This window comes from Microvirga soli, assembly GCF_016734765.1.
GTDB lineage: Bacteria > Pseudomonadota > Alphaproteobacteria > Rhizobiales > Beijerinckiaceae > Microvirga > Microvirga soli.
Genome location: NZ_JAERQE010000005.1, coordinates 1 through 113,168 on the forward strand (window position 1 = coordinate 1; position 113,168 = coordinate 113,168).

General features: G+C 62.9%; 109 protein-coding genes and 2 tRNA genes (1 of these 111 running past the window's edge). 56 read left to right on the forward strand and 55 right to left on the reverse strand.

Annotated elements, in window-relative coordinates; genetic code table 11:
• Positions 1-186 precede the first annotated feature (186 nt).
• The 4 genes from JKL45_RS06685 to JKL45_RS06700 all read right to left on the reverse strand — a co-directional run bounded on the left by JKL45_RS06685 (position 187) and on the right by JKL45_RS06700 (position 4,294).
• The gene (locus tag JKL45_RS06685) at positions 187-567 is read right to left on the reverse strand and encodes a hypothetical protein (protein ID WP_201860343.1); all 381 of its coding nucleotides are present in this window, start codon (positions 565-567) and stop codon (positions 187-189) included.
• 13 nt (positions 568-580) lie between these two features.
• On the reverse strand, positions 581-2,128 hold the full coding sequence (locus JKL45_RS06690; RefSeq protein WP_201860344.1) for a S10 family peptidase: 1,548 nt from the start codon (positions 2,126-2,128) through the stop codon (positions 581-583).
• 96 nt (positions 2,129-2,224) lie between these two features.
• The gene (locus JKL45_RS06695; RefSeq protein WP_201860345.1) at positions 2,225-2,677 is read right to left on the reverse strand and encodes a DNA polymerase III subunit chi; all 453 of its coding nucleotides are present in this window, start codon (positions 2,675-2,677) and stop codon (positions 2,225-2,227) included.
• A 114-nt stretch (positions 2,678-2,791) separates the two neighbouring features.
• Positions 2,792-4,294, reverse strand: a complete 1,503-nt coding sequence (locus tag JKL45_RS06700; protein WP_201860346.1) for a leucyl aminopeptidase — start codon at positions 4,292-4,294, stop codon at positions 2,792-2,794.
• Between the two features lie 214 nt (positions 4,295-4,508).
• Between JKL45_RS06700 and lptF the strand changes: the two genes are divergently transcribed.
• The 6 genes from lptF (at position 4,509) to JKL45_RS06730 (ending at position 12,472) form a co-directional block, all read left to right on the forward strand.
• The gene (gene lptF, locus JKL45_RS06705) at positions 4,509-5,669 is read left to right on the forward strand and encodes an LPS export ABC transporter permease LptF (protein ID WP_201860347.1); all 1,161 of its coding nucleotides are present in this window, start codon (positions 4,509-4,511) and stop codon (positions 5,667-5,669) included.
• A gap of 2 nt (positions 5,670-5,671) precedes the next feature.
• Entirely contained in the window at positions 5,672-6,757 is a 1,086-nt protein-coding gene (gene lptG, locus JKL45_RS06710) for an LPS export ABC transporter permease LptG (protein WP_201860348.1), read from the forward strand.
• 37 nt (positions 6,758-6,794) lie between these two features.
• The gene (locus tag JKL45_RS06715; protein WP_201860349.1) at positions 6,795-9,326 is read left to right on the forward strand and encodes an LPS-assembly protein LptD; all 2,532 of its coding nucleotides are present in this window, start codon (positions 6,795-6,797) and stop codon (positions 9,324-9,326) included.
• Between the two features lie 15 nt (positions 9,327-9,341).
• On the forward strand, positions 9,342-10,352 hold the full coding sequence (gene pdxA, locus JKL45_RS06720) for a 4-hydroxythreonine-4-phosphate dehydrogenase PdxA (RefSeq protein WP_376771010.1): 1,011 nt from the start codon (positions 9,342-9,344) through the stop codon (positions 10,350-10,352).
• Positions 10,349-11,209 carry a 16S rRNA (adenine(1518)-N(6)/adenine(1519)-N(6))-dimethyltransferase RsmA gene (gene rsmA, locus JKL45_RS06725; protein ID WP_201860351.1) on the forward strand — a complete coding sequence of 287 codons (861 nt, stop codon included), beginning with the start codon at positions 10,349-10,351 and terminating at the stop codon, positions 11,207-11,209. Before pdxA ends, rsmA begins: the two co-directional genes overlap by 4 nt.
• Before the next feature lie 150 nt (positions 11,210-11,359).
• Positions 11,360-12,472, forward strand: coding sequence for a D-alanine--D-alanine ligase family protein (locus JKL45_RS06730; protein WP_201860509.1), 1,113 nt, complete (start codon positions 11,360-11,362; stop codon positions 12,470-12,472).
• A gap of 7 nt (positions 12,473-12,479) precedes the next feature.
• Here the strand turns inward: JKL45_RS06730 and gmk are convergent, their stop codons facing one another.
• The 7 genes from gmk to fabD all read right to left on the reverse strand — a co-directional run bounded on the left by gmk (position 12,480) and on the right by fabD (position 19,070).
• On the reverse strand, positions 12,480-13,130 hold the full coding sequence (gene gmk / locus JKL45_RS06735) for a guanylate kinase (protein WP_201860352.1): 651 nt from the start codon (positions 13,128-13,130) through the stop codon (positions 12,480-12,482).
• 4 nt (positions 13,131-13,134) lie between these two features.
• Positions 13,135-14,022 carry a YicC/YloC family endoribonuclease gene (locus tag JKL45_RS06740; protein WP_201860353.1) on the reverse strand — a complete coding sequence of 296 codons (888 nt, stop codon included), beginning with the start codon at positions 14,020-14,022 and terminating at the stop codon, positions 13,135-13,137.
• 93 nt (positions 14,023-14,115) lie between these two features.
• Positions 14,116-15,474 carry an endolytic transglycosylase MltG gene (mltG, locus tag JKL45_RS06745; protein WP_201860510.1) on the reverse strand — a complete coding sequence of 453 codons (1,359 nt, stop codon included), beginning with the start codon at positions 15,472-15,474 and terminating at the stop codon, positions 14,116-14,118.
• 95 nt (positions 15,475-15,569) lie between these two features.
• Positions 15,570-16,832 (reverse strand): beta-ketoacyl-ACP synthase II, encoded by a 1,263-nt coding sequence (gene fabF / locus JKL45_RS06750; protein WP_201860354.1) that lies wholly within the window; start codon positions 16,830-16,832, stop codon positions 15,570-15,572.
• Positions 16,833-16,898: 66 nt separating this feature from the next.
• Entirely contained in the window at positions 16,899-17,135 is a 237-nt protein-coding gene (locus JKL45_RS06755) for an acyl carrier protein (protein WP_036347903.1), read from the reverse strand.
• Between the two features lie 235 nt (positions 17,136-17,370).
• Complete coding sequence (fabG, locus tag JKL45_RS06760) at positions 17,371-18,108, reverse strand: 3-oxoacyl-[acyl-carrier-protein] reductase (RefSeq protein ID WP_201860355.1); 738 nt, start codon at positions 18,106-18,108, stop codon at positions 17,371-17,373.
• A gap of 14 nt (positions 18,109-18,122) precedes the next feature.
• A complete protein-coding gene (gene fabD, locus JKL45_RS06765) occupies positions 18,123-19,070 on the reverse strand; it encodes an ACP S-malonyltransferase (RefSeq protein ID WP_201860356.1) in 948 nt (315 codons plus the stop codon).
• A gap of 413 nt (positions 19,071-19,483) precedes the next feature.
• On the opposite strand from fabD, the gene rpoZ reads away from it, so the two are divergent.
• The 4 genes from rpoZ to JKL45_RS06785 all read left to right on the forward strand — a co-directional run bounded on the left by rpoZ (position 19,484) and on the right by JKL45_RS06785 (position 23,673).
• A complete protein-coding gene (rpoZ, locus tag JKL45_RS06770; RefSeq protein WP_190847473.1) occupies positions 19,484-19,891 on the forward strand; it encodes a DNA-directed RNA polymerase subunit omega in 408 nt (135 codons plus the stop codon).
• 178 nt (positions 19,892-20,069) lie between these two features.
• Positions 20,070-22,241, forward strand: a complete 2,172-nt coding sequence (locus JKL45_RS06775) for a RelA/SpoT family protein (RefSeq protein WP_201860357.1) — start codon at positions 20,070-20,072, stop codon at positions 22,239-22,241.
• 13 nt (positions 22,242-22,254) lie between these two features.
• Positions 22,255-22,956 carry a gamma-glutamyl-gamma-aminobutyrate hydrolase family protein gene (locus JKL45_RS06780; protein WP_201860358.1) on the forward strand — a complete coding sequence of 234 codons (702 nt, stop codon included), beginning with the start codon at positions 22,255-22,257 and terminating at the stop codon, positions 22,954-22,956.
• A gap of 21 nt (positions 22,957-22,977) precedes the next feature.
• The gene (locus JKL45_RS06785) at positions 22,978-23,673 is read left to right on the forward strand and encodes an HAD family hydrolase (RefSeq protein ID WP_201860359.1); all 696 of its coding nucleotides are present in this window, start codon (positions 22,978-22,980) and stop codon (positions 23,671-23,673) included.
• Positions 23,674-23,732: 59 nt separating this feature from the next.
• On the opposite strand, the gene JKL45_RS06790 is transcribed toward JKL45_RS06785, so the two are convergent.
• Entirely contained in the window at positions 23,733-24,575 is an 843-nt protein-coding gene (locus tag JKL45_RS06790; RefSeq protein ID WP_201860360.1) for a LuxR C-terminal-related transcriptional regulator, read from the reverse strand.
• Between the two features lie 376 nt (positions 24,576-24,951).
• On the opposite strand from JKL45_RS06790, the gene pyrE reads away from it, so the two are divergent.
• Together pyrE and JKL45_RS06800 are read left to right on the forward strand one after the other, a co-directional pair.
• A complete protein-coding gene (pyrE, locus tag JKL45_RS06795; protein ID WP_201860361.1) occupies positions 24,952-25,539 on the forward strand; it encodes an orotate phosphoribosyltransferase in 588 nt (195 codons plus the stop codon).
• 238 nt (positions 25,540-25,777) lie between these two features.
• The gene (locus tag JKL45_RS06800) at positions 25,778-26,422 is read left to right on the forward strand and encodes a LabA-like NYN domain-containing protein (protein WP_201860362.1); all 645 of its coding nucleotides are present in this window, start codon (positions 25,778-25,780) and stop codon (positions 26,420-26,422) included.
• Positions 26,423-26,479: 57 nt separating this feature from the next.
• Here JKL45_RS06800 and JKL45_RS06805 read toward each other — a convergent pair whose 3' ends face one another.
• Genes JKL45_RS06805 through dapA form a run of 3 tightly spaced genes read right to left on the reverse strand, consistent with a single transcriptional unit; the run spans position 26,480 to position 28,431 of the window.
• On the reverse strand, positions 26,480-27,010 hold the full coding sequence (locus JKL45_RS06805; RefSeq protein WP_201860363.1) for a glycine cleavage system transcriptional repressor: 531 nt from the start codon (positions 27,008-27,010) through the stop codon (positions 26,480-26,482).
• Between the two features lie 51 nt (positions 27,011-27,061).
• Entirely contained in the window at positions 27,062-27,535 is a 474-nt protein-coding gene (gene smpB / locus JKL45_RS06810; protein WP_201860364.1) for an SsrA-binding protein SmpB, read from the reverse strand.
• Positions 27,536-27,546: 11 nt separating this feature from the next.
• Entirely contained in the window at positions 27,547-28,431 is an 885-nt protein-coding gene (dapA, locus tag JKL45_RS06815) for a 4-hydroxy-tetrahydrodipicolinate synthase (protein WP_201860365.1), read from the reverse strand.
• 189 nt (positions 28,432-28,620) lie between these two features.
• Here dapA and JKL45_RS06820 point away from each other — a divergent pair, with 189 nt between their 5' ends.
• Both JKL45_RS06820 and JKL45_RS06825 read left to right on the forward strand, forming a co-directional pair.
• Positions 28,621-30,666 (forward strand): lytic transglycosylase domain-containing protein, encoded by a 2,046-nt coding sequence (locus tag JKL45_RS06820; protein ID WP_201860366.1) that lies wholly within the window; start codon positions 28,621-28,623, stop codon positions 30,664-30,666.
• A 42-nt stretch (positions 30,667-30,708) separates the two neighbouring features.
• On the forward strand, positions 30,709-31,590 hold the full coding sequence (locus JKL45_RS06825) for an alpha/beta fold hydrolase (RefSeq protein WP_201860367.1): 882 nt from the start codon (positions 30,709-30,711) through the stop codon (positions 31,588-31,590).
• Between the two features lie 58 nt (positions 31,591-31,648).
• On the opposite strand, the gene hppD is transcribed toward JKL45_RS06825, so the two are convergent.
• From hppD to JKL45_RS06850, 5 genes are all read right to left on the reverse strand, one after another.
• The gene (gene hppD, locus JKL45_RS06830) at positions 31,649-32,764 is read right to left on the reverse strand and encodes a 4-hydroxyphenylpyruvate dioxygenase (protein WP_201860368.1); all 1,116 of its coding nucleotides are present in this window, start codon (positions 32,762-32,764) and stop codon (positions 31,649-31,651) included.
• A gap of 86 nt (positions 32,765-32,850) precedes the next feature.
• The gene (gene maiA, locus JKL45_RS06835; protein WP_201860369.1) at positions 32,851-33,477 is read right to left on the reverse strand and encodes a maleylacetoacetate isomerase; all 627 of its coding nucleotides are present in this window, start codon (positions 33,475-33,477) and stop codon (positions 32,851-32,853) included.
• Entirely contained in the window at positions 33,474-33,977 is a 504-nt protein-coding gene (locus JKL45_RS06840) for a MarR family winged helix-turn-helix transcriptional regulator (RefSeq protein ID WP_201860370.1), read from the reverse strand. Before JKL45_RS06840 ends, maiA begins: the two co-directional genes overlap by 4 nt.
• Positions 33,978-34,082: 105 nt before the next feature.
• Positions 34,083-34,682 (reverse strand): hypothetical protein, encoded by a 600-nt coding sequence (locus tag JKL45_RS06845; protein WP_201860371.1) that lies wholly within the window; start codon positions 34,680-34,682, stop codon positions 34,083-34,085.
• Positions 34,683-34,828: 146 nt separating this feature from the next.
• Positions 34,829-35,917 (reverse strand): TRAP transporter substrate-binding protein, encoded by a 1,089-nt coding sequence (locus tag JKL45_RS06850; protein WP_201860511.1) that lies wholly within the window; start codon positions 35,915-35,917, stop codon positions 34,829-34,831.
• Between the two features lie 73 nt (positions 35,918-35,990).
• Between JKL45_RS06850 and JKL45_RS06855 the strand changes: the two genes are divergently transcribed.
• A complete protein-coding gene (locus JKL45_RS06855) occupies positions 35,991-37,010 on the forward strand; it encodes a fumarylacetoacetate hydrolase family protein (RefSeq protein WP_201860372.1) in 1,020 nt (339 codons plus the stop codon).
• A 148-nt stretch (positions 37,011-37,158) separates the two neighbouring features.
• Complete coding sequence (locus tag JKL45_RS30765; RefSeq protein WP_376771011.1) at positions 37,159-37,362, forward strand: VOC family protein; 204 nt, start codon at positions 37,159-37,161, stop codon at positions 37,360-37,362.
• 57 nt (positions 37,363-37,419) lie between these two features.
• Here JKL45_RS30765 and JKL45_RS06865 read toward each other — a convergent pair whose 3' ends face one another.
• Complete coding sequence (locus JKL45_RS06865; RefSeq protein ID WP_201860373.1) at positions 37,420-37,953, reverse strand: DUF4142 domain-containing protein; 534 nt, start codon at positions 37,951-37,953, stop codon at positions 37,420-37,422.
• A 184-nt stretch (positions 37,954-38,137) separates the two neighbouring features.
• Here JKL45_RS06865 and JKL45_RS06870 point away from each other — a divergent pair, with 184 nt between their 5' ends.
• Both JKL45_RS06870 and JKL45_RS06875 read left to right on the forward strand, forming a co-directional pair.
• The gene (locus tag JKL45_RS06870; protein WP_201860374.1) at positions 38,138-38,890 is read left to right on the forward strand and encodes a tellurite resistance TerB family protein; all 753 of its coding nucleotides are present in this window, start codon (positions 38,138-38,140) and stop codon (positions 38,888-38,890) included.
• A 68-nt stretch (positions 38,891-38,958) separates the two neighbouring features.
• Positions 38,959-39,174 (forward strand): dodecin, encoded by a 216-nt coding sequence (locus JKL45_RS06875; protein ID WP_201860375.1) that lies wholly within the window; start codon positions 38,959-38,961, stop codon positions 39,172-39,174.
• 50 nt (positions 39,175-39,224) lie between these two features.
• Here the strand turns inward: JKL45_RS06875 and JKL45_RS06880 are convergent, their stop codons facing one another.
• The gene (locus tag JKL45_RS06880; RefSeq protein ID WP_201860376.1) at positions 39,225-41,228 is read right to left on the reverse strand and encodes a M10 family metallopeptidase C-terminal domain-containing protein; all 2,004 of its coding nucleotides are present in this window, start codon (positions 41,226-41,228) and stop codon (positions 39,225-39,227) included.
• 457 nt (positions 41,229-41,685) lie between these two features.
• Between JKL45_RS06880 and JKL45_RS06885 the strand changes: the two genes are divergently transcribed.
• Positions 41,686-41,841 carry a dodecin family protein gene (locus JKL45_RS06885; RefSeq protein ID WP_210345707.1) on the forward strand — a complete coding sequence of 52 codons (156 nt, stop codon included), beginning with the start codon at positions 41,686-41,688 and terminating at the stop codon, positions 41,839-41,841.
• 22 nt (positions 41,842-41,863) lie between these two features.
• On the opposite strand, the gene JKL45_RS06890 is transcribed toward JKL45_RS06885, so the two are convergent.
• Positions 41,864-42,829, reverse strand: coding sequence for a DUF6454 family protein (locus tag JKL45_RS06890; RefSeq protein ID WP_201860378.1), 966 nt, complete (start codon positions 42,827-42,829; stop codon positions 41,864-41,866).
• A 231-nt stretch (positions 42,830-43,060) separates the two neighbouring features.
• On the opposite strand from JKL45_RS06890, the gene JKL45_RS06895 reads away from it, so the two are divergent.
• Positions 43,061-43,516, forward strand: a complete 456-nt coding sequence (locus tag JKL45_RS06895) for a hypothetical protein (protein WP_201860379.1) — start codon at positions 43,061-43,063, stop codon at positions 43,514-43,516.
• 18 nt (positions 43,517-43,534) lie between these two features.
• On the opposite strand, the gene JKL45_RS06900 is transcribed toward JKL45_RS06895, so the two are convergent.
• Entirely contained in the window at positions 43,535-45,343 is a 1,809-nt protein-coding gene (locus JKL45_RS06900; protein WP_201860380.1) for an ABC-F family ATP-binding cassette domain-containing protein, read from the reverse strand.
• 193 nt (positions 45,344-45,536) lie between these two features.
• On the opposite strand from JKL45_RS06900, the gene JKL45_RS06905 reads away from it, so the two are divergent.
• Positions 45,537-47,600, forward strand: a complete 2,064-nt coding sequence (locus JKL45_RS06905) for a sensor histidine kinase (RefSeq protein WP_201860381.1) — start codon at positions 45,537-45,539, stop codon at positions 47,598-47,600.
• Here the strand turns inward: JKL45_RS06905 and JKL45_RS06910 are convergent.
• Positions 47,584-49,011 (reverse strand): coniferyl aldehyde dehydrogenase, encoded by a 1,428-nt coding sequence (locus tag JKL45_RS06910; RefSeq protein WP_201860382.1) that lies wholly within the window; start codon positions 49,009-49,011, stop codon positions 47,584-47,586. The genes JKL45_RS06905 and JKL45_RS06910 overlap by 17 nt on opposite strands.
• A gap of 140 nt (positions 49,012-49,151) precedes the next feature.
• Between JKL45_RS06910 and JKL45_RS06915 the strand changes: the two genes are divergently transcribed.
• Genes JKL45_RS06915 through JKL45_RS06925 form a run of 3 tightly spaced genes read left to right on the forward strand, consistent with a single transcriptional unit; the run spans position 49,152 to position 53,028 of the window.
• Positions 49,152-50,762, forward strand: a complete 1,611-nt coding sequence (locus JKL45_RS06915) for an ABC transporter ATP-binding protein (protein WP_201860512.1) — start codon at positions 49,152-49,154, stop codon at positions 50,760-50,762.
• A 4-nt stretch (positions 50,763-50,766) separates the two neighbouring features.
• Entirely contained in the window at positions 50,767-52,248 is a 1,482-nt protein-coding gene (locus JKL45_RS06920; protein ID WP_246498352.1) for an aldehyde dehydrogenase family protein, read from the forward strand.
• Positions 52,249-52,278: 30 nt separating this feature from the next.
• On the forward strand, positions 52,279-53,028 hold the full coding sequence (locus JKL45_RS06925; RefSeq protein ID WP_201860384.1) for an SDR family oxidoreductase: 750 nt from the start codon (positions 52,279-52,281) through the stop codon (positions 53,026-53,028).
• Positions 53,029-53,247: 219 nt separating this feature from the next.
• Here JKL45_RS06925 and JKL45_RS06930 read toward each other — a convergent pair whose 3' ends face one another.
• A complete protein-coding gene (locus JKL45_RS06930) occupies positions 53,248-53,535 on the reverse strand; it encodes a DUF2218 domain-containing protein (protein WP_201860385.1) in 288 nt (95 codons plus the stop codon).
• A gap of 194 nt (positions 53,536-53,729) precedes the next feature.
• Between JKL45_RS06930 and JKL45_RS06935 the strand changes: the two genes are divergently transcribed.
• From JKL45_RS06935 to JKL45_RS06945, 3 genes are all read left to right on the forward strand, one after another.
• Positions 53,730-55,211 carry an ABC transporter substrate-binding protein gene (locus tag JKL45_RS06935; protein ID WP_201860386.1) on the forward strand — a complete coding sequence of 494 codons (1,482 nt, stop codon included), beginning with the start codon at positions 53,730-53,732 and terminating at the stop codon, positions 55,209-55,211.
• 197 nt (positions 55,212-55,408) lie between these two features.
• On the forward strand, positions 55,409-56,356 hold the full coding sequence (locus tag JKL45_RS06940; RefSeq protein ID WP_201860387.1) for an ABC transporter permease: 948 nt from the start codon (positions 55,409-55,411) through the stop codon (positions 56,354-56,356).
• The gene (locus tag JKL45_RS06945; protein WP_201860388.1) at positions 56,353-57,195 is read left to right on the forward strand and encodes an ABC transporter permease; all 843 of its coding nucleotides are present in this window, start codon (positions 56,353-56,355) and stop codon (positions 57,193-57,195) included. The genes JKL45_RS06940 and JKL45_RS06945 overlap by 4 nt, the downstream gene beginning before the upstream one ends.
• A gap of 133 nt (positions 57,196-57,328) precedes the next feature.
• Here the strand turns inward: JKL45_RS06945 and JKL45_RS06950 are convergent, their stop codons facing one another.
• The 5 genes from JKL45_RS06950 to groES all read right to left on the reverse strand — a co-directional run bounded on the left by JKL45_RS06950 (position 57,329) and on the right by groES (position 63,068).
• A complete protein-coding gene (locus JKL45_RS06950; RefSeq protein WP_201860389.1) occupies positions 57,329-58,327 on the reverse strand; it encodes an LLM class flavin-dependent oxidoreductase in 999 nt (332 codons plus the stop codon).
• Positions 58,328-58,494: 167 nt separating this feature from the next.
• Positions 58,495-59,583, reverse strand: a complete 1,089-nt coding sequence (locus JKL45_RS06955) for a TRAP transporter substrate-binding protein (RefSeq protein ID WP_201860390.1) — start codon at positions 59,581-59,583, stop codon at positions 58,495-58,497.
• Positions 59,584-59,892: 309 nt separating this feature from the next.
• A complete protein-coding gene (locus JKL45_RS06960) occupies positions 59,893-60,990 on the reverse strand; it encodes a S66 family peptidase (protein WP_246498353.1) in 1,098 nt (365 codons plus the stop codon).
• A gap of 81 nt (positions 60,991-61,071) precedes the next feature.
• Positions 61,072-62,697 (reverse strand): chaperonin GroEL, encoded by a 1,626-nt coding sequence (gene groL / locus JKL45_RS06965; protein ID WP_201860391.1) that lies wholly within the window; start codon positions 62,695-62,697, stop codon positions 61,072-61,074.
• A gap of 56 nt (positions 62,698-62,753) precedes the next feature.
• Positions 62,754-63,068 (reverse strand): co-chaperone GroES, encoded by a 315-nt coding sequence (gene groES, locus JKL45_RS06970; protein ID WP_201860392.1) that lies wholly within the window; start codon positions 63,066-63,068, stop codon positions 62,754-62,756.
• Between the two features lie 233 nt (positions 63,069-63,301).
• Between groES and JKL45_RS06975 the strand changes: the two genes are divergently transcribed.
• On the forward strand, positions 63,302-63,514 hold the full coding sequence (locus JKL45_RS06975) for an alkylphosphonate utilization protein (protein WP_201860393.1): 213 nt from the start codon (positions 63,302-63,304) through the stop codon (positions 63,512-63,514).
• Positions 63,515-63,538: 24 nt separating this feature from the next.
• Here JKL45_RS06975 and JKL45_RS06980 read toward each other — a convergent pair whose 3' ends face one another.
• From JKL45_RS06980 to JKL45_RS06990, 3 genes are all read right to left on the reverse strand, one after another.
• A complete protein-coding gene (locus tag JKL45_RS06980; protein ID WP_201860394.1) occupies positions 63,539-63,760 on the reverse strand; it encodes a SlyX family protein in 222 nt (73 codons plus the stop codon).
• A complete protein-coding gene (gene trhO, locus JKL45_RS06985; RefSeq protein ID WP_201860395.1) occupies positions 63,747-64,499 on the reverse strand; it encodes an oxygen-dependent tRNA uridine(34) hydroxylase TrhO in 753 nt (250 codons plus the stop codon). The genes JKL45_RS06980 and trhO overlap by 14 nt, the downstream gene beginning before the upstream one ends.
• A 170-nt stretch (positions 64,500-64,669) precedes the next feature.
• On the reverse strand, positions 64,670-66,133 hold the full coding sequence (locus JKL45_RS06990) for an amidase (RefSeq protein WP_201860396.1): 1,464 nt from the start codon (positions 66,131-66,133) through the stop codon (positions 64,670-64,672).
• A 351-nt stretch (positions 66,134-66,484) separates the two neighbouring features.
• On the opposite strand from JKL45_RS06990, the gene JKL45_RS06995 reads away from it, so the two are divergent.
• The 3 genes from JKL45_RS06995 to JKL45_RS07005 all read left to right on the forward strand — a co-directional run bounded on the left by JKL45_RS06995 (position 66,485) and on the right by JKL45_RS07005 (position 68,240).
• Positions 66,485-67,219, forward strand: a complete 735-nt coding sequence (locus JKL45_RS06995; RefSeq protein WP_201860397.1) for a Crp/Fnr family transcriptional regulator — start codon at positions 66,485-66,487, stop codon at positions 67,217-67,219.
• Between the two features lie 149 nt (positions 67,220-67,368).
• On the forward strand, positions 67,369-67,653 hold the full coding sequence (locus tag JKL45_RS07000) for a hypothetical protein (RefSeq protein ID WP_201860398.1): 285 nt from the start codon (positions 67,369-67,371) through the stop codon (positions 67,651-67,653).
• 155 nt (positions 67,654-67,808) lie between these two features.
• Positions 67,809-68,240 carry a hypothetical protein gene (locus JKL45_RS07005; protein ID WP_201860399.1) on the forward strand — a complete coding sequence of 144 codons (432 nt, stop codon included), beginning with the start codon at positions 67,809-67,811 and terminating at the stop codon, positions 68,238-68,240.
• Between the two features lie 92 nt (positions 68,241-68,332).
• Here JKL45_RS07005 and solA read toward each other — a convergent pair whose 3' ends face one another.
• Positions 68,333-69,472, reverse strand: coding sequence for an N-methyl-L-tryptophan oxidase (gene solA, locus JKL45_RS07010; RefSeq protein WP_201860400.1), 1,140 nt, complete (start codon positions 69,470-69,472; stop codon positions 68,333-68,335).
• 202 nt (positions 69,473-69,674) lie between these two features.
• Between solA and JKL45_RS07015 the strand changes: the two genes are divergently transcribed.
• The 4 genes from JKL45_RS07015 (at position 69,675) to JKL45_RS07030 (ending at position 71,324) form a co-directional block, all read left to right on the forward strand.
• Positions 69,675-70,193 (forward strand): YidB family protein, encoded by a 519-nt coding sequence (locus JKL45_RS07015; protein ID WP_201860401.1) that lies wholly within the window; start codon positions 69,675-69,677, stop codon positions 70,191-70,193.
• A 272-nt stretch (positions 70,194-70,465) separates the two neighbouring features.
• Complete coding sequence (locus JKL45_RS07020) at positions 70,466-70,699, forward strand: hypothetical protein (RefSeq protein ID WP_201860402.1); 234 nt, start codon at positions 70,466-70,468, stop codon at positions 70,697-70,699.
• Positions 70,700-70,862: 163 nt separating this feature from the next.
• Entirely contained in the window at positions 70,863-71,126 is a 264-nt protein-coding gene (locus JKL45_RS07025; protein WP_312896921.1) for a hypothetical protein, read from the forward strand.
• Positions 71,127-71,233: 107 nt separating this feature from the next.
• A tRNA-Ser gene (locus JKL45_RS07030) sits at positions 71,234-71,324 on the forward strand.
• A 92-nt stretch (positions 71,325-71,416) separates the two neighbouring features.
• Here JKL45_RS07030 and JKL45_RS07035 read toward each other — a convergent pair.
• Positions 71,417-71,836, reverse strand: a complete 420-nt coding sequence (locus JKL45_RS07035; protein ID WP_201860404.1) for a hypothetical protein — start codon at positions 71,834-71,836, stop codon at positions 71,417-71,419.
• Between the two features lie 140 nt (positions 71,837-71,976).
• Between JKL45_RS07035 and JKL45_RS07040 the strand changes: the two genes are divergently transcribed.
• Positions 71,977-72,330, forward strand: coding sequence for a RidA family protein (locus JKL45_RS07040; RefSeq protein WP_376771012.1), 354 nt, complete (start codon positions 71,977-71,979; stop codon positions 72,328-72,330).
• A 12-nt stretch (positions 72,331-72,342) separates the two neighbouring features.
• Here the strand turns inward: JKL45_RS07040 and JKL45_RS07045 are convergent, their stop codons facing one another.
• The 3 genes from JKL45_RS07045 to JKL45_RS07055 all read right to left on the reverse strand — a co-directional run bounded on the left by JKL45_RS07045 (position 72,343) and on the right by JKL45_RS07055 (position 74,783).
• On the reverse strand, positions 72,343-73,140 hold the full coding sequence (locus tag JKL45_RS07045) for a glycosyltransferase family 2 protein (protein WP_201860405.1): 798 nt from the start codon (positions 73,138-73,140) through the stop codon (positions 72,343-72,345).
• A 78-nt stretch (positions 73,141-73,218) separates the two neighbouring features.
• Positions 73,219-73,833 carry a glutathione transferase GstA gene (gene gstA / locus JKL45_RS07050; RefSeq protein ID WP_201860406.1) on the reverse strand — a complete coding sequence of 205 codons (615 nt, stop codon included), beginning with the start codon at positions 73,831-73,833 and terminating at the stop codon, positions 73,219-73,221.
• A gap of 140 nt (positions 73,834-73,973) precedes the next feature.
• Positions 73,974-74,783: an endonuclease/exonuclease/phosphatase family protein gene (locus JKL45_RS07055; protein ID WP_201860407.1), complete on the reverse strand. Its 810-nt coding sequence runs from the start codon at positions 74,781-74,783 to the stop codon at positions 73,974-73,976.
• A gap of 247 nt (positions 74,784-75,030) precedes the next feature.
• Here JKL45_RS07055 and JKL45_RS07060 point away from each other — a divergent pair, with 247 nt between their 5' ends.
• Both JKL45_RS07060 and cueR read left to right on the forward strand, forming a co-directional pair.
• Positions 75,031-77,559 (forward strand): heavy metal translocating P-type ATPase, encoded by a 2,529-nt coding sequence (locus JKL45_RS07060; protein ID WP_201860408.1) that lies wholly within the window; start codon positions 75,031-75,033, stop codon positions 77,557-77,559.
• The gene (cueR, locus tag JKL45_RS07065) at positions 77,556-78,011 is read left to right on the forward strand and encodes a Cu(I)-responsive transcriptional regulator (RefSeq protein ID WP_201860409.1); all 456 of its coding nucleotides are present in this window, start codon (positions 77,556-77,558) and stop codon (positions 78,009-78,011) included. Before JKL45_RS07060 ends, cueR begins: the two co-directional genes overlap by 4 nt.
• 92 nt (positions 78,012-78,103) lie before the next feature.
• Here cueR and JKL45_RS07070 read toward each other — a convergent pair whose 3' ends face one another.
• Positions 78,104-78,682 (reverse strand): tyrosine phosphatase family protein, encoded by a 579-nt coding sequence (locus JKL45_RS07070; RefSeq protein ID WP_201860410.1) that lies wholly within the window; start codon positions 78,680-78,682, stop codon positions 78,104-78,106.
• A 258-nt stretch (positions 78,683-78,940) separates the two neighbouring features.
• On the opposite strand from JKL45_RS07070, the gene JKL45_RS07075 reads away from it, so the two are divergent.
• The 5 genes from JKL45_RS07075 (at position 78,941) to JKL45_RS07095 (ending at position 82,467) form a co-directional block, all read left to right on the forward strand.
• Entirely contained in the window at positions 78,941-79,669 is a 729-nt protein-coding gene (locus tag JKL45_RS07075; RefSeq protein WP_201860411.1) for a L,D-transpeptidase, read from the forward strand.
• A gap of 109 nt (positions 79,670-79,778) precedes the next feature.
• Positions 79,779-79,982, forward strand: coding sequence for a YgaP family membrane protein (locus JKL45_RS07080; protein WP_201860412.1), 204 nt, complete (start codon positions 79,779-79,781; stop codon positions 79,980-79,982).
• Positions 79,983-80,057: 75 nt separating this feature from the next.
• Positions 80,058-80,441: a DUF1622 domain-containing protein gene (locus JKL45_RS07085; RefSeq protein ID WP_246498354.1), complete on the forward strand. Its 384-nt coding sequence runs from the start codon at positions 80,058-80,060 to the stop codon at positions 80,439-80,441.
• 211 nt (positions 80,442-80,652) lie between these two features.
• A complete protein-coding gene (locus JKL45_RS07090) occupies positions 80,653-81,345 on the forward strand; it encodes an EAL domain-containing protein (RefSeq protein WP_201860413.1) in 693 nt (230 codons plus the stop codon).
• 129 nt (positions 81,346-81,474) lie between these two features.
• On the forward strand, positions 81,475-82,467 hold the full coding sequence (locus tag JKL45_RS07095; protein WP_201860414.1) for an alpha/beta fold hydrolase: 993 nt from the start codon (positions 81,475-81,477) through the stop codon (positions 82,465-82,467).
• Between the two features lie 3 nt (positions 82,468-82,470).
• Here JKL45_RS07095 and tyrS read toward each other — a convergent pair whose 3' ends face one another.
• From tyrS to galE, 5 genes are all read right to left on the reverse strand, one after another.
• Positions 82,471-83,724, reverse strand: coding sequence for a tyrosine--tRNA ligase (tyrS, locus tag JKL45_RS07100; protein ID WP_201860415.1), 1,254 nt, complete (start codon positions 83,722-83,724; stop codon positions 82,471-82,473).
• A gap of 206 nt (positions 83,725-83,930) precedes the next feature.
• The gene (locus tag JKL45_RS07105) at positions 83,931-84,905 is read right to left on the reverse strand and encodes a phosphoribosylaminoimidazolesuccinocarboxamide synthase (protein WP_201860416.1); all 975 of its coding nucleotides are present in this window, start codon (positions 84,903-84,905) and stop codon (positions 83,931-83,933) included.
• 201 nt (positions 84,906-85,106) lie between these two features.
• Complete coding sequence (locus JKL45_RS07110; RefSeq protein ID WP_201860417.1) at positions 85,107-86,171, reverse strand: LolA family protein; 1,065 nt, start codon at positions 86,169-86,171, stop codon at positions 85,107-85,109.
• Between the two features lie 134 nt (positions 86,172-86,305).
• Positions 86,306-86,842, reverse strand: coding sequence for a DoxX family protein (locus tag JKL45_RS07115; RefSeq protein WP_201860418.1), 537 nt, complete (start codon positions 86,840-86,842; stop codon positions 86,306-86,308).
• A 109-nt stretch (positions 86,843-86,951) separates the two neighbouring features.
• Positions 86,952-87,944: a UDP-glucose 4-epimerase GalE gene (gene galE / locus JKL45_RS07120; protein WP_201860419.1), complete on the reverse strand. Its 993-nt coding sequence runs from the start codon at positions 87,942-87,944 to the stop codon at positions 86,952-86,954.
• Between the two features lie 121 nt (positions 87,945-88,065).
• On the opposite strand from galE, the gene JKL45_RS07125 reads away from it, so the two are divergent.
• The 4 genes from JKL45_RS07125 (at position 88,066) to JKL45_RS07140 (ending at position 94,707) form a co-directional block, all read left to right on the forward strand.
• A complete protein-coding gene (locus JKL45_RS07125; protein ID WP_201860420.1) occupies positions 88,066-88,377 on the forward strand; it encodes a hypothetical protein in 312 nt (103 codons plus the stop codon).
• A gap of 544 nt (positions 88,378-88,921) precedes the next feature.
• On the forward strand, positions 88,922-91,963 hold the full coding sequence (locus JKL45_RS07130; protein WP_201860421.1) for a right-handed parallel beta-helix repeat-containing protein: 3,042 nt from the start codon (positions 88,922-88,924) through the stop codon (positions 91,961-91,963).
• Between the two features lie 210 nt (positions 91,964-92,173).
• The gene (locus JKL45_RS07135; RefSeq protein ID WP_201860422.1) at positions 92,174-93,550 is read left to right on the forward strand and encodes a pyridoxal-phosphate dependent enzyme; all 1,377 of its coding nucleotides are present in this window, start codon (positions 92,174-92,176) and stop codon (positions 93,548-93,550) included.
• Positions 93,547-94,707, forward strand: a complete 1,161-nt coding sequence (locus JKL45_RS07140; protein ID WP_201860423.1) for a cystathionine gamma-synthase — start codon at positions 93,547-93,549, stop codon at positions 94,705-94,707. Before JKL45_RS07135 ends, JKL45_RS07140 begins: the two co-directional genes overlap by 4 nt.
• A 471-nt stretch (positions 94,708-95,178) precedes the next feature.
• Here JKL45_RS07140 and hutC read toward each other — a convergent pair whose 3' ends face one another.
• On the reverse strand, positions 95,179-95,883 hold the full coding sequence (hutC, locus tag JKL45_RS07145) for a histidine utilization transcriptional repressor HutC (protein ID WP_201860424.1): 705 nt from the start codon (positions 95,881-95,883) through the stop codon (positions 95,179-95,181).
• Between the two features lie 11 nt (positions 95,884-95,894).
• Positions 95,895-97,253, reverse strand: coding sequence for a formimidoylglutamate deiminase (locus JKL45_RS07150; protein ID WP_201860425.1), 1,359 nt, complete (start codon positions 97,251-97,253; stop codon positions 95,895-95,897).
• 153 nt (positions 97,254-97,406) lie between these two features.
• Between JKL45_RS07150 and hutI the strand changes: the two genes are divergently transcribed.
• The 9 genes from hutI (at position 97,407) to JKL45_RS07195 (ending at position 107,253) form a co-directional block, all read left to right on the forward strand.
• On the forward strand, positions 97,407-98,609 hold the full coding sequence (hutI, locus tag JKL45_RS07155; protein ID WP_201860426.1) for an imidazolonepropionase: 1,203 nt from the start codon (positions 97,407-97,409) through the stop codon (positions 98,607-98,609).
• Between the two features lie 11 nt (positions 98,610-98,620).
• On the forward strand, positions 98,621-100,153 hold the full coding sequence (gene hutH / locus JKL45_RS07160) for a histidine ammonia-lyase (RefSeq protein WP_201860516.1): 1,533 nt from the start codon (positions 98,621-98,623) through the stop codon (positions 100,151-100,153).
• Positions 100,153-100,986 carry an N-formylglutamate deformylase gene (hutG, locus tag JKL45_RS07165; RefSeq protein ID WP_201860427.1) on the forward strand — a complete coding sequence of 278 codons (834 nt, stop codon included), beginning with the start codon at positions 100,153-100,155 and terminating at the stop codon, positions 100,984-100,986. Before hutH ends, hutG begins: the two co-directional genes overlap by 1 nt.
• 15 nt (positions 100,987-101,001) lie before the next feature.
• Positions 101,002-102,666, forward strand: a complete 1,665-nt coding sequence (gene hutU, locus JKL45_RS07170) for a urocanate hydratase (protein ID WP_201860428.1) — start codon at positions 101,002-101,004, stop codon at positions 102,664-102,666.
• Positions 102,666-103,247: a HutD/Ves family protein gene (locus tag JKL45_RS07175; protein WP_210345702.1), complete on the forward strand. Its 582-nt coding sequence runs from the start codon at positions 102,666-102,668 to the stop codon at positions 103,245-103,247. Before hutU ends, JKL45_RS07175 begins: the two co-directional genes overlap by 1 nt.
• Positions 103,248-103,429: 182 nt before the next feature.
• Entirely contained in the window at positions 103,430-104,371 is a 942-nt protein-coding gene (locus tag JKL45_RS07180; RefSeq protein ID WP_201860429.1) for an ABC transporter substrate-binding protein, read from the forward strand.
• 97 nt (positions 104,372-104,468) lie between these two features.
• Positions 104,469-105,245 carry an ABC transporter permease gene (locus JKL45_RS07185; protein WP_201860430.1) on the forward strand — a complete coding sequence of 259 codons (777 nt, stop codon included), beginning with the start codon at positions 104,469-104,471 and terminating at the stop codon, positions 105,243-105,245.
• Positions 105,242-106,033 (forward strand): ABC transporter ATP-binding protein, encoded by a 792-nt coding sequence (locus JKL45_RS07190; protein WP_201860431.1) that lies wholly within the window; start codon positions 105,242-105,244, stop codon positions 106,031-106,033. The genes JKL45_RS07185 and JKL45_RS07190 overlap by 4 nt, the downstream gene beginning before the upstream one ends.
• A 104-nt stretch (positions 106,034-106,137) precedes the next feature.
• Complete coding sequence (locus tag JKL45_RS07195) at positions 106,138-107,253, forward strand: collagen-like domain-containing protein (RefSeq protein WP_201860432.1); 1,116 nt, start codon at positions 106,138-106,140, stop codon at positions 107,251-107,253.
• A 59-nt stretch (positions 107,254-107,312) separates the two neighbouring features.
• Here the strand turns inward: JKL45_RS07195 and JKL45_RS07200 are convergent, their stop codons facing one another.
• The 8 genes from JKL45_RS07200 to JKL45_RS07235 all read right to left on the reverse strand — a co-directional run.
• On the reverse strand, positions 107,313-107,732 hold the full coding sequence (locus JKL45_RS07200; RefSeq protein WP_201860433.1) for a hypothetical protein: 420 nt from the start codon (positions 107,730-107,732) through the stop codon (positions 107,313-107,315).
• A 223-nt stretch (positions 107,733-107,955) separates the two neighbouring features.
• A tRNA-Phe gene (locus tag JKL45_RS07205) sits at positions 107,956-108,031 on the reverse strand.
• Between the two features lie 101 nt (positions 108,032-108,132).
• Positions 108,133-108,336 carry a DNA gyrase inhibitor YacG gene (yacG, locus tag JKL45_RS07210; RefSeq protein ID WP_201860434.1) on the reverse strand — a complete coding sequence of 68 codons (204 nt, stop codon included), beginning with the start codon at positions 108,334-108,336 and terminating at the stop codon, positions 108,133-108,135.
• A gap of 84 nt (positions 108,337-108,420) precedes the next feature.
• Positions 108,421-109,071, reverse strand: a complete 651-nt coding sequence (locus tag JKL45_RS07215) for a Maf-like protein (RefSeq protein ID WP_201860435.1) — start codon at positions 109,069-109,071, stop codon at positions 108,421-108,423.
• 76 nt (positions 109,072-109,147) lie between these two features.
• Complete coding sequence (locus JKL45_RS07220; protein WP_201860436.1) at positions 109,148-109,987, reverse strand: CDP-alcohol phosphatidyltransferase family protein; 840 nt, start codon at positions 109,985-109,987, stop codon at positions 109,148-109,150.
• A 111-nt stretch (positions 109,988-110,098) separates the two neighbouring features.
• Positions 110,099-110,800 carry a phosphatidylserine decarboxylase gene (locus JKL45_RS07225; protein ID WP_201860437.1) on the reverse strand — a complete coding sequence of 234 codons (702 nt, stop codon included), beginning with the start codon at positions 110,798-110,800 and terminating at the stop codon, positions 110,099-110,101.
• Positions 110,801-110,854: 54 nt separating this feature from the next.
• The gene (locus JKL45_RS07230) at positions 110,855-112,768 is read right to left on the reverse strand and encodes an ABCB family ABC transporter ATP-binding protein/permease (RefSeq protein ID WP_201860438.1); all 1,914 of its coding nucleotides are present in this window, start codon (positions 112,766-112,768) and stop codon (positions 110,855-110,857) included.
• Between the two features lie 242 nt (positions 112,769-113,010).
• Positions 113,011-113,168: the end of a LysM peptidoglycan-binding domain-containing protein gene (locus tag JKL45_RS07235; RefSeq protein ID WP_201860439.1), read on the reverse strand. It continues 1,159 nt past the right edge of the window; 158 of the gene's 1,317 nt are visible here — the last part of the coding sequence; its start codon lies beyond the right edge, outside the window — the gene reads right to left on this strand; it ends in the stop codon at positions 113,011-113,013.

A 113,168-nucleotide genomic window follows, 5' to 3' on the forward strand; every position in this document is an offset into this window, starting at 1 on the left:
TGTCGAAACCCTCACAGGCCCTTCAACGAGGCTTGGTTTACGCGCTCTGCCAAGCCGCCTGATTGGCCAAAGTCGAGCTGAGAGCACGTTCCGGATCGACGACAATGGCCGCACCTGTTGCGGCCATTGTCATTTGCAGGCTTGAAGACGTTAAGTCCGAGAAGGCTCAGAACAAAGCGCTGAGCCTTAAGGCTTCACCACCCGGTCGAGGCTGTTGTTCACGAAGAAGTACAGCTCGCGTCCGCCGGGTTCGGAGTAGAGCACCTGCACCTCGCGCTGTCCCTTGCCGCTCTCACCCACGAGCACGTCGGTGGCAGGCTTGCCCTTCAGGCGCACCAGATCGCATTCGGTAATGCCGGGTTCGATGGCGGTTGCCGTGCCCGCAGGCGTCCCGGTGCAGCGGCCATCCGGGCCGAGGACGGGACCGTCGATCTGCGGCCCGAGGGCGGCCATCGGCGCAGGGGCCGCAGGCGCTGCAACCGGCGGCGTGGACCGAGTGCTGGTGCACGCGGACAGTGCCATTGCCGCGAGGGCGACACTCGACAGAACTCTTGTACGCATCCCCATCAATCCTTGCCCATCAATCCTTGTTGTCGGCCGCCCTCGCCTGCAGGGCCTCGTCGAAGAGCCGCTGCACATCGGCCTTGAAGGCCTGCCGTGACGCCTGCCGCGAATAGAACATGTGACCGCCTTCGTAAACCGTCAGCCCCACGCGCTTCTGAGGCCCAAGGTCGGGCACTTGATTCAAGAGCAGCTGAGACGCGAAGTAGGGAGTTACCAGATCGGTGAAGCCGTGAGTGACGAGGACACGCAGATTGCCGTCGAGCGACAAGGCCTGCCGCAGTTCTTCCAGGTTTTCGGGGCCGTTGCGTCCGCCGCCCCAGCGCCAAGCGCCATTGACTGATCCACTGAGCAGGTTGTAGCGCCCCTCCGCCTTGTAGTTCAGGGTTTGGGTCAGATGATGAATGATCGCGCTCGTCAAAGGCGCCGTCATGCCGTCGAGGACCGGGTCCGCGAATCGGGAGACCTGGGCGTTGGGGTTCGGATCAGCGTTGGCCACGTTGGTGTCGTAGGCGCTGACGATCTCGGATGAGTCGCGCCGCAATTCCCTCTGGGCCGCCCGCATGTCGATGCGTCCGGCGAGGCGCCGCGAGACTTCGGGACTGAGCCCGCTCAGCTCGGCAACGCGCCGGCTGACGCGCTCCACAGCCTCCTTGTCCTGGAGCCCGCGCATGAGATCGACGAGGTACTCGCCGGACGCATAGGCCTCCGCGTCCTTCAGCGCTTCGCGCGACACGGGGCCGTTCCGTGACAGGTTTGTCGCTGCAAGCGATGGCAGAACAGCCGCATTGATCCATGGTGCGCCGGCGCCCTGATCGAGCCAGTCGAAATCGAACACTGGCGAAATGAGAACCAGGCCGCTGAACCCGATGCCTTGATCGCTCTGGAGCTTCTGAGCCAGCAGCGGCCCCCTGAAGCCGCCATAACTCTCGCCGGTGAAGAATTTTGGCGACTGGAGCCGGTTCTTTTCCTTGAGCCAGCGCATGACGAAGGCAGCCAGCCCATCGATATCGCCCTGGACCGAATAGAACCGCTCCCGCACTTGGTCGCCCCCGAGGACCCGGCTGTAGCCGGTTCCCGGTGGGTCGATGAAGACGAGATCCGTGAAGTCAAGCCAGGTCTCGGCATTGGGGACGAGCGCTGGAGGCGCCGAAGGGCTGATCGACGAACCATCGAGAGGCAGGAGCCACGGCCCGAGGGCGAGAAGATGCAGGTACGCCGAGGAGGCACCGGGACCACCATTCACCGCGAAGGTCACCGGCCGCGTGGCCAGGTCCGAATCGTCCCGCGTATAGGCGACGAACCCGATCTCCGCCTGAGGCGCGCCCTGCGGGTCAGCGAGCGTCAGATGCCCGGCCGTTGCGGTGAACGACAGGGTGCGGCCGGGGAGTTGAAGCGTATGCCGCGTGACCGATTCCGGCGGCAGCGCCTGCTGGTCCCTGGCCTCGGGCCGCGGCCGGCGCTGCTCCTGCCCTTGCGGCTGCTGCTCCTGGGCTCCAACTCCGAGGGGTGGAGCCAGCGACAGAAACAAGGCGGCGTAGAGAGGAAGGCGGAGCTTTCGGGTCATCGGAGCATCCTTATGGCCGTCCTGAAACTGGAGACCCTACCCCCAGTGGCAAGCACTGTTGCGATGAAGAGTTCGTGTTCCAGTGCTGGAACCGCCTCACGCCTTCCGTTGCCAGCGGCCGCTCTCGTCCTGCTGCCAATAGGTTGCGTCGTGGCCGCCCTCCTTCACAGCCCGCCACTGATCGCGGGCGAAGGCGAGCGCCTGGATGTCATTGCCGTCGAACAGGATCGCCAGACGCTGATAGGCGGCCATGTCCTCCGGCAGGCTGGCGCCTTCCACCAGGAAGCGGATCGAGGCGCCATTGGGATTGCCGCCCGACAGGGTGATAAGAATCGGCTGGTCCGCCGCATGGGCCTCCCTGTCCGTTCCATGCGGCAGGAAGCTCTCGTCGGTGAAGGTCCACAGGTGATCGTCGAGAGCGGACATGCGCTCCTCGGTCGTCACCTGCACGACCCCGCGCCACCCGCGCTCCAGCGTCTTCTGCAGGAGCGTGGGCAGCACGGCCTCGAGCGGCTGATGCTGGAGATGATAGAAAAGGACCTCGGTCATAATACCCCTGTCATCCCGGACGGAGCAGAGCGAAGGTCCGGGATCGCTGTCAGGATCAAGCGCCATTCTCGTCCAGCGATCCCGGGTTCTGCTGCGCAGCCCCCCGGATGGTGCTTACGAGTTTCGAGCCTCGTAATGATCGTGCACGAGCCGGTCGAGGAGGCGCACGCCCCAGCCCGACGCCCAGCCCTTGTTGATCTCGTTCTGCGGTGAGCCCATGGCGGTGCCGGCAATGTCGAGATGCGCCCATGGCACATCGTTGACGAAACGCTGGAGCAGCGCCGCCGCCGTGCTTGAGCCGCCGAAGCGCCCGGCCGAGTTCTTCATGTCGGCGAACTTGGATTCGATCATCTTGTCGAACTCGGGCCCCAGGGGCATGCGCCAGACCCGCTCACCGGTGGCCTTGCCGGCAACGGTCAGGCGCTCGGCAAGCTCGTCGTTGTTAGAGAACAGGCCGGCATATTCCTGGGCGAGCGCCACCATGATGGCTCCCGTGAGGGTCGCGAGGTCGATCATGAACTTGGGCTTGAAGCGGTCCTGCACGTACCAGAGCACATCGGCCAGCACGAGACGCCCTTCCGCATCCGTATTGATGATCTCGATGGTCTGACCCGACATGGTGGTGACGATGTCGCCGGGCCTCTGAGCGTTGCCGTCGGGCATGTTCTCCACGAGGCCGATGGCACCGACCACGTTGGCCTTGGCCTTGCGGCTCGCCACAGCATGCATGAGCCCGACCACGCAGGCGGCACCGGCCATATCGCCCTTCATGTCCTCCATGCCGGCGCCCGGCTTGATCGAGATGCCGCCGGTATCAAAAACGACGCCCTTGCCCACGAAGGCGATGGGCTTGTCGTTCGCCTTGCCGCCGTTCCAGCGCATGATGGCAACCCGGCCGCCGCGTACGGAACCCTGGGCTACGCCAAGCAGCGCTCCCATTCCGAGCTTCTTCATGGCCTTATCGTCGAGAATCTCAACCTCAACGCCGAGCTTGGTCAGCGCCTGGGCGCGGGCGGCGAATTCCTGCGGGCCCAGAACGTTCGGCGGCTCGTTGACGAGATCGCGGGCGATGATGACGCCCTGCTGGATGCCCTCACGGGTCTTGTAGGCTTTCTTGATCGAAGCCGGATCCGCCACGCTGAAGACCAGCCGTCCGCCGCCCTTCCCGTTGTCCTCGTCCTTTTTCCTGGTCTTGTACCGGTCGAAGCTGTAGCGGCGCAGTTGAACGCCGAGCGCAATGTCCGCCACCATCTCAGGGGTGACCCTGGCTTCGGGCAAGTCCAGAACCACAGTCGCCAGCTTGCCGTTCACCTTGCCGGCGATCAGGCCGCCCAGCTGGACGAAATCCGTGTCGTTCCGGTCCTTTTCGCCCCCTAGGCCGATCACGATCAGCCGGTCGACCGACAGCCCCGTGGGGACCACGATCGACATGACGGACTTGGTCTTGCCCTTAAAGCCTTCCGCAGCGGCAGCCTTGGCAATCAGATCGACGGCCTTCGGCCCGAGCTGCTTGGCCACAACAGCGGAGGGCTTGAGGTTCTCTCCAACGAAGACGATGAGATCGCCGGATTCGACCTTGCCGTGGGCCTGGAAGTCGATCTTGAAGCTGTCGGCCATGAATTCCTCTTTGTTTTGGTGCATGTCCGGTCTTAGGGCCGGCTGCGACGCTGATGCGCGGTGGTGACGGTTGGGACATATATCATATTGCGTGCACGGCTATGGGGAAGCCGCCGTGAAATCGGCGCAATCTCAGGCTGTTGAAAACGGCCAACTTGCCTGAGACCGTACGACACGATACCCAGGGCGCAACCGCCCGGGGGCGAAGGGCCTTATGACACTTCTCGAACGCTACATCCTCAAAAACACCTTCAATGCCTTCGCTGCATGCTTGGTCGCTCTCACGGGCGTGATCTGGATCACGCAGGCCCTGCGGGAGCTCGACCTGCTCACCGGCAAGGGGCAGACGCTCATGATCTTCCTGACGGTAACGGGATTGTCCCTGCCAGCCCTGATCAGCGTCATTGCACCGGTCGCCCTGTTTCTGGCCACCATCTACACCCTGAACAAGCTGAACGGCGATTCCGAACTGATCGTCATGAGCGCCGGGGGCATGCCTCCGGGTCGGCTGCTGCGGCCCTTCCTGGCGCTGGCGGCTTTCGTCTGCCTGGCCGTGGGAATCATCTCGATCCACATCATGCCCGCCAGCTTCCAGGAGATGCGCCAGCTGTTCACGAAGATCCGGGCCGATTTCGTGGGCACCATGGCCAAGGAAGGCCAGTTTATTAGCTTGGAGAACGGGATCACCTTCCATTACCGGGAGCGCCAGGGCGATTCCCTGCTCGGGATCTTCATGGAGGATCTCCGGGAGAAGAACAAAGCCATCGTGTATCTGGCCGAGCAGGGCCAGACAGCAGAGCAGAATGGAACGTCTTATCTCGTGCTCCAGAAGGGCAGCGTTCAGCGCAAGGAGCCGAACAGCCGCGATTCCTCTATCGTGGCCTTCGAGCGCTATGCAGTCGACCTATCGGCCTTCAACAAGGAAGGTGGAGACGTCGTCTATAAGCCCCGTGAGAGGAGCACCCTCCAGCTCCTGTTCCCCGACAAGAGCGAGCCCCTGTACCAGGAGCAGTCGGGGCGGTTCCGGGCCGAACTGCACGAGCGTCTGTCCTCCTGGCTCTACCCCCTCGCCATGATGATGATCGCCTTCGCGGCTCTGGGCGAACCGCGCACGACCCGACAGGGCCGCGGCTTGGCGATCGCCGGCGCCGTGGTGGCAATCGTGCTGATGCGCATCCTCGGCTTTGCTGCTTCGAGCGGCGTTGCCCGGACCCCGGCCGCCGTCATCGCCATCTATGCCGTGCCGCTGGCCAGCATCTTCATCAGCCTGCTGCTGATCCTGCAGGGGCCGGCCATGCGGTCAGCCCAGGCCAAGCTACTGAGGGCGTTCAGCAGAATATTGCCGGGGCGCGCTCCCACGATCCAGAAAGCCTGACCATGCTGATCGGCCGGACCCTAGGCGCCTATTTCTCGCGACAGTTTCTGAAGACTATTTTCCTGGTCTTCGCGACGGTCTTCACCCTCGTCTATACCCTGGATTTCGTGGAGCTCATGCGCCGGGCCGGCGATGCGCCGAGCGCAACGGCAGGCGTGATTGCCCAGCTGGCCCTGTACCGCACCCCGGCGATTGCCGAGCAGGTAATGCCCTTTGCGGTTTTGTTCGGCAGCATGGCGGCCCTCCTGCAGCTCAGCCGCAAGCTCGAACTGGTGGTGGCGCGGGCAGCCGGGATTTCCGCCTGGCAGTTCCTGCAGCCAGGGCTCCTGATCGCGGTGCTGATCGGCGTGCTTTCCGTGACCGTCTACAACCCGCTTTCGGCCGTTCTCAAGCAGCGCGCCTCCGCGTTGGAAACGAGCATCTTCTCCAGGAATGTCCAGACTCGGGAGAAGCCGATCTGGCTTCGCCAGAGAAGCCAGGACGGGCAGGCCATTTTCCGCGCGAACGGCTCGGCGACGAATGCCGCAGCCCTCTATGACGTCACGGTTTACGCGTTTGACCACGACGGCAGCTTCACCCATCGAGTCGAGGCCCGTGAAGCAAGCCTGCACGAGGGTTTCTGGGAACTCAAAGACGCCCGCATCCTATCTGCGACCGAAGAGCCTCAATCGCACGATCGTTACCTGATCGCCTCGACCCTGCAGCCCTCGGAGGTTCGACAGAGCTTCATCGACCCCGATGCGGTGCCGTTCTGGGACCTGAAGGCGACCATTGCCCGGATGGAGCAGGCGGATCTCAACGCCACCACCTATCGCCTGCATTACGACCTGCTTTTGGCCCGTCCTTTGCTCTTCATCGCCATGGTCTTCGTTGCCGCATCCGTCTCGTTAAGATTCTTTCGATTTGGCGGTGTAGCCATGATGGTTCTGGGTGGCGTCGCCGCCGGGTTCATGCTTTATGTCGCCACTGAGCTTATGGCGGAGCTTGGAGCCTCCGGAATCATCAGTTCCCTGGTTGCGGCTTGGTTCCCTGCTGTAGTAGGCAGTCTTTTAGGGACCTTGGCCTTATTGTACCAAGAGGACGGCTAAACGTTCTCGCGTAAAGAAGTATTGCGAAGGAGTGGGGATGCGGCGGCTCAAGACAACGATCGCAAGGTCTGCGGTCGCAGCGGCATTGATATATGCCGCTGGGTCAATGCCTGCGCTTGCCCAAGCCACGCTTAATGAGACCATCGGCGCCCGTGCCCAATCGGGATCCGGGGAGGACCGCCTCCTCGTCGACGCCAAGGAAATCGTCTACGACAACGACCGGAACACGATTGCCGCCACCGGCGACGTGCAGATGAACTATCAGGGGCGGACGCTCCAGGCCGACCGGGTCACCTATGACCGGAACACCGGCCGCGTCTTCGCCGAGGGCAATGCCCGCCTGACGGAGACCAACGGCACCGTCGCAACAGGCGACCGCTTCGAGCTGACCGACGACTTCAAGAGCGGCTTCATCGATTCCTTGAGGGTGGTCCAGACCACCGTCGAGCAGGGCCGCCCCCTCACCACCCGCTTCTCCGCTCCGCGGGCCGAGCGGGCCGAGGGCGAGACCACGACCTTCGAGCGCGGCACCTACACCGCCTGCGAACCTTGTAAGGAAAATCCGGAACGCCCCCCGCTCTGGCAAGTGAAGGCGGCGAAGATCATCCACAACAACAGCGAACGGACGATCTATTACGAGGATGCAACCCTCGAGCTCCTTGGCATCCCGGTCGCCTACATGCCCTATTTCTGGACGCCTGATCCGACCGTCAAACGCAAGACGGGCTTCCTGGCGCCGCGCTATGTCTTCTCGAACACTCTAGGATACGGCGGCTCGATTCCGTTCTTCTGGGCCATTGCTCCCAATTACGACCTGACGATCAGCCCTACCATCTTGAGCCGTCAGGGCCTTCTCGGACAGGTTGAATGGCGCCATCGCCTGGAGACCGGCGCCTACAACATCCGCGCGGCCGGCATCAACCAGCTGGATCCTGAGGCCTTCCTCCCCTCTCCGTTCGGCGCAGGCGACCGCGATTTCCGTGGCTCCCTGGAGTCATCGGGCGAGTTCTTCATCAACCAGAACTGGCGCTGGGGCTGGGACATCGCCCTTGTGTCCGACAAGTGGTTCCTGACGAACTACCGCATCAACAGCGAGAGTCTGAGCAGCTATTACGTCAAGGAATCGATCTCGACCGTTTACCTCCAGGGTCAGGGGGATCGCTCGTTTTTCGATGCGCGGGGCTACTATTTCAAGACGCTGTCCACCTACGACTGGCAGAAGCAGCAACCGGTCGTGGCTCCGGTTATCGACTACAACAAGCGCTTTACGCCCCCGACCATTGGCGGTGAATTCGCGATCGACGTGAACGTCACCAGCCTCTCCCGCGAGGCGGCTCAGTTCGATCCGCTGTCTCCTAGCAATGCGACCTACTTCGGCATTGCTCGGACCTGTATCGAATTCGACCCAAGTTCATGCCTGGTTCGCGGCATCAGCGGTTCGACATCCAGGGCTTCGGTTACGGCATCATGGCGGCGCGAATTCATCGATCCCATCGGCCAAGTCTGGACTCCGTTCGCCTATCTGCGAGCCGATAACTTCTGGATCGCCCCCGACTTCAACGGCTACCAGAACCCGGAGCTCGCCAACTTCACCGACGCGGATGACGATTATCTCTTCCGCGCCATGCCGGCGGTCGGTCTCGAATATCGTTATCCATTCATCGCCACCCTCGGCACCTCGGGCCAGCAGATCCTGGAGCCGATCGCCCAGATTGTCGCTCGCCCGAACGAGACCCGGATCGGCCGCCTTCCCAACGAGGATGCCCAGAGCCTCGTGTTCGACGACACGTCGCTCTTCGATTGGGACAAGTTCTCCGGTTACGACCGCGTCGAAGGCGGCGTGCGCGCCAATGTCGGCCTGCAATACACAGTCACCGGCGCCGACAACTTCTATGCCAACGTGCTGTTCGGCCAGTCCTATCAGATCGCGGGACGCAATTCGTTCCGGCAGGGCGACCTGGCTAATGTGGGCCTGGATTCGGGCCTCGACTCCCGGGCATCCGACTATGTCGGCCGCTTCCAGATCTCGCCGAATGCCAACTTTGCCTTCTTGTCGCGCGGACGCTTCGATCAGGAAGATTTCAGCCTGAACCGGTTCGAAGCCGGTATCCAGGCAAACCTCAATCCCTATCTGCCGGTCTCGACCTCCCTGACCTATGCCCGTTACGAAGCTCAGCCAGCTATCGGCTATCCGACCCGCCGCGAAGGCCTGCTGGCCTCTGCACGCTGGGACATGACGCCGAATTGGTTCATCAGCGGCTCGATCCTCATCGACCTAGATCGTTACCTCGTGGCGCGCGAATTGGGTGCTGTTCAGATAGCCGCCCCGGGAGCAGCGATCTCACAAAGTGAGAACGCGACATATTTGGCCGGCATGTCCCTGGGCCTGGGCTACATCGACGAATGCACGACCTTCTCGGTGAGCTACAGCATCACCCCGCGCGACATCACCCTCACCTCGGGCGAGAAGGAGCAGAACCACACAGTCGCTTTCAGTCTTGAGCTCCGCTCCCTAGGCGAAGTGGGCTATACTCAAAGACTGGGCGGTTCTGCTTCCGCTGATGAGTGAGGGTGAAAGACACGAGTGCCGGCCTTGAACCAGTCCTCACTCGTGCTGACGCAGGGTGACCCAGCCGGGATTGGGCCGGAACTGACCCTGAAAGCCTGGATGCGGCGCGAAGAAAAGGACCTACCTCCCTTCGCAGCGTTGAGCGACCCCGTGTTCCTCAAGAGCGTTGCGCAGAGCCAAGGCTGGGACGTGCCGATCACGGCCGTTGAGCCGGCGCAGATCTCGGACATTTTCCCGAAGGCTCTTCCTGTTCTTCCCCTGCACACTTCGGTTTCGGCGCAACCGGGCCAGCCCGATGCAGGTGCGGCGGCCTCGGTGGTCGAGTCTATCGAGACGGCCGTCGAACTCGTTCGGAATGGGGCTGCTTCGGCACTCGTCACCAACCCGATCGCCAAGCAGGTGCTCTACGAAGCGGGGTTCCGGCATCCGGGCCATACGGAGTTCCTTGCCGCTCTTGCCTCATCCGGTAGCGAGCAGACCTACCATCCTGTGATGATGCTCTGGAGCGAGCAGCTGGCGGTCGTACCTGTGACCGTCCATATTCCCCTTGCGGACGTGCCCTCTGCCCTCACCACGGATTTGATTGTACGGACGGGGCGGATCGTGGCCCGGGAACTGCGGGAGCGGTTCGGCATCGCGAATCCCAGGCTGGCGCTTGCGGGCCTCAACCCACACGCGGGCGAGAATAGAGCGATGGGATCTGAGGATGCCAGCATCATTGTCCCGGCCATCGACATTCTGCGCGCCGAGGGTATCGAGGCGACAGGCCCCCTGCCCGCTGACACCATGTTCCATGCCCGCGCCCGCAGCCGCTATGATGCGGCGCTCGCCATGTATCACGACCAAGCCCTCATCCCGATCAAGACCATCGCCTTCGATGAGGCGGTGAATGTGACCCTTGGGCTGCCTTTCGTGCGCACCTCGCCCGATCACGGCACAGCCTTCGACATCGCAGGCCAGGGCATTGCAAGGCCGGACAGTCTCATCGCTGCCATCAAGCTAGCGGCCCGTCTGGGGGCATCATGAGCCAGATCGACGACCTCCCCCCTTTGCGTGAGGTGGTCCGCAGCCACGGGCTCATGGCCAAGAAGTCGCTCGGCCAGAACTTCCTGTTCGACCTCAACCTCACGAGCCGCATCGCCCGCTCCGCCGGACCGTTGGAGGACGCAACCGTCATCGAGGTCGGCCCCGGTCCTGGTGGCCTGACCCGAGCGATCCTCGCGGCCGGCGCCAGGAGGGTGATTGCCATCGAGCGCGATACCCGCTGCCTGCCGGCGCTCGCCGAGATCGCCGAGCGCTATCCGGGCCGGCTGGAGGTGGTCGAGGCTGATGCCCTGGAGTTCGACCCGCGTCCTCTCGTAGGCAATGGGCTCGTCCGCATCATCGCCAACCTGCCCTACAATGTCGGCACGGCCCTCCTGACTGGATGGCTCACCGGCGCGGCTTGGCCGCCTTGGTGGGCCTCGCTCACCCTCATGTTCCAGCGCGAGGTTGCCGAGCGCATCGTGGCCGACGAGAGCGATTCGAAGAACTATGGCCGTCTGGGCGTCCTCTGTGGCTGGCGCGCGGAATCGCGCATCCTCTTCGACGTTCCCCCTTCTGCTTTCGTGCCGCCGCCGAAAATCACCTCAAGCATCGTGCACTTGACGCCGCGGGCGAATCCTCTGCCCTGCCGCCTCGAAACCCTGGAAGCCGTCACGCGTGCCGCCTTCGGGCAGCGTCGCAAGATGCTGCGCCAGAGTCTCAAATCCCTCACGCCGGATCCGAGCGAGATCATCCGGGTGGCCGGGCTCGAGGAAACGACCCGAGCCGAGAACATCCCGGTCGAGGGCTACGTGGCGCTGGCCAATGCCCTGGACGCCACCCGCGGCTTGCGGGCTTAAGACAGCTCAGACGCTCGCCTCGTCCTCGATGCGGCCTATATGCAGCCCCTCCACGGGGGCGACATGGGTCTTTCATGGGACCTTAACCGCGCCGCTCCCATGATCGAGTTCAGGCAAGCGGCCCATACAGCCGCCAAGGAAGGAGCGGGCATGTCGCAGCCGCGCAAGAGGATCGGGCTTCTGTTCGGAGGGCGCTCTGCGGAGCACGAGGTCTCCAAGCTCTCGGCCGCCAATGTGCTGCGTGCCCTCGATCCGGACCGCTACGACATCGTCCCCATCGGGATCGGTCGGGACGGGCGATGGCTCCTCTGCGATAGCGGCAACGGCGGTGGACGGGGCGCGAAATCCCTGGAGATCCCCGAGGGATCGCCCCAGGTCGCCCTGTTGCCGGGCGGTGCAGGCGAGATGATCGTTCTGAACGGCGATGCAGGCTCCACCACGCTTCGCCTCGATGCCGTCGTGCCCGTGCTCCACGGGCCAAACGGCGAGGACGGAACGGTCCAGGGCCTCCTCGAACTTGCCAATATTCCCTATGTGGGCTCCGGCGTGATGGGCTCCGCGGCTGGAATGGACAAGGACGTGGCCAAGCGTCTCCTGCGTGACAGCGGCCTGCCTGTCGTTCCCTTCCTGACCCTGACGCCTCGCACCCGCGTCGACTATCAAAAAGCCGCGGATACCCTCGGGACATCCGACCTCTTCGTGAAGCCCGCCAATATGGGCTCCTCGGTGGGCGTATCCCGCGCCTCATCGCCGGACGAGTTCGCTAAAGCCTGCGATCGCGCCTTCAGCTATGACTCCAAAGTGCTGGTGGAACGCAGCGTTACGGGCGCGCGGGAGATCGAGTGTTCCGTGCTGGAGGATGCTGCAGGCGAGATCAAGGCCTCTCCGCTCGGTGAGATCGTGCCGGCGGGCAGCCACGGCTTCTACAGCTATGACGCGAAATACATCGACGCGGACGGCGCCCTTCTGCGCATCCCGGCCGAACTCAACCCGGACCAGGCGCGGCGCATTCAGGAGCTTGCGGCCGAGACCTTCAAGACTCTCGGCTGCGAAGGCCTGGCGCGCGTGGACTTCTTCGTCGATCCGCAGAACGAGAGCAGCCTGTTCGTCAACGAGGTGAACACGCTCCCGGGCTTCACCGCGATCAGCATGTATCCGAAGCTCTGGGAGGCGGGGGGCCTGCCGCAGAGCGAGCTGATGGAGGTGCTGATCGGGCATGCCATCGCCCGCCACGAGCGCCGGAACCGGCTGGCGCTCGTATAGGGGCGATCTAGTCGAGCTTCTCGGCCAAGAGCCCTTCGACGAAATCCGAGAGGCCGACGAGGCGGTCGCGCTTGAGGCGCTCGGCGGCCTGGATGGCCTTGAGGCTCTCGAAGGATTTGCCGAGGTCCTCGTTGACGATCACGTAATCATACTCGACCCAGCGCTCCATCTCGACGCGGGCGTTGGCGAGGCGCTTGGCGATGACGTCGGAGGCATCTTCCGCCCGACGCTCCAAGCGCGCCTTCAGTTCCTTGAAGCTCGGAGGCAGGACGAACACGGTCACCACGTCGTCGGGCAGCTTCTGGCGCACCTGGCGGGTGCCCTGGTAGTCAATGTCGAAAACCATGTCCTGGCCGGATGCCAGTATCTTTTCCACGGGCTTGCGCGGCGTGCCGTAGAAGTTGCCGTGCACCTCGGCCCATTCCAGGAGTTCATCGCGATCGCGCATCGCCTTGAACTCTTCCACGTCGATGAAGTGATAGTGCTTGCCCTCGATTTCCGAAGGGCGCTTGGGCCGCGTCGTCACCGAGATCGACAGGGCGCCTGCCCGTTCTTCCACGAGGCTGCGGGTGAGCGTGGTTTTGCCGGCGCCGGACGGCGACGACAGGATCAGGATCAGGCCGCGACGGCCAACCGGCGATTTCGGATCTTGGCTCACCGCATCACTCCACGTTCTGAACCTGCTCGCGGAATTGCTCGATCACGGCCTTCAATTCAAGGCCGATCCGCGACAGGGAGACATCATTGGCTTTCGCGCACAAGGTATTCGCCTCGCGGCCGAATTCCTGCGCAAGGAAGTCGAGACGGCGGCCGACCGGGCCACCCTCCTGCAGAAGGCTGCGGGCGGCATCCACATGGGCGCGCAGGCGATCGAGCTCCTCGCGGATGTCGGCGCGGGCTGCGATCAGCACCGCCTCCTGATGAAGGCGCGCCGGGTCGAGGGCATGCTTGCCTTCGAACAGTTCTGCGATCTGAGCCTCCAGCCGAGTGCGGATCGCCTCCGGCTGCCGGGCGGGCGCAGCCTCGGCCTCGTCGACGAGCCGTGAGACCAGATCCAGCTGCTGCCCGAGAACGGCGGAGAGCGCCTGCCCTTCTTTCAGGCGGGCTGCCTTGAGCGCCTCGATCAGCGCTCCGACACCGGCCCTCAACGCAGCCGCAAGCTCCTCATTCTGCCCTGGGTCATCGGCATCGTCGTCGAGTTCCACCACGCCGCGCACAGCGAGAAGACCGTCGAGGGAGGCAGGCTTCACGTTCTCCGGAAGCGACAGGCCATTGAGGGCGGAGAGAAGCGACTGCAATACATCCTGGTTGACGCGCAGCTTCGGGGCGGTCGATGCCTTGCTCAAGGATAGATTGAGCTGACCCTGTCCGCGGGTGAGCGCCTTGAGGATCTGGCCGCGCGCCTCCTCACCCATAGCGTCGAGACCTGAAGGCGTGCGAACCCGCACTTCGAGCCCGCGGCCGTTCACGGTCTTGAGTTCCCAGGCCCACTGAAAGGCACCGGTGACGCCGGCCTCGCGGGCAAAGCCGGTCATGCTCGCAATGGACATGGGTGAAACCTCAGGCGGAATGAAAATCGGCGCGACCATAATGCGCGCCGATCCAGGAGTCGATTGCAAGGATTGGGGATTTCTCCCCGTTTCTCAGGGCTGACGAAGAGCGGGAACGTTCTTCGGATTGCTCAGGTCGAAGCTCTTGTTCTTGAGCGGGTCCTTCTCCGTTCCCTCGCTGGCATCGAAGCCGCGTCCGGGCCGGCCGCCTGCGACCGGCAGGGCATTCGCAGTGCCGCGCAGCGCAGGCGCAGCATCGGGCGGCAGGCCTGTCTGCTCGCCATCGGGCGTCACGCGATCCACCTCATTGGCCTCAGGCGGACGGCTCTTCTCGATCTGCCGCCAACGGGCCACATTGCGCTGATGCTGCTCGTAGGTTTCGGCGAAGGCATGGCCGCCGGAACCATCGGCCACGAAGTAGAGGTCTTTCGTACGGGACGGGTTGGCGACCGCCTCGAGCGCCGCGCGCCCAGGATTGGCGATGGGTCCGGGAGGCAGGCCTTCGATCACGTAGGTGTTATAGGGCGTCGCAGCCTGGATCTCGCTGCGCAGGATACCACGGCCCAGAGTGCCCTTTCCGCCTACCATTCCGTAGACGATCGTGGGATCGGACTGGAGCTTCATGCGCTTCATCAAGCGGTTGATGAACACGCCGGCCACCCGCGTGCGCTCATCGGCCCGGCCCGTCTCCTTCTCTACGATGGAGGCCAGGATCACGAGTTCCTGCGGCGACTTGATCGGCAATTCGGGCGAGCGGCGCTGCCAGATCTGTTCCATCGCCTGACGCTGGGCCGCCTGCATGGTGTTGATGATCTGCTGGCGCGTGGTGCCGCGCTCGAACTTGTAGGTATCGGGCAGGAGCGAGCCCTCGCGCGGGGTCTCGGAGACATCGCCGGTGAGGATCTCGTGCTCATAGAGGCGGGCCAAAATCTGCTCGCTGGTGAGTCCCTCCGGGACCGACACGGTGTGCAGGATGGCCCGGCCCTGGATCAGGGTGTCGATGGCCTCCTCGACGCTGGTTCCGGCCTTGAACTGGAACTCGCCGGCTTTGAGCTGCCCGCGCTGGCGATTCAGATAGGCATAGGCCTGGAACAGCAGCGGCTGCTCGACTACGCCCTCCTGCTTGAGGATCTGGGCAATCTCGCCCGTGCCCGTATTACGGGGGATCACCACGACCTTGTCGCTCTGCAGCGGCCCGTCGGCCGTCACCGCCTGCTGCAGCATGGAGAAGCCGAAGATGCCCGCGATGGCCACAGCCACGAGCAGGGTCAGCAGCCCGCTCAGCAGGGACAGCATGCCCTTGCGGCGGCGGCGGAGCTTGGGCGGCGGCGGCGGAGCCATCGAGGGCTTGATGGCCTCGCTTGGCGACCGGGGCGACAGACGGGGCTGCGACGAGCCGTTCTCGGCATCGTCCACGGGAGCAAGAAGGATCTTTTTCTTTCGTCCGAACATCACGCCGCTTTTCTGGTGTCGGCCGGCGGTCCTGCCGGTCCGCCGACACCCTAGCCGGGATTATGGCGAAAAGCCGTAAGAGGCCCTTGCCGGTCTCAGGATACGCGACGAAGAATGAGCGAAGCGTTAGTTCCGCCGAACCCGAAGGAGTTCGACAAGGCTACATTGATCTCTTTGCGCTTGGCCTGCTTCGGCACGAGATCGATGGCCGTCTCAACCGAGGGGTTGTCGAGGTTGATGGTCGGCGGGACGATGCCGTCGCGGATGGCCAGGATCGAGAAGATCGCCTCGACGGCACCGGCAGCGCCGAGCAGGTGGCCGATGGCCGACTTGGTGGACGACATGGAGAGCTTGCCGGCGGCATTGCCCACAATCCGCTCGACAGCCTTCAGCTCAAGCTCGTCGCCGAGCGGCGTCGAGGTTCCATGGGCGTTGACGTAGTCGATCTCGGACACGTCGATGGCGGCGCGCTTCAGGGCGGCGGCCATGCAGCGATAGGCGCCGTCGCCGTCCTCGGACGGCGACGTGATGTGGTAGGCATCGCCCGACAGGCCGTAGCCGATGACTTCGGCATAGATCTTGGCACCGCGGGCCTTGGCGTGCTCGTATTCTTCCAGCACCACGATGCCGGCCCCCTCGCCCATGACGAAGCCGTCACGGTCCTTGTCGTAGGGGCGCGAGGCCTTCTCGGGCGTGTCGTTGTAGCCCGTGGAAAGAGCCCGGCAGGCGGCAAAGCCCGCGATGGAGAGGCGGTTGACAGGGGATTCCGTACCGCCGGCCACCATCACATCCGCATCGCCGAGCGCGATCAGGCGGGCTGCGTCGCCGATGGCGTGCGAGCCGGTGGAGCAGGCGGTGACGACTGCATGGTTCGGGCCCTTCAGGCCATGCTCGATGGAAACGTAACCGCCAGCCAGGTTGATCAGGCGGCCGGGAATGAAGAAGGGCGAGATGCGGCGCGGGCCGCGCTCGATGAGGGTGGCGGAGGCCTCGTAGATGCCGCCGATGCCACCGATGCCGGAGCCGATCAGCACACCTGTGGCGCACTGCTCCTCATAGGTCTTCGGCTCCCAGCCGGAGTCACGAAGAGCCTGAGACGAAGCTGCCATCGCATAGACGATGAAGGGATCGACCTTGCGCTGCTCCTTGGGCTCCATCCACTCGTCGGCGTTGAAGGTGCCGTCAGTGCCGTCGCCGCGCGGGATCTGGCAGGCGATCTGGCAGGCCAGGTCGTCGACCTGGAAATCCGTGATCTTGCCGGCGCCGCTCTGCCCCTCGACGAGGCGCGACCATGTGGCATCGACCCCGCTGCCCAGCGGAGTGACCATGCCAAGACCTGTGACAACTACCCGGCGCATGAATTTCTGCCCTATCGGTTGATATAATTCGGGCGTCGGATGAGTCACCCGACGCCCCTTCAGCTCTTAGGCTGCGTTCTTCTCGAGGAAGCGGACAGCGTCGCCGACCGTCACGATGGTCTCAGCCGCGTCGTCCGGGATCTCGACGTTGAACTCTTCTTCGAACGCCATCACCAGCTCGACCGTATCAAGGCTGTCGGCGCCCAGGTCGTCGATGAAGTTCGCGTTCTCGACCACCTTGTCGGCTTCGACGCCGAGGTGCTCGACAACAATCTTCTTCACGCGATCAGCGACGTCACTCATCGTTTTTTCCTCAGTGGCTGCCGCCTCAGGATTGGGCGGATTGAAAGAAATCAAAATAGATCAGCTGCTCAGCTGACAACGCTGAAACGGCTACCCTGCGCCGTGCAAAGCCGTATTTTTAAGCGCCGGTCAACCCCTTTGACCTGATCGGGATCATGCTTAACACAAGCTTATCCGATCTGGCGAGAGGCGAACGGCGCCTGCAAACAGATTCCGGAAACGGCTATAAGTTCCTTTAGAACATAGCCATTCCGCCATTCACGTGCAGGGTCTGGCCCGTCACGTAGGCGGCCTCGGTCGATGCGAGATAAACCACCGAAGAAGCGATCTCCTCGCCCTGGCCCAGCCGCCCCATAGGGATCGTTCCCAGGATTCCCTCGCGCTGCTTCTCGTTAAGCACGTCCGTCATGGGCGACTCGATAAAGCCCGGAGCGACGCAGTTCACGGTGATGTTGCGGCTTGCCACCTCGGCGGCAAGCGCCTTGGTCATGCCGATCAGGCCGGCCTTGGAGGCGGCATAGTTGCCCTGCCCCGGATTGCCGGTGGAGCCCACCACGGAGCCGATATTGACGATGCGGCCGTAGCGGCGGCGCATCATGTTCTTCACGGCCGCCCGCGACAAGCGGAAGGAAGCGGTGAGGTTCACGGCGATCACCGTGTCCCACTCCTCGTCCTTCATGCGCATGAAGAGGTTGTCCTTGGTGACGCCGGCGTTGTTGACCAGGATGTCGAGCCCTTCCATGGCCGCCTCGGCGGCCGGAACGAGGGCCTCGACCGAGTCCTTGTCAGCAAGGTTGGCCTCAACCACATGGACCCGCTCGCCCAGCGACGAGGCAAGCTCATCGAGGGCTGCCCGGCGGGTGCCGGAGAGGGTGACGGTTGCACCCCGGGCATGGAGGGCGCGGGCGATGGAGCCGCCGATGCCGCCCGTGGCGCCGGTGACGAGAGCCTTGCGGCCGGTGAGATCGAACATGGCGGGGTTTCCTCTTATCCGTTCAGGGACGCCTTGAAGGCGGCGATGTCCTCAGGGGTTCCGATGGCGGCGGACGAAGCACCGGCCGCAATGCGCTTCACGAGGCCGGTCAGCACCTTGCCGGAACCAACCTCATAGAAGGAATCGACGCCCTGGGCTGCCATGAAGGCCACGCTCTCGCGCCAGCGCACCGTGCCGGTGACCTGGCGAACAAGGGCGTTCCGGATCGCCGAGGGATCGGTGATGGGAGCGGCCTCCACATTGGCCACCACCGGAATCACGGGAGCATTCACGGTCACCCGGTCCAGGGCCTCGCGCATGGCGTCGGCCGCCGGCTGCATGAGGGCGCAATGGAAGGGAGCGGACACGGCTAGCATCACGGCGCGTTTGGCGCCCTTGGTCTGGGCAATGGCCACGGCCCGCTCGACGGCGCTCTTATGGCCGGACACCACCACCTGGGCCCCGCCATTGTCGTTGGCCGCGTCGCAAACCTCTGTTTCAGCCGCCTCGCGGGCAACCTCGAGGGCGGCATCGTATTCGAGACCCAGAAGCGCCGCCATGGCGCCCTGCCCCACGGGAACGGCATTCTGCATGGCGTTGCCGCGGATCCTCAGAAGCCGGGCCGTATCGGAAATCGACAGGCTGCCGGCGGCGGCAAGCGCCGAATACTCGCCCAGCGAATGGCCGGCCACAAAGGCGGCATGCTGCTTCAGATCGAGACCGGCCTCGGCCTCCAGGACGCGGATTGCCGCAAGGCTCACCGCCATTAGGGCCGGCTGGGTGTTGGCCGTGAGGGTCAGTTCCTCGGCCGGCCCCTCCCACATGAGGGTGGAGAGCTTCTGAGACAGAGCCTCATCCACCTCGTCGAAGACCGCCTTGGCTTGCGGGAAGGCCTCGGCCAGGGCCTTGCCCATTCCGACCGTCTGGCTTCCTTGTCCGGGGAAAATGAATGCGCGCTTCATCAGGAACGGTTCCCTCGATTATCGAATTTGCGCGGGACTCGCACCCGGAGGGCGAGGAGTCAAGGCGAAGGGCGCGCTGCTCCGCACTTGACCTGTGATCAGATCAGGCGCCGCCACCCTCGCAGCATCTGCCGGTTCACCGGGGGCCTTTGCAGGCTCAGATGCCTCAGGACATTGCCCAAGGCATGAGCGAGACTTCGCAGAACGTATCTTAAGGCTCCCAAGAGCAGCCCTCCCCAGGCTTGACCTTGGGAAACTCTACCCAGCCCGGAGTACCCACGCCGTGCGCCCTCGCACCTGCCCCGGCTTGGGCATAAGCCCCTGCGGCAGAACGCATCCTCTTGTTTTCTTAAGGCAACCGGTGTATCCGGTCCCTCTTCCGATATTCCTTGAACCTGAAGAAGGAGCCCCGCATGGCTCGCGTGACCGTCGAAGACTGCATCGACAAGGTCGACAACCGGTTTGAGCTCGTGCTGCTGGCCAGCCACCGGGCCCGCCTCATTTCGTCGGGCTCGCCGCTGACGATCGATCGCGACCGCGACAAGAACCCGGTCGTGGCCCTTCGTGAGATCGCGGACGAGACCATCGCTCCGGACGACCTGAAGGAGCAGCTCATCCACTCCATGCAGAAGTATGTCGAGGTGGACGAGCCGGAGGCCGAGGCCGTTCCGATGCTCAGCAACACCGCCGCGGCCCCGTCCACGGGCAGCGACAACGACGCGGACGTGCAGTTCGACCGCATGAGCGAGGACGACCTTCTGCGCGGCCTGGAAGGCCTCGTGCCCCCGAGCAGCAGCGCGGACGACGACGACCGCGAATAAGCGCTCCTAAAGCCTTTATCGAAAGCCCGGCCCTGAGCCGGGCTTTTTTGTTGCATGGCTTAACCACGACCCGTTATCCCTGCCCTGCGGCAAGGTATTCGGCTTGCGGTGCAGAGACATTGTACAATATCTTCAATACTTTCTGCCAGAGACCGGGCCCTAGGGAGATGTCGGCCGCATGATGCGCCAGTATGAACTCGTCGAGCGGGTGAAGCGCTACAACCCCTCGGCCGACGAGGCGCTTCTCAACCGCGCTTACGTGTATGCCATGATGGCTCACGGCACCCAGAAACGCGCGTCCGGCGACCTGTTCTTCGGCCATCCCCTCGAAGTGGCGGCCATTCTCACCGACATGAAGCTCGACGAGGCGACCATCGCTGCTGCGGTGCTCCATGACACTGTGGAGGATACCGAAGCGACGCTCGAAGAGATCAACAAGACCTTCGGCCCCCAGATCGGCGCCCTTGTGGACGGCCTCACGAAGATCAAGCGGCTCGACCTCGTGTCGAAGCGCGCGGCTCAAGGGGAGAACTTCCGCAAGCTGTTGCTCGCCGTCGCCGACGATGTGCGCGTGCTTCTGGTCAAGCTCGCCGATCGCCTGCACAACATGCGCACGCTCCAGTTCATGCCGCCGGAAAAGCGCAAGCGCATCGCCGAGGAAACTCTCGACATCTATGCGCCGCTCGCCGGCCGCATGGGTATCCAGGAGATGCGCGAGGAACTGGAAGAGCTATCCTTCCAGAATCTCGATCCGGAGGCCTATGAGGCCATCCGACGCCATTTGGGCGAGCTCTCGGCCAAGAGCGAGAAGCTGGTCGAGGAGATCGAACGGACCCTGACCACGAAGCTGCGCGCTCAGGGAATCGAGGCGGTCGTGTCGGGACGTCAGAAACGGCCCTATTCCATTTGGCGCAAGATGGAGCGCAAGTCCGTCTCCTTCGAGCAGCTCTCCGACATCTTCGCCTTCCGCATCATCGTCGGAACCATCGACGAGTGCTATCGGGCGCTTGGCATCGTGCATACCAGCTGGCCCATGGTGCCGGGCCGGTACAAGGACTACATCTCGACCCCGAAGCAGAACGACTACCGCTCGATCCACACCACGGTGATCGGGCCGGGCAGCCAGCGCGTCGAGCTGCAGATCCGCACCGAGGGCATGGAAGAGGTGGCGGAATACGGCATCGCGGCCCATGCCCTCTACAAGGAGGGCGTCAACGACGATTCGCGCCTGGCTACTGAAAGCCGGGCCTATCAGTGGCTCAGGCGCACCATCGACCTGCTGGCGGAAGGCGACAACCCGGAGGAGTTCCTGGAGCATACAAAGCTCGAACTCTTCCACGACCAGGTCTTCTGCTTCACGCCCAAGGGCCGCCTGATCGCCCTGCCCCGCGGCGCCACGCCCATCGACTTCGCCTATGCGGTGCACACCGATGTCGGCAACACTGCGGTGGGCTGTAAGATCAACGGCCGCATGTCGCCGCTGCTCACCGAGTTGCAGAACGGCGACGAGGTGGAGATCGTCCGCGCCGAAGGCCAGACGCCTCCGGCTGCCTGGGAATCCCTGGTGGTCACCGGCAAGGCGCGCGCCTCGATCCGGCGCGCCACCCGCGCGGCGGTGCGCCGGCAATATACCGGCCTCGGCCATCAGATTCTGGAGCGCGCCTTCGAGCGCGCCGGCCGGCCCTTCTCCGACGAGAAGCTGAAAGGCGCCCTGCCCCGGCTGGCGCGGATCTCGGTCGAGGATGTGCTGGCGGCGGTTGGGCGCGGCGAGATGTTCTCAGGCGACGTGGTTCGGGCCGTCTATCCCGATTATTTCGAGGAGCGGCGCGCCGGCAGCGATGGCAGGGGCAGTGGACAGCCCGACGGCGCAGGCAGGAAGAGCGCCGGCGAGCATGGGAGCGGCATTCCGATCCGCGGACTGAGCACCGACATGCCGATCCGCTTTGCGCCGGAAGGCGGCGCCGTCCCGGGAGACCGCATCGTCGGCATCATGACCCCCGGCGAAGGCGTGACGATCTACCCGATCCAGTCACCGTCGCTTGCGGCATACGACAACGAGCCGGACCGCTGGATCGACGTGCGCTGGGACCTGGAGGCGGACTCGACCCAGCGCTTCCCGGCGCGCATCAAGCTGCAATCGATCAACGAGCCTGGATCGCTCGCCCAGATCACCCAGGTGATCGCCGATCATGACGGCAACATCGACAACGTCTCCATGAAACGGCGCACCCAGGACTTCACCGACATGACCATCGACTTGACGGTCTGGGACCTGAAGCATCTCAATGCCATCATCGCAGAGCTGCGCGCCAAGCGCGTGGTGAGCCGCGTCGACCGCATGAACGGATAGAATCGAGAACAGCATGTCAGCCAAACCCCGCATCGCCGTCATCATGGATGAGAACACCAGCGGCGGCGGAACCCTTTACGAAACCACGAAAGCCTATTTCGTCGCCGTTCAGCGCGCCGGCGGCCTACCCTTCGGAATCCCCTATATTCCGGAGATGATCGAACCAGTCTTGGAGGAGTTCGACGGTTTCGTGAGCGTCGGCGGGCGCATCCGGTTTCCCCGCGACTGGTATGTTGCCGGCGACGAGTCGCGTTATCCGTCATCGGAGCGGCTTGAGATCGAGCAGGCCCTCATGCGGGGATTTCTTGAGCGCGACAAGCCGGTGCTTGGCATCTGCAACGGCATGCAGATGCTCGCCTGTCTCCATGGCGCACGGATGGTGCATGAGGTGCGCAAAAGCGGCCCGCACATTCTCACCCACGATGACCGGGCGGCTATGCACACCGTCGAGATGATGCCGGGCACGATCCTGTCGCGCATCGTGGGCACGACGAGCCTCGACGTGAACAGCCGCCACCAGGAGGCAGTCGTTGCCGTGTCCGATCAAGCCGTGATTTCAGCCAGAGCCCCCGATGGCGTGATCGAGGCGGTCGAGATCCCATCCCGGCGTTTCGCCATCGGCGTTCAGTGGCACCCAGAGGCCTTTGCGACTCAGGACAACCCTGGCAACAGACTGTTCAGCGCCTTCGTAGAGGCGGCGCAACAGCGCCACTGATCGTCACTACAGGAATTTTCCATGCCAATTTCCGTTCTCGGTCTCGATGCCGACGATACGCTCTGGCACAACGAGACGTTCTATCAATCGACGCGCCAGCGCTTCAACGAACTGCTCGCCGACTTCGTCGATGCCACGCAACTCGAAGAGGAGATCGAGGCAACGGAGCGGCGCAACCTCGGCCTCTACGGCTATGGGGCGAAGGGCTTCACGCTCTCCATGATGGAAACTGCTATCCAGGTGAGCAACGGAAACATATCGGGCAAGGCCCTCGGCGAAATCCTAACGATCGGGCGTGAGCTCATGAACCATCCCGTGGAGCCCCTCCCCGGCGTTCACGAGGCTCTCCAAGCGCTCTCGGAGCAATACAGGCTCGTGCTGATCACCAAGGGCGATCTCTTCCATCAGGAAACGAAGCTCGCCGCCTCCGGTCTCGGCAGCTTCTTCTCGGGCGTCGAGATCGTCAGCGAGAAGAAGGCGGATACCTACACCCGCATCTTCTCGCGCCACTGCGCCGGACCGGAGCACGCCGCCATGGCCGGCAACTCCGTGCGCTCGGACGTGCTGCCGGCGCTCGAAGCGGGCAGTTACGCGGCACTCATCCCGTTCCATCTGGTCTGGGCACACGAGGACGCGCCGCTTCCCACCGACAACCCACGCTTCGCGGAGCTGCCATCACTGGCAGAGCTTCCCCGGTGGCTGGCTGAGGTTTCCTGATCTTTGAGCATATCCTGCTGACGCATTCACTGCGGGTCGACCGGCGTGGTACGGGATCTTCAGCTGGAACTCGTCTCATTGGCAGAAGGATCTTCATCCAGCGCAAAGTGACTCATCCCCCATACGGCTGCTTGCGTGCGGTTCTTAACGCGTATTTTACGCAGGATCGCCTTGATGTGGACCTTCACAGTCGCTTCAACAATATCAAGCTGGCGAGCGATCACCTTGTTTGGACTGCCGTCCATCAGGCATCGCAGGATCGCCAATTCTCGATTTGACAGAATTTCCGAGGGCCTGAGATCGGCTGGAGTGCCCTTGCCCGATTGGGAGCAGAGAACCGCCGCGGGAAAGACGGACTCACCCAGTATCACAAGATCAAGAGTCTTCAGGAGAACTTCGAAGGAGATCGACTTGATCAGGTATGCGTCCACGCCTGAACGATAGGCGCCAAGAACTTCCTGCAGGTCATACTTATCGACCAGCATCACAACCTTATTTGACGGATGACGATCTTTGATCTCTTTGACCTGTCGGTGGTCATTGTCATCGTTGTACACCGCACCGATGATGAAGACCCCTACTCCACCCTCGGGAACTGGCAATGAGCCAACCTCCTCCAAGGATGAGGCCAAGGCAGCCGGATTATACCTCGTTTCAGCCAGGATGCTGCGCAGACCCTCACGCAGGAGCGGGTTCGGCTCTATCAAAACCGTGACGATGGATTGATCATGACCAGGCTCTTCCAAATCCGCGCCTTGAGGATTACTCAATGACGCACATGCCGATTGCTCGCGGGAAAGCTTGGTTGAAGTCGCTATTCTCGTAGCAGAAGGCCTGCTTTGATCGGCCATCGGGCAATGCGTCGAGGGGGCGCCTCTCAAAGCCATACTGCTGTTTGCCATGATCCTGTTCCTTCGGTTCGCTGGAAAAGTTCTTTCGCTGAACTTTTCATGGGTGTGTCCTCGGGATTGATCATCAGGGACGCAGCATAATATGGCCGGCAGAAGCAATGATGGCTTCAGTTGCCGTAGCCGCAATTGCTGCTTAGATGATCACAATCCGAAGCTTAATACGCTCGTGAATCATTCTATTTTGCCCCCGGCCTTCTTTGTTTATGTGCCTTGCTGGTGAGTCAGACCTCTATTGCAATATTATTATATTGCTTAAGTGCGCTCTCGCACATGCGGAACCTACAGCCGCAGATTCACACCAGATCTGCAGGCCCTTGCCTCCCGCTCCCTCACCTGCCAGAAGCGCTCACGCAGGAGACAAGAAGCCATGACCCCGAACGACGTTCTCGAAGAATTCCGGTCCGCAGGCGCTCTGCTGGAGGGGCACTTCATTCTCTCGTCAGGGCTGCACAGCCCGGTCTTTCTGCAGAAGATGTTCGTGTTTCAGGACCCGGCACGCACCGAGCGGGTCTGCCGGGCGCTGGCGGACAAGATCAGGGAGAGATTCGGAGCTGTCGATTACGTGGTCTCGCCGGCCGTCGGCGGCATCGTGCCGGGCTATGAGACGGCCCGGCATCTGGGCGCCAAGGCGATCTTCGTCGAGCGCGAGAACGGCGTCTTCGTTCTGCGCCGCGGGTTCACGATTCCGGAGGGCGCCCGTGTGGTCATGGTGGAGGACATCGTCACGACCGGTCTTTCCTCTCGGGAATGCCTGACGTCTCTTCAGGAGCATCCCGGAACGATCCTCGGAGCTGCCTGCCTCATCGACCGCTCCGGTGGCAAGGCGGATCTCGGCGTGCCCCTCGTCTCCCTGGTTCAACTCGACATTCCGGCCTACGCGCCGGACCAGTTGCCGCCCGAACTGGCGGCTCTTCCGGCCATCAAACCGGGCAGCCGAAGCCTGAAATCAAAATAGCTGTTTATTTGTCACACAATGGCTTGACTGCCTTGGTTCTGACAACTTGACTCTTGGAATTTACACGCCATTAAGTATTTTCCATTGTCAGGATTACTGGTCCGAAGGGTTAATAGCAGCCTGTTCTGGGGCACGTCATACATTTTTCGCGCAGTTTTATTGCCTGCGTAAATAATAGATGTTGCTTGAATAATGAAGGTTGTTAGGCCGCTCCGGCAGACACAGATAGAGAATACTTATGTCAGGCCAGCAGCGGATCGCCCTCTTCATTGATGGCGCCAACCTATACGCTACAACGAAAACTCTCGGCTTCGATATCGATTACAAGCGCCTGCTGAAGGAATTTCAGGGCCGTGGCTCGCTCGTGCGCGCCTTTTACTACACGGCCCTTGTAGAAGATCAGGAATATTCTTCCATCCGCCCGCTGATCGACTGGCTCGATTACAACGGCTATCGCGTGGTCACGAAGCCGACGAAGGAGTTCGTCGATTCCGCCGGCCGCCGCAAGGTCAAGGGCAACATGGACATCGAGCTCGCCATCGATGCGCTCGAGCTCTCACCCTTCATCGATCACATGGTTTTGTTCTCCGGCGATGGTGACTTTCGCTCCCTCGTCGAGGCCATGCAGCGTCGTGGCGTTCGGGTCTCGGTGGTGTCCACCGTCACCACGCAGCCGCCGATGGTGGCCGACGAGCTGCGCCGGCAGGCGGACGAGTTCCTCGACCTGTCGCAGCTCGCATCCCGGATCGGCCGCGATCCCTCGGATCGCCCGCAGCGCCCCATGAACGAGAACGGGGACCGCCCGCGCCCGCAGCCGCGCAGCCCCGCGCTCGAGAGCCGCTACGGCATCCGCCAGCCCCAGGACGACGAGCTCGACATCTGAGGCGATCGAGCGAAATGCATCATGGCCGGGCATGTCCCGGCCATTTTCTATTTGTGATCAGAGAGAACTCTCTTCCACCTGGCAGCTCAGCCCCAGAGCGCCGGCGGTGTTGCTGACGGTAGCCAAGCACAGGTCGGTGCGCTCGGGCGGGATCGAGACCGCGAAGCGCGTCACATAAAGCCCGCCCTCCGCCTCCGGCAGCTTGCGCGCCTCGAGGCGCACGATATTGGCCTCGTATTGTTTGAACACCTCGGCCAGCCGGGCCACGAGGCCGAGCTGGTCGCCGCCGCTGATGGCGATGCGATGGGTGACGCTTCCCGCGGGGCCGGGGCTCGGATCGAAGGCGTAGGGCACCGCCCGGATCTCGGCGCCTTCAAGTTCCGCAAGCTGCTTGAGACCAGCCTCCACGTCGCCCGCCGTCACATCCGGCGGGAGCTCGCACAGGGCCACGAACTCGGCCCCGGAGCCTAAGGATGCGAAGGTCGTGTCCCGCAGGTTCACACCGATGTTGAACAGGTGCTCGGCAATGGCTGCAACCAGCCCCACCCGATCGGGTCCGAGAACCGACACCAGAGCCACGGACGCCATGTCTTCCTCCTGAACGAGCTGGAGGGAAATCTAGCGCACAATGCCGTTGCGTCAGCCCTTCTCGCGCATGAGACGGGACTTCTCCCGGTTCCAGGAGCGCTCCTTCTCCGTTTCGCGCTTGTCGTGCAGCTTCTTGCCCCGGCCGAGGCCCAGCTCCACCTTCGCGCGCCCGCGATCGTTGAAGTAGATCTTGAGCGGGATCACCGTGAACCCCTCCCGCTGCGTGGCGCCGATCAGCTTGTTGATCTGGTGCTTGTGCAGGAGCAGGCGCCGGGGTCGCTTGGTTTCGTGGTTGAAGCGGTTGGCCTGCAGGTATTCGGGGATATAGGCGTTGAAGAGATAGAATTCCTCCCCCGAGGGCCCGGCATGGGCCTCGCCGATGGTCGCCTTCCCCTGACGCAGGGATTTCACCTCCGTGCCGGTGAGCGCAATCCCCGCCTCGTAGGTATCGATGATCTCATAATTGTACCGCGCCTTCCTGTTGTCGGCGACGACGCGGTTGGGACTTTTCGGGTCTTTTGCCATGAGCTCTGTTTTTAAGCGTTGATCAGGCCCGCATGGACCATGGCCGAGCGAACGGCCTGTTTCGCGTTGTCGGAGGCAGGCACCAGCGGCAGGCGCACATCGTCCCCCATGAGGCCGAGGAGCGACGCGGCGTATTTCACCGGCGTCGGGTTCGTCTCGATGAACAAGTTCGTGTGCAGGGGCATGAGCCGATCCTGCACCTTCAAGGCAGAGGCGTAGTCACCGTTCATGCATGCGTTCTGCATCTCGGCGCAGAGGCGCGGCGCCACGTTGGAGGCGACCGAAATGCAGCCGTGCCCGCCATGGGCCATGAAGCCGAGAGCCGTGGCATCCTCGCCCGAGAGCTGGATAAATTCCGGACCCATCATCTGCCGCTGCAGGCTGACCCGTGCCATGTTGGCGGTGGCGTCCTTCACGCCGGCGATGTTCTTCAGCTCGAAAAGGCGCGCCATCGTCTCCACCGACATGTCGATCACGGAGCGGCCGGGAATGTTGTAGATGATGATCGGGATGCCGACGGCGTCGTTGATCGCCTTGTAGTGCTGGTAAAGGCCTTCCTGCGTCGGCTTGTTGTAATAGGGCGTGACGATGAGCACCGCGTCGGCGCCCACCTTTTCCGCGTGCCTGGAGAACGCCACCGCCTCCGCGGTGCTGTTGGACCCGGCGCCGGCAATCACCGGCACCCTGCCCTTCGTCTCCTCGACGCAGATCTCGACGACCCGGTCATGCTCCTTGTGGCTCAGCGTCGGGGTCTCTCCGGTCGTGCCCACAGGAACGAGGCCGCTGGTGCCCTCCTGGATCTGCCAATTGATGAAGGACCGGAAGGCCGCCTCATCCACGGCACCATCCTTGAAAGGGGTCACCAGGGCCGTGATGGAGCCTTTGAATTGGGTCATGAATCTTCCTCGGATAAAACGCGCCGGGTCCTAGAGGCCACAAGGGTTTAACACATAGGGGGTGCGGCGCATGGGCGCAAACGTTCCTTCGGGGAGTTGTCCTAGCTCGGCTCTTAGTGTTTCCTCAAGAGAAACGTCGTCACAATGCGATACGGGCGGCAGCAAAGGGGTTAGCGGGTGAGCCTCAACATGCGTCTTCTCATGGGTCTTGTGACATCCGTCGCGCTTGTCCAACTCTCCACCCTCACGGTCCAAGCCACCGAAACATCTCCTTCGAAGATCGAAGCCCCGCAGGTCAATTCCCTGGAAACCTTCGTTCCGGCCAATCCAGTGCCAGGAGACCTGGATCATCTCACCGGGATCTTCAAGGCCCATCGGGACAACGATCTGACCGAGGTCGAGATCCTCAAGACCAAGCTCACCCAGCCGGCCGCCCGCGCTCTTGTCGAGTGGTACGCCATCCGCAGCGGCACGCCTGTCGCCTACGACCGGATCATGGCATTCCGCAAGGACTACCCGGACTGGCCGGTGACGAACCAGATCCGGCGCAGGAGCGAGGACACCTTGCTGGCCGAGCGCCGCTCGCCGCCTCAGGTCCGCTTCTTCTTCACCAACCAGGCACCCGTCACACCGGGAGGGCGAATCGCCCTCGCCTTCGCCCTGAAGGCGGACGGCCTCGAGCAAGAGGCTCACGACAGGATCCGCCACGTGTGGCGCGAGGACACGTTCGGCCCCGATGTGGAGCGCCGGATCCTCGACCAGTTCCCCGACGTGTTCACTCAGGCCGATCACCGCTTCCGCATGGAGCGGCTGCTCCTGAAGGAAAGCTGGGGCGGCGCACAGCGGGCGGCGGCCCATGCCGGCAAGGATTACGAGCTTCTCGTCAAGGCGCGCATGGCCGTGTTCCAGGGCAAGAAGAAAGCCGAGAAGGCTTTCGCGGCCGTGCCGGTCTCCTTAAGGAAAGATCCCTCTTACCTGTTCTCCCGCGCCCTGCTCCAGCGCCGCAGCAACAACCTGGTCGAGGCCGCCAGCATCATCATGCAGGCACCGCGCGATCCGGAACTGCGGGTCGATGGCGATGAATGGTGGGCCGAGCAGCGCCGGATCACCCGTGAGCTTCTCGACAAGGGCGACGCCAAGACCGCCTATGAGGTCGCAAGCCATCACGCGGCAGAATCTCCGGTGCAGCAGATCGAGGCGGAGTTCCACGCCGGCTGGATCGCCCTGCGCTTCCTGAACGAGCCGGCGAAGGCGACCCAGCACTTTGCTGCCGTCGCCAAGACGGCCTCGACCCCTATCTCCCTGTCCCGCGTCGCCTATTGGCAGGGCCGCGCCGCGGAGGCGATCGGCGAAGCTCAGAACGCCCGCCTGTTCTACGAGCGCGCCGCCGACCAGCCCACGACCTATTATGGCCAACTGGCCCAGGAAAAGCTCGGTCGCACCATAGCCCTGAGGAAGGTCGATCCCCTCACGGAGGACGAACGCAAGACCTTCGACGCCCTCGTTCCGGTTCAGGCAGTGCAACTGCTGCAGCAGATCGGCGAGCAGGATCTGGCGATGGGCCTCTATACCGATCTGGCCCAGACCCTGACCGACCCCGGCCAGCTCGATGCGCTTGCGGGCCTCGCGACGTCACAGCAGAATCCCCGGGCGGTTCTCGCCATCGGCAAGATTGCCCTGCAGAGGGGCTTCCCGCTCGATCAGCACGCCTATCCCCTGGCGGCCATTCCGGACTTCCAGTCTGTCGGGGACGAGGTGGAGCCCGCCATGGTCTATGCCATCGCCCGCCAGGAAAGCGCCTTCAACCCGCGCGCCATCTCCAGCGCCGGAGCCCGTGGCCTCATGCAGCTCATGCCGGAGACTGCCAAGAGGACGGCCAAGCGCTTCGGGGTCGGGTTCGATCTCAAGCGTCTGATCGAAGATCCCTCCTACAACGCAAAGATCGGCTCGGCTCATCTGGGCGAATTGATGGAGGATTGGAAGGGCTCCCATATCCTTGCCTTCGCATCTTATAACGCGGGCGGCGGCAACGTAATCAAATGGGTCCGATCCTATGGCGACCCGCGCAAGCCAGACGTGGACGAGGTCGATTGGATCGAACGCATTCCTTTCTACGAGACCCGCAACTACGTGCAGCGTGTTCTCGAGAACCTGAGGGTCTATCGGCAGCGCCTGAACGAGAAGGCCTCACCGGCGGCCCCAGCGACGGCGGACGCGACAAGCATCAGCCAGTGATGCAAGATGCCGCTCATCGACGGCCAATGATCATGGATTAAGATGAGCGACACCTACCGGGATCTCTTCGTGTCCGCAGCCGACGGGCTGCGCCTTTACGCCCGAGACTATGACCCTGGCACCGTCGGCACCTCGCCGGTCGTGTGCCTTTCGGGCCTGACACGGTCCTCCGAGGATTTTCACGAACTCGCCATGGCCTTGAGCCGCGACGCAGCGCGTCCTCGCCGTGTCCTGTCGCTGGATTATCGCGGCCGCGGTCGTTCCGAATGGGACAAGGACTGGCGCAACTACGACGTGAAGATCGAGCTGAACGATGTCCTGCAAGTGCTGACGGTCAGTGGCATTGAGAAGGCAGTGTTCGTCGGCACATCCAGGGGCGGATTGATCACCATGGCCTTGAGCGCACTCCGCCCGACCCTGATTGTCGGCGCGGTTCTCAACGACATCGGCCCCGTGCTTGAAGCCAGGGGACTTAACCGGATTCGTGGCTATGTCGGCAAGCTGCCGACACCGCGCACGATGCAGGAAGCCGTGCAGGTTCTGCGACAGATGTCGGGATCCGAATTTCCTGCCTTCACGGATGAACAATGGCAGGCCTTGGCCCGCGTCACATGGCGTGAGGCCGACGGCCAACTCGTTCTCAATTACGACCCGAACCTGATGAAGACGCTTGAGCCTTCTGATCCCGAGGCGCCACTGCCTGATCTATGGCCGCTCTTCGAGGGATTGAAGCCGTTTCCTCTCCTCGTTATCCGTGGCGAGCACTCGGACCTGCTCTCAAAGGAGACGGTGCAGGCCATGCAAGACAGGCATCCACGGCTCACGGCGATCACGATTCCCGGCCAGGGACATGCTCCTGCGCTCGATGGCGATCTCACGCAGGCGATCGAACAATTTGTCGTGTCAGTAGAGGGATCTGCCTGACGTGTGGACAAAAAAGAGGCCGGAGCGTCTCCGGCCTCCTTCGACACTTTCGTAAAGGTCAGGCGACCTTTGGGCCGATCACGCCGCGGCGAATCTGATCCTCCTCGATGGATTCGAAGAGAGCCTTGAAGTTGCCCTCACCGAATCCGTCATCACCCTTGCGCTGGATGTACTCGAAGAAGATAGGCCCGATCGCCGTCTTGCCGAAGCGCTGGAGCAGCACCTTCGTGAAGCCGCCTTCGACCACGCCCTCCCCGTCGATGAGGATGCCGTTCTTCCTGAGACGGTGCAACGGCTCCTCGTGCTTGGGAAGGCGTTTGTCGATGCGCGAGTAGTAGATCTCGTTCGGCGCGGGCATGAACTCGAGACCGGCCTCGATAAGTGTCTCGATGGATTCGTAGAGGTCATGCGAGCCCAGCGCGATGTGCTGGATACCCTCGCCCTTGTATTCCTGCAGATATTCTTCGATCTGCCCGGTCTCGCCCGCATCCTCGTTGATCGGGATGCGAATCTTGCCATCCGGGCTCGTCATGGCGCGGGAGTGCAGGCCCGTCAGCTTGCCCTCGATGTCGAAATAGCGGATCTGGCGGAAATTAAAGAGACGCTCGTAGAAGCCCGCCCATTCGTTCAGCCGTCCGCGATAGACGTTATGGGTCAGGTGGTCGATGTAATGCAGGCCAACGCCCCTTGGCTTCGGATCGGGCTCGCCGAGCCATTCGAAATCGACGTCGTAGATCGACCCCTTCGCGCCGTAGCGGTCGACGAAATAGATATGCAGTCCGCCGATGCCCTCGATTGCCGGAATCTCGAGCTCATTGGGCCCGACCTGAGTCTGCACCGGCTTGGCGCCCATGGAGACCGCGCGATCGTAGGCATATTTCGCATCGGCGACGCGGAAGGCCATGGCCGGGGCGGAGGGACCGTGCTGGGACGCGAAGCGCTCGGCGAAGGAGCCGGGCTGGGCATTGACGATGAAGTTGATATCGCCTTGCCGGTAAAGAAGCACGTTCTTCGAACGATGCTTGGCCACGACGTTGAAGCCCATGGTCTTGAAGAGGCGGTCGAGGGCCTGCGGATCGGGATGGCAGTATTCCACGAACTCAAAGCCATCAGTCCCCATCGGGTTCTCTTCGGAAATCTCGGCCGGGGGCGCATCGTGCGGGAACGGTCCCATGGTTTTCCTCCTGTATGCCTCTGATGAACGAGAGGCCATTGCGTGTGAAATCAGCGCACCCGCCATTCGGCGAGTGTAATTCTTCATCAAGCAGCGTCGGGCTGGTTCGCCGGTGCAGCATCCTGGAAAGCCTTGAGTTCGGCGCAGGCCGCATCCACCGCGACGATCTTCGGATAGGCATCGAGCGGGACATTAAAGCGTCGCGCGTTGAAGACCTGCGGCACGAGATAGACATCGGCCAGCGTGATTTTGGACCCGAACGCGTAAGGTCCCGGCCCGAGCATGGTCTCAATGGCATCGAAGCCCTCGCGCACCCAATGGGCATACCACGCGTCGGCAGCAGCCTGATCGTGCCCGAGGCGGTTCTTGAGGTAGCCGAGCGTTCCGGAGTTGTTGAGCGGGTGGATATCGCAGGCGATCAGACTGGCGATAGCCCGAACCTTTGCCCGGTTCACAGCACCCATCGGCAGAAGCGGCGGCTCCGGATAGACCTCGTCGATATATTCGAGAATGGCCGGCGATTGGATCAGCGTTGTCTCGCCGATATCGAGGGAGGGCACGCGCATTTGCGGATTGAGGGCTTTGTAGTCCGCCTCGCGCTGCTCCCCCTTCAGCAGGTTCACCGACACGGCCTCATGGGAGACGCGCTTGAGGTTAAGGGCGATCCTCACCCGGTAGGCTGCGGACGAACGGAAATAAGTGTAGAGCTTCACGCCTCATCCCCTTCTGCATCCTGTGGCGCCAGCAACCGCGCCTGCTGGGTCAGCTTGTCGATCAAGGTGGAGAGCGTTTCCTGCTCCCGGGGAGTCAGCACCGACAACAGGCGTTCCCCGACGGCAAGGGCTTCCGGCGCCACCGCCTCGTAGATCGCCCGTCCCTGTGGCGTCAGGGCGAGCCATTCCTCACGGCGGTCGTCGAGATTCGGGCGGCGCTTGACGAGTCCGCGCTTTTCGAGCGCCGCAACTGCCCGCGAAACCGTCGATTTGTGCATGACTCCGTCGGGGGCCATATCCCTTGCCGTGCGGCATTCATATTGCCCGAGGGTCACGATCACGCGCCAGGCCGGGATCGAGAGGCCAAACCGCTCGGCATAGATCTGTGCGAGCGCGCTCGACGTGAGCCCAGCCAGCACATTGAGCCTGTAAGGCAGAAAATCCTCCAGAACCACCAAGGGCTCAGGAGCCGGCTTCCTCGCTGCAGATCCGCTCGCCATCGCCATTCCGTTCGTTGCCCATGCAACCAATACCAGAATTCGTTGCACAAGCAACTAGATTTTCCCTAGGGAACGTCAAGCCGGGCCTGTTCGAATTCGGCGGGATCAGAGTGCGGGCTCGAAGCTCAGCCCATCGCCGACGCCTTCCAGTGTTAGAACCGGCCCCTGCGGGAGTGTCTGCCAACGGGTTTTTTCGGCATCGCGACTGATGTGCCCCGTCGCCTTTTTCACTTTTCGCGTCAGGTAGTTGATGCTGAGCGACGTCATGTCGCCGCTCCCCCGGTGAGTCTCCTTGCGGTCGTAGCCGATCAGCTCGAAGCCGCCGGATCTGTGCCGGAACGTATAGGTCGTGTTGAAAGTCTCCCACCCTCCCGCGATCATGAACCAATTCAGGCGCACCTGAAATCCATCCCGCACGACAGCAATTCCTCTCTCCTTGTCGAAGGGGTCATCGGCAACGGGCTCTGTGCGGCCGGGGATTAGGGTATGGTTCTCAAGCTGCAGATCGAATCTGCCCGAAAGTCCGTCACGAAATGCAATGGCTAGAATGCGTGGATTGGTGTCGAACGGCTTCTCGCCAAGCCCCTCGAAATCTTCGATCACATTTGCAGGGTTGTTCTGGCGCAGGACGAGGATCAGATCAGGATTTCCATCTCGGTTGAGGTCGCCGGACGATTGCACCTCAAGCGTCCACCCCAGTGGCACGAATCCTTCTGCTGTCTGAGCCTGCCGCGGCAGGCTTGGGTAAGTGACCTCGGGAATAGCGAGGTCCTGAGCCGCTGCAGGAGAAGCAAAACATGGGAGAATGGCTGTCAGGCAAAGCGCGAACCTTGCCTGACAGCGCGCCATGGTCAGGCCCGTCCGCGGGTGCGGATCATGAAGGTGTCGAAGGCGTATTCGTTGAGCTGCCACCAGGGCAGGACATCGGTGCGGTAGGCCACCATCGAATCGTAGACCTTCTTGAAGTTCGCATCCTTGGCGGAGAGTTCCGCATAGAGCTCGTTGGCGGCCTTGAGAGAGGCCTCCATGATGGCCGGGGAGAAGGTGCGCAGTTCCGCGCCGGCACCGACCATGCGGCGCAGGGCCTGGCCGTTCACCGCGTCGTACTTGGCCAGCATCCAGTTGTTCGCCGCCTCGCAGGCGTTAGACATGATGGCCTGATAGTTCTTTGGCAGCTCGTTCCACTTCTGCTGGTTGACGACGAGATGCAGCATGGCACCACCCTCCCACCAACCGGGAGCGTAGTAGTATTTGGCGACTTTCAGGAATCCGAGCTTCTCGTCGTCATAAGGGCCGACGAATTCGGCCGCATCGAGCGTGCCGCGCTCAAGCGCTGGATAGACATCGCCGGGTGCGATCTGCTGCGGCACCACGCCGAGTTTGGCCAGCACCATGCCGCCGAGGCCGCCGATGCGGAACTTCAGGCCGTTCAGGTCCTCGACGGTGTTGATCTCCTTGCGGAAGAAACCGCCCATCTGCGTGCCGGAATTGCCGCAGACCAGAGACGTGCAGTTATACTTCGCCAGGATCTCGTTGATGATCTCCTTGCCGCCGGCGAAATGCCACCAGGAATGGAGCTGGCGGGCATTGAGGCTGAAGGGCAGGCCTGTGCCCATGCCCAGCGCCGGCTCCTTGCCGACCCAGTAATAGGTCGGGGTATGGGCGCATTCCACGGAGCCGTTCTGCACCGCATCCATGGCCTGCAGGCCGCCTACGATCTCGCCCGGCGCAAAGACCTGGATCTGGAACTTGCCGTCGGTCGCGTCCGCCATGTACTTCGCGAAGGTCTGGGCGGTGCCGAAGATGGTGTCGAGGGATTTCGGGAAGCTCGAGGTCAGGCGCCAGCGGATTTCCGGATTCGATTGAGCGATCGCAGGAGCCGCCACCGTGCCGGCGGCCGCGGCGAGGCCGGCCCCTTTCAGAAAGTTTCTTCTCTTCATCGTCGTCATTGGCGTTTCCCCGGAAAGCATTTCGTTGCAAGTTGAGTGGACCATAACAAACCGGTCGGTGGCAATGAAGCTCTCCTCCCTGAATCAAGGCCGTGATGGCCGCCTCGTCGTCGTCTCGAAGGACCTGACCCGCGCGACGGATGCATTTTTCATTGTTCCGACGCTCCAGCAAGCCCTGGACGATTGGGAAAAAGTCGAGCCTCGCCTGCGTGATCTGGCCGAACAGCTCGAGCACGGCTCGGTTCCGGCCTTCCGCTTTCACGAACACGACTGCGCCTCCCCCCTGCCCCGCGCCTACCAATGGGCCGACGGCTCGGCCTATGTGAATCACGTGGAGCTGGTGCGCAAAGCCCGGGGCGCCGAGATGCCCGCCTCCTTCTGGACCGACCCGCTCATGTACCAGGGTGGCTCCGACTCGTTCCTGGGACCAAGGGATCCGATCCCGGCGGCCGACGAGGCGCATGGCATCGACTTCGAGGCCGAGGTGGCGGTGATCACCGGCGACGTGCGCATGGGCGCGACCCGCGAGGAAGCGGCTGCCGCCATCCGGCTGGTGGTTCTCGTCAACGACGTCTCCCTGCGCAACCTGATCCCGAACGAGCTCGCCAAGGGCTTCGGCTTCTTCCAGGCCAAGCCCTCTTCCACCCTGTCGCCAGTGGCGGTCACGCCCGATGAGCTCGGGGACGCCTGGGATGGCGGCAAGCTGCACCTGCCCCTGCTCTCCGCCCTCAACGGCAAGCCCTTCGGCCAGCCCAATGCGGGCGCCGACATGACCTTCGACTTCCCGACCCTGATTGCCCACGCGGCCAAGACCCGGCCGCTCGGAGCCGGCACGATCATCGGTTCGGGCACCGTCTCCAACAAGGACGAGGGCGGCGGACCGGGCAAGCCCATCGGGCAGGGAGGCCTGGGCTATTCCTGCCTGGCGGAGTTGCGCACGGTGGAGACCCTCGTCCATGGAGAGGCCAAGACGCCGTTCATGCGCTTTGGCGACACGATCCGCATCGAGATGAAGGACAAGGCTGGCCACTCGATCTTCGGGGCCATCGAGCAGGAGATCCAGGCCTACCGCAAAGAGGCGTGATGCTGCGCTTGGATCACGTCCAGCTGGCTATTCCTGAAGGTACGGAAAACCTATGCTGGGCGTTCTATGCCGGCCTGCTCGGCATGAGGGAGGTGCCGAAACCTCGGGCGCTTGCCAAGCGCGGGGCCTCTGGCTGGAGAGCGGCTCGGTGAGAATCCATCTCGGGATCGAGGAGGATTTCCGCCCGGCGCGCAAGGCACACCCGGCCATCGCCGTCGCCGATCTCGATGCCCTGGCACGGCTCCTGTCGGAAGCGGGCCATGAACCCACGTGGGACGATTCCATTCCGGAGGTCCGGCGCTTCTACGTTCAGGACCCGGTCGGCAATAGGATCGAGTTAATGCAGGGCTGACCCTACAAACCGAAAGGCCGCCGGGAAATCCGGCGGCCTCTTTGCAAAAAAGCGGATTTACATGCCGCGGCCGCCTCCGGCGATACTCTGCGCATGCTGCAGATGCATCTGCAGGTTCGGCAGGGTCTGACGGGCAAAGGCCGCCAGCGGAGGAACATCGCCGTTGGACGCGTAGGACGAGAACAGGGCCACGGCTTCCTGATGGGCCATGACCTGAAGGTCCATATAGGCTGAGTCGAAATCGGTCGCCGTCTGGAGCGAAGCCAACATCTGCTGGTGACGCGGGATCATCGTAGGCTGCGGCATCGGCAGGCCGGAGCGGCGCAGGACGGCCGCCATCCGGCGGGTTGCGAGGTTATGATCGCGGATCATCTGCCGGGCGAAGCGGCGCACCTCGGGGTTCCGTGCGCGCTGGAGCGCAAGCTGGCTCGACTCGATCTCCAGGAGATTGGACGAAACTGCGGTCGGCACGAATTCTGCCGCCGTAGTGACGGCCATCGGGGCCGGGGTCGGGGCTGACGTCATGGGCGTCATGCAGCCGGCAACGCCGAGTGCCATGGCACCGGCGACAAGAGCGATCTTGAGGTTCATCGGGGGTTCCCTTCCTGCGCCCGGTCCGAACGGCCGAGCTGACGGCTCCTCAACCAGGGAACGCGCCTCAAGTTCCGACCAAGCTGTCTGAATTCCTAACCAATCGGTGAACGCCGCCCTTCGGAACTCTTGGAATTGCCCTGCCTTTTCCTGGTGCACATCATCAAGCACAGGGAGAATACCCATGAATCTCGGCAGCATCATCGACGGCCTCATGCGCAGCCAGGGGTCGCACAATGGGCGCAGGCCGCAGCAAGGCGGCCTTGGCGGCATGCTCGGCGGATCCGGAGGCCTCGGCTCCCAGATTCCGGGCGGCATGGGCGGTTTGGCGGCGGGAAGCCTCCTGTCCCTGATCCTGGGTTCCCGCGGCGGGCGCTCGGCGGGCGGCTCGCTGATGAAGGCTGGTGGCCTCGCGGTGCTCGCGAGCGTTGCCTTCAAGGCTTATCAGGATTGGCAGGCCAATCAGGCGCCGGCCACTGGGCGGCCTGGAAGCGTACCCGCGCAACCGCCCGCCGGCAGCGGCTTCCACCTCGAAGAGGAGAAGGACAAGAACGGCCATGAGATGGGTCTCGCCCTCGTGCAGGCCATGATATCGGCGGCGAAATCCGACGGGCACCTGGATGGCGAGGAAAGCACCCGGATCCAGGAGCAGATCCAGCAGCTCGGCCTCGGCAACGCGGAGAAAGGCTTCCTGCTCGACATGATGGGCAAGCCTGCGGACGCCGCCGCCATCGCCCGCCTCCCCAAGACCAAGGAGCAGGCCGCTGAGCTCTATGTGGCCTCGCGGGTGGCCATCGGCGACGCGGATACGCCCGAAGAGAAGGCCTATCTCGACCGCCTCGTGGCGTTGATGGACCTGCCTGCCGATCTGGTTACCCATCTCGATGCGCAGATCGGCGCCGTCCGCCAGACGGTCGCAGCGGGCACGGGAGTCTGACCCAACCGACGAGGCTCCACCGAACACCCATGGAGCCTCGCCTTCCTCCAGGATTCATGGAGCGCGTCATGAGCGACCACGTCTACAAGATCGTCGAACTCGTCGGCTCGTCGGAGACCAGCATCGAGGATGCCATTCAGACCGCGATCCGGCGGGCGAACGAGACCTTGCGAAACCTGCGCTGGTTCGAAGTCACCCAAACCCGCGGCCATGTCGAGAACGGCGAGGTGCACCACTATCAGGTGGTGCTCAAAGCCGGGTTCACGCTGGAGGCGGGCGGGTAGAGTGCCAGGCTGCAGCAAGCATAAGCCTCGCTGCAGCCGCATTGCCGACCTCAGATCACGTAGAAGTCGTGGTAGGCGAGCTTGGTTTTGTTAGTCAGCGTCGCGATGTGAATCTGCGCCTTCGATCCCGTTCCGTCCTGATCGTAGTACAGCTTGCCGGATTTCTTGTCGTAGACGATCCGGTCCTCCGCATCCTTCGCCTTGTTGTTCTGCACAAACATATCGCTCTTGAACTTCTTTGGCTTCGATGCGGTGCCGGATCCCAGCTTGGTGAAGTACAGGTTGTCCAGGTGGATGCTGTCATCCTGAGAACGAAAGTCGGTGATCTTATCCACGTTCGTGCGCTTGTTAGCGCGTGTGTCGAACACGAACACGTCCTTGCCCACGCCCCCTTGAAGCAGGTCGTTACCAAGTCCGCCGTTGATCCTGTCGTTGCCTGAATCGCCACTGAGCTCATCGTTGCCGAGATCGCCGCCCAGCTGATCGTTGCCCGATCCGCCCGCGATCCTGTCATTGCCGCCACTGCCCCTGAAGATGTCAGCGAACTGGCCGCCATAAAATGTGTCCGCGGCTGCCGTACCGGTCAGGTTCTCGCTGGCCACATCCGCTACCTGAATCTCTACCCACTGCTCGTACGAAGCACCAAGTGAATCCTTGACCTGCACCTTGATCCGGTGCGACTGCGCCTGCTCGTAGTCGATTCTGAAGCCATCCTTGACCGTGATCGCACCCGACGCACTCAGAGCGAAGCGGCCGCCGTCATCGTTGAGCAAGGTAAAGGTGTAGTCATTACCCGGCTCGAGTGCTTTAACTTTGAGCTGCCCTGCAGGCGTAGAGATGGCGGCGCCTTCGGCCACAGGCTGTCCGGTCAGAATCAGGCCTGTGGGCGTAGTGGGCCCAACCTTCTGGCCCTCCGCCGAGAACCGCTGCTGATAGATGTCGGAATCTGAGGACCAGGTAACAACCCATCCCCCATCGGACAAAGATGTAACCGCAGGCTCACCTTGCTGAGCTTCAGTGGTGGTATTCACAATGATCTCACCACCGACAGCCTGTCCGGCCACATTGTAGCGCTGCTGGATAATTCCGAAACTGGAACCGTCCTGCCATTCTGAAATCCACGTAACAACCCAACCGCCATCCGCGAGACCGGCGACAGAAGGAGCGGATTGGATCGCGGCTGTCGTGGTGTTGACTAGAGTGGCCTTCCCTGCGGCGTCTCCACCGGCTGCAAATCGCTGTTGGTAGATATCCTCCGCATCGCTATTAGAATTGCGAAAGATCCAGGTAACCAGCCATCCTCCGTCTTCAAGGGCAGTGACGACAGGATCGGGTGTGCCCGTGGAGCTCAAGCCATTGACCTTGACCTCTCCGCCGCGCTTGGTGCCATCCTCATTGTAGCGCTGCTGATACACACCCCATAGTTTGTCAACAGGGTTGATGGATTCCCAAACGACGATCCATCCACCACCGTTCAGATGTACGGTGACAGGATCTCTTTGCGCATTGCCTGTCGTGGAGTTGACCTGCTCCTCGGCACTGGCTTCTTGACCTTGGGCCGTATAGCGCTTCTGGTAAACGCCCGCGTCACTTCCATCTTGGCCGTTTGAGCTCCATGTCACCAGCCAGCCGCCATTTGAAAGCCCAATAACGGACGGCGTATATTGTGCCGTGGCTGAGGGACTGTTCACCGGGATGTCGCCAGTGACCTCCTTGCCGAAGGCATTGTAGCAGCGTGCGTAAACGTCAAGACTGCCGTCGCTCCCAACAGAGGTCCAGACAACAACCCAGCCGCCGCCCTTGAGGGCCGCAACCGAGGACTGGTATTGAGCATTGGGGATTGTGTCATTCACCCTTGTCTCAACGCCAACTCTTGCTCCATCAGCCGCATAGCGTTGCTGGTAGATGTTCTGGCCACCCCCAGCAGTGCGATCATTGGAGGTCCATGTGACGATCCAGCCTCCGTCTGCCAAATAGGCTATCGAAGAATCTTCCTGGACATCGTTGAGGTTGGTGTTGACGCGCGTTTCGCCTCTCTTATCGACAACAGGCATGGTTTGGTCCCTCCCCTCGATTCACAATCTGCTACGACAAATAACGCAACGTTATATTAAATTGCAAGTGGGTATGGGATTTCATTCAGTGTTCGCTGGGTAGATGATCTAAAACTCTAATCCACTGAAGAGCTTAGACGGATCCGATGATTGCCACGATTAGCCCGACGAGAAGATCGATACAAAGGCGAATGCAGCTCCTTTTGAGGAGCAACGCGAATTCATCAGACATGGAGCAAGAGAAAGCTCGGTTCCGAGGCCGGTGCCAGCACTAGGTAATACCCTGCCGATCAGCTTCAGCAGGACGAGTCTAGCAGATGGCGAAGAAGTCTTAGGACTTAGGGAAGGCCTTGCTGGCAGGGTGGCGATCTTCACCTCGGCTTTGGAACCGGCGCTGTCCTGGTCATGGTAAAGGGTGGAGCAGAAAGGGCATACTCGCCTCGCCTATGCCGGCGCTCTGATCAGTGAGCGTGAGGACAACCCAACCGTCGGCGGTCCGCGCGAGAAAGCATGGATCGAGGTCATCCAGACCCGCGGCCATGTGGAGGACGGCGAAGTCCGCCATTATCAGGTGGTTCTGAAGGCTGGGTTCACGCTGGGAGCGGGCAGCTGACGGGCTGCCCGCCGCTCACGCCCTACTTCACCTCGGTTTCGTAGATGTACAGGGTGGACTTGTCGTCCTCGGGCATGAAGTAGCCGCGGATTCCTGCGTCGCTCGCCTCCATCCAGACCGGGTTGTGGGTCATGTCCATTCCGGATGCGGCCCAGAGCAGCACCGGTGTCTGGAACAGCGGGCGCCCGTCGGCAAGGCTCACGAGATCGAGCCCGCCCAGGCGGAACGGAGCGGCATCGGGCGTGACCCGCATCTCCGTGACGCCGGAGCACAGCATGCGGCTTTTGCCGACATATTTGCAGTCCTGGTAGTCGAGATAGTGCGACGTGTTGAGCGCCCTCAACTTCTCGGGCGCTTCGCTCGCATTGGTGGGCTTTCCGGACGCATCGAGCGACCAGCGGTAGAAGCGGCGGGAACCCCAGCTCACCCCATGCAGGGACTTGTCCTCGGTATTGTGCACCACGCCTCCGACATGATCGGCAAAGCGGAACATCTCTTCCGCCTTCATGGTCTCCGGATCGACACGATAGATGATGGAGCGGCTATTCGGCCGATACTCGGCCACCGGAACCCAGATATACTTGCCATCGTAGTCGATCCCGCCCGGATGATAGATCGTGCCTTCGCCAAGGGTGATGTCGGCGATCAGGTTGCCCTTCATGTCGATCTTGAACAGGTGCCCGACACCCGCGCCAGTATCCCGGTCATAGCCGTCTACAGGTTGCGGGAACCGCTTGGTCGGTTGCTGGATCTCCACCGAGGACACGAACAGCGTGTCGCCGATCTTCACCATGCCCTGCGGGTGATGGGTGAGGAAGTTGATGGGCACGGCGGAAATAGGCTTCCACTGCGTGCCGCGCGACAGCTTCGCCACGCGGTCGGCAAGAACATCCCGGTCCGGCTCCGCGGCCATAAGCGCCGAGGGCAAAACCTCTAGGCAGAGCATCGTCAGAATCGTGGTCAGGCAACGTCTCGAAAAGCCGTCCATCGCGTTCCTCCATCAGTGATGATCCGCTTCTAGCGAGCGGGTGATGTCACTTTAGTGTCGCGCGCTGTTCCTCTGCAATAATGATAGACCTCAAGGGATATTTATCTGACCCTACTCCCGACCACTCAATTGCCATCAGTTTCAGACGACAGGATCACAGCCTTTGATCTTGCTAAATAATAGATTATCGTAATTAAGTTACGATACTCCCGATCGTTATGGGAGAGATAAGTGCGCCTGTTCCTTATCATTTCAGTTTGTCTCGCTGCCATACCTGTTGGGATCATTGCAGTTTTGACTATGGCTATGTGGCTATCCGATCATACGCATGAGTTCGGACCATTGGATCCTCGCTACGTGCTTCTCATCCATGGAACGGATGTGGCAAGGCTAGACTTGCTTGAGCCGATCAGCGGCAGCGTGCGCTATATTGCTCAAGGTGAGGAGGGCAACTCCCCGGCCCGTGCTTTCATGATTTTCAAAACAGGGATTCCACCCGAACAGGTTGCTCAGACATACGAAACGCGCTGCATCTCGATTGGATTAAATTCGCAACGTGAGCCCCAAGAAGGCAACGAACTCGTCGTCAGTTGCGACGGCTCAAGTAGCGAACTCGGCATTAGAGCAAGCCGATCAGGCGATGTAACAGATGTAATGGTTGGTGGATGGCTTTACCAACGCCGTTGAATTTTTGCCCTCAATGCCTCAGCCCTCCAGCTCCTCGCGCAACACCTCCAGTTCCAGCCACCGCTCTTCCGCCGCGTGCAGCTCCGTCTGCAAGTGCGTGAGCGCATCCATCGCCTTCTGGAAGCGTGCCGGGTCGCGGGAATAGAGCTCCGCATCGGCGAGGATCTCCTGAACCTTGGCGATCTTGGCCTCCAGCTCCTCCATGCGTTTGGGGAGCGTCTTCAGGTCGTGCTGCTCGTTGAAGGAGAGCTTGCGCTTGTTCTGCGCCGGTGGCGAGGCGGCTGGCTTGTCGGCGTTTCTCGGCTTGGCCTCCTTCTCGACCACACGCGCCTGAACGCCGCGGCCGCGCTGGGCCACCATGTCTGTGTAGCCGCCCGCATATTCGAGCCAGCGCCCCTCGCCTTCCGACACCAGGACGGAGCTCGCGGTGCGGTCGAGGAAGTCGCGGTCGTGGCTCACCAGAATCACGGTGCCGGAATAATCCTGGATCATCTCTTCCAGAAGATCGAGGGTCTCCAAGTCGAGGTCGTTGGTGGGCTCATCGAGCACCAGGAGATTGGAAGGCTGCGCCAGGGCGCGGGCCAGCATGAGGCGGTTGCGCTCGCCGCCGGAGAGAACGCCCACGGGGGTGCGGGCCTGTTCGGGCGAGAACAGGAAGTCCTTCATGTAGCCGATCACGTGCTTGGTCTGGCCGCCGATGGTGACCGTGTCGCCGCGCCCGCCGGTGAGCGTCTCGGCCACGGTGGCGTCGGGATCGAGGCTAGCCCGGCGCTGGTCGAGGGTGACCATCTGCAGGTTGGCGCCGAGGCGCACCCTTCCCTCGTCAGGCGCGAGAACACCCGTGAGCATGTTGATGAGGGTCGTCTTGCCGGCGCCGTTCGGCCCGATGATGCCGAGCCGGTCTCCGCGCAGGACACGTAAGGAAAGGTTCGACACGATGGGCCGGTCATAAGCTTTCGAGATGCCTTCCGCCTCGACCACGAGGGTTCCGGACTGCTCGGCCTCGGCGAGACTGATGTTCACCGTGCCGACGGCACGATTGCGCTCGCGGAATTGCTGGCGCATGGCGTGAAGATTGCCGAGGCGTCGCACGTTGCGCTTGCGCCGGGCGGTCACGCCGTAGCGAAGCCAGTCGGCCTCGGCCACCAGCTTGCGCCCGAGCTTGTGATGCTCGGCCTCCTCCTGCTCCAGCACCTGATCGCGCCATTCCTCGAAATGGGAAAAGCCCCGGTCCATGCGCCGCGTCCGGCCCCGGTCGAGCCAGACAGTGGCCTGGGACAGGCTCTCCAGAAAGCGGCGGTCGTGGCTGATGAGGACAAGGGCCGAGCGCAGGCTCTTCAGCTCGCCTTCGAGCCACTCGATCACCGGCAGGTCCAGGTGGTTCGTCGGCTCGTCGAGGAGCAGGATGTCGGGCTCGGGCGCCAGCACATGGGCAAGCGCCGCCCGGCGGGCCTCGCCGCCGGAGAGATCGGCAGGCTTTTCTTCCCCAGTCAGCCCCAGCTGCTCCAGCAGATAGCGCGCCCGGTAAGGCTCGTCGCCCGGTCCCAGACCCGCCTCCACATAAGCGAGCGTGGTGGGATAGGCGGAGAGGTCAGGCTCCTGGGCGAGATAGCGGACGGTCGCGCCCGGCTGCACGAAGCGCTTGCCGCGGTCGGCCTCGATCTGCCCGGCGGCGATCTTCAGCAGGGTGGATTTTCCCGAGCCGTTGCGGCCCACGAGGCAGGCCCGCTCCCCAGGGGAAACGGAGAGTTCCGCACTCTCGATGAGGGGCGTGCCGCCGAAGGTGAGAGCGATATCCTGAAGGGACAGAAGAGGAGGAAGTGCCATTCCCGGTCACCTGACACCTCTTTGCCGCGGATGCAAGGCCGCTCCTATGTTCCCGCTTTGATGGACGAACCGGTCGGCGCGGATCCACAGGGCTACGGCGCCTAAAACCGGGCCACTTTGCCTCCGACGCGCCACAAGGGTGGACGCTTAGCCATCTTTATGGTCCCCTAGTGCAGTTAAGCTGAGCGTCTGCATGACCCTGACGAAGCGTCTGCTCCTTCTGGCCTTGATCTCGGTTCTGCCGGCAATCGTCATTTGGACCTACACTGAAGTCTCCCTGCGCCGGGCCCGCGAGGCGGAGGTGAACGACCTTGCGATCCGGCAGGCTCAGCTGGTCGGCGCGGAAATCGAGAGAATTTTCGATGGTGTCCAGGGCCTTCTGCTCGCCATCGACGAGACGCAGTCCATCCGAAACTTCGACACGGCCGTCTGCAGCCCCTACCTGAAGGCCATTCAGGAGAAGGTGCCTTACATCCTGTCCTTCGTGGCCATGGACATCAGCGGGCACATCCGCTGCCGGCCGACCGGCACCGTCGACACCCAGCACTATTATGCGGACAGGCCCTATTTCCATAACGCCCTGGGAGAAAAGGGGTTTGTCGTCGGCGAGTACACACCCGTCTTCGAGGAAGGCGCATTGGGGCGGCACCCGGTGTTGCCCCTCGCCCTGCCGATCTGGAACAACAGGGGCGACGTGGTCGGCGTGCTGGCCGCGGCCCTCGATCTGCGATGGCTCAGCCAGAAGCTGAAGGAGCGCACCGTGCCCGAGAACGGCTCGGTCACCGTCGCGGATCGGAACGGGATCGTTCTGGTGCAGGAGCCCCAGCCCGAGCGGTTCCTTGGCAGGCTGCTGCCGCAGGAATTCCTGGTCCAGGCCAGGGCCGGTGAAGTCATAACGGCTCAAAGCACCATTCCTGATGGAATGAGACGCGTTCTCGCGCACGTGCCGCTGCAACTTCCGCCCAGGGACATCTACGTCAACGTGGGATTGTCGACAAAAGCCGCCTTCGCCGGCATCAATCAGGCCGCTCGACGCGGCTTCATGCTGATTGCGGCGGCGCTCATTTTGGCCCTTTCCCTGTCGGCCCTGCTCGGCCGCGCCTTCATCACGAAGCCCTTCGAGATGGTGACGGGCGGCATCCAGGCCTGGCGGCGGGGCGATTACGGGGCGCGGATTGCGCTGCCGCGGAAGTCCGGCGAGTTCAGTATCCTTGCCAAGGCCTTCAACGACCTCATGGACGATGTGGCCGAGCGCCAGCAGGCGCTTCAACTGAGCGAGGAACGGGCACGCCTCGCGCTCGAAGCGGGTCATATGGGAACCTGGTGGTACGATCCTGACAAGAATGTCGGCGGAATGTCCCACCAGGCGTCGTCCATGATCGGCATGTCTCAGGCCGCGACGACGATGAACCCCAAGGCCTGGAGGGATATCCTTCACCCCGAAGACATGGAGCGTGTGGTCGAGAGGTGGCGGAGCGCCATCCGGAATCGCGGCGACTATGAGGACGAATACCGGATCCGCAACAAGAGCGGGAACATCCGCTGGATCAGCTCCAAAGGCCGCGTGTTCTTCGATATTCAAAAGCGGCCGGTCTATTTCGTCGGTATTTTCCAGGACATCACCGAGCAGAAGCAGGCGGAGGAGCAGCAGCGCTTCTTCCTGGATGAGTTGAACCACCGGGTGAAAAACACCCTGGCCACCGTGCAATCCATTGCCTCCCAGACCCTGCGGACGACGGAGTCCTCAGCCCAGTTCAAGGAAGCCTTCGAGGGCCGCCTGCTGGCCCTGTCCAAGACGCACAATCTGCTGACCCGCAAATCCTGGCGCGAGGCGGAACTGCGCGATGTCGCGGAACAGGAGCTCGCCCCCTACCGCAAGGCCGGCGACGCGCGGGTTGTGCTGGACGGCCCCGATGTCAGGCTCCCGGCCCGCTACGCCATCAATCTCGGCCTTGTCCTTCACGAGCTGGTGACGAACGCCGCCAAGTACGGCGCGCTCTCCACCAATGCAGGCCATCTCGAAGTGGCGTGGTCGGTGATCGAAAGCGACGATCGCGCGAAGCAGCTCCGCATTCACTGGTCTGAAAGCGGCGGGCCGCCCGTCGCGCCGCCCAAGCGCCAGGGCTTCGGCTCGCGCCTCATCCGCCGCAGCATCGAGGGCGAGCTTGGAGGCTACATGGTGCTGAACTTCGCCGAAAGCGGTGTCGCCTACGACATTTCCGTTCCGCTGAGCCCTCCGGCTAGCGCAGCAGCATAGACAGCAGGCGATTCATGCGGCCACCATAGGGAGCCTGCGTCATGCCAGCCCCATTGAAGCGCGCCTGCCGGAACACGGATCGGGCATGGCTGAAAGTGTGGAAGCCCGCCTCGCCGTGATAGGCTCCCATGCCGCTCGCTCCCACCCCGCCGAAGGGCAATTCCTCCTGCACGCAATGCAGCAGCGTGTCGTTGATCGCGACGCCGCCGGATTGTGTCCGCGCGAGGATGTCCTCGGTAGCCGTCTTGTCATGGCTGAACAGGTACAGCGCCAAGGGGTGCGCACGAGCACCGATGAAGCGGCACGCCTCTTCGACATCGTCATAGGCGAGAACGGGAAGGATGGGGCCGAAGATCTCCTCCTGCATCGCTTGCGCATTGTCTGACACATCGGTCAGCACGACAGGCGCCAGCTTGCGCTGCGCTGCATCCAGCGCCTCGTTGCCCGGATTGATCTCGTGCACCTGTGCGCCACGCTCGCGTGCATCGTCGATCAGGTGGCGAAGGCGCGCATAATGCCGTTCGCTGATGATCGCCGTGTAATCGGGATTGGCCGCAAGGGTCGGATAGAGCTTCGAGACGGCATCCTTGTAGGCTGCGACGAATGCTTGTTCCTTGTCGCGCGGCACGAGCACGTAGTCCGGCGCGATGCAGGTCTGGCCCGCATTGAACAGCTTGCCGACAGCGATCCGCTCAGCGGCCTTTTCGACCGGATAGTCGGATGCGATCAGCGCAGGCGATTTCCCTCCCAGCTCCAGCGTCACAGGCGTAAGATTGTCGGCTGCCGCCTGCATGACCTGGCGCCCGACCGGGGTTGAGCCGGTGAAGAGCAGGTGATCGAACGGGAGATGCGTAAATGCCTTCGCAACATCCGGGCCGCCCTGCACCACGGTGACTTCGGTCGGGTCGAAGACCTCCGCGATAACCGTCTCCAAGAGCGCGGAGGTCAGTGGGGTGATCTCGGAAGGCTTGATCATCACCCTGTTGCCCGCCGCCAGTGCTCCCGCGAGCGGCGAGAGCGCGAGCTGGACCGGATAGTTCCAAGGGCTTACGATCCCCACGACGCCGAGCGGCTGGTAGAGGATGCGCCCGGAGCCGGGCTGGAACATCCACTGGATCGGCCGCCGCCGAGGCTTCATCCATCGGCGAAAGTTTTTGCGCGCATGACGCAGGCTCGCGATCACGGGATAGATATCGGCAAGCTTCGACTCGTGCGGCGAGCGATGCCCGAAATCGGCCGCGATGGCCGTCGCGAATTCGTCGGCATGGCGTACGAGCGCCTCGGCGAGCGCGCCGAGAGCCTCGGCGCGCCGCTCGGGCGACAGGCCCCCCTGCTCCATCCAGGCACGCTTCTGGGCATTGTAACAACCCTGCAGCCGGTCTTTGACCGGATTGGGAACGGCGTCATGCACGGGTCGAAGGCTCCTCTCGGTCCAGGCCATGATATGGCGGAGGAAACATCATTCTCAACACGGCATCGGCCGGAATGGATTGACGGGGCGTGCGGGATCGCAAGGATGAGCCCTCGGACCCGTCCCGCAGGAGAACGACACTGAACAGCCCCGCCCCCGTGCTGTCGATTGAGAATCTCTCCATCGGCCTTCCCGCCCTGGCCGATCGCCAGCACGCGATCAGGAACCTGTCGCTCTCCATCAATCCGGGCGAGACCCTCTGCGTGGTGGGCGAATCCGGCTCCGGCAAGTCCATGACCGCCATGGCGACCATTGGCTTGCTGCCGGGCGGCGTCGAAGTCCTGTCGGGCACGATCAAGCTGGGCGGGCGCGATCTTCTCGCCCTCAACGAGACCGGCTGGTGCGATGTTCGCGGCCGCGAGGTCGGCACGGTGTTTCAGGAGCCGATGACCTCACTCAACCCAGTGATGCGGGTGGCGGACCAGATTTCGGAGACTTTCCGCGCTCATGGGCTGCTCACGCCCGCCGAGCGGGACAGGCGCGTGCTCGATCTCCTCAAGGAGGTGCATCTGCCCCATCCTGAGCTGATCGCCAAAGCCTATCCGCACGAACTCTCCGGCGGCCAGCGCCAGCGGGTGATGATCGCAATGGCCCTGGCGCTCGAGCCGAAGCTCCTCATCGCCGACGAGCCGACCACGGCTCTCGATGTGACCACTCAGGCCCAGGTGCTGAAGCTCATCGACAACCTGCGCCGCAAGATGGGCACGGCGGTGCTGTTCATCACTCACGATTTCGGCGTGGTGGCCGAGATCGCCGACCGGGTTGCGGTGCTGCAGCAGGGCGAACTCGTCGAGGAAGGACCTGTCGAAGAGGTGCTCACCCGCCCGAAGCACCCCTATACCAAGCGCCTCCTGGCAGCAGTGCCCTCGCTGACGCCCCCGCCCCCCAAGCTGTTGGCTGGCGAGCCGATAGCCCTGAAGGTTCACGACCTCACCAAGACCTATGGCGGCCGCGGCTTCTTCCGCAAAAGCCGCGAGGTTCAGGCCGCCGACGCGGTGAGCTTCGACATCCGCCGCGGCGAGACGCTCGGGCTCGTGGGCGAATCCGGCTCAGGAAAATCGACGGTCGGGCGCTGCGTGCTGCGCCTGATCGAGCCCGACGGCGGCGCCATCACCATCGGGGATCTCCCCTTCGGCGCTCTGTCGCAGCGCGATCTGCGGCCCCACCGACGCAAGATCCAGATGGTGTTTCAGGATCCCTTCGCATCCCTGAACCCGCGCCGCACGGTCGGCCGCATCATCGCCGAAGGCCCGGTCACGCAGGGAACGGACCCAGCCAAGGCTCTCGACGACGCGCGCATCCTGCTGGAGAAGGTCGGGCTCCCGTCCCAGGCTATCGACCGTTACCCGCACGAGTTCTCCGGCGGCCAGCGCCAGCGCATCGGCATCGCCCGTGCGATCGCCATGAGGCCGGATGTGCTGGTGGCGGACGAGGCCGTCTCGGCCCTCGATGTCTCCGTGCAGGCGGAGATCCTGAAGCTTCTGAAAGGTCTTCAGGAGGAGTTCGGCCTTGCCATTCTGTTCATCACCCACGACCTGAGGGTTGCCGCACAGATCTGCGACCGCGTGGCAGTCATGCAAAAAGGGCGGATTGTGGAAATGGCCGAAACCGCGCAACTGTTTGCGTATCCGCGGGACGCCTATACCCGCCAGCTCCTGGCCGCCGTGCCGGGCATGCAAACAATGATCTAGGGAGATGACATCCGTGAACGATCAGGTCAGCGCGTCGGTCGCGCCCAACATGGTGTTCCAGAATTTCATCGGCGGGCGCGACTGCCCCGCCTCCGACGGCATGGCACTGGATGTGTTTTCGCCCGTCGACGGCACGCTGTTCGCCCGCATCGCCTCTGGCACATCTCAGGACATCGACGAGGCCGTAAAGGCCGCCCGCATGGCGTTCGAAGGTGCATGGGGCAAGCTGACGGCGACCGAGCGCGGGCGCCTGCTCATGAAGCTCGCAACCGCCGTAGAGGCGCACGCGGATGAACTCGCGCTTCTGGAAAGCCGCGACAACGGCAAGCCCCTGCGCCAGTCCCGCGCCGATGCGATTGCGCTCGCCCGCTACTTCGAATTCTACGGCAGTGCCGCCGACAAGCTGCACGGTGACGTGATCCCGTACCTCAACACGCATTTCATCGGCGTCGAGCGGGTGCCGCACGGGGTTACCGGGCATATCGTGCCCTGGAACTACCCGATGCAGATTTTTGGACGCTCGGTAGGTGCGGCGCTGGCCGCCGGCAACGCGACAGTGGTGAAGCCCGCTGAGGACGCGTCGCTGACGATCCTGCGCGTCTCGGCGCTCGCCCGCGAGGTCGGTTTCCCCGATGGCGCGCTCAATGTTGTGACGGGCCTTGGCCGCACGGCAGGCGCAGCGCTCGCCGGTCATCCCGGCATCGATTTCCTGTCCTTCACCGGCAGCCCCGAAACCGGCACGGCCGTTCAGGTTGCAGCGGCGCAGAACCACGTGGGCGTGACCCTCGAGCTCGGCGGCAAGTCGGCCCAGGTAGTGTTCGACGATGCGGACTTGGAGCGGGCTTTGCCCACGCTGGTCAACGCGATCATTCAGAACGGCGGCCAGACCTGTTCGGCCGGCAGCCGCCTACTGATCCAGCGCGGCATTTTCCAGGATGTGGTCGATGCGGTGTCCAAGCGTTTCAGGGCCTTGCGCGCCGGTCACCCGGAGCACGAGCCTGATCTCGGACCTATGATCAATCAGGCGCAGCAGCGCCGCGTCCTCAATTACCTGGAACGCGGCCGCAACGAGGGGCTTGCCATCGTCGGTGAGGGCGTGGTGGCGCTCGACGCTCCTCCCGGCGGCTATTACGTGGCGCCCACCTTCCTCGCTCCGGTTCCGCACGAGAGTATCCTGACACAGGAAGAGGTCTTCGGGCCGGTGCTGGTGGCAACGCCCTTCGACGACGAGGCGGACGCCATCCAGCTTGCGAACGGCACGCAATATGGCTTGGCGGCCGGTGTCTGGAGCCGGGACGCAATGCGCTCCACACGCGTGGCCCGCTCCATGCGCGCGGGCCAAGTTTTCGTGAACTGCTACGGCGCCGGCGGCGGCATCGAGCTGCCCTTCGGCGGCTTCGGCCGCTCGGGCCACGGTCGCGAGAAGGGCTTCGAGGGCTTGATCGAGTTCACCACGACCAAGACTCTCGTCATCGCGCACGGATAATCAACACGTCTCACATCAGGGGAAGAACGCATGAATCGCCTTGAAGGCAAGGTGGCGCTGGTCACGGGCGCCGGGTCAGGTTTTGGCTTTGGCATCGCGGAGACATTTGCCCGCGAAGGCGCCAAGGTCGCCATCATCGACATCAACGAATCGGCAGCCAAGAGCGCGGCGGAGAAGATCGGCTCTTCCGCAATCGGAGTGGCCGCCGACGTGTCGAAGGCCGCTGACGTGAACGCTGCAGTCGAGAAGACCGTGGCGGCTTTCGGCAAGCTTGACATCGTGGTCAACAATGCGGGCATCAGCCACCGCAACCGCCCGATGCTGGAGGTGGAGGAAGACGAGTTCGACCGTGTCTTTGCAGTGAACGTGAAGTCGATCTATCTCTTCGCCAAGGCGGCCGTTCCGCTGATGCAGAACCAGGGCGGCGGCGCGATCATCAATGTGGGCTCCACCGCTGGCCTGCGCCCACGCCCCGGCCTCACCTGGTACAACAGCACCAAGGGTGCCGTGCACACCATGACCAAGTCCATGGCCGTGGAACTCGCGCCCAGCCGGATCCGCGTCTGCGCCCTTGCCCCCGTGGCCGGAGAAACGCCCCTGCTCGCCACCTTCATGGGCGAGGACACGCCCCAGAAGCGGGAGCAATTCGTCAACTCCATCCCGCTCGGCCGCTTCTCGACCCCGCAGGACATCGCCAACGCGGCGCTCTACCTCGCCTCGGATGAGGCAAGCATGATCACCGGCGTGGTGCTGGAGGTCGATGGCGGGCGGTGCATCTAGAAAATCCCTGATGTCATTACCGGTCTTGTGCCGGTGATCTCGATTAGGAAGGCGTAGTGTTCTTCACATCGGGACGGCCGGGACAAGCCCGGCCATGACATCAGAGGGTGTCATTCCCGGCCGGCGCGCAGCGGAGGGGAAGGGAATCCATGGCGCTGAGCGTGCGGGTGGATCCCCTCCCCGGCCTGCGGCCGCCGGGAATGACACGAGCACCATCCATCACCCTTTCGACCACTCGAACGGTAGCGGCGCCTCCCGGAACGCGAACCGGTCGAGGTGCGAAGCGACGACGCCCTTCATCCGCTGAAGCGTCTCGTCGTCCTTTGCCTCCACCTTCACCGTGAGTGCCTCGGAATCCGCCGTCATGGTGGCAACGGCAGCTGGAAAGCGAACGATACCCTCGTTCTCAGAGAGTTGGACATCCAGCTTGTGGCTCCAGTGCTTGCAGAGCTGCTGGAGGTATTTTGCGCCATTCTCAGTCGGCACCCGGGCCGTCTCGAAAGCCATCTCAAAGCCTTTCCTTGCCGCCAAAGCCGTTCAGGGGGCCGGCTCTGCGCATCATTCGACAAGGGTGCTTAAGCCTGCGCTAGGTGGAAGTTAAGTGAACAATCCGTCATGACGGTCTTCCATCCAGCGCCATCCTGCGTAAGCTGACGTCATCGCGACCTGTCGCAGCCCATACCGGATGGAGTTCAAGCCTGATGACGAAGCGCCTCCTGACTGCCGCCCTTCTCCTTTCCGTCAGCGCCCTTCCGGCCTTTGCGGCCAAGACATCCCTGGTAGTAGGCATGCCCATCGAGCCGCCGGGCCTCGATCCGACGATTGCGGCCCCCGTGGCCATCCGCGAGGTGACCTGGGCCAATCTCTACGAAGGCCTCGTGCGCATTGACCGCGCCGGCAAGGTTCAACCCCTGCTGGCAAAAAGCTGGGAGGTCGCGCCCGACGGCCTGACCTATACCTTCCGCCTGCAGGAGGGCGTAAAGTTCCACGACGGCTCAGCCTTCGATTCAGCGGATGTGAAGTTCGCGTTCGACCGCGCCCGCGACCCGAAGTCGACCAACGCGCAGAAGCAGATCTTCGCGCCTATCGCGTCCATCGAGACGCCTGATCCCGCAACTGTCGTGATCAAGCTGAAGGAAACCTCGGGCAACTTCCTCTACTATCTCGGCTGGGGCGACGCGGTGATCGTGGCGCCGGAGACGGCCGCCAGCAATGCGGCCAATCCTGTCGGCACCGGGCCGTTCAAGTTCAAGTCCTGGACCCGCGGCGACCGGGTGGAACTGGCGAAAAATCCCGATTACTGGCAGAAGGACAAGGTGAAGCTGGAGAGCGTCACCTTCCGCTTCATCAGTGATGCGCAGGCGCAGGTGGCGGCCCTCAAAGCGGGTGACGTGGACGCGTTCCCGAACCTTGGCGCGCCGGAGCTCTTCGCCGAGTTCCAGAAAGATGCCCGCTTCAAGGCGGTGGCCGGCAACACGGAGGGCGAGACCGTTGCGGGCCTTAACAGCGCCAAGAAGCCTTTCGACGACGTTCGCGTGCGCCGCGCGCTCATGCATGCAGTCGACCGCAAGGCGCTGATCGAAGGCGCCTATTCCGGCTTCGGCCAGCCCATCGGCAGCTTCTTCTCCCCCAACAATCCTGCCTTCGTGGATACCACGAACGTCATTCCCTACGATGTGGAGAAGGCAAAGGCGCTTCTGAAGGAAGCGGGCTACGGCAACGGCCTGTCCATCACCATCAAGTCGCCCCAGATGGCTTATGCCAGCCGCTCGGCAGAACTGCTCTCGGCCATGATGGCGGAAGTTGGCGTGGACCTGAAGATCATCCCCACCGAGTTCCCGGCCAAGTGGATCGAGGAGGTGTTCAAGAACAAGGATTACGACGTCACCATCGTGTCCCATACTGAGCCGCTCGACATCGATATCTTCGCCCGCGACAGCTACTACTTCAACTACAAGAACGAGAAGTTCAAGGCTCTGGTGGCGGAAGCGGCCAAGACCACGGACGAGAAAGCGCGCTTCGCGAAATACGCGGAAGCGCAGAGGATTCTCGCCGAGGACGTGCCTGCCCTCTTCCTGTTCCAGCTGCCGAAGCTCGGCGTATGGAACGCGAAGGTGCAGGGTCTGTGGGAGAACTCGCCGATTCCGTCGAACGATGTGACGGAAGTATCGTGGAGCGAGTGAGACAGGCATATGGTCTCACGCCGCTTCCTTTGACACGCCCGTCATCCCCGGACTTGTTCCGGGGATCCACGTCTTAACACCGCTCAAAGACGTGGATGGCCAAGGCAAGCTCGGCCATGACGGAAAGGTTTCACCTGTTCACCCCTATCACTTCCCTTCCGCAAAATGGGATGAGTGAAAGAGCGGATTCTAAACTCATGCTGCGTCTCGTTTTCTCTCGTCTTGTCTCGTTGGCTGTGACACTCGTGTTCGTGTCGCTGGCGATCTTTCTGATCCTGGAGGTGCTGCCGGGCGACCCGGCCGCCATCATGCTGGGCACCGCCGCGCGGGAGGATACGCTTGCCGCGCTGCGACAGGAGCTCGGGCTCGATCAGCCAGCGCTCCTGCGTTACCTGCAGTGGATCGGTGGAATCCTCCAGGGCGATCTCGGCACCTCGATCACCTACAAGATGCCGGTCTCGACGCTTGTGGCCGAGCGCATGAACGTGACGTTTCCGTTAAGCCTCCTTGCGATCCTCATCTCGACGGCGCTTGCCCTGCCCCTCGGCGTCGCGGCCGCAGCCCGGCGCGACGGGCCGGTGGACCGGGCCGTGCTGGTGTTCAGCCAACTCGGCGTCGCGGTGCCGAATTTCTGGATCGGCCTCCTGTTCATCCTGTTCTTCTCAACCTGGCTCGGCTGGTTCCCGGCCGGTGGCTTTCCGGGATGGAGCAACGGTGTCGGGCCTGCCCTGCAGGCGCTTCTCCTGCCGGCCGTGGCGCTCGCCCTGCCGCAGGCTGCCGTGCTCACACGCGTGACGCGCTCAGCCACCCTCGAAGTGATCGGCGCCGACTTCGTGCGCACCGCCCGTGCGAAGGGGGTCGACAGGGGAGCCACGCTGCGCCGCCACGTGGTGCCGAACGCGCTCATTCCCGTCACGACGATCCTGGGCCTTCAGCTCTCGTTCTTCTTCGGCGGCGCGATCCTGGTGGAGAACGTGTTCAACCTGCCCGGCCTCGGGCGCCTCGCTTATCAGGCGCTCAACCAGCGCGACCTCGTGGTGATTAAGGACATCGTGTTGATCTTTTCCGGACTCGTGATCGTAGTGAACTTCCTGGTCGACATTGGCTACGCCATCCTCGATCCACGCCTGAGGAGCCGGTCATGACGAAGCGCCCGCGCATCCCGCTGAATTCCGCTCTCGTGATCGGCGGCATTCTCACGGCGCTCCTCATCGTCACCGCCCTCGTATCGCTGGTCTGGACCCCGGAGGTGCCCACCCGCGTGCGCGTCGCCATGAGGCTCAAAGGTCCAGGAGAGGTCGGCATCCTCGGCACAGATCACTTCGGCCGTGACGTCGCCTCGCTGCTCATGGTGGGCGCGTGGAACTCGCTTGCCATCGCGTGGCCTGCGGTTCTGCTGGGAGCCGCCATTGGCACCGCCATCGGCTGCGCGGCGGCCGCATGGAAAGGCCTCGCGGACGAGATCGCCATGCGTGTGTCGGACGTGGTGTTCGCCTTCCCGGCGGTGCTCTCCGCCATCATGATCGGCGCGCTCTTAGGGTCAGGGCCGCTGGCAGCCATTCTGGCCATTGCGGTGTTCAATATCCCCGTCTTCGCCCGCGTCACGCGCGGCGTCGCCCTTCAGGTCTGGACCCTCGACTACATCGCGGCGGCGCGCGCCATCGGCAAGCATCCGCTGCGGATCACCTGGGAGGATGTGCTGCCGAACATCGCGGGTGCGCTAATCGTGCAGGTGACGATTCAGCTCGCGCTCGCGATCCTGACGGAGGCGGGATTGAGCTATCTCGGTCTTGGCGTTCGCCCGCCGAACCCGAGCTGGGGCCGGATGCTCAGCGATGCGCAGACCTATCTCTCGCAAGCCCCGCATCTGGCCATAGCGCCGGGCATCGCCATCGCGCTCTCGGTGCTGGGTCTGAACCTTCTGGGCGACGGCTTGCGCGACGCGCTCGACCCTACATTGAAGGGGCGCGGCGCTACGGCTTGAGACTGCGATGTCTTCGGCTTACACGTCATCACCGGCCTTGTGCCGGTGATCTCGATGCGAAAGGCGCCTCGCTTCATCATATCGCGGTGGCCGGGACAAGCCCGGCCATGACGCGAGGTGTTTGCTGGATTCTTTAAGCCGCCTTGCTCATTGCCTTCTGCAGGTCAGCCAGAATCTCATAAGAGCGCAACCGCTTACCATGATTGTAGATCGCCGAGGCGACGATGAGCTCGTCCGCGCCTGTCTCGGCAATGAAGGCTTCCAATCCCTCCCGCACGGTCTTGGCCGAGCCGACGACGGAGCAGGACAGCATGTTCATGGCCTGCGCCTTCTCGTGCGGCGCCCAATAGGTCTCGATGTCGTCGATGGGCGGCTGGAGCTTGCCGCGGGTACCACGGAACATGTTGGTGAAGGCCTGCTGCGCCGAGGTGAAGAGGTGTCGCGCCTCCTCGTCTGTATCGGCAGCGATCACGTTGACGCCAACCATTGCGTGGGGGCGGTCGAGCTGGGCGGAGGGCTGGAAGCGCTCGCGATAAACCTGGATCGCCTGCATCAGGGCGCCCGGCGCGAAATGGGACGCGAACGCGTAAGGAAGCCCGAGCATGGCAGCCAACTGCGCGCCGAAGAGGCTTGAGCCGAGAATCCAGATCGGCACGTTGGAGCCCGCGCCTGGCACGGCCTGGATCGCTTGATCCGGCTGCACGGGCCCGAGCAGCGCCTGGAGCTCAAGCACGTCCTGCGGGAAGGTGTCGGCCGCCATCGGATCGCGGCGCAGTGCCCTTAAGGTCCGCTGGTCCGTGCCCGGCGCGCGGCCGACGCCAAGATCAATGCGGCCCGGATAAAGAGCATCGAGCGTGCCGAACTGCTCGGCGATCACCAGGGGCGAATGGTTCGGCAGCATGATGCCGCCCGCCCCCACCCGGATCGTCTTCGTTCCGCCGGCCACATGGCCGATCGCCACGCTCGTCGCCGCGCTGGCGATGCCCACCATGTTGTGGTGCTCGGCCAGCCAGAAGCGGGTGTAGCCCCACTTCTCCGCATGCTGCGCAAGATCGAGGGAGTTGCGCAGGGCATCCGATGGCGTGAAGCCTTCGGGAATATGCGCGAGATCGAGGATGGAAAAGGGAGGCATGGGCGATCTTTCTGGTACGGTTCAAGGCCGAACAAGGATTGCCATGAGATCATCATTCCGGACGCCGGATGCAACCCATGCAGCCCCTCGTTCGGGGCACACCAGCCCTGCAAACGAAAAACCCGGCGCTTGGGACGCCGGGTTTCCGATGACCTGAGGGTCGAGACTTAGCCGCGGGTACGGGCGCGGATCATGTAGGTGTCGAAGGCGTATTCGGCCACTTGGAACCAGAGATATTCCTCGTTGCGGAAGGCGCGGAGCGAGTCGATCAGCTTCTTGAAGTCCGCGTTCTGGGCGGAAATCTCCGCATAGACCTCATTGGTCGCCTTATAGGCGGCATCGAGGATCTCGGCTGAGAACGGACGCAGCTGCGCGCCGGCGCCCACAAGGCTGCGCAGGGCCGCCGGGTTCTTGGCGTCGTACTTGGCGAGCATGTCCTGGTTCGCCGCCATGGCGGCCGATTCCACGATGGCTTTGTAGTGCTTCGGCAGGGATTCCCACTTCTCCTTGTTGAACATGAAGTGGAGCGTCAGGCCGCCTTCCCAGAAGCCCGGGTAGTAATAGTAAGGCGCAACCTTCTGGAAGCCGAGCTTCTCGTCGTCGTAGGGGCCGATCCACTCGGCGGCGTCGATGGTGCCGCGCTCGAGGGACGGGTAGATGTCGCCGCCCGCCACCTGCTGCGGGATCACGCCGAGCTTCGCCATGACCTGCCCGGCGATGCCGGCGATGCGCATCTTGAGTCCCTTCAGGTCCTCGACCGTCTTGATCTCCTTGCGGAACCAGCCGCCCATCTGAGTGCCGGTGTTGCCGCCCGGCAGAGCATAGAGGTTGTGCTTGGCCATGAACTCGTTCACGAGGCCGATGCCGCCGCCATGGTACTGCCAGGCATTGAGCTGGCGGGCATTGAGCGTGAACGGCACTGCGGCGGCGGCCGCGAAGGTCGGGTCCTTGCCGACGTAATAATAGGCTGCCGTGTGGGCCATCTCGACCGTGCCGGAGCTGACGGCGTCAGCGGCCTGGAAGGTGCCGACGATTTCGCCCGCCGCGAAAGGCTGGATCTGGAACTTGCCCTCGGTGGCCTCGGACACGTACTTCGCCAGGAAATCGGCGCCGCCATAGATCGTGTCGAGCGACTTCGGGAAGCCCGAGGTCAGGCGCCAGCGGATTTCCGGATTCGACTGAGCGATGGCCGGCTTGGCGATGGCTCCTGCGGCAAGGCCTGCACCGGCGGTTGTGAGAAAATTGCGGCGTTTCATGATTGCCTGCTCCTGTTCGAGGGCATGTCGCGCTGTGATAGAGGCCCGGTACAAGGGATAGACAACGCACAGTAAAGTTAGACTAAAGTCTTGATTTCGATTCCTCACGCGCTGCGACTTCCGGCGAGCCAATCAACGGCAGCCGTGATGGTTCCGGACTAACTGACTGATAAGTTTGAGACACTTTCGGCAGTCGCTTCGAGCTGCCGGATCCCAGCGCTCCGGTTCCTGTCACGAGCTATGAAGTCAGCGCAGAAGGCCGGAGGCGAGCGTGCATGTGAAGCATGAGTTCAGGCACTGGACTCGAACTCACGCATTGCGAGGTGAGACGCCGGCCTCCAGGATCTTCAGCCGCGAGCGCGTGCAATCGACCTCAGCCATGACTCCATAGGGCAGCGTCGCGATCGGATCGGTATGGCCGAAGTCGAGTTCAACCAACACCGGAAGATGCGACAAGCCCGCCTCGTTCAAGGCTCGCAGGACCGCCCTCTCCTGCCCCTGACGGTAAGCCTCATCCGTTTGTCCGCCCGGCCGCCCGAGAACGATGGCGGACAGGCGAGGCAGAATGCCTTGCGCAGTAAAGTTGCGAAGCCAACGGAGAACCAGTGCGGCGGCAGGCGCCTCCTCGGAGGTTTCGTAGAACAGGATGGCGCCGTTCCAATAATCCAGCGGCGGCCACCAATCCGAGCCTTTCAGCATCTCCAGAACCTCGGCGCAGCCACCGATCAAACGGCCTTTGACGGTCCCGGTGCCCTGCAACGTTCGAGGGCCGGCGGACGGCGTTAGCTTTCGACGCTGGTTCTGGCTCGCAGGGTCTTTCCAAGGCAGATACTCGACGGTCCACCCTTGCCTGTTCGGCTCGATCTCACCGATGGGGGCGGTTTCGAAGATGGCCTTGCGCAGAGCGTTCTCGGCATAGTCATGCATGCCGCCGTTCTCAGCGAAACCCGCCATGATGGTCGGGCCGTAGAAGGAGCAGAGACCCGCCTTCAGGCAGGCGAAGTGCAAAACTGTCGGATCCGAGTAGCCGAGAAAGACCTTTGGATTGTCTGCAATGACGCTCAGGTCGATGTACGGAATCAGCCGGATCGCATCGTCACCGCCGATGCTGGCGATGACGCCACGGATCGAAGGATCAGCGAAGGCCATGTGGATGTCTGCGGCCCGCGCCTGCGGGTTCCGGTCGAGCCAATCCGCCTCACGCAGAGCATGAGGCATCTCGACGGGCACGAGGTCAAAGGCACCGGCCAGATAGCGCTTTCCGGCCTCATAACGATGCGGAAAAACTGCCGGCCCGCCCCAACTCGTCGACACGATGGCAACGCGATCTCCCGGACGAAGAGCCTGAGGTTTGACCAGAGGCCTCTGCCACCAGCGATCAGTCATGATGTCCTCTGCGAATGACATTTCATTCTCGCAGATCGGGGACGCAAAGAAAACGGCGCCGCTTTCACGGCGCCGTTCTATTGTTGTGTGGGAGGTTAAGGCTTAGAAGTCTATGCCGCCGGCAGGCGTCGCCGGAGCGGCTTCCTTCTTCGGCTTCTCGGCAATCATCGCCTCGGTGGTGATGAGCAGGCCTGCCACGGAAGCGGCGTCCTCGAGCGCGACACGCACGACCTTTGCCGGGTCGATGATGCCGAACTTATAAAGGTCGCCATACTGGCCGGTCTGGGCGTTCCAGCCCGCCGCGTAGTCACCGGCCTCGGCCACCTTGCCGACGATGACCGAGCCGTCCTCACCCGCGTTGATGGCAATCTGCCGTGCCGGAGCCTGAAGGGCGCGGCGCACGATCTCGACGCCGGTCTTCTGGTCATCGTTGGCGGGCTTCACGCCATCGAGCGCCTTGAGGGCACGCAGCAGGGCCACGCCGCCGCCGGGCAGGATGCCTTCCTCGACCGCCGCCTTGGTGGCGTGCATGGCATCGTCCACGCGGTCCTTCTTCTCCTTCACCTCGATCTCGGTCGCGCCGCCGACGCGGATCACCGCAACGCCACCTGCGAGTTTGGCGAGACGCTCCTGGAGCTTCTCGCGGTCGTAGTCGGACGTCGTCTCCTCGATCTGCGCCTTGATCTGGCCCACGCGAGCCTCGATGTCGCGCTTGTCGCCGGCGCCGTCCACGATGGTGGTGTTCTCCTTCTCTATCACCACTTTCTTGGCGCGGCCGAGCATCTGCAGGGTCACGTTCTCCAGCTTGATGCCAAGATCCTCGGAGATCGTCTGGCCCTTGGTGAGAACCGCGATGTCCTCGAGCATGGCCTTGCGGCGGTCGCCGAAGCCCGGAGCCTTCACGGCAGCGATCTTCAGGCCGCCACGGAGCTTGTTGACCACGAGGGTGGCGAGAGCCTCGCCTTCCACGTCCTCGGCAATGATGAGGAGCGGCTTGCCGGTCTGCACGACGGCTTCCAGCACGGGCAGCATGGCCTGGAGGCCCGACAGCTTCTTCTCGTGGATGAGGATGTAGGGATCCTCCAGCTCCACGCGCATCTTCTCGGCGTTGGTGATGAAGTACGGCGAGAGGTAGCCGCGGTCGAACTGCATGCCTTCCACGACCTCGAGCTCGGTCTCCAGGGACTTCGCCTCCTCGACGGTGATAACGCCCTCGTTGCCGACTTTCTGCATGGCTTCCGCCAGCATACGGCCGACATCGGCGTCGCCGTTCGCCGAGATGGTGCCGACCTGGGCGATCTCGTCGTTGGACGTGACCTTCTTGGCGTTCTGCTTGAGATCCGCCACCACGGCCTCGACGGCCAGATCGATGCCGCGCTTGAGGTCCATGGGGTTCATGCCAGCGGCAACCGCCTTGGCGCCTTCCTTCACGATGGCCTGGGCGAGAACGGTTGCCGTGGTGGTGCCGTCACCGGCGCGGTCGTTCTGCTTGCTTGCCACCTCGCGCACCATCTGGGCGCCCATGTTCTCGAACTTGTCGGAGAGTTCGATCTCCTTGGCGACGGTGACGCCGTCCTTGGTGATGCGGGGAGCGCCGAAGGACTTCTCGATCACCACGTTGCGGCCCTTGGGGCCGAGGGTCACCTTCACCGCGTCGGCGAGAATATCGACGCCGCGCAGCATCTTGTCGCGAGCGTCCAGGGCGAATTTGACTTCCTTAGCAGCCATTGTTCGTCACTCCTGATGAGACGTAACGATGTGTGACTCTGATTACGGGATAGGCCTTAGGCGGCCTTCTTCTGGGCGGCGGTCTCTTCCAGCACACCCATGATGTCGCTCTCCTTCATGCTCAGGAGATCCTCGCCATCGATCTTGACCTCCGTGCCGGACCACTTGCCGAACAGCACGGTGTCGCCGGCCTTCACGTCGAGGGGGACGAGCTGACCATGCTCGTTGCGGGCGCCGGGCCCGACGGCGATGACCTCGCCCTGTTGGGGCTTTTCCTTGGCGGTGTCGGGGATGATGATCCCGCCCGCGGACTTCTGTTCAGCCTCGATGCGGCGGACCACGATCCGGTCATGCAAAGGACGGAACTTCATGAAGCTTCCTCCAATGATATCAGTCTGTTGAATACCTCAAGCGGAGCCGTTCGGGCCTCCGCGGCCGATGATTTGGTTGAACGATCTTCATCGTTCAAGAGGCGCGCGAAAAATTTTTCGGTCCTTATGAAGCCGAGTGCCAGCCCGGCCATACCGAGGTCCAATTGGACAACGGGTGCTCCAAGCGTTTATGCCCATTCCTGCAAGCACACATGGCACGCAGGGAGATCAGAATGGTTGTCAGGGACAGCAACGGGGCGACCCTCAACGAGGGCGATTCCATACAGGTCATCAAGGATCTCAAGGTGAAAGGCTCCTCGAGTGTCGTCAAACGCGGCACCGTGTTCAAGAACATCCACCTGACCGATGAAGAGGGCGAGATCGAGTGTCGGTCCGCCCAGATCAAAGGCTTGGTTCTCAAGACAGAGTTCGTGAAGAAGGTCTGACCCAAGCGCTCCTTCGGGTGGGCATCAATAGTGCGGCGGGGGAGGCTCTGGCGCAGACGGTCCGCCTGCATTGTCCTCGACCTCCTGCACCCGGTCGAGCACCTCATTGAGCTGCCGCGTGAGGCTGTCGATCTGCTTCCACTGGGCGACGACGGTCTGGTTCAGGTCCTCGATCACCTGATCCTGATAGGCGACACGGATTTCCAGGGCCTCGATGCGAGCATTGACGGCTTCAGGATCGTTCATCGTTCGCCTCCACTGCTTCCACCAGCCCATGGCCGAGGGCCACCCGCTCGTCGAACACGAAGCACTCGCCCTTCCACCGGCTCTCGGCTTCCGGCATGTCTTCCAGATACTTCAGGATGCCGCCCTTCAGGTGGAAGACCTCCTCGAAGCCCTGGTTCAGCATGTAGGCGCTAGCCTTCTCGCAGCGGATTCCGCCGGTGCAGAACATGGCGACCTTCCTGTGCTTGGCCGGATCGAGCTCGTTCTTGACGAAATCCTTGAATTCGCTGAAGCGCTTGATCCGGGGATCGACTGCGCCTTCGAAGGTGCCGATCTCGACCTCGAAGTCGTTGCGCGTGTCGAGGAGCACGATGTCGGGCTCCTCCAGAAGCCGGTTCCACTCAGCCGGCGACACATAGGTGCCGACCCGGCGCAGGGGATCGGTCTGCGGATCGCCGAGGGTCACGATCTCCTTCTTGAGCCGCACCTTCAGGCGCTTGAACGGCATCTCGGTGGCTGAGGAAAATTTCAGCTCCAGATTGTCGAGGCGACCTCGGAACACAGGCCCTGCCCGCAATTCGGCTATGAGGGCATCGATGCCCTCCTGCGTGCCGGCCACGGTGCCGTTGATGCCTTCATGGGCGAGGAGCAGCGTGCCCTTGATCCCGAGATCGAGGCAGAGCGCATGAAGCGGATGCTTGATCTCGCGGAAATCCGGCAGCTTTACGAACTGATAGAGAGCGGCAACCTTGTACGTCATGGGGGCTGTTTATCAGGAGGAGCCGAGCCGGGGAACCCAGCTGCATGATCCGCGATGTCGCTCTACAGTTCGTCATGGCCGGGCTTGTCCCGGCCATCCACGATTGCAGTCGTCAAAGACGTGGATCTCCGGAACAAGTCCGGGGATGACGGAGAGTATGTCATTTTGCGCTAAACCTTCGGCCAGGGCCGCGTCTCCGGGCACATCTCCTCCCAAGCCTGGGACAGCCGCAGCACGCCAACATCGTCGAAGCGGCGGCCGACAATCTGGAGGCCAATGGGCAGGCCGGCCTTCGTGTAGCCTGCATTCACGGAAGACGCCGGCTGGTCCGACATGTTGAAGGCGACCGTGTAGCCGATATGCTCGAAAGGCTCTTCCGGGTTGTGGATCGGGGACGCCAGTTCCGCCGGGTAGGCCACGCAGGGTGCAACGGGCGAGATCACGAAGTCGAAGCTTTGCGTGGCGGCCACCGCCGCGTGACGCATCACCATCATCTGGTTCATACCGTGATAGACTTCCGCGCCCGTGAGGTTCCTGCCCCCTTCCGCCCATTGCAGGATGTAGGGCAGGATCTTCGCGCGCTCGTCCTCGCTTAAAGGCGCCATGTCGGTCCAGGCGCGCTGGCGCCAGAAATCGTCGAGGCCATCGAGCATCTCGCGGGTGATGAAGGCCGGCACTTCCTCGATGACGGCGCCGGCGTCGCCTAAGAGCTGCGCGGCCCGCTCCACCACTGCACGGATCTCCGGATCGAGCGGCATGCCAATCCCCGCCTGCATCATGACGCCGATCCTCAGCCCCCTGATGCCGATGGTCAGATCGAGCCAGGGCAGATCCTGGTACGGCAAGCTCATAGGATCGCGCACATCGGGACGTGTGAGGCTCGTCATCATCAGGGCAGCGTCCCGCACGGTTCGAGTCATGGGACCCGCCACGCGGCCGTAGTAGGTCGGATCGATGGGGATGCGCCCGAAGCTGGGTTTGAGACCGAACACCCCGCACCAGGATGCCGGCAGACGGATCGAGCCGCCGATATCGGTGCCGATGTGGAACGGCCCATAGCCCGCAGCAGCCGCAGCGCCCGCCCCCGCCGAGCTGCCGCCGGGGTTCTTGGAGAGATCCCATGGATTGCGCGTGAGCGGATGGAAGCTGGAAAGGCCCGACGAGAGCATGCCGTAATCCGGCATGGTTGTCTTGGCCAGGATCACGACGCCGTCCTCCCGCAGCCGTGCCGCAGAGGGCGCATCCTCGGATGCAGGAACGAGCGGACGAGCGGCGGTGCCGAGCGGCACGGGCGTTCCCTTGGTGGCGATGTTCTCCTTGATCGTCGCCGGAATCCCGTCCAGCGCCCTCGCCTCGCCCCGCATCCAGCGCTGCTCGGAATCCTTGGCAGCCTCCAGGGAAGCCTCGGGTTCAAAGGCGTAGAGAGCCTGAAGGCACGGCTCGCAGGTCTCTATGCGGGCAATGACCGCCTTCGTGACTTCCACGGGCGAGATGGCCTTGTGGGCATAACCTTCAAGGAGTTGGGAGGCCGACCAATCTGCAAGACCTGCGGATGTATTCCCCGTGGAGTGATATGCCGACGATTGTGTGCTCAATGCGAAACTCTCCCGCTCGCGGATTCGAGCGGCAGCCATGCTGAAGCGATCCTTCCGATCGGTAAACCTGTTTTACCGCATCTCCGTGCATGACCCTATGAACCCCGCGCAGGGCATTCCGGTAAGGATTACTCCAAGCCGCCTCTTTGTACTCTTAGGAGGCATCCGCAACGCATCATCGGCACAAAGCTGGACCGGTGATGTTTGCCTGCTGAAAACACCCCTGTTCTGGCTAAGGTAACGTTTTCGAGAGATGGCGGAATAACAGCTTCGCTTGGCTGTTTATAACTAAGCAGCGCAGTTACGCAGCCAACAGTTGTGTTAATATAGTCCTTTAAAGATGCCTGATTTCCTTTCTTGGAAGCCAGCACAACACGGTGACACCTTGCCATGAAGAATGGCCCCAAGGCTGACATTCACCGGAAAAACCGGCTCCTTGCCACCTTGGAGCCAGAGGACTTTTCTTGGCTTGAGCCTCACCTTGAAGTCGTCGACCTGCCCCGAGGCAAGGTCCTCTTTGAGATGGGAGAGCCGATCAGGCACACCTACTTCCCCCACGATGCGATTGTTTCGCTTCTAACGGTCCTTCACAGCGGCGGATCTGTCGAGATGGCCGTCTTCGGTCGGGAGGGCGCCCTTGGATTTGTGAGCGCACTCGTCACCCGCCAATCGTTCGGTCGCTATGTCACTCAAGTTCCAGGAACAGCCTCGCGCGTTGCTTTGGAATGGCTGAATGAGGGCGTGGCCATGCGGCCGAAACTGCGGCATGCCATGTTTCGCTTCACCGAGGCATTCCTGGCCCAGACGCTTCAGATCGTCGCCTGCAATGCCGTTCACAGCGTGGAAGCCAGATGCTGCCGCTCCATCCTGACGACGCGTGATCGCACCGATCGGGACGATGTCCCTCTGACCCACGAAGCGCTGGCCGAGATGCTGGGCGTCCAGCGCTCCACGGTCAGCAGCGTCACGAGCGTGCTGCAAAAAGCCGGTCTCATCGTTCAGGGAAGAGGCGCGCTCAAGATCACTGACCGGGAAGGCCTCGAAGCGACGGCATGCGAATGCTACCACGCGATTCGTGGCATCTTCGACAAGCTCCTGCCGGGCGCGCTCAGACCTAATCGATAGGATTGTATGCCCTCTCCTATACCGAAGGGCATAGAAGTTTTCCGATGAAATCGATTTCTTCGCGTTTTGTGTCGGGTTCCCAACAGACGGGGTAACTCCGGCTTAGTACCTTCGACCTCTATTAACGCAAAGTTAATAAGAGGAAGACGATGGGCGATACTAAATTTCATAAAGATGAATTCAGTAACGGGGCCAACCATCCGAGGATCTACTCACCCGCCATACAGCCCTTGCTGCAGTCTCTCCTGGCAACCTTGGCCGATCTCGATTTCGACTACGAGAAGGAGCGCGAGAAAGTCAGCAACGGGTCTCCCGATATGACCATCAAAATCCGTGCCCTCGAAAAGCTCAAGAACCGGCATCGCGAGCGCCGCGACCCATACATTCAGCAACTCGCTGTCTTGCAGAAACGCATGATGGACCTGAGGACCTGATCGAACTCATAGACATCTGTTCGGCGCAGGAACGCCAAGCGCCGGGCTTGAATAACAAAGAACTCTTTGGGGGCTAAAGCACTCGATGAACAGGTCACACGGGTGCCGTCACAAGACCTGAGCACACCACACATGCTCACGCGGGATTGTCGCCAATGACAGAGGAAGAGATTGAGGTTGTTGCGGAAGAACTGGCTAAGATCGGGGGTGTGACCTGGTACCCGGGACGCGAAAGGGGAACCCTGATGAGGGTGGTCTGCGATCGCTACCGCGACCGCGCCAGGGTAGCCATCGAGGCCTTGGAGCGATACCGAGCCGCCAGACATGCGAGCGTGTCGCAGGACAACGAGAGGCCTGCAACGCTCTCGGCGATCAGCGCACCGGCCTCCCTCGCCAACGATGATATCAGGCCGGGAGCAACCGTGATCTACCGTCCTCCCGGGGATCGCAGGGCCTACCCTTGTCGCGTGGTCGAGATCAAGGGCAACCGCGCCTATCTCGCCCCCATCCTCAGGGCTTGCACCGATTGGGTTTCCATCGAGCACCTCATGCCGTCCAAGGCAGAGGATGCCGTAGCCCACGAATGAAGGGCAAAAGGGCGGTTCGTTTCCGAGCCGCCCTCACCGGTTGCGATGACGGACACCTGCCGGATCAGCTTGCCATGGAGTGCCTTGCCGCGTCAGGCCGAGCGTGATCCGAACCGGCGGATCTGAAAACGGGAGATATCGTTCGTCGATGCTCTTCCCAAGGCGAGATCGGCCAGCACCTCGCCGATGACGCTGGCGAACTTGAAGCCATGTCCCGAGCACGGGGACGCCAGGACGATCCGTGGATCGACAGGCGAGAGATCGATCACGAAATCATCGTCGGGCGTACGGGTGTACATGCAGGCGCGCATCTGCCGGAGGGGGCCATTGGCGTCCGGCATGGCCAGCGCGAGCATCCGCCGGATCTGCGCCTCGTCTTCAGGGTTACCGTCCTGCGCCAGATCGCCTGCGGATGGCAGAACCAACCCTTCCCGATGGGAGGCCGTCTTGACGCCGGTGCCGGCGAAGTCCGGAAAGCCGTAGCAAGCGTCGTCCTCGGATTCGAGCAGAAAGACCGGGCAGCGATCCGGCGTGAAGAGCGACGGCTCGAACGGCGAGAACCAGCCGAGCACCTGACGGGTGATCTTGAGGTGCGGTTTCAGCTCGGGGGCAAAATCGCCGATCCACGCGCCGGTCGCGACGATCACCGAGCCGGCTTCGATCACCTCCGTGTCCGTCCGCACGCGGATCCCGGCACCGAAGGGCTCGATGCCCAGAACACGCGTGTTCATGCGCGTTTCCGCGCCATGACGCTCCGCCTGCTGGACGAAAGTTCGGATGGCAAGCTCCGGACGCAGCAGCCCGCCTTCAGGCTGAAAAAGCCCTGTCCAGTCGGACGGAACCTTGAAGCCGGGAAACCGCCGGGTGATGTCGGCCGCGCTCAGCACGTCGTGAGTCAGGTCGTGCTGCCTGGCAGCCTCCAGCGAGCCGCTCACGATGGAAGCGCCCGGATACCCCGCTTCGAGAGCGCCCGTCACCGTCAGGATCGTTTCGCCCGAGAGCCTCTCCAGGTCGCGCCACTTCTCGAGAGCACGGCGCGCCAGAGGCACGTAGGAGGGATGTTCGAAATAGGACAGGCGGATGATTCTGCTCTCGCCGTGTGACGATCCTTTGTCGTGGCCGGGCTCGAACTGTTCGATGCCGACGACCCGATGACCTTGGCTGGCTAGGTTGAACAGTGCAGCGCTGCCCATAGCGCCAAGCCCGACTACCGCCACGTCGAATGTCGTCATCGAATATCCTTCACCCGTCATCATGCAGGATCGCCTGCATGGCGGAGCCGCATACCGTCAGGTTAGCCTAAAGCCTTCCGCTTCCCTGCCAACCCGTATTCACGCTCTTGCGCATCATGTTCCGCAGGAAAAGGCTGCCCGCGGCAAGGGAACTCTTTCGGTGCCGATGCGATTCCCTGTGCATCGACAGAGGAGGAACGACATGAGCCGCGGCTTTCCATCCATGACAGCACTTTTGGGCCTTCTGGCCGTTGCCGGTTTCCAGAACCGGGACAAGCTTTCCGAAATGTTCGGCAGTGCCATGGGCAACCAGGGCGGAGGCCAGCCCGGCGGCGCCGGTCAGCAGCCGGGCGGAATGGGAGGAGGAATGGGAGGCCTTGGCGGGCTTCTGGGCGGTGGAGGCCTGGGCGGACTCCTGGGCAGCTTGGGCGGCAATGCGAGCCCCGGCGGGCTGGTGAGCGGAGGCCTGGGTGAACTGGTCGACAGCTTCCGTCAGAACGGCCACGGCGACACGGTTGATTCCTGGGTGGGCACCGGCCCCAACAAGGAGGTTGCTCCAGACCAGCTGGAGGGCGCCATCGGCCCCGACGTGCTCGCAACGCTCACGCAGCAGACCGGCCTGTCCCGCGAAGAGCTTCTGGCTCGTCTGTCGAGGGAGCTTCCCAAGGCGGTGGATCAGTACACCCCTGGCGGGCGTCTTCCGAGCCAACAGGATTTTTAAGCGACCTGCAGCATAGGTTTCGCTGTGTTTTAGGCCATACGCTCCGGGATTATGCCGGCAGCGTATGGCCGAGATGCGTTGTGGACGTGACCTCCCTACCATCGAGGAACCGCGAGATCGGCAGGTCCCTCATTCTCATTGAGGTGTGACCGCCGGCATCCTGGAACTTCATCCTTTTGTCCTGGCCGCTACCTCCATCGTTTTCTTCCCCATGCTCAGCAATCGGATAGGCTTTTCCAACTTCGTCATATGACGAGGTGAGGGAGAAGCTGATGCATACGGATCGGTTTGTCGTCTTCAAGTTTCAGGGCGAGTGGCTGGTCACCTACGCAGACCGGCAGCAGACGGCGTTTGCAACACGGCAGGACGCGGAGCGATCCGCATTCGACGCCGCCGATATTCTCGCTTCCAGCGGCCATGCCGTCTCAGTCCTCATCATCCCGGACGAGGCGGAAGGGACAACCCCAATGCCGGACAAGAGCGAACAAAGGACGAGCTTGAACTGACCTGAAGCGTTCTCACTCCGCCCCGATATCAACTCTGGGGACAGAATGAGCTTCAGGCTCATGTCTTCTCGCCAAGACCAGCCTGCCGCAAGCTTGGGCATTCAGTTGCCACAATTGAATGCCCAATAGCCAAGATACCCTCGATCGTTCATTGGAGAGGATTGTGATCGCAGCCTACGATCTTGACGAAATGGTTGATCTCCTTGCCCTCAATCGCCCCTTCGAGGGCGTGGCTGGCCAGGCCATGGCCGGCAAGGTTGCCACACTGCCTCTTCGGGAAGCGGTAGCCCTGGTTGTCGAGGATTGGGCCGACGACAAGTTCCGGCAACTGAGCGCCGTCATCGTCAGGCATTCAGGACCCGCCATTCGAGGCTTCGAGGAGATTAAGGATCTCTACGTAAAAGCAGAGGCTGCCCCCGCCTCCTAACCGGCTGGGCTCACCTTAAAACGGTGAATTTGGACCTTGACGAAAGGACCCTGTTCGCGTCTATTGCGCCACCTGCGAAGCGGGATCCCGTTCCCGCCTTTTCGCCTGGAGACGTGGCCGAGCGGCTGAAGGCACTCGTTTGCTAAATGAGCATACCCCAAAAGGGTATCGAGGGTTCGAATCCCTCCGTCTCCGCCATTCCCTTCTCAGATCCTGACTTTGTTCTCGCCTAGGCTTCTGCCGAGGGCTAGATGTCATGCCATCAGGAAGGACGGAATGACACGGAGGGTTCAGCCCTTCGCGCTCACGACGCTGGTGGCTGGTGCCGGACAGGCCAGGACGAACTCCGAATGCAGGCGGGTGTGCTCGATTCCGCTCACGACCGTGCAGCCCTTCAATTGCGGATTCGTAGCGATGTATTCGACGGCAGCCTCCTCATGCCTGATTCCGGTTGCCCGCACCGGCACGATCCCGCGACGCTGCTCGCAGAGGGTCTGGGCCACTTCGGACACCCCATAGGCAGCGACCAGGATCGTCGGCTCTCCCGGCCTCTGGAAGACTTGGTATCCGCCGCCGCATCGCGTCTCGACCTTGGCCGCCGGTGTCGCCACGTAGTACGAAAGCGATCCAGGAGCCGTGCCGCGAGCGCAACCTGAGACGAAGACAGCTAGGGCCGCAACAAGAGCCAAGGGCAGGGTCCGGGTAAGCATCGATTCCTCGGAGTGAGAGCAGGTTCAGCCCTCCTAGCAGCAATTGCCGCGCTTGTCTTGAGGGGTAGTCCACTCCCCGGATCTGAGAGCCTGTGTTAATCCGGCGCGGGTGAACCCATGCTAAGAACAGGAATGAGGGCATGATGGACATTCGGCGCATCGGCATAGCCGCGCGGTACAGCGATCTCGTGTTCCTCGGGGATACGGCCTATTTCTCGGGCTATGTTCCCGAGACGACGCTCGGCGGGTCAGTTGCGGAGCAGACGCGGGACATTCTCGGGCAGATCGAGCAATCACTGACCGAGATTGGCAGCGACAAGTCAAAGCTTCTCCAGGCGACGATATGGCTCGCCGATATCGCATTCTACGACGAGATGAATACCGTATGGGATGCCTGGGTCGTTCCGGGACAGGCTCCGGCCCGGGTCTGCGTCGAATCCAGGCTGGCGGATCCCGCCTACAAGCTCGAGATCCATGTTACCGCAGCCATTTGAGGCCACGAAAGCTCAAGCCCGCTCTTCCCTTGAGCTAGCCTTGGCCAGCGCATTCATGCGCTTGCGCTCATAGTGCTTCGCCAGGCGCAGGTGGCGCCAAGTGGCGTAGTTCATGGCGATCAGGAACCCATAGGTGCCGCGCAGAATATGCAGCCGCCCGAAATAGGCTTTCAGGAAGGCGGCTGGAAACTCGAAATAGACCCGCCATGTCGGAATCGAGATGCCTCTCTTCTCAAGATCGACGGCCTGCTGATCGGTATAGCTGTTGAGCTTGGCGAGCTGATCCCCGAGGGACCGCACGGATCGGTGATGGACGAGGCCCTTCAGCTTGCCGGCCTTCGTGCTCGGCTTCAGATCAACCCGGTCATGAACGAGGGAGGAGGAATACCGGCCGGCATCTCGCCGGTAGAGGCGGACCGGTGCGACCCGGTATGCCAGGGGATGCGGAGCCGCCTCCCCCGGGAAGGTCTCGGCAATGCTGATGCCGTAGGCCTGACAGGGGGGCTCCCCATGGGCGAACAAGGTCTGGATCTCGGCCAGAAGTTCCGGCGACACCACTTCATCCGCATCGAGGTTCAGGACCCAGGAGTGCCGGCACTGATCCTCGGCAAAGCGCTTCTGGAGCCCGTAACCCGGCCAGGGATTATGGAGGACACGAGCGCCAAGCTCCTCGGCGAGGGCCTGCGTTCCGTCGGTCGAGCCTGAATCGACGACCACCAGATCATCCGTCAGGCCGCGGATGGCGCGGATGGTCGCGCCGATCCGGTCAGCTTCATTCTTGGCAATGATGAAGACGGAAACAGGAAGCATGGCAACGGGTGCCTAGCGGCCCTGTCGGTTCGTGGCAAGGGCTTTGAATCGCCAGAGAGAATGGGCCAGCCGGATTGTTCAGGGCTGTGTCGCCAATCCCTCAGCCTTGAGGGCGCGCTTCACCATCGGGCGGGCGGAAACCCGTGTCATATAGGCCATGACGGCCGGATGAGCCGAGAGGTCGATCCGGTGAAAGCGGCTCCAGCTGAGCACGGTGAAGCAATAGGCGTCGGCGACGGTGAAATGCTCGCCGGCGAGATAGGAACGCTCCCGCAGGCATTCATCAAGATAGGCGAAGCGACGCTGCAGGTGGCTCACGGCCAGTTGCCGTGCTTTCGGAGGCATTGGCGCCGTCCAGAGCGGATCGAAGCCCTTGTGCAGCTCCGCCCCCGTGAAATCGAGCCATTCCTTGACCCGGTACCGCTCCAGGGATCCGAGCTTCGGCAGGAGATGAGTGGCAGGCACCTGATCCGCCAGATACTCAAGGATCACCGGCACCTCGGCCAGGACATCACCGGAATGAAGAGCGAGCGCCGGAACGTAGCCTTTCGGGTTGATCCTGATGTAATCGCGGCCGGAAGCTGTTGTCTGGGTTTTCAGGTCGACCTTATCATATTCGATATGCAGGCCGGCCTCGCAGGCGATGATCCGCGGGGCGAGAGAACAAGCTCCCGGCGTGTAGTACAGCTTCATCGTGACCCTTCTTCCCGCGCCCCACCGGGAATTTAAATTATAACGTTACACGATGGCTAATTCATACGTTACACAGTGGCACTTTCAAGGCAGCTTAGACTAATTGATATATTATTTCACAGACGATTGGGAAAATAAGTTCAGAGAAGTTCTCCCGCACGCGCATGCTCGGACGCAGCGGCCTTGGAGTGCTTGCGGACGCGGAGCTGCGCCAGCAGGGGGAAATGATCCGATGCGACCCGAGTCAAGGGGGTGCGGACTGGCCCGGCATCGACCACCTCAATCGATTTGGTGACGAAGACGTGGTCGAGGCGCAGCACCGGCGCGCGGGTGTGAAAAGTCGGCTGTGGCTCGCCGAAGGAATTGGAGAGTTGGGCATCCTGCAGCTTGTCGGCGATCATCCGGTAGGAGCGTGAAAGAGGCGGCGCGTTGAAATCGCCTAGGAGCACGGCCGGCTCGGCGCAGTCGGGATGGCCGACCCAGTCCGCCCCGACGAGAGCCGCGGCCTGCGTCCGCCGCTCACCGGAGCGGAGGGAGAGATGGGCGTTGACCACCTGGATTGTCTGCCCGTCGATCTCGACTGCCACCCAAAGCGCGCTGCGCTTCTCGAAGGACGGCCGGGTTGACTGCGTCGGCAGACGTCCGGACTTCACGACGCGCGAGGAATGGCGCGTCAGAACCGCAATGCCGTACTGCTCGCCCAGGATGCGGATCGTAGGCTGGAAATGCAGGTCCATGCCGAGAACCGAGGCCACGGTCGCAGCCTGATCCACCTCCCCTGCCCGCACGCGCCCGACGCGAACCTCCTGGAGTGCCACGATGTCCGGCTGGCAGGATGCGATGACCTCCGCAATCCGAGTCGGGGAAATCTGCCTGTCCGTACCGAGCCAGCGGTGGACGTTGTAGGTGAGAATCCGAAGGGCTTGCCCCGGGTTTTCGGTGTGCTTCAAAGGTTCGGTCCGGCTCAATCGTTCGTTACAGGTAAAGGCACCGCCCTGCTCGGCACAAGCCAAAAGGTCTAATTGCCAAGAGGCTCGGTCGCGCGGCGTATGGGGCAAACGTGTCGGATCAATGACTCTGCTTCGAGCCCGGTTCCAAGGCTTGGCAGCGTCGTGAAACTACTTTTTCCGGCCGCTTGACCTTCCCATCATTGGAAGGACTAAACCTGCTTCCCATATCAGGATCAGGAGATTCCTCATGGCCGCCGGCAAGCTCGTCCAAACTGAGACGCTCGACATCCCCATCCAGGGCATGACCTGCGCCTCCTGCGTGAACCGAGTCGAGAAGGCGATCCGGTCGGTGAAGGGCGTCACGGCCGCCAGCGTCAACCTGGCGACGGAGCGGGCCCATGTGGAATTTGCGCCAGCCGATGCCGATCCTGTTGCCGTTGCCGAGGCGATCCGAGCGACGGGCTACGAGCCCGCCGACAACATTGTCGAGTTGACGATCGACGGCATGACCTGTGCCTCCTGCGTCGGCCGGGTCGAGAAGGCGCTCAGCCGCGTCCCCGGCGTGCTGGAAGCCAGCGTCAACCTCGCCACCGAGCGCGCCTCTGTCCGCTACCTGGGCGGAGCGGACATGGTGGGCCGTCTGATCGGCGCTGTCGCGCAGACCGGCTACGAAGCCGAGGCGTTGGGCCAGGACAACGACCGGGCCGATCGCGAAAGTGCTGCCCGGGAGGCGGAGATCTCCGGCCTGCAGCACTCTCTCACCATCGCGGCCATCCTCACCCTGCCGGTCTTCGTGCTCGAAATGGGCTCACACTTCATTCCGGCCATCCATGACTGGGTAATGGGGACCCTTGGGCATCGCACGAGCTGGTATCTGCAATTCGCGCTCACCACCCTTGTGCTCTTCGGGCCAGGCCTGCGCTTCTTCCGCAAGGGCGTGCCGGCCCTGCTGCGCTGGGCGCCGGACATGAATTCCCTGGTGGTGCTCGGCACCAGCGCGGCCTATGCCTATTCGGTGGTGGCCACCTTCCTGCCTGGCCTCCTGCCTGTCGATATGGCCAACGTCTATTACGAAGCGGCGGCAGTGATCGTGACCCTGATCCTGCTCGGACGCTATCTCGAGGCGAAGGCGAAGGGCCGCACCTCCGAGGCGATCAAGCACCTCATGGGCCTGCAGGCCAAGACCGCCCGCGTGCTGCGCAACGGCCAGCCCCTGGAGATCCCGCTTGATCAGGTGCTCGCGGGAGACGTGGTGCAGGTTCGTCCCGGGGAGAAGATCCCGGTCGACGGTGAGGTCGTGGAAGGCTCGTCCTTCGTCGATGAATCCATGATCACCGGCGAACCGGTGCCGGTGCAGAAAGCCCAAGGCGCCGAGGTGGTCGGCGGAACCATCAACAAGACCGGCAGCTTCACCTTCCGGGCCACCCGGATCGGTGCCGACACGGTGCTGGCCCAGATCATCCGCATGGTCGAGCAGGCGCAAGGTTCGAAGCTGCCGATCCAGGCGCTGGTCGACCAAGTGACGGCCTGGTTCGTGCCGGCCGTCATGGCGGCGGCGGCCCTCACCTTCCTGGTCTGGCTCGTCCTCGGGCCGGAACCGGCGCTCACATTTGCGCTGGTCAATGCGGTCGCCGTGCTGATCATCGCCTGTCCCTGCGCCATGGGGCTGGCCACGCCGACCTCGATCATGGTCGGCACGGGACGGGCGGCGGAGTTCGGCGTGCTCTTCCGCCAGGGCGAGGCCCTGCAGAGCCTGAAGGAGGTCGGCGTCGTCGCCCTCGACAAGACCGGGACCCTCACCCAAGGCTGCCCGGACCTGACCGACTTCGTGACCGCACCCAGCGTCTCGGAGGCCGAGGCGCTGAGGCTGGTCGCTGCCGTGGAAGCTCGCTCCGAACACCCGATCGCCCAGGCCATTGTCGCAGCCGCCGAGAAGCGCGGTTTTGCCCTGCCCTCGACCGACAGCTTCGAGGCCGTGCCCGGCTTCGGCGTCTCGGCCACGGTGGAAGACCGGAAGGTCGATGTGGGCGCGGACCGTTTCATGACGAAGCTCGGGCTCCCCGTCGCGGACTTTGCCGACACGGCAGCCCGCCTTGGTGCCGAGGGCAAGAGCCCACTCTATGCAGCCATCGACGGCAGGCTTGCGGCCATCATCGCTGTGGCCGACCCGATCAAGCCCTCGACCCCTGAGGCCATTGCGACTCTCCATGCTCTCGGCCTGAAGGTCGCGATGATCACCGGCGACAACCGCGGGACGGCCGAGGCCATCGCCCGGCGGATCGGCATCGACGAGGTGGTGGCGGAAGTGCTGCCCGAGGGCAAGGTCGAGGTCGTGAAGCGCCTTCGTGCCACCCATGGCAAGATCGCTTTCGTCGGCGACGGGATCAACGATGCGCCGGCGCTCGCCGAGGCCGATATCGGCATCGCCATCGGCACCGGCACGGACATCGCCATCGAGAGCGCCGACGTGGTGCTCATGTCCGGCGACGTGCGCGGCGTAGTCAACGCCATCGCCCTGTCCAAGGCCACGATCCGCAACATCGGCCAGAACCTGTTCTGGGCCTTCGCCTACAACGTGCTGCTGATCCCGGTTGCCGCGGGCGTGCTGTACCCGGTCTACGGCATTCTGCTTTCCCCGATCTTCGCGGCAGGCGCCATGGCGCTCTCCAGCGTCTTCGTTCTCGGCAATGCCCTGAGGCTGCGCGGCTTCAAGGCTCCCGTCTCATCCGTGCAGGACACCGCCCCTGCCGCTCGAACTGTTGAAGGTGTCGCATGAATATCGGACAGGCAGCCCAGGCCTCCGGCGTCTCCGCCAAGATGATCCGCTACTACGAATCCATCGGGCTGATCCCGAAGACCGTGCGGACGGAAGCGGGATACCGGGTCTATTCGGATCACGACGTGCACACCCTGCGCTTCATCCGCCGATCGCGCGATCTCGGCTTTTCCGTCGAGCAGATCGCCGACCTCGTCTCGCTGTGGCAGGACCGCGAGCGCGCGAGCAAGGACGTGAAAGCTATTGCGCTGGAGCATGTGACCGTGCTCGAGCGCAAGATCCGCGAATTGCAGGAGATGGCATCGACTCTTAAACATCTCGCCACGAACTGCCATGGCGACACACGTCCGCATTGCCCGATCCTGGAGGAGTTGGCGAACGACGAGATCGGACAAGGTCACGTCAAGCCAGATGCAAAGTTCGGCGTGCTGGGCAAGGCCCCGGCGCGATAGATACGATCATTCGGCACCTGAGCCCTCATCCTGAGGAGGGTTGCTCACGCAATCCTCCTCAGGATGAGGCGAGAGTTCTATAGGATCGATGCTCATACCGCCATCTCGACCTCGCGGGCGCGGCCGAGATCGCGCATGAGCTGCTCGTAACGTGGGATACGCTGGATCTGGCGACCGTAATGCCGGCGCAATGCATCCACGAGCCGCCCATTGCGGGACAGAAGCCCGTCGGCGAACTCGATCATGAGTGAATTCGGCCATGCCTGCGGACGGATCTCAGTCAATCTCTCGAAGAGCTTCTCCTCGCCCTCCTCCGGATGCGTCTGGGCCATGAGCGTCAGCATCGCTGCCGTCGAGCGGGAGACGCCCATGTGACAGTGGACGAGCAGATGTCCTTCCGCTCCTTCACCGCTTTTCTCAACAACCTCGTCGCCAAAGCGCAGCACCGCCTCCACATGCCCCGGTTCGGGCAGGATCATCCCAGGAAGCGGATTGATGATGTCATGGAAGCGCAGAATCGTCCTGTGATGAGGATCATAAGCTTCAAAGGCTTCTGGATCCGGGTGGTCCGGATCGAGGATCGAAAGCACATGAGTGACGGATCGCTCGCGCTGGTCGGCTAGTTCCGAGATGCCGCAGATCGTGAGCATCTGGATGGAAGGAGACTGCATCGAAGAACTCGCTCGAAAGCTAAATCGGGACAGAAACTTTATCGCATCTTTTCGGGAGGTTAACTCATAGCCCTCGAATTAGATCATCCTGTTCAAAAGACTGTGTCTTGCAAACCACAGGGGCCTTCTGCCACATTCCCGCCACCGAAGATTCACCTTCTCGACACTCCTGGGACTATGTCTCTTGAGGAGTAGCGCCGCCGCCCGCAAGGACCGGTGGATGAAGCCAATAACCAGAAACTGCAGGTTCCCCCACTGATGTTTGCTGCACTGGCCCCGAGCCGATCCTTGTTGCGCAGAGCCGTTCGCTCTTTTGTCCTGCTGCTTCCCATAGCCCTGGCAGCATGCGTGTCCACCCAGCCTCCTCAGCAGGCCGTGCGCCGCATCGATCCTGCCTATGCGGCGATGTACGGACCCCGCCTTGACGAGCCGCATCCGCTCCCGGCGACCGATATTTCCGAGGTCGATCCTCGCTTCCTGCGCCGCGAGGTTGCCTATTACGGCCGCGAGGAACCCGGCACCATCGTGGTCGACACGCAATCCCGCTATCTCTACCTCGTGCGAGAAGGCGGCCGCGCGATCCGCTACGGCATCGGCGTCGGCAAGGAAGGCCTCGCCTGGAGCGGCCGCGCCCGCGTCGGACGCAAGGCGGCTTGGCCGCGCTGGACACCCACCGCATCGATGATCAAGCGTGAGCCGGAGCGCAACGCCCGCTGGGCCGGCGGCATGGAAGGCGGCCTGAGCAATCCGCTTGGAGCCCGTGCCCTTTATCTCTACGACAACGGCCGCGATACCATGTATCGCATCCACGGCACGACCGAGCCTTGGTCCATCGGCCAATCCGTGTCGAGCGGCTGCATCCGCCTGTTCAACCAGGACATTATCGATCTCCACAGCCGGGTTCCGGTCGGCTCGCCCGTGGTCGTGCTGCAGGGCCAACGCCTCTTCGAGGTCGAGGACGAGACGCGAGTGTCGTCGGCGTACTGACCACACATCCGCTTCCATATCCGGAAGGGCCGGTCATCGCCGGCCCTTTTTCTTTGGTGACCTGTCAGACCTCATGTAAAATCGTCCTGTCTCTGCTGGAGGCATGGTCATGACAGTCGAACGTGCGATCCTTCTGACCGTCGGCGGGCTCATCATTCTCAGCGTCCTGCTCGCCGTTTATGTGAATCTGAATTGGCTTTGGCTCACCGGCATCCTCGGTGCCCATTTGGTCCAGGCATCCTTTACGGGTATGTGCCCTGTGGTGATGATGTTCAAACGCATGGGGCTGCCAAGCAAGCCCGGCTTCACCTGAGTCACCCTCGCCCCCCTGGAGGCTTCCGCCGGCTGTCCTATGACTCTCTGTAGGACATAAGGCACAGGAGCTTTCATGGACGAGTGGTTTCCCTCGGGGCTGAAGCTGATGACGCGCGCCATCGAGATCGGCGGGATCGCCATCATCGTCCTCGGGCTTCTCGGCGCCAGCATCGCCGTCGTCTGGCAGGTCCTGCGGGGCCGCTCAGGATCCGAAGCCTTCACCCTGTACCGCTCGAACCTGGGGCGAGCCATCCTGCTCGGGCTCGAATTTCTGGTGGCGGCGGACATCATCAACACCGTCGCCATCGAGCCGACGCTCCAGAGCCTTCTCATCCTCGGCGGCATCATCCTGATCCGAACCTTTCTGAGCTTCTCCCTGGAAGTCGAGATCGAGGGGCGCTGGCCCTGGGACAGGCACAAGGCCGAGGATGAGCGCTCCTCAAGCCGCGCGGCCTGACAGAGAGAAGGCCTTCAGATCGCCGCGACACGGTGATAATCGGCCACGGGGCATACAGCCCTCCCCGTGATTACGTTAGGGCAATCTCAAGAAGTATTGCCCATAACCGTCTGTGCAATTCTTCAATAAACGCACGGAAGCGCCTGTGAGAGACACGACGTTAGGATGTCAGGGATGCCGGAACGGCGAACCGCTCCCCTTCGACTTCACAATGGCCTTCCATCCGATCATCGATGTCACGCGAGGCGCTGTCTGGGGGTATGAGGCGCTCGTGCGCGGCACCAAGGGCGAGTCTGCGGGAGCCATCCTGAGCCAGGTCGATGAGGAGCGGCAATACAAGTTCGACCAGGCCTGCCGGGTGAAGGCCATCGAACTGGCAGGACGCCTGTTTCCTGTGACAGAGGATACGAAGCTCTCCATCAACTTCATGCCGAATGCGGTCTATGAGCCGGCTGCCTGCATCAGAACGTCTCTCGAAACAGCACGTCGCGTCGGTTTCGACATGAAACGCATCATGTTCGAATTCACCGAGAACGAGCGCATGGCGGACACGAAGCACGTTGCCAGGATCATCGCGGAATACCGGCGCCTCGGCTTCATCACGGCCATCGACGATTTCGGCGCCGGCCATGCAGGCCTGAACCTTCTCGCCAACTTCCAGACGGACCTCATCAAGATCGACATGGAGTTGATCCGCGGGATTGCGGATTCCGCCGCCCGTCAGGCCATTGTTGCCGGCATCCTGGTGATGGCCCGCACCCTCGATATCACGATCATCGCCGAGGGCATCGAAACCGAGGCGGAGCTTGCGACTTTGAAAAGCGCCGGCATCAATCTGTTCCAGGGCTTCCTGTTCGCCCGTCCTGCGGTGGAAAGCCTGCCGGCCGTTTCGTTCGCAGTATGAAGCTCGTCAGCAGCCTTAGCTGTTGACGCTGCGGCAAACAACTATTAGGAACGCTGTCCGGCCGCCAGCCGCCGCCACTCTTCCAGTGTCCGCCGGCTCCATTTCTGCCCTTCTTGCCGCTTCAGCTGCGTGGCTGATGCAGCCTGTCGCTCGCACTCATGCGACTATCATCCGGGCAAATGTTTTTCGGCCTCAGCAACCGCCCTCGTGCGATCCCTAAAGGTCCGTCGCGGCTGCTTCAAACACAGCAGACCCAACATGAAAGACTTCCAATCAGGACTTTTCCTGAACAAGATTCCGTATGTGAAAGTCCGTTCGGGACGAAATCCAATTGTCGTGCTCAACGGCGGGCAGGCCTTCGTCAGACGTCCGACGCCAGCGCGTGCCTTGCGCGACGCCAAGCGCATCGTGCGCCTTCTGCCCGGGGACAGAGCGATCTATATTCTGGGCTACGAGCCCGACCCTCCGGCCGATCACAGCATCGGTGCCATCGTGGCAGACATCGCGCAGATCTTGCGGGAAGAGATAGGCGCTGCTGCCGTCATGGGTATTTCTTTCGGCGGCTTCGTTGCTGCGAAACTTGCCGCGGGGCATCCAGACCTCGTCAAGAAGATAATCCTGCTGGTCAGCGCCCACCGCTTCTCACCAGAGGGACGCCGGAGTATCGACCGTCAGATCGAATGCTCGTGGCAAGGAGACTTTCAAGGATTCCTCGATGAGTTCGGCCTCGTCTTCCGCCGCCCGTGGCTGAACTTGCTGCTGCGACTGCGCTTCCGTCAGGAGCGTATGCGCCTGCACGAGACGATGAACGATCCAGCCACTATCGTCCGTGGGCTTCATGCTGTTGCGGGCGAAGATTTCGGCCGCGATCCCACATGGCTCACCCGCATCCAGGCTCCCACGCTCATCCTCGGGGGCACGAAAGATCCTTTCTTCGATGTGGAAGCAATGACGGAGACCGCAAGCTTGATCCCTTGCTCACAACTGCGGCTGCTCGAACGTGAGACTCACATGCTGCCAGTCGAGCGTCCGCGCACCGTAGCGAAGACAGTAAAAGCGTTTCTTGCGTCGCATCCGGACAGCCGGAACGGTGACCCGCCACAGGCCACCGTTCCCCGATAAGCCTCAGCCGCTCACTCTCACCAAAACGTGCCGTTTCTTGCCGGCTGTCAGCTTGATGATGCCCTCGTTTAGATCGGCTGCCGTGACATGGCTGTCCGCATCCTGCACGAGAGCACCGTTGAGTCTCGCTCCGCTGTTGAGAACCAGACGGCGAGCCTCGCTCCTGGAGGCCGACAGGCCCGCACGGACGAGAAGCTGCGCGACGGTTACGCCCGAGTCGAGCTCGGTCCGTGAGAGACCGACGCTCGGAAGACCGGCAGCGCTCTCGCCCTCCTCGAAGGTGCGGCGTGCGGTTTCTGCAGCCTCTCGTGCCGCGTCCGCTCCATGCGCGAGCTTCGTCGCTTCCATGGCAAGGATGTACTTCGCCTCGTTGATCTCGGCGCCTTTCAGCTGTCCAAGTCGATGCACCTCGTCGAGGGGCAGCTCGGTGAAGAGGCGCAGGAACCGAGCTACATCGTCATCCTCGGTGTTGCGCCAGAACTGCCAGAACTCGTAGGGGCTGAGTTTCTCGGCATTGAGCCACACCGCGCCACTCGCCGTCTTGCCCATCTTGGCGCCAGCGGAGGTGGTCAGCAGCGGTGTCGTGAGCCCGAAGAGCTGGCGCTGGTCAATGCGGCGGGCGAGCTCGATCCCGTTGACGATATTGCCCCATTGGTCCGAGCCGCCCATCTGCAACACGCAAGCATGATGGCGCGACAGCTCCAGGAAATCGAAGGCTTGGAGCACCATGTAGTTGAACTCCAGCAGCGTGAGCGGTTGCTCGCGCTCAAGCCGCTGGCGCACGCTGTCGAAGCTCAGCATTCGGTTGATAGTGAAATGCGTGCCAAAGTCGCGCAGGAACGGTAGGTAGCGCAACGGGTCGAGCCAGTCGGCATTGTCCACCATCACTGCATCCGTCGGCCCGTCGCCGAAGGTAAGGTAGCGGGAAAACACCTGCCTCAAACCCGCGGCGTTCCTGGCGATCTGCTCGTCGTCGAGCCGCGGCCTGCTCGCATCGCGAAAGCTCGGATCGCCGATCTGCGAGGTACCGCCGCCGATAAGCACGACTGGCTTATGGCCGCACTTCTGCAGCCAGCGCAGGGTCATGATCTGCACGAGGCTGCCGACATGAAGGCTGTCCGCCGTGGCATCGAAGCCAATGTAGGCCGCAACCGGCCCGGCCGAGAGGCGCTCATTGAGGGCTGTCAGATCAGTGCATTGGTGGATGAAGCCGCGCTCGGTGAGCGTCTTTAGGAATTCGGATTTCGGGGTGCTCATGTCTGTCTCTCAGGGTTTAGCGGGAGCCGCTACCCGGAGACCTGATCACCAAATGAAGATGCCGCCGGAGAGCGGCGGCATCGAACGTCTGGTCGCAACCGAACGGAGCCGCCCTATGGGGACGGCGTATAATAGTTCGTGAAAGTGGTGCGACCGGTGATCATGGGCGCATTCTTAAGAGCAGGAGGCCGGATCGTCAACCGGCTTCAGAAATATGCTTTCAGATTCCGGCGAATGCGCTCTAGCACAGGCACATTCGGATCCGGCAGGGCGAAGGTCTGGCCGGTGATGCGCTCGAAGGCATCGATATAGACCCGCGAGGTCTCGAGCACCACATCCTGCGGAATCTCCGGGACATCGTCCTTGTAGGGATCGCAGCGTGCCACCACCCAATTCCGGACGAAATCCTTGTCGAAGCTCTCGGGGCGGTCACCCATCTCGAAACGCTGCTGGTAGCTTTCCAAGAACCAGTAACGGCTCGAGTCCGGCGTGTGGATCTCGTCAGCGATCATGATGGCGCCGTTCTCGTCGATGCCGAACTCGTATTTCGTGTCGACGAGGATAAGGCCGCGTTCGCGGGCCATCTCCCGGCCTTTCGCAAAGAGCGCAAGGGCATAGTCGGAGACGATCTGCCACTGCTCCTCGCTCAGAAGCCCCTGTCCAACGATCTCGGCGGGGGTCAGCGGCTCGTCATGGCCGCCATGGAAGGCCTTGCTCGTCGGCGTGATGACGGTCTGCGGCAGCTTCTCGTTGTCACGCATGCCATCCGGCAGACGGATGCCATACATCTCGCGCTCGCCCTTCTTGTAGAGGGAGAGAATCGACGTGCCCGTGGTGCCGGCAAGATAATCGCGCACCACGATCTCGACGGGCAGGATGGTGAGGTTGCGGCCCACCAGCACATTCGGGTCCGGATACTCGATCACGTGGTTGGGGCAGATATCCGCCGTCTTCTCGAACCAGAACTTCGCCGTCTGAGTCAACACTTGGCCTTTGAGCGGAATGGCCGCGAGATTGCGGTCGAAGGCGCTCAATCGGTCGGACGCGATGATGATCCGCCGCCCGTCCGGCAGGTCATAATTATCGCGCACCTTGCCGCGGTAATGGTTCGGCAGCTCCGGGATGGTGGCGTCCTCAAGGACGTAACCGGCATAGGCTCCAAGGGCTGCTTTATCGACCATGCTGACCTGCCAAGGATTTCCGCGCCGCACCGGAACGGCGGCTCCCCCGCCTTCTAAACCGAAATCCAGGGCATGCTAGGTCAAAAATCGGCCGAACCGGCTCTTTCCACGCGGGAGGCCGGCGAACACCGGAAACAACACCCCTCCGTCATCACCGGCCACGTACCGGTGATCCCGCTTCGGCAAGGCGGTACTCAAGCCTTACTGCGTCGCGCGAGCATCCCTCCGGTAGGTTGCATTGAGGCCGGACAAGGTCACGGTGGTCTCGTACCCTTGAGCATCGATAATGGTCCACGCTCTCAGCGCATTGGCCCGGCTGTCGAAGCGCAGGGTGATCTTGGACGTACCGCCGAGGGTGGCGCTGTCGTCGAAGCGGACGGTCACGATGCCGTCGCGGCCCACCTGCACGTCTCGGACCTTGGTGTCCCGCGACAGGTCGATATTGTCCTGCACGAGGAACTTCAGGGGCGTCTGGGCGACGGGATAGACGTCGTTGGTGCCGAGCTTCTTGTCGCGGATCGCCACGTTGCGCCCGTCGGAGACCACTTCGAGGGTGCTCGGCGGCGCATAGGCGAAGTGGAACTGGCCCGGACGGCGCATGGAGAGATTGCCCTCGGCCTGCTGGCCGTTGGGGTTCTTCTGCACGAAATAGGCCGACAGCTGGTCGATGCTGTTGAAATAGGCATTCACCCGGTCGAGGGCCTCCTCCGGGGATTTCGGTCCGGGCGGTGAGGTCGGCGTCGGAGCCGATGCTGGTGCGGCTACGGCCGTCGCAGCGGGGACGGCCTGAACCGGGGTCGAGCGCGCGGGCTTCGGCGGCTCGGCAACCTTGGCCGGTGGCGGCGCCTCAACGGGCTTTGGCGGCTCCGCTGTTTGGACGGGCGGCGGAGGCGCCGGCTTCTGAGGCTCAGGCGCAGGCGATTGCGTGTTCGGCTTCTCGGTGACGGCAGGAGCCTGAGGCTTCGGCGCCGGCTTTGAGGCTGTTTGGGGCGCAGGCTGCGCCTTCGGCTGGGCTGCCTTTTGCGGCGCTGGGGACTGCGGCTTCGGAGCGGCCGCCCTGGGCTGAGCCTGTGGGCGCGCGGCTGCCGGTGCCGCCGGCTCGGCCTGCGGCGCAGCCTGAGGGGCGCTCGCTGGAGGGGCGGGCTTCTTGAAGACGCCGTCCAGGAAACGGGTCAGCGGATCGGAGGGCTGCTGGGCGGCAGCTGGAGACACGCACGCCAAAGCGAGAACAAGACCGAGAAGGCAACGCGAGGACGAATGGAGCATGACGCCACTGCTAACCTGAAAAAACACCAAGGCCGGTGCGCAAAAGCACGGCCGGACAAGGGTTTATGGCCGGGATAAGAGGCTGAATGAAGGCAGCAGCCCTGACGGGGAAAGCGATTCGTGTCCAGGGCGCGTCACGCGGCATCCGCCAGCTCATCGTCATCCACGGCCTGACGAACGGGCGCCGGACGCGGCTTCGGATTGCGCGGACGGGAGGGCTGCCGCTTCTTGGCCTTCGCCGGCTTCGACGGGTTGCCGGCGCCCTTCCACCAGGCCTGCCAGCTCCAGGCACCGGGTCCCGTGAGGGTGTAGAACAGAAGCCCCGCGAGAACTCCGAGATGGGACAGGAACACGGCCTGTTCGGCCTGACGCGTCAGGCCGCCGTAATCCCAGAAGCGGTGCAGGGTCCCGGTCGTGACCACGAGGGCGGCGATCAGGACGGACGCGCTCAGGCGAGGTGCCAACCCTAGAACCAGCGCCAGAGGCCCAAAGACCTCTGCCATGACCACGACGGTTGCCACCACATCCCCATAGGGCATGCCCTTCATGGTCAGGGTCGCGGCAAAGCCGGAGATGTTGGCGGCGCGTCCAAAAGCTTCGGGCAGGAAGCAGCCCGCCAGCAGAAGGCGGTTCAGCAGCAGAACTCCGTTGATTCCCGCACCCCTGTCCATGCCCCTGCCCTTTCGCGTCTGCCGGCCGGGAATCGGCCAGTGTCAGGACAGCATTTGACGGAAAGGTTCTTAACCTGTTCTTAGCGGCGGGGCGGGTTTCGCGGGTCCTCTACAGCTTGAGATTTCTTTCCCGCAGCATGCTCTCCCAGCGCAGGGAGTGGTCCACGATGCTGGCGAGGTCGTCATGGCGCGGCTCCCATCCCAGCCGTGAGCGGATACGGGCTGAATCCGCCACGATGGTCACAGGATCGCCGGCACGGCGGGGCGCAAAGCGCGCTTCGACAGGCTTTCCAGAAACCTTGCGGACCGTCTCGATGACCTCGGACACGGAATAGCCGTGCCCGTAGCCGCAATTCACCACGAGGCTCTCGCCTCCCTGGTCGAGGTGGTTCAGGGCAAGCATGTGAGCCGCGATGAGATCGGTCACGTGGATGTAGTCACGGATGCAGGTGCCGTCCGGTGTCGGGTAGTCGGAGCCGAAGACCTCCATGTGGGAGCGCATGCCCAACGCTGTCTGGATCGCCACCTTGATGAGGTGCGTGGCACTGGCCGTGGACTGGCCATGGCGCATGGCGGGATCCGATCCGGCCACGTTGAAGTAGCGCAGGATCACGTAGTGCATGTCGTGGGCCGTCGCGACATCGCGCAGCATCACCTCGGTCAGCTGCTTGGAGCTGCCGTAAGGAGAGAGAGGTGCCAAGGGCGCATCCTCGCCGAGCGGCTTGTCGGAGGCATTGCCGTAGACGGCCGCAGTCGACGAGAAGACGAACTTCTTGACCCCGGCCGCCACGGCGGCCGCCATAAGGGAGCGGCTCTTGACGGTGTTGTTGAGATAATAGCCGAGCGGGTCGGTGACGGATTCGGGCACGACCAGCTTGGCGGCAAAATGGGCAATCGCATCGATCTGGTGGGTCTGCAGCGTGCGCAGCACCAGCTCGAAATCACCGATATCGCCTACGACGAGCGGCACATTCTCCGGCACCGACCACCGGAAGCCGGTCGACAGGTTGTCGAACACGATGGGCTTGTGGCCGGCATCGAGCAGGGCCAGAACCATATGGCCGCCGATATATCCAGCCCCGCCGGTGACGAGAACGTTCATAAGATCTCCTGGAGATGCGCACTCAACATTTTGTCATGGTGGCTCTATTGCAGCTGGATTTCCAGATCAAGTTGATGGGGCTAAGCGTTAGACTAGCCTGTCAGACATGGACGGATGCAGAATGGACGATCGCAAGGAATATTGGTGGGTCAGCCACGAGGCCGTGATCCAGCCGGCCGAGGTGGGCTTCGTGGGCGGCATTCCGGTGAGCTTCCGGTTCATCGGGATGGCCGGCAGCATTCCGGCCGCATCCGCCGAACTGATCGAGCGCCTGCCTGCTCCTCCCGTGCCGGTGATGAACACCCATGCCACGCCGTCCCCGCAGCCGCAGGCTCAGCCGCAGCGACGCGGCTCGTGGCTCTGGTTCATCGGGGTCCTTCTCCTGATCCTTGTCGCCCAATGCTCAGGGCCACTTTTCGATATGCTCAAGTGAAGCGGAGCCTATGCTCAAGCCTGATCGTTGTTCCAAACCCTTCTGGTAGGGCCTCAACCCATTCGGGTTAGATGGATACTTCAACAGCATTAGACTTCAATGCGGCAGCGGACGCATTAACCCGGAATTGCACCGACAATACAAAATTGCTCCATTTCGAATTTGAGAATTTGCCTATCTAATCTTGAGCAATCCGGCAGTTACTGCAGAGGAACAGTTCTATGCTCATGACTTCAAACGAGGCAGGACCGGCTCCGCCCTGAAGCTCGAAGGGGACCCTGCCCACACGGCAGCGGTACTTCCTCAGGCTGACGCTTAGGCGGCTCTGAACGCCGCATCGGTAACAGCAAAACATGACGAATGACAGTCATCGCGGGCGCTGGATGAGTTCCAGCGACGATGACACTCGCAACCTGCTTGGACCGTTCTTTCTCGAAACGACAAGGATACTCTTATGGCCGAATTTTTAGATAAGCCTTCAGCGACTGCGGCGGAGAATGTTGCTCGAATTCAAGCTGCTATCGAGAAAGCTCATCAGGAGTACATGGACAATCCCGATCCTAACAAGGTTCCGGTAAAGGTAACACTCGGTGTAGGTGAATGGCTCGTTACAGCCGATAAGAACGTCCCTTCGAAAGGCGCAATCGAGCTTCCGTCAGGCGTCGAGTTGACCGGATCCGGCGACCGCGAAACGGTGATCAAGCTCGAAAACGACTTCAATGCCCGTATCAACGGCATCGTGCGCACGAAGCTTGAGACCGTGGACAATGTCATTGTCTCCAACCTCGTGATCGACGGCAACCGTGAGAACAACGATGGCCATCAGGCCGGCTTCATCTGCGGCATCAAGGAGGACGGCACTGGGCGCACCCAATCGAACATCACCATCGACAATGTCGAGGTGATGAATTGCACGGCCTACGGGATCAATCCCCATGAAGTCACGACCAACATGGTCGTGAAGAACTCCGAAGCGCACCACAACGGCCTTGATGGCTTCGTCGCGGATGCGGTTATAGGTGGCTCCTACTCGAACAACCTGTCGTACAGCAATGACCGGCACGGCTTCAATATTCAGAACGAGACGAAGGACCTCGTACTCGCAAACAACGTAGCCCACGACAACGGCTTCGGCATCAATCCAGAGACCGGCTTGGTCTATGGCGGCGCAGGAATCACCATTCAGCGCGGCAATATCCCTCCGGCAGGTTCAGCGACTATCCCATGGGTTACCGACATTCAGATCATCGGTGGCAAATATTATGGGAACAACAAGGAAGGTATCCTCGTCAAGCTTGCCGACAGCGTCACGATCGATGGCGTGGACGTTTATGGCAACCTGCGTCAGGGCGTGAGGATCGAGGGTTCGACCAACACGGTCCTGAAAAACAGCGAAATTTATAACAACTCGCAGGAACTCGCCAACGAGTACGACGAAGTCAATATCCGTCTGCGCAACGATTATGAGGATGGGAATGCGCAGAAGCTCCCGAAGACCTATTACTCGACCGGCACTCAGATCATAGACAACGATATTTACTCCAACGGCGCGATCAAGGCTCGCTGGGGCATTCGGGAAGAGCCCACGAATGACGATGGCGGTCCGACCGGAACAGAAGCCACCGGCAACACTATCTCAGGCATGGCTTCCGGATCCATCTCGATCCCCGGGCAGGTCAATCCCGTGACCGGAACCATCGGGGATGACACGCTGACCGGTACAGCCGGCGCAGATGAGATGAAAGGCTTTGGCGGCGACGACATTTACATCGTCAATCACAGCGGCGATGTGGCGGTCGAAGCTGCCGGTGAGGGCAACGACACCATTTATGCCTCCATCAGTCACACACTCAAAGCGAATATCGAGAACCTCGTACTCACCGGCGTAGGCGCCATCAATGGTGACGGCAACACACTCGACAATATTCTCGTCGGCAACTCGGCATCGAACAGGCTGAAGGGTGATGTCGGGAACGATACGCTCGATGGCGGCGCAGGCATCGATACGTTGGATGGAGGCGACGGAAACGATATCTACTATGTCGATTCTTCAGCCGACATCATTATCGAGAAGGACCATCTCGGCGCGGGCGGAATCGACTCCGTGTTCAGCACGGCGAGCTATAGCCTTTCGGTAGAGGTCGAAAACCTGACACTGTTAGGCTCAACTCACATCAACGCCACAGGCAACACGCAGAACAACATCCTAACCGGCAACTCAGGAAACAACATTATCGACGGCGACAAGGGCAGCGATGTCATGACCGGCGGCCTGGGTGACGACACCTACTACGTCGATCATACCGGCGATGTGGTGGTCGAGAAGCCCGGAGAGGGCATTGACCGCGTCAACAGCCACATCTCGTACACTCTGCGTGACAATCTCGAGCACCTCACGCTCCTGGAACCCACCATCGCCGGAATTGGACCGGCCGTCGTCGGGACAGGTAACGATCTCAATAATGAGATCATCGGCAACAGCCTGGCTAACAAGCTGAATGGTGCCGGCGGTGACGATACGATGCGAGGCGGTGCCGGCAACGATACCCTGGACGGCGGCGTAGGAAACGACACGGCCGTGTTCTCCGGCAATTACGCGAGCTACACGATCGCAGGGCTCCTCGCGAACCGAACCGTCGCCGGCACGACGGAAGGCACGGACACCCTACTCAATATCGAGGTCCTGAAGTTTGCAGATGGCATGCTCGTTGGTGACACATGGGTCCCGAACCCGGTTGCTCCGCCTCCTTCCCCTGCGCCGGTTACTCCGCCTCCGCCGCCTCCTCCGGTCGCAACCGGCAATGATGTCGTCCCCCGCGACGGTACGGCCTTCCGTAATACCCTCACCGGCAAGGACAACATCGACGACGTGATGAGAGGCCTGGGCGGCGACGACACGATCAGGGGCCGTGGCGGCAACGACAGCCTCAGTGGCGGAGCCGATAACGACAGGGTCTACGGCGACGGCGGCGACGATAAGGTCAGCGGCGACGGTGGCAATGACCGCGTCTACGGCGGCTCCGGCAACGACCGGGCTTATGGCGGCTCCGGCAACGACAAGGTCTACGGCAACGCCGGACATGACCGGGTCTATGGCGGTTCCGGGCACGACACCGTCGATGGCGGGTCGGGCAACGACTGGGTCTACGGCGACAGCGGCAACGACAGGGTCTATGGCGGCACTGGCGATGACGTGGTCAATGGCGGGGCCGGCAACGATCGGCTCTATGGCGGCGCCGGCAACGATGCTTTCATGTTCAACACGCGGCTCGGAACCGCCTCGACGGACCGCAAGGTGAACTTCGACACGGTTGTCGACTTCAACGTCAAGTACGACAGCTTCCTGCTCGACAACTCTGTCTTCAAGAAGCTCGGTAGCGGTACGCTCTCCAACCCGACGGAGTTGGACAAGGAGTTCTTCGTCGTCGGAAGCAAGGCCAAGGAGCGGGACGACCACCTGATCTACAACAAGAAGACAGGCGTTCTTTCTTACGATGCGGACGGCTCCGGATCGAAGGAAGCGGTGGAGTTCGCTCAACTAAGCAAGAACCTCAAACTGACCCACAAGGACTTCTTCGTCATTTGATGACGTCCCACAGGAGAGCCCCGGGCCGAAAGGTCCGGGGCTTTTGCTTTCGGTTCTGACCGCCCACGCTGGCTCTCCTCGACCAAGCCACTGGATCTCGGTGGAGTGATCGGAAGGGTAGGTGACAATCCACATCGTCATCTATAAATACGAGGCAGTTTCACGTCAAATAGAAACAAATAATATATTTCACATTTGAAAGACGATAATATGGCGGCCCATGGAGCCTTGGACCTGATCGGCCGGACACCCCTGGTTGAGGTCACGAGCCTTGATACCGGTCTTTGCAAGCTCTTCCTCAAGCTTGAGAGCGCCAATCCAAGCGGCTCCATCAAGGACCGGCCGGCGCGAGCCATGATCGAAGCCGCCGAAGCCGATGGCCGCCTGAAGCCCGGCGGCACCATCATCGAGGCCACGGCCGGCAACACCGGCGTCGGCCTCGCCCTGGTCGGTGCTAGCAAGGGCTACCGGACGCTCCTGGTGGTGCCGGACAAGATGTCCCGGGAGAAGGTGCTGCACGCCAAGGCGCTCGGTGCCGAGGTGGTGATCACCCGCTCGGACGTGGGCAAAGGCCACCCGGACTACTATCAGGATCTCGCCCAGACGATTACCGGCCGGACCCCGGGCGCCGTCTACATCAACCAGTTCGAGAACCCGGCCAATCCGGCGGCCCACGAGGCGAGCACCGGCCCCGAGATCCTCGAGGGGATGGACGGCGATGTGGATGCCGTCGTGGTCGGCGTCGGCTCGGGTGGAACGCTCACCGGCGTCGGGCGCTACCTGAAAAAAACATCGCCGAAGACCGCCATGGTGCTGGCCGACCCCGCTGGCTCGATCCTCGCGCCGCTGGTCGAGACAGGTCAGATGACCGAGGCCGGCTCGTGGGCTGTGGAAGGAATCGGCGAGGATTTCGTGCCGACGAACTGCGACCTTTCCCTGGTCAGGAAGGCCTATTCCATCACCGACAAGGAAAGCTTCTCGGCCGCCCGCGAACTGTTGCGCAAGGAGGGGATCCTGGCGGGCTCCTCTTCCGGCACGCTCTTGGCTGCGGCGCTCCGGTATTGCCGCGAGCAGACGGAGCCGAAGCGTGTCGTCACCCTCGTCTGCGACACGGGCGCCAAGTATCTGTCGAAGGTGTTCAACGATGCCTTCATCGCCCAGGAAGGCTGGCTCGACCGCAAGGTGACCGGCACGTCGCGCGACGTGGTGATCAACCCGTTTGGCGAAGGCGCCACCATCTTCGTCTCTCCTGGCGAGACCCTGCGCTCCGCCTTCGCGCGCATGCGTTCCTCCGACGTATCGCAGTTGCCTGTGATCGATGAGGGCCGCGTGGTCGGGCTGGTCGACGAGGGCGATATCCTCGACGCACTGGTGGCCAACGAAGGTGCGCCGCAGAATGTCTTCAACAAGCCGGTGGGGGACGTGATGGTGACGCGCCTGCAGACCATCTCGGCCGATGCTCCGGTCAGGGAGCTCCTGCCCCTCTTCGCCGCCGGCCTCGTGCCGGTGATCATGGAGGGCGATGCCTTCGTGGGCCTCGCCACCCGCATCGACCTCATCAACTACTTCCGGATCCAGGCCCAATGACCGCCCGCAACCAGCTCGATTTCGCCACCCGCTGCATCCATGCGGGCCAGTCGCCGGATCCTACAACCGGCGCGGTGATGATGCCGATCTACGCCACCTCCACCTTCGCGCAGGAGAGCCCTGGCGTTCACAAGGGCTTCGAATACGCCCGCTCACAGAATCCGACCCGCATGGCCTTCGAGCGCTGCATCGCGGATCTCGAAGGAGGCTCGGCAGCCTTCGCCTTCTCCTCGGGGCTTGCCGCGAGCGCGACCGTGCTCGACATGCTGGAGCACGGCTCGCATATCGTTGCTTCGGACGATCTCTATGGCGGCACGCGCCGCCTCTTCGAGCGGGTGCGCCGGAAGTCGGCCGGGCTCGACATCACGTATGTCGATCTTGGCGATGCCGATGCGGTGAAGGCGGCCCTGCGCCCCAACACCAAGCTGGTCTGGGTCGAGACGCCCACGAACCCGCTCCTGAAGCTCGCCGACCTCGAAGCCATTGCGGCCGCCACGCGCGGGCACGGCACCTGGCTTGTTGCCGACAACACCTTCGCCAGCCCTTGGGTCCAGCGTCCGCTCGAGTTCGGCTTCGACATCGTGGTGCATTCCACCACCAAGTACCTCAACGGCCATTCCGACATGGTCGGCGGCGTGGTGATCGTCGGCCAGAACCAGGAGATCCGCGAGAAGATCGCGTTCCTGCAGAATGCCGTCGGTTCGGTCTCCGGCCCCTTCGACAGCTTCCTGGCCCTGCGCGGCCTCAAGACCCTGTCGCTGCGCATGGAGCGGCACTGCACCTCGGCGCTCAAGATCGCGCAGTTTCTGGAAGCTCACTCAGGTGTCGACGGCGTGATCTATCCGGGCCTCGCATCGCATCCGCAGCATGAGCTGGCCAAGCGCCAGATGCGCGGCTTCGGCGGCATCATCACCGCCCGCATCAAGGGTGGGCTCGACGGCGCGACGCGCTTTCTGGAGCGTTGCCAGCTCTTCACGCTCGCCGAGAGCCTCGGCGGCGTGGAAAGCCTCATCGAGCACCCGGCGATCATGACCCATGCGTCTGTGCCGGCGGAGGTGCGGGCTGAACTCGGCATCGACGACGGGCTCGTGCGCCTGTCGGTCGGCATCGAGGATGCTGACGACCTGATCGAGGATCTGCGCTCCGCGCTCTCATAGAATTCGAGCCTGTTCTCTATGACCTCCCCGGCTTACATCCGTGAGAGTCAGGACGTGTTTCCCTTGTCAAAAAGCCAGCATCTTGGGGCCCGCAGCTTTGTGCTGCGAGCCTTGCGGGTGAGATCGAGGGTGGCGCGAATGGCAGCCCGGCTCGATGATGGATGGTGAAAGGGAAGAGCCGAACTGTCTCTTCGCGCACGGCTTCTTTAGGCGTTCAGGTGAGGCCGGCCCGGTGACCGTTCCAGGCGGGGTCCGTCTGCTCGACGGGGGCCTTGAACCGATTCCGACCACCGACCCGCAACCTGGGCCTCCTGTCGGTGAAGCTTGCGAGGCCGCACCACAGGACCGTGCCTGCTCCCACACTGCGACGCCTCGCGAGCGCGCCCCTCGTCAGGAGCAGATCTAAGCAACCTTGTAGCCGAGGGTAGGATCAAAGTCAAGAACAAAAGAAGAACATCAGCCCTGACATTGTCACGCCACCGGCGAAAACCGTCCGGCGAGTTGATGCCGGTCACCGGGATAGGTGATGCGCGCCTCGGTTACGAATGCGCCCGCCTGCCATGTGCGCCGTTCCAGCATGAGGCAGGCTGCGCCCGTTTGGATCTGCAGTTTTTTCGCCATGGCACCGTCTGCATTGACGGCACGGACGATATGCTCCGCATCCGTCCACGGTACGCGCCGCAGCAGCCACGTGCCTGGCGGATCATCCTTGAATGTTTCCTTGTCGGCTTCGGGCACGGTGGCGAGGTTGATCAGGCGCTGCTCGAGCGCCTGAGGCACGTCGTCCATCACGTGAAGGGTCAAGAGGCAAAGCATCTCCGTGCCCGGCGGCAGGCCAGTGCGCAGCGCGGCAGCGGCGTCGATGGGCTCGATGGAGCGGCTCAGGATCTTGAAGCGATACTCAACCCCGGCGCGCGCCGCGTCGAGGGCGAAATCCTGGATCTGGAGCACCGCCTGCTGATTGCTCGGCTCCGCCACAACGGTGCCTGCGCGGCGCCGCCGGGTAATGAGGCCGTTGGCGGCAAGCGTCGAAAGCACCTTGTTCACCGTCATGCGCGAGCAGCCGTATTGGCCCATCAATTCGTGTTCGAAGGGGATGCGATGCCCCGGCGCCCATTCGCCGGACATGATCCTGGCCTCGATATCGTCGCGAATGCGCTGATGCAGATGTTTCATACTGCTTTCTCTCAGGCCAGGATGCGGGCCAAAGCCTTCGCGTAGCGAGCGCGGATCGCGTCGCGATCCACATGCAGGCCGCCACTTACCACAGGCTTGCCCGCGACGAACACCGTATCGATGGCGGCCTTGCCGGCCACGAACACGTATGCATCGAGCCAACGGTCACCCGAGACGGCGGCGAGATCGGGATGATCGGCATCGAGTACGACGAGGTCGGCACGATGCCCCTCTGCAATGGCACCGATCGGTCGGCCTAGCGCCTGAGCTCCGCCTGCCAGTGCTTTCTCATAGAGGCTGCGCCCTGTCGATTGCCCTTCGCGTTCGGCCAGCACGTTGCGCGCACGATGCTTGAGGCGCTGGCTGTACTCGAACTGCTTGAGTTCCCCTGGGGCCGTAATTTCGATGTTGGAATCCGACCCGACGCCGAAGCGTCCGCTGCTCGCCAGATAGTCCACGCCCTCGAAAATGCCGTCCCCGAGATTGGCCTCCGTGATCGGGCACAGGCCGGCCACCGCGCCGCTCGCAGCGATACCCTTGATCTCCTGCGCATCGAGATGCGTGGCGTGAATCAGGCACCAGCGGCGGTCGACGGGGGCATGATCGAGCAGCCACGCGACCGGGCGCTGCCCTGACCATGCGAGGCAATCTTCAACTTCCTTCACCTGCTCGGCGATGTGGATATGGACCGGCCCCTCGCCTGCCATCGCGACGATCTCGTTCAGGCTCTCGGGTGTTGCGGCTCGCAGGCTGTGCGGCGCGATGCCCACAACCGCATCGTCGAGTCCGGCGACGGCTTTGCGAGCGCCTTCGAGCAATCGGGCATAGCTCTCCACATTGTTGATGAAGCGGCGCTGCCCCTCTGCCGGTGCGGCGCCGCCGAAGCCGCCCTGCGCATAGAACACGGGCAGAAGAGTCAGCCCCATGCCTGTCTCTTGCGCGGCCGCGGCGATCCGCCCGGAGAGTTCCGCGATGTCGCCATAGGGACGGCCTTCGGCATCGTGGTGCAGGTAATGGAACTCGGCGAGAGCCGTGAACCCGCCCTCCAGCATTTCCATCATGGCGAAGGCTGCAATCGCCTCCACATCGTCCGGCGTGAGCTTGCCAAGGAAGCGGTACATCACCTGCCGCCACGTCCAGAAGCTGTCGCCTTCAGGCCCACGGGTTTCGGCCAGTCCCGCCATGCCGCGCTGGAAGGTGTGGCTGTGCAGGTTGGGGAGCCCGGGAAGCGTAACGCCAGCCACAGGCTCGCGGCCCTCGGCGGAAGCCTCGGGGTGTAGGGCGGCGATCGTGCCTCCCTCGATATCCAGACCGACATTCCGAGCCCAGCCGCCGGGCAGGAGAGCGTGATCGAGAATGAGCCTGCGCATCGCTGACACCCTTGCTGCGGAACGGCCTGACCTTGGCAGCCGCCAAAAAGCCATGCCGCCACCCGACCATCAGAGCCGATCGAATACGTCTAGACAATATCGATTGTTTGCTTTTATGTATAGACATAATTGCAAACGAACCGGAGCAGGAACATGCGCTTCGACCGGGTCTGGCACAACGCTCGCCTTGCTACGCTTAAGGGCGATGGTCTCGGGATCATCGAGAACGGCGCCGTCGCGTCCAAGGACGGCCGCATTGCCTTTGCCGGACCTGTACAGGACATGCCCTCGGGCTGTGATGCCGCCGAGAGAATCGACTGCGAGGGCCGCTGGATCACTCCAGGCCTCGTCGATTGCCACACCCATCTGGTTTATGGCGGCGACCGCGCCCATGAGTTCGAGCTGCGCCTCAAAGGGGCGAGCTACGAAGAGATCGCCCGCGCCGGTGGTGGCATCGTCTCCACGGTGAAAGCCACGCGTGCAGCAAGCGAGGACGACCTCATTGCAAGCGCCCTGCCCCGGCTCGACCACCTGATTGCCGAGGGCTGCACCACCATCGAGATCAAGTCAGGCTATGGGCTCGACCTGGAGACGGAGGCGCGTTCCTTGCGCGCCGCACGCCGCTTAGGTGTCGAACGCCCCGTCTCCGTCACCACCACCTTCCTCGGCGCCCATGCCCTGCCGCCGGAAGCCAACGGCGACAAGGATGCCTATATCGAGAAGGTCAGCCGCGAGATGCTGCCGGCTCTGGCCCGCGAGGGATTGGCCGATGCGGTGGATGCCTTCTGCGAGGGCATCGCGTTTTCGCTCGAGCAGACCGCGCGGGTGTTCGAGGCTGCCAAGGCGCTGGGCTTGAAGGTCAAGCTTCACGCCGACCAGCTGTCCAATCTCCATGGAGCAAAACTCGCGGCTGATCATGGCGCCATCTCGGCCGATCATCTCGAATACACCGACGAGGAAGGCGCTGCCGCCATGGCGAAGGCCGGCACGGTGGCCGTGCTGCTGCCAGGCGCCTTCTACATGCTGCGCGAGACGAAGCTGCCGCCTATTGCAGCCTTCCGCGACGCCGGCACCCGCATGGCACTCGCGACAGACTGCAATCCCGGCACGTCGCCGCTGACCTCGCTGCTGCTCACCATGAATATGGGCGCGACCCTGTTCCGCATGAATGTCGAGGAATGCATCGCCGGCGTGACGCGCGAAGCAGCCCGCGCACTCGGAAAGCTCGATGAGATCGGCACGCTGGAAGCCGGCAAGAGCTGCGATCTCGCCATCTGGAACATCGAACGACCGGCCGAACTCGTCTACCGCATCGGCTTCAACCCGCTTCACGCCCGTGTCTGGAGGGGACAGTGACACAGACCATCATGCTTCATCCCGGCTCGGTTTCTCTGACTGACTGGCGCAGCGTCTATTTCGGCGCCGACATTGCACTGGATCAGGATTGCCGCAGGGCCATCGAGGCGAGCGCCAAGACCATCGAGACCATCGTGGCGAAGGGTGATCCGGTCTATGGCATCAACACCGGCTTCGGAAAGCTCGCGAGCGTGCGCATCGGCACCGCCGATCTCGCGACGCTCCAGCGCAACATCGTGCTCTCTCACGCTGCCGGTGTGGGCGAGCCTCTGCCAGCCGCGGTGGTGCGCCTCGTCATGGCCCTCAAGCTGGCAAGCCTCGCGCAGGGCGCGTCAGGCGTGCGCTGGTCCACCATCGAGCATCTGACCGCCTGCCTGAAGGCGAACCTCATCCCCGTCATTCCGGGCCAGGGCTCGGTTGGCGCCTCGGGCGATCTTGCCCCGCTGGCCCATATGACGGCAGCCCTCATGGGCGTCGGCGAATTCTTTGTCGATGGTACACGCGTGAAGGCGGAAGCGGCCCTCGCCCGTGTCGGTCTCACGCCGCTGGTCCTCGGCCCCAAGGAGGGCTTGGCGCTTCTCAACGGCACACAGGTGTCGACCGCACTCGCGCTCGCGGGCCTGTTCGAGGCCGAGCGCGTGTTCCGCGCAGGCCTGATCACCGGAGCGCTTGCCACCGATGCGGCTAAGGGTTCGGACGGGCCGTTCGACGAACGTATCCAGAAGCTGCGGCGCCATCGCGGACAGATCGAGGTCGCGGCCTCCCTGCGGGCTCTGATGGCAGGAAGCGCGATCCGCGCCTCGCACCTCACCACCGACGACCGCGTGCAGGACCCGTACTGCCTGCGCTGCCAGCCGCAGGTGATGGGCGCGGTGCTCGATCTGCTGCGGCAGGCAGGTGAGACACTCGGCACCGAGGCGAACGGCGTCTCCGACAACCCGCTCGTGTTCTCGGATACGGGCGAAGTCATCTCCGGCGGCAACTTCCATGCGGAACCGGTGGCCTTCGCCGCCGACATGATCGCCATGGCGCTCTGCGAGATCGGCTCGCTGGCTGAGCGGCGCATCGCCATGCTGGTCGATCCGACCCTTTCGGGCCTGCCCGCCTTCCTCACGCCGAAGCCGGGCCTCAACTCGGGCTTCATGATCCCGCAGGTGACGGCTGCAGCACTCGTATCCGAGAACAAGCAGCGCGCTTATCCGGCCAGCGTCGACTCGATTCCGACCTCCGCCAATCAGGAGGACCACGTGTCCATGGCGACCCATGGCGCCCGCAGGCTCCTACCGATGGCGATGAACACCGCGAATGTCATCGGCATCGAATACCTGGCCGCCGTCCAGGGCTGCGACTTCCACGCGCCGATGACATCGAGCGAGCCCCTGGAGCGCGCCCGTGCCTTGCTGCGTGCGCAGATTCCGCACCTCGACGACGACCGGCACATGGCGCCCGAGATGGAAGTGGCCACGGCTCTCGTTGCCTCCGGCGCCCTCGTCGACGCGGTTGGCGGCGACGTGCTGCCGCTTGTCACGAACGAGGCGGAGTGATGAGCACGGTGTTTCCGGACTGGCTCACAGTCACCCGTGGTGATGCGCCGCTTGTCGTGAGCCTGCCGCATACCGGCACCGAAATCCCGTCTGAGTATGAGCGCGGCCTCGTCTCGCCCTGGCTCGCGCGCAAGGATGCGGATTGGTGGATCGAGCGGCTCTACGACTTCGCCGCGAGCTTAAACGCCACGGTGATCTGCACGACCATCTCCCGCACGGTGATCGACGTGAACCGCGACCCATCCGGCGTGTCGCTCTATCCGGGACAGGCGACGACGGAGCTATGCCCCACAACCACCTTCGACGGTGAGCCGCTCTATGAGTCTGGCTCGGAGCCGCCGACGGAGGAGGTCGCCGAGCGCCGCGCCCGCTTCTTCGATCCTTATCACACGACGCTCCGCGCCGAGATCGACCGGCTGCGCGCCAAGCACGCCAATGTGGTGGTCTATGACTGCCACTCGATCCGCTCGGTGATCCCCCGTCTGTTCGAAGGAGCCCTGCCCCACTTTAACATCGGCACCAACGGCGGCACCACCTGCGCGCCTGCTTTGAGCGAAGCCATCGAAAAAATCTGCGTGAGCAGCGGCTTCAGTCATGTGGTCAACGGCCGCTTCAAGGGCGGCTACATCACCCGCAGCCTTGGGCGCCCTGAGGCCGGCGTTCATGCCGTCCAGATGGAACTCGCCTGCCGCGGCTACATGCGCGAGCCGCTTGGACCCGTCTCCGATGGCGCGTGGCCGGCCGCTTACGACCAAGATTATGCCGCACCGATGCGCGCTGCCCTCACGCTCATCTTACAAACCTGTCTCGCCTTCGCTCAATCCAAAGCCTGACCCGAGGATCATCCCATGACCCGCATCGACAACGCCCGCGTGATCCGCGCTTCCCATGGCACAGAGCTGTCCGCCAAGAGCTGGCTGACGGAGGCGCCTCTGCGCATGCTGATGAACAACCTCGATCCGATGGTCGCCGAGAAGCCCGGCGAGCTCGTCGTCTATGGCGGCATCGGCCGCGCCGCGCGCGACTGGGACAGCTTCGACCGCATCGTCGCGGCCCTGAAGAATCTCAATGATGACGAGACGCTGCTCGTGCAGTCGGGCAAGCCCGTGGGCGTGTTTCGGACGCACGCGGACGCGCCGCGCGTGCTGATCGCCAATTCCAACCTCGTGCCGCACTGGGCCACCTGGGACAAGTTCCACGAGCTCGACCGCAAGGGGCTGATGATGTACGGCCAGATGACGGCCGGCTCCTGGATCTATATCGGCACGCAGGGCATCGTGCAGGGCACCTACGAGACCTTCGTGGAAGTGGGCCGCCAGCACTACAACGGCGACCTCTCCGGCCGCTGGATCCTCACGGGCGGCCTTGGCGGCATGGGTGGCGCGCAGCCGCTTGCCGCCACCATGGCCGGCGCTTCGTGCCTGGCGGTCGAGTGTCAGCCGAGCCGCATTGAGATGCGCCTGCGCACGGGCTATGTCGATCAGCGCGCCGACACGCTCGACGAGGCTCTCGCCATCATCGAGCAATCCTGCCGCGACAAGAAGCCGGTCTCCGTCGGCCTCCTCGGCAACGCCGCCGAGATCTTCCCCGAGATCTACCGGCGCGGCATCCGTCCCGACGCGGTGACGGACCAGACCTCGGCGCACGATCCCATCAACGGCTACCTGCCGGAGGGCTGGACGCTGGCTGAATGGGAGGCCAAGCGCGAGAGTGATCCGAAGGCCGTGGAGCATGCCGCCAAGCAATCCATGGCCGAGCACGTGCGCGCCATGCTCGACTTCCACAAGGCCGGCGTGCCGACCCTCGATTACGGCAACAACATCCGCCAGATGGCGAAAGAAGAAGGCGTCGACAACGCGTTCGACTTCCCGGGCTTCGTGCCGGCCTATATCCGCCCGCTCTTCTGCCGTGGCATCGGGCCGTTCCGCTGGTGCGCGCTCTCGGGCGACCCGGAGGACATTTACAAGACCGACGCCAAGGTGAAGGAGCTGCTGCCGGACAACAAGCACCTGCACAACTGGCTCGACATGGCGAAGGAACGCATCAAGTTCCAGGGCCTGCCGGCGCGCATCTGCTGGGTGGGCCTCGGCGACCGCCATCGCCTGGGCCTCGCCTTCAATGAGATGGTGGCCAAGGGCGAGCTGAAGGCCCCCATCGTGATCGGCCGCGACCATCTCGATTCCGGCTCGGTCGCGAGCCCCAATCGCGAGACGGAAGCCATGAAGGATGGCTCGGACGCCGTCTCCGACTGGCCGCTCCTGAACGCGCTGCTCAACTGCGCGTCGGGCGCCACCTGGGTGTCGCTGCATCATGGCGGCGGCGTCGGCATGGGCTTCTCGCAGCACTCGGGCATGGTGATCGTCTGCGACGGCACGCCGGAAGCGGCCAAGCGCGTCGAGCGCGTGCTCTGGAACGATCCGGCGACCGGCGTCATGCGCCATGCGGATGCGGGCTACGACATCGCGGTGGACTGCGCCCGCGAGCACGGCCTCAATCTGCCGAGCCTGGACTGATGAAAGCGAGCGTCATCCGCAACGAGGATCTCGTTCGCGTGCCGTGGAAGAACGGGGGCGGCACCACTGCGGAGGTTGCGGCCTTTCCGGAGGGATCCGGCTTCGACACATTCGGGTGGCGCATCAGCATGGCGGATGTCGTCTCCGATGGACCGTTCTCGGTCTTTCCGGGAATCGACCGCACCCTGATCGTCGTCGAGGGCGAAGGCATCGAGCTCGATGTGGAAGGAATCGCCTATCCGCTCGACAAAGCGTCTCCCAAGCTGTCCTTCTCCGGTGACGACATCACGAGCGGGCGGCTCCTCTCAGGGCCGATCCGCGATCTCAACGTCATGACCCGGCACGGGCAGTTCAGTCACCGGACGCGGTTCGTGCAATCCGGCGTGGCGCTGTTGGCGGAAGAGACGTGCACGGCCTTTCTCGTGCCCCTCGATGGCTCCTTTGACGTCACGCTCGATGCGGCCATCCACTCGCTCCAGGTGCTGGACGTGCTGATGCTGGGGGCGACGCAGGATCTCATCCTGCTTTCCGGATCCGGTCGGGCGCTTCTCGTCGAGATCGCGCCGGAAGCATCGGCATAAGAGTGCACATTCGGCCGATGGTGCCTAAAACTATGGCAGGACGAAATGTCTATACATTTGACATTGCCGCTTCGTCATGGTGCCATTCGCCCGCACATAGAAGAACGCCGCCCGAGAGACAAAACCTTTCAGAGGGTGCGGTCGGCAGAACGAGTCAGGGAACTGAAATGACGGAGGCTGCAATGAAGGCAGTATTGGGTGGTTTGGCCGTGTTGGCGCTGGCGGCAGGGTCCGCCTCGGCGCAGGAGACGAAGGTGGCTGTCGGCATCTCGGGCTGGACGGGCTTCGCGCCCCTGACGCTCGCGAAGGAAGCCGGCATCTTCAAGAAGAATGGCCTCGACGTGACGATCAAGAAGGTCCCGCAGGCCAGCCGTCACCTCGCCATCCAATCCGGCGACATCCAGTGCGCCGCCACGACGGTCGAGACCTGGATCTCATGGAATGCCAACGGAGTGCCCACCAAGCAGATCTTCCAGCTCGACAAGAGCTTCGGCGCCGACGGCATGGCGGTGCGGAACGACGTTGCTTCCATCAAGGACATCAACGGCAAGCAGGTGGCAGCCTCCGCGCCCGGCACGTCGCCCTATTTCGTGCTCTCCTGGATGCTGAAGAAGAACGGGCTGTCCGTGAAGGACGTGACCGTGGTCAACATGGAGCCGGGCCCGGCCGCGCAAGCCTTCATCGCCGGCCAGAATGACGTCGCCATGACATACGAGCCCTATCTCTCCTCCGTGCGCGCCGCTCCGCAATCCGGCAAGATCATTGCCACCACCCTCGACTACCCGGCCGTGATGGACACCTTCGGCTGCACGCCGAAGTTCCTCACCGACAATCCGAAGGCCGCGAAGGCTCTGGCCGACAGCTATTTCGAGGCGCTCGAGATGATCGCCAAGGATCAGGCCAAGGCCTACGAGATCATGGGCGCCGACGTGAAGCAGACCGGCGAAGCCTTCGGCAAGTCGGCCCAGTTCCTGCGCTGGCAGGACCGCGAGGCCAACAAGAAGTTCTTTGCAGGCGAGTTCAAGACCTTCTCGGCCGAGGCCGCCGACCTGCTGCTCGAAACCGGCATCATCAAGCAGAAGCCGGATATGGAAGCCCTGGCGGATACCAGTTTCATCCAGTAACGCATTCTCCCGGCGGCCCGATATCTGTCGGGCCGCCTCATCCATTCTTCACAAGCGCCATCCGGAATGCACGTCCGGATCGCAGAGCAGATCCTTCATGCCTCGTCCTCTCGAACCGGTCAGCCAGGGCACGCGCGTCACGCTCGGCATCTCCTTCTTCGTCCTCTTCGTGCTGGCCTGGGCCTTCGCGACGCTCGGCGGTTTCGTCTCGCGCACCTTCCTGGCCGATCCCATCACCATGCTGCAGGATGGCTGGCTGCTGCTCACGCGCTTCGGTTTCCTGGGCGACATCGGCATCACCGTCTGGCGCGTGGTCGGCGGCTTCGTTCTCGCGGCTGCCATCGCCGTGCCGCTCGGCATCCTGATGGGTGCGTACAAATCTTTCGAGGCGTTCCTCGAGCCTTTCGTGTCCTTCGCCCGCTACCTGCCGGCCTCCGCCTTCGTGCCCCTGCTCATTCTGTGGGCCGGCATCGGCGAGATGCAGAAGCTCCTGGTCATCTTCATCGGCTCGGTCTTTCAGATCATCCTCATGGTGGCCGTGGCTGTTGGCAACACGCGCCGCGATCTCGTCGAGGCTGCCTACACATTGGGCTCTTCTGACCAAGGTGTGGTGAAGCGCGTGCTCATCCCGGCCAATGCGCCGGAGATCGCCGAGATCCTGCGCCTCGTGCTCGGCTGGGCTTGGACCTATGTGATCGTCGCGGAACTGATCGGCTCGTCCTCGGGCATCGGCCACATGATCATCGACAGCCAGGCGCTTCTCGCTACGGGTCAGATGATCTTCGGCATCATCATCATCGGCATTATCGGTCTGATCTCAGACTTCCTGTTCAAAGCCGTCAACCGCAAGCTCTTCCCGTGGAGGCTCGCATGAGCAACACGATCCTCCAGATCGACAACGTCTCGCGTGTGTTTCCCGGCGTGCGCGGCGGCGCGCCCGTGCGGGCGCTCGAGCCCACGAACCTGCAGGTGGAGCAGAACGACTTCATCACCATCCTGGGCCCCTCCGGCTGCGGAAAATCCACGCTCTTGCGCATCGTGGCAGGCCTCGACCGGCCGACCGACGGGCGCGTGCTGCTCAACGGGCGCGAGATCAAGGGTCCCGGCGCCGACCGGGGCATGGTATTCCAGTCCTACACCCTGTTCCCGTGGCTCACGATTGCCGAGAACATCGCCTATGGCCTGCGTGAGAAGGGCGTTCCAAAGGCGCAGCGCCAGGAGATCGTCGCCTCCTACACGGAGAAGGTAGGCCTGCGCGGTTTCGAGAACCACTACCCCAAGCAGCTCTCCGGCGGCATGCAGCAGCGCACGGCCATTGCCCGCGCACTCGCCAACGATCCTGAGATCCTGCTGCTCGACGAACCCTTCGGCGCCCTCGACAACCAGACGCGCGGATTGATGCAGGAATTGCTGCTCGGCATCTGGGAGCGCGAGCGCAAGACCGTGCTTTTCGTCACGCACGACATCGAGGAAGCGATCTTCCTCGCCTCCCGCGTCATCGTCATGTCGGCCCGCCCCGGTCGCATCAAGGCGGACATCCCCGTCGACCTGCCGCATCCGCGACATTACCGGATGAAGACCACACCGGAATTCTCAGACCTGAAGGCGCAGCTCACGGAGGAGATCCGTGTCGAGGCGATGCAGGCGGAAGGCGTCCACTGATATTGTTTGTGCGTGCGACGCGCATCCGAGATATCCCTTCCGGATGAATTGACCCATCGCCCCCGTTCAGGAGACGCTTTGAGCTTCTGAGCGGGGAAGGCACGATGCTCAAGCGCCTGTTGGTCGGGTCCATTTTCATCGCAAGCCTGTCTCCCGCCATGGCCGATATCCTGATCGACCAGGCGATGATCACCGGTGGGGAGTTGCGTGTCGTTGGCCGCCTAAGCAAGCCGCGCCAGACACCGGTCACCCTCGACGAGCAGCATCAGACGAGAACCGACGCCAACGGACGCTTCACTTTCCGTCTCGCCTATCATCCCGCCACCTGCATCGTGAACATCCAGGCCGAGGACGAGCAGCGTCAGGTCGTCGTTGGCTTCTGCGGTCAAAGAGGCCCTGGCAGCACGGCCAATGCCGCAGCCGCTGCTCCCGCCCAACCTGGACCAATGGGACCTCAGGGCGAGCCCGGACGCGACGGGGCTCCGGGTCCGCAGGGTCCCGCCGGACCTGAGGGGCCCGTGGGCCCACAGGGCCCGCAGGGCGTCGCCGGCCTCCCCGGCCCCCAGGGCGAGCCCGGGCGCGATGGTCCTCCGGGACCTGCTGGTCCCGCCGGCCCGCCTGGACCTCCTGGCACCCCGGAGACACGCACCCTCGCGGAGGGGCAGCCTGGCCCTGCGGGTCCGATCGGGCCTGAAGGCCCCCTGGGGCCTCCCGGTCCCCAAGGCCCGCAAGGTCTGGCGGGACATCAGGGCCCTCAGGGGCCGCAGGGCGTCCCTGGCCCGCGAGGAGAGCCAGGCCCGGCCGGTCCCTCGGGTCCGGCAGGACCTTCCGGACCTGTTGGGGCGATAGGCATGGCGGGCCCTGCAGGATCTCCAGGACAGCAGGGGGTCGCCGGCGAGATCGGGCCTATCGGGCCTCCCGGTCCCATGGGCCCGATAGGCCCTGCCGGTCTGACGGGTCCTGTTGGCCCGACCGGTCCCGAAGGAAAGTCGGGCCCGGAGGGCAAACCCGGCTTGGCGGGAACGGTCTTGCGGGTCTTCGTGCAGGAATGCGCCTCTCAGGCCCGCTGCACGGCACGCTGCGGCGAGGATGAGTATCCGATCAACGGCACCTGCAACCGCGGCGACCGCTTCGATATGGACGAGGCAGGCGTGTATTGCTTCTCTACCACGGAGAGCCCGAAAGGCATGATTGCCCGGGCAATCTGCGCGAGGAAGTAAGCCGGATTGAAGTTCGGAGAGAACACAGGATCAGCGACAGGGCCGATCCCACGATGGCGTCAGCGCAAAGCGCGTTGAGCGCTTCGAGACCGCATGACTGGCTCGTCGTAAGGAGCCGGGGCAAAGGAGCTGTTGTGCGGGTGCGGATTCCAACCTTCGCCTGATGAGGTCGTGGCCTTCAGCACACCGGACCAGCGCAGCTTGAAATGGCTGGCCGCTTTCGCGTCCTTGAACCCGACGAGGCCCCAGGCATCGAGCAGGCGGTAGAAGTCCCACGCGCGCCCTTGATGCTCCAGCCACGCGACAACCTCGGGCTTCAGGCCCTTCTGCTGCTCGTCCCACACGTCCCAGTTATTGATCATGTAAACGAAGGGCCAGCGTCTCGCATAGGCGTCGATGCCGTAACAGGCGGATGAAGCCATCTCCTCGTCGCGCCAAGTCTGGCTGATGACGTCCTTCAACGATGTCAGATCCGTCATCGGCTGCCCCCGCTTCTGCACGCCCATATGGGTTAGGAATCTGCCCATTTTTAGGCACGGCGCAGGATTGATGTACCTCTTTTGAGGTAAAGGAAAACCAATCTTTTCGCTTCAGCCGCGCGGCAATCGAGCGCCTCACAAGAAAAAGCCGACCCGCATCAGACGAGATGACGGGCTGGGCTGAAGCGGAGCCCTCAAACCTTCAAGATTTAGGAGAGAAAAGTGGTGCCCAGGGACGGAGTCGAACCGCCGACACTGCGATTTTCAGTCGCATGCTCTACCAACTGAGCTACCTGGGCATCTGATGCGCGGCAAGGCCGGGCGCGTCGTGGAGGGGTGTATAGTCAGACTGGGACCCGCTGTCCAGCGGGTTGGCGGAGAAAAATGCGATTGAGACCGATCACGTCTCCCGGCGGTCCTCGTCCGGGTCGTCGGGTTCGCTCTCCACGACCGGAATGGCGTAACTGCCGGTGAGCCAGCGGTTCAGGTCCACGTCGGCGCAGCGACGGGAACAGAACGGGCGATACTGCGCCTCGGTCGGCTTGCCGCAGATCGGGCATTTGCCTGTGGCGCCCAGGGGCTTGTTCTCGTTGGCGGCGTTCATCCCTCGCCTCCTTTCCTTCACGGATTGCAACGTGGTTGCTGCCTCCACCCGATGCAAGACCGGGTCAAGCCATGAGGAGCAGTCTCAGGCCGCGTCAAGCCAGGAGAAGCGCACGGGATAGCCTTCCCCGTCGAGCAGGGAGACGGACTCGTAAAGAGGCAGGCCGACCACGTTCGAGTAGGAGCCGACGAGCTTGACCACGAAGGTGCCGGCAAACCCCTGGATGGCATAGCCGCCGGCCTTGCCACGCCACTCGCCCGAGGCGAGATAGCGCTCGAATTCGTCCCGCGAGAGACGCTTGAAGCGCACCCGCGTCTCCACGAAGCGCTCGCGGATCGTGTCCTTGGGGGTGATCAGGCAGACGGAGGTGTAGACCCGATGCTGGCGGCCCGAGAGCAGGCGCAGGCAGCCTGCGGCCTCATCGGCCACCTCGGCCTTGGGCAGAACCCGCTTGCCGACCACCACGACCGTATCGGCGGAGAGGATATAGGAATTCGCCAGATCCTCGCGGGTGCGGGCCACCCTCCGGGCCACCTCGGCCTTCGAGCGGGCCAAGCGCTTGGCCAGGTCCTTGGCGCTCTCATTTTTCAGCGGCGTCTCGTCCACGTCGGCCGGCAGAAGTGCATCGGGCTCGATCCCTGCCTGCTGCAGAAGAGCAAGCCTGCGGGGCGAGGCGGACGCGAGAACGAGCTTCGGACGCGTGCTGGAATTCGACACCTCGGAAGACGACGCCACTTTTTTCTCCACGCTCCGGAAACACAATAAGGCTCAGGCTAGATCCGGTGACAACATGGCACCGGCAGAACTTGAATCAAGCGGCCGGCGGTTCCGGTTCGGATCCCGGTGCCTGCACCTGCACGGCATAGGCGCGATCGAGCTGGCGATAGCGCATGACGCTCAAGGGAATCGACGCAAGGAACAGCACCGTGATGACGGTGAGCATCTCCCAGGGGAAGTTCGCCAGGAGCCCGAAAACAGCCGCCGACAGGACGAAGATCGGCAGAACCCAATGGCGCGGCACCCTCAATCCGATAGTCTTGCCCGAATAGACCGGGATGGTGGAAACCATCAGGAAGGCCAGACCGAGCAGGTAGACGAGCGCAATCGGAGCGGCGGCAGCGCCCATCGGGACGCCCAGGAACGAGAGATAGAGGGGCAGCATCGAGGTCAGGGCGCCTGCGGGCGCCGGCATGCCGGTGAAGAAGTTCTTCTTCCACTCGGGCCGGTGGGGATCGTCCAGCATCACGTTGAACCGGGCCAGACGCAGGACCATGGCGATGGCAAAGACCAGCACGGCGATCCACCCGACCGCTTTCAGTTCGTTCAGCAGGAAGCTGTAAAGGATGAGGGCCGGCGTCACGCCGAAGTTCACGAAATCCGCGAGCGAGTCGAGTTCCGCGCCGAACCGGGACGTGCCCTTGAGCATGCGCGCCACCCGGCCGTCGATCCCGTCCAGCAATGCCGCCACCACAATGGCGACAACGGCCGGCTCATAGCGCCCCTCGAAGGCCAGCCTGATCGCCGTAAGCCCGAGGCACAGGGCGATCAGGGTGATGATGTTTGGAATGATGACCCGCACCGGAACCGGCTTGAAAAGCCGTTTGCGCGGCTCGTTCGGATCGGGGGCGAAGGGGGGAAAAAGATCGCTCATGCCATGACATCTAGGGGGGGCCAGCTTAACCGGCAACCAAGATCGGAGGTGTTTCCCCTGTCATGGGAACGGCTCCGATCCTTCCAAAGCCTCATTTTCCCGAAACCGGCCTTACCCGACCCGGTACTCGCGCGCTGGCTCGTTGGCCGTCAGATCCGCCAGCACCGTCTCGCCCGCGACCGCCGTCTGGCCGAGGCCGACGAGAACCTGGGCGTTGAGCGGCACGAAGATGTCAAGGCGGGAGCCGAAGCGGATCAGGCCGAAACGCTCGCCGGTGCTCAGGTGGTTGCCCACCTTCACGAAGGACACGATGCGGCGCGCCACGAGGCCGGCGATCTGGACCACGCCGATCTTGGCGTGCGCCGTCTCGATGACGAGGGCGTTGCGCTCGTTGTCCTCGCTCGCCTTGTCGAGCTCGGCATTGAGGAACAGGCCTGGCGTGTAGAGGATCTGGGTGATGCGTCCGGTGACCGGCGCGCGATTCACGTGGCAGTCGAACACGTTCATGAACACCGAGATCCGGGTCATGGGCTCGGGCGGCAGGTCGAGCTCGGCCGGGGGCACGGCGGTGGTGATGAGGTTCACCCGGCCGTCCGCCGGAGACACCACGAGACCCTCGCGCACGGGCGTCACCCGCGGCGGATCGCGGAAGAAGTAGCAGACCCAAACGGTCAGGATGGCGCCGATCCAGCCCAGCGGCGACCAGAGCCAGGCCAGCACGAGCGTCGCGAACAGCGCGATCAGGATGAAGGGATAGCCCTCCTTGTGGATCGGCACGAAGATGCGGCGCATCGATTCCAGGACGTCGGTCATATTTTCTCAAGCCTTAACAAGTTTGCGTGGGGATGGCAGGCATAAAGCTTCCCGTCAACCTTCCACGCTCTCGGGGCTGCGCTCCTCTGCTTCAGCCCGCTTGAGGGCTTCCCGTGCCTGATCGGCCTCGCGCTGGCGATTCCACATGGCGGCATAGACCCCGCCGTGGGCCAGAAGGGTCGCGTGGTCGCCGCGCTCGACGATCCGTCCGTGATCGAGGACGATGATCTCGTCGGCGCCGATGACTGTGGACAACCGATGGGCGATTACCAGGGTGGTGCGGCCACGGCTGACCCGGTCGAGGGCATCCTGGATCTCCTTCTCGGTGAAGGTGTCCAGGGCCGAGGTCGCCTCGTCGAGCACCAGGATCGGCGGAGCCTTGAGAATGGTCCGGGCGATCGCCACCCGCTGCTTCTCGCCGCCAGAGAGCTTCAGGCCGCGCTCGCCGACAGGGGTGTCGTAGCCCTCCGGCAGGAGGCCGATGAACCGGTCGATCTGGGCGAGGCGGGCCGCCTCCCTCACCTCCTCGGGCGTCGCATCCCAGCGGCCATACTGGACGTTGTAGCCGATGGTGTCGTTGAACAGCACCGTGTCCTGCGGGACCATGCCGATGACCTTGCGCAGGGATGCCTGCTGCACCTCGGCGATGTCCTGGCCGTCGATGAGGATCCGGCCGCTGGCAGGCTCGTAGAAGCGGAACAGCAGGCGTGAGATCGTGGACTTGCCAGCGCCTGAGGGGCCGACGATCGCCACCGTGTGCCCGGCCGGCACCTCGAAGCTCACGCCCTTGAGGATCGGCCGCTCCGGGTTATAGGCGAAATGCACGTCCTCGAAGCGCACCACCGCCTGGTTCACCTGAAGCGGCTGGGCGCCGGGCTTGTCCTGGATCTCGGGGTTGCGGTCGATGATCTGGAACATGTCGTCGATGTCGATCAGCGCCTGCTTGATCTCGCGGTAGAGCATGCCCATGAAATTCAGCGGGATATAGAGCTGTACGAGCATCGCGTTGACGAGCACGAAGCTGCCGATGGAGGCATTGCCCGTCATGATGTCCCGCGCGGCCAGCACCATCACGATAGCCATGCCGATGGAGAAGATCACCGCCTGACCGGCATTGAGCACGGCGAGCGACGTATAGGTCTGGGTCGAGGCCTTCTCGTAGCCGGCCATGGAGCGGTCGTAGCGGGCGGTCTCCCGTTGCTCGGCGCCGAAATACTTCACCGTCTCGTAGTTCAGGAGCGAGTCCACCGCCTTGGTGTTGGCGTCCGTATCCGAGTCGTTCATCTGCCGGCGGATCGAGATCCTCCACTGGGTCGCCTTGTAGGTATAGGCGAGGTAGATCACCACCATGACGAAGACGACGGCCGAATAGACCCAGTTGAACTCCCAGGCGAGCAGGCCCAGCACGAGGACGAACTCGAGAATTGTGGGCAGAAGCGTCAGCACCACGAGGCGCGACAACTCCTCGATGCCTTCGCGGCCGCGCTCGAGCACGCGGGTCAGTCCGCCGGTCTTGCGCTCCAGGTGGAAGCGCAGGGACAGGCGGTGCATGTGCTCGAAGGTCTGCAAGGCGAGCTGTCTCACCGCATGCATGGCCACCTTGGCGAAGATGCCGTCGCGAACCTGCGTCAGCAGCGCCATGAGGATGCGGGTGAGGCCATAGATCGCCGTCAACAGGATCGGTGCCTTCCAGATCCATGACCCGGTCGTGGCGGCCACCTCGGTTGCCTGGTTGCCGCTGCTGGTTACAGCCACAAGCGCGTCCGTCGCCCATTTGAAGGCAAACGGCGTGACCATCGTGACGCCCTTGGCGACGAGCAGCAGGCCAAAGGCCAGGAAGACCCGCCGCTGGAGGTCCGGCCGGCCGTGGGGCCAGATATAGGGCCAGAGCTTCTGCCAGGTGGCGGTCAAGCCGCTCGGCTTGGACCGGGCTGCGCCTGTCGTCGGGACTGCGGTGGAGGGAGGCATTCTTGAGGATCCAATCGAAATCTGGACCCGATATAGGCGATCGGCAGGGTGAATTCACCCCGAGTTTGTAATTGTTCCACTTCTACGCCTCGGTGCAGCGTCTCTCGCGGCTCGTCGCACTCTGCGCGTCATGGCCGGGCCATCCCGATACGGAGAATCGCTACGCCCTCTCAATCGAGATCACCGGCACAAGGCCGGTGATGACAAAGGAGGTGAACTTTTGATCATTGCTTCTGAGGGACTCAGTTGCTCTTGGGCTCCTGCTCGCCCGGCAGCACGAAGACCTGGCCTGGATAGATCAGGTCCGGGTTGCGGATCTGCTCCTGGTTCGCGCCGAAGATCACCGTGTAGCGAAGGCCCTTGCCGTAGACCCGCTGGCTGATGCGCCAGAGATTGTCGC

Coding starts and splice junctions, on each gene's coding strand:
- JKL45_RS06685 (WP_201860343.1), bottom strand. CDS start 567: ATGGGGATGCGTACAAGAGTTCTGTCGAGTGTCGCCCTCGCGGCAATG.
- JKL45_RS06690 (WP_201860344.1), bottom strand. CDS start 2,128: ATGACCCGAAAGCTCCGCCTTCCTCTCTACGCCGCCTTGTTTCTGTCG.
- JKL45_RS06695 (WP_201860345.1), bottom strand. CDS start 2,677: ATGACCGAGGTCCTTTTCTATCATCTCCAGCATCAGCCGCTCGAGGCC.
- JKL45_RS06700 (WP_201860346.1), bottom strand. CDS start 4,294: ATGGCCGACAGCTTCAAGATCGACTTCCAGGCCCACGGCAAGGTCGAA.
- lptF (WP_201860347.1), top strand. CDS start 4,509: ATGACACTTCTCGAACGCTACATCCTCAAAAACACCTTCAATGCCTTC.
- lptG (WP_201860348.1), top strand. CDS start 5,672: ATGCTGATCGGCCGGACCCTAGGCGCCTATTTCTCGCGACAGTTTCTG.
- JKL45_RS06715 (WP_201860349.1), top strand. CDS start 6,795: ATGCGGCGGCTCAAGACAACGATCGCAAGGTCTGCGGTCGCAGCGGCA.
- rsmA (WP_201860351.1), top strand. CDS start 10,349: ATGAGCCAGATCGACGACCTCCCCCCTTTGCGTGAGGTGGTCCGCAGC.
- JKL45_RS06730 (WP_201860509.1), top strand. CDS start 11,360: ATGTCGCAGCCGCGCAAGAGGATCGGGCTTCTGTTCGGAGGGCGCTCT.
- JKL45_RS06740 (WP_201860353.1), bottom strand. CDS start 14,022: ATGTCCATTGCGAGCATGACCGGCTTTGCCCGCGAGGCCGGCGTCACC.
- mltG (WP_201860510.1), bottom strand. CDS start 15,474: ATGTTCGGACGAAAGAAAAAGATCCTTCTTGCTCCCGTGGACGATGCC.
- fabF (WP_201860354.1), bottom strand. CDS start 16,832: ATGCGCCGGGTAGTTGTCACAGGTCTTGGCATGGTCACTCCGCTGGGC.
- JKL45_RS06755 (WP_036347903.1), bottom strand. CDS start 17,135: ATGAGTGACGTCGCTGATCGCGTGAAGAAGATTGTTGTCGAGCACCTC.
- fabG (WP_201860355.1), bottom strand. CDS start 18,108: ATGTTCGATCTCACCGGCCGCAAGGCTCTCGTCACCGGCGCCACGGGC.
- fabD (WP_201860356.1), bottom strand. CDS start 19,070: ATGAAGCGCGCATTCATTTTCCCCGGACAAGGAAGCCAGACGGTCGGA.
- rpoZ (WP_190847473.1), top strand. CDS start 19,484: ATGGCTCGCGTGACCGTCGAAGACTGCATCGACAAGGTCGACAACCGG.
- JKL45_RS06775 (WP_201860357.1), top strand. CDS start 20,070: ATGATGCGCCAGTATGAACTCGTCGAGCGGGTGAAGCGCTACAACCCC.
- JKL45_RS06780 (WP_201860358.1), top strand. CDS start 22,255: ATGTCAGCCAAACCCCGCATCGCCGTCATCATGGATGAGAACACCAGC.
- JKL45_RS06785 (WP_201860359.1), top strand. CDS start 22,978: ATGCCAATTTCCGTTCTCGGTCTCGATGCCGACGATACGCTCTGGCAC.
- JKL45_RS06790 (WP_201860360.1), bottom strand. CDS start 24,575: ATGGCAAACAGCAGTATGGCTTTGAGAGGCGCCCCCTCGACGCATTGC.
- pyrE (WP_201860361.1), top strand. CDS start 24,952: ATGACCCCGAACGACGTTCTCGAAGAATTCCGGTCCGCAGGCGCTCTG.
- JKL45_RS06800 (WP_201860362.1), top strand. CDS start 25,778: ATGTCAGGCCAGCAGCGGATCGCCCTCTTCATTGATGGCGCCAACCTA.
- JKL45_RS06805 (WP_201860363.1), bottom strand. CDS start 27,010: ATGGCGTCCGTGGCTCTGGTGTCGGTTCTCGGACCCGATCGGGTGGGG.
- smpB (WP_201860364.1), bottom strand. CDS start 27,535: ATGGCAAAAGACCCGAAAAGTCCCAACCGCGTCGTCGCCGACAACAGG.
- dapA (WP_201860365.1), bottom strand. CDS start 28,431: ATGACCCAATTCAAAGGCTCCATCACGGCCCTGGTGACCCCTTTCAAG.
- JKL45_RS06820 (WP_201860366.1), top strand. CDS start 28,621: ATGCGTCTTCTCATGGGTCTTGTGACATCCGTCGCGCTTGTCCAACTC.
- JKL45_RS06825 (WP_201860367.1), top strand. CDS start 30,709: ATGAGCGACACCTACCGGGATCTCTTCGTGTCCGCAGCCGACGGGCTG.
- hppD (WP_201860368.1), bottom strand. CDS start 32,764: ATGGGACCGTTCCCGCACGATGCGCCCCCGGCCGAGATTTCCGAAGAG.
- JKL45_RS06840 (WP_201860370.1), bottom strand. CDS start 33,977: ATGGCGAGCGGATCTGCAGCGAGGAAGCCGGCTCCTGAGCCCTTGGTG.
- JKL45_RS06850 (WP_201860511.1), bottom strand. CDS start 35,917: ATGAAGAGAAGAAACTTTCTGAAAGGGGCCGGCCTCGCCGCGGCCGCC.
- JKL45_RS06855 (WP_201860372.1), top strand. CDS start 35,991: ATGAAGCTCTCCTCCCTGAATCAAGGCCGTGATGGCCGCCTCGTCGTC.
- JKL45_RS06865 (WP_201860373.1), bottom strand. CDS start 37,953: ATGAACCTCAAGATCGCTCTTGTCGCCGGTGCCATGGCACTCGGCGTT.
- JKL45_RS06870 (WP_201860374.1), top strand. CDS start 38,138: ATGAATCTCGGCAGCATCATCGACGGCCTCATGCGCAGCCAGGGGTCG.
- JKL45_RS06875 (WP_201860375.1), top strand. CDS start 38,959: ATGAGCGACCACGTCTACAAGATCGTCGAACTCGTCGGCTCGTCGGAG.
- JKL45_RS06880 (WP_201860376.1), bottom strand. CDS start 41,228: ATGCCTGTTGTCGATAAGAGAGGCGAAACGCGCGTCAACACCAACCTC.
- JKL45_RS06890 (WP_201860378.1), bottom strand. CDS start 42,829: ATGGACGGCTTTTCGAGACGTTGCCTGACCACGATTCTGACGATGCTC.
- JKL45_RS06900 (WP_201860380.1), bottom strand. CDS start 45,343: ATGGCACTTCCTCCTCTTCTGTCCCTTCAGGATATCGCTCTCACCTTC.
- JKL45_RS06905 (WP_201860381.1), top strand. CDS start 45,537: ATGACCCTGACGAAGCGTCTGCTCCTTCTGGCCTTGATCTCGGTTCTG.
- JKL45_RS06920 (WP_246498352.1), top strand. CDS start 50,767: ATGACATCCGTGAACGATCAGGTCAGCGCGTCGGTCGCGCCCAACATG.
- JKL45_RS06925 (WP_201860384.1), top strand. CDS start 52,279: ATGAATCGCCTTGAAGGCAAGGTGGCGCTGGTCACGGGCGCCGGGTCA.
- JKL45_RS06930 (WP_201860385.1), bottom strand. CDS start 53,535: ATGGCTTTCGAGACGGCCCGGGTGCCGACTGAGAATGGCGCAAAATAC.
- JKL45_RS06935 (WP_201860386.1), top strand. CDS start 53,730: ATGACGAAGCGCCTCCTGACTGCCGCCCTTCTCCTTTCCGTCAGCGCC.
- JKL45_RS06940 (WP_201860387.1), top strand. CDS start 55,409: ATGCTGCGTCTCGTTTTCTCTCGTCTTGTCTCGTTGGCTGTGACACTC.
- JKL45_RS06945 (WP_201860388.1), top strand. CDS start 56,353: ATGACGAAGCGCCCGCGCATCCCGCTGAATTCCGCTCTCGTGATCGGC.
- JKL45_RS06950 (WP_201860389.1), bottom strand. CDS start 58,327: ATGCCTCCCTTTTCCATCCTCGATCTCGCGCATATTCCCGAAGGCTTC.
- JKL45_RS06955 (WP_201860390.1), bottom strand. CDS start 59,583: ATGAAACGCCGCAATTTTCTCACAACCGCCGGTGCAGGCCTTGCCGCA.
- JKL45_RS06960 (WP_246498353.1), bottom strand. CDS start 60,990: ATGTCATTCGCAGAGGACATCATGACTGATCGCTGGTGGCAGAGGCCT.
- groL (WP_201860391.1), bottom strand. CDS start 62,697: ATGGCTGCTAAGGAAGTCAAATTCGCCCTGGACGCTCGCGACAAGATG.
- groES (WP_201860392.1), bottom strand. CDS start 63,068: ATGAAGTTCCGTCCTTTGCATGACCGGATCGTGGTCCGCCGCATCGAG.
- JKL45_RS06975 (WP_201860393.1), top strand. CDS start 63,302: ATGGTTGTCAGGGACAGCAACGGGGCGACCCTCAACGAGGGCGATTCC.
- JKL45_RS06980 (WP_201860394.1), bottom strand. CDS start 63,760: ATGAACGATCCTGAAGCCGTCAATGCTCGCATCGAGGCCCTGGAAATC.
- trhO (WP_201860395.1), bottom strand. CDS start 64,499: ATGACGTACAAGGTTGCCGCTCTCTATCAGTTCGTAAAGCTGCCGGAT.
- JKL45_RS06990 (WP_201860396.1), bottom strand. CDS start 66,133: ATGGCTGCCGCTCGAATCCGCGAGCGGGAGAGTTTCGCATTGAGCACA.
- JKL45_RS06995 (WP_201860397.1), top strand. CDS start 66,485: ATGAAGAATGGCCCCAAGGCTGACATTCACCGGAAAAACCGGCTCCTT.
- JKL45_RS07000 (WP_201860398.1), top strand. CDS start 67,369: ATGGGCGATACTAAATTTCATAAAGATGAATTCAGTAACGGGGCCAAC.
- JKL45_RS07005 (WP_201860399.1), top strand. CDS start 67,809: ATGACAGAGGAAGAGATTGAGGTTGTTGCGGAAGAACTGGCTAAGATC.
- solA (WP_201860400.1), bottom strand. CDS start 69,472: ATGACGACATTCGACGTGGCGGTAGTCGGGCTTGGCGCTATGGGCAGC.
- JKL45_RS07015 (WP_201860401.1), top strand. CDS start 69,675: ATGAGCCGCGGCTTTCCATCCATGACAGCACTTTTGGGCCTTCTGGCC.
- JKL45_RS07020 (WP_201860402.1), top strand. CDS start 70,466: ATGCATACGGATCGGTTTGTCGTCTTCAAGTTTCAGGGCGAGTGGCTG.
- JKL45_RS07035 (WP_201860404.1), bottom strand. CDS start 71,836: ATGCTTACCCGGACCCTGCCCTTGGCTCTTGTTGCGGCCCTAGCTGTC.
- JKL45_RS07040 (WP_376771012.1), top strand. CDS start 71,977: ATGATGGACATTCGGCGCATCGGCATAGCCGCGCGGTACAGCGATCTC.
- JKL45_RS07045 (WP_201860405.1), bottom strand. CDS start 73,140: ATGCTTCCTGTTTCCGTCTTCATCATTGCCAAGAATGAAGCTGACCGG.
- gstA (WP_201860406.1), bottom strand. CDS start 73,833: ATGAAGCTGTACTACACGCCGGGAGCTTGTTCTCTCGCCCCGCGGATC.
- JKL45_RS07060 (WP_201860408.1), top strand. CDS start 75,031: ATGGCCGCCGGCAAGCTCGTCCAAACTGAGACGCTCGACATCCCCATC.
- cueR (WP_201860409.1), top strand. CDS start 77,556: ATGAATATCGGACAGGCAGCCCAGGCCTCCGGCGTCTCCGCCAAGATG.
- JKL45_RS07070 (WP_201860410.1), bottom strand. CDS start 78,682: ATGCAGTCTCCTTCCATCCAGATGCTCACGATCTGCGGCATCTCGGAA.
- JKL45_RS07075 (WP_201860411.1), top strand. CDS start 78,941: ATGTTTGCTGCACTGGCCCCGAGCCGATCCTTGTTGCGCAGAGCCGTT.
- JKL45_RS07080 (WP_201860412.1), top strand. CDS start 79,779: ATGACAGTCGAACGTGCGATCCTTCTGACCGTCGGCGGGCTCATCATT.
- JKL45_RS07085 (WP_246498354.1), top strand. CDS start 80,058: ATGGACGAGTGGTTTCCCTCGGGGCTGAAGCTGATGACGCGCGCCATC.
- JKL45_RS07090 (WP_201860413.1), top strand. CDS start 80,653: ATGGCCTTCCATCCGATCATCGATGTCACGCGAGGCGCTGTCTGGGGG.
- tyrS (WP_201860415.1), bottom strand. CDS start 83,724: ATGAGCACCCCGAAATCCGAATTCCTAAAGACGCTCACCGAGCGCGGC.
- JKL45_RS07105 (WP_201860416.1), bottom strand. CDS start 84,905: ATGGTCGATAAAGCAGCCCTTGGAGCCTATGCCGGTTACGTCCTTGAG.
- JKL45_RS07110 (WP_201860417.1), bottom strand. CDS start 86,171: ATGCTCCATTCGTCCTCGCGTTGCCTTCTCGGTCTTGTTCTCGCTTTG.
- JKL45_RS07115 (WP_201860418.1), bottom strand. CDS start 86,842: ATGGACAGGGGTGCGGGAATCAACGGAGTTCTGCTGCTGAACCGCCTT.
- galE (WP_201860419.1), bottom strand. CDS start 87,944: ATGAACGTTCTCGTCACCGGCGGGGCTGGATATATCGGCGGCCATATG.
- JKL45_RS07125 (WP_201860420.1), top strand. CDS start 88,066: ATGGACGATCGCAAGGAATATTGGTGGGTCAGCCACGAGGCCGTGATC.
- JKL45_RS07130 (WP_201860421.1), top strand. CDS start 88,922: ATGGACAATCCCGATCCTAACAAGGTTCCGGTAAAGGTAACACTCGGT.
- JKL45_RS07135 (WP_201860422.1), top strand. CDS start 92,174: ATGGCGGCCCATGGAGCCTTGGACCTGATCGGCCGGACACCCCTGGTT.
- JKL45_RS07140 (WP_201860423.1), top strand. CDS start 93,547: ATGACCGCCCGCAACCAGCTCGATTTCGCCACCCGCTGCATCCATGCG.
- hutC (WP_201860424.1), bottom strand. CDS start 95,883: ATGAAACATCTGCATCAGCGCATTCGCGACGATATCGAGGCCAGGATC.
- JKL45_RS07150 (WP_201860425.1), bottom strand. CDS start 97,253: ATGCGCAGGCTCATTCTCGATCACGCTCTCCTGCCCGGCGGCTGGGCT.
- hutI (WP_201860426.1), top strand. CDS start 97,407: ATGCGCTTCGACCGGGTCTGGCACAACGCTCGCCTTGCTACGCTTAAG.
- hutH (WP_201860516.1), top strand. CDS start 98,621: ATGCTTCATCCCGGCTCGGTTTCTCTGACTGACTGGCGCAGCGTCTAT.
- hutG (WP_201860427.1), top strand. CDS start 100,153: ATGAGCACGGTGTTTCCGGACTGGCTCACAGTCACCCGTGGTGATGCG.
- hutU (WP_201860428.1), top strand. CDS start 101,002: ATGACCCGCATCGACAACGCCCGCGTGATCCGCGCTTCCCATGGCACA.
- JKL45_RS07175 (WP_210345702.1), top strand. CDS start 102,666: ATGAAAGCGAGCGTCATCCGCAACGAGGATCTCGTTCGCGTGCCGTGG.
- JKL45_RS07180 (WP_201860429.1), top strand. CDS start 103,430: ATGAAGGCAGTATTGGGTGGTTTGGCCGTGTTGGCGCTGGCGGCAGGG.
- JKL45_RS07185 (WP_201860430.1), top strand. CDS start 104,469: ATGCCTCGTCCTCTCGAACCGGTCAGCCAGGGCACGCGCGTCACGCTC.
- JKL45_RS07190 (WP_201860431.1), top strand. CDS start 105,242: ATGAGCAACACGATCCTCCAGATCGACAACGTCTCGCGTGTGTTTCCC.
- JKL45_RS07195 (WP_201860432.1), top strand. CDS start 106,138: ATGCTCAAGCGCCTGTTGGTCGGGTCCATTTTCATCGCAAGCCTGTCT.
- JKL45_RS07200 (WP_201860433.1), bottom strand. CDS start 107,732: ATGACGGATCTGACATCGTTGAAGGACGTCATCAGCCAGACTTGGCGC.
- yacG (WP_201860434.1), bottom strand. CDS start 108,336: ATGAACGCCGCCAACGAGAACAAGCCCCTGGGCGCCACAGGCAAATGC.
- JKL45_RS07220 (WP_201860436.1), bottom strand. CDS start 109,987: ATGAGCGATCTTTTTCCCCCCTTCGCCCCCGATCCGAACGAGCCGCGC.
- JKL45_RS07225 (WP_201860437.1), bottom strand. CDS start 110,800: ATGACCGACGTCCTGGAATCGATGCGCCGCATCTTCGTGCCGATCCAC.
- JKL45_RS07230 (WP_201860438.1), bottom strand. CDS start 112,768: ATGCCTCCCTCCACCGCAGTCCCGACGACAGGCGCAGCCCGGTCCAAG.